Origin of the sequence: Oceanobacillus chungangensis, assembly GCF_003369565.1 — a bacterium.
GTDB classification, from domain to species: domain Bacteria; phylum Bacillota; class Bacilli; order Bacillales; family Amphibacillaceae; genus Oceanobacillus; species Oceanobacillus chungangensis.
Genome location: NZ_PIOD01000006.1, coordinates 57,672 through 173,014, shown reverse-complemented (window position 1 = coordinate 173,014; position 115,343 = coordinate 57,672). Strand labels below are relative to the sequence as shown.

Sequence of the window (115,343 nt, the reverse complement as noted above, 5' to 3'; positions counted from 1 at the left end):
TCTTTGCTGTTCACCACCTGATAATTCTTTTGGTTTTCGTTTCCTATAAATTTCAGGATCCAATCCAACCATTTCTAATAGCTCTGTTACGCGATTTTTAACTTTGTCTCTGTCCCATTTTTTTAACTCTGGAACGATTGCGATATTTTCCTCAATTGTCATATGTGGAAAAAGTGCAATTTGCTGAAGTACGTATCCAATGTTCCAGCGTAATTCATTTATCTCATAGTCACTAATTCGTTTATCTTCAATGTAAATAGTCCCATCAGTTAACGGGATCAATCGATTAATCATTTTTAGTGTTGTTGTTTTTCCTGATCCACTAGGACCAATAAGAACAAAAAATTCCCCCTTTTTGATTTCTAAATTAAGCAACTTTACTGCATATGTATCATCCTGATATTGCTTTGCGACATCTTCAAATCGAATCATAGATTAACTCCTTCATTTAGTTTCTATGTACTTAGCATTATGTAATGTATCATGTATATATTACCTTTAATTCTCGGTTATAAACTACATATTCCAGCCCATCATAATCTAATAGCTCATTTTAAATGTTGTATTTTGAGTAATAGGTGTTTTTGATGGGATGGAGAACTTTTGACCTCATCCTGGCGACGTCTATATAAATCAACTTTGTTATTAATTTACTTCAGAAACCATCCATGCAAAATGATCCTAAATGAAACAAATCGACCTACCAAACATTAAAGTTAATAGGTCGATTTTTAATTATCATTTTAATACTGAAGATTATATTGTTTACGAATGACCTCAAATACATTTTCCATCAGTTCGATATTTTGCTGATTGGTCATCAACAGTATTGCTCCTTCAATCATCGATACGATTGCCTGTGCACTTTTTTTCGTATCTATTGTTGAATCTAATAGATTTTCGCGAATCATTTCGTCTAAAATTATTGCAACAGAATCCGTCCATCTGTTAAAAAATCCTGCAATTTTTGTTCGAAATGCTTCATCGTGCTCACTCATTTCAATAGCAAGGTTTCCCATTGCACACCCATGTTTGATTTTCATTTCAGCGTGAGATGTCAATGCCCATTCCAGCATATTATTTAGTTTCTTAGTAGATTCATCTGCTGATCTAAGAATTCCCTCAATCAACTGGCTATCCCAATCCGTGATAAGATTTTCCATTACTGCTAAGCCCAAATCATGCTTTGATGAGAAATAGTGATAAAATTGTCCTTTTCCTATCCCTGCTGCTTGAAGAATATCGCTGATTGATGTTGCTTGATAACCTTTTGAGTGTATGACCTTACCTGCAATTGAAATAATTTCTTGCTTTTTTGACATATACTTTCACCTAATCACTTTATCTTATTCACCATAGCTTTCAATCATGTTAGCCATATGTGCGTAAGCTCCACCAGCTTTTAATACGGAGCTAACTAATACTGCTTCCGCTAATTGCTCGCTAGTTGCACCATTTTTTTCTGCATTTTTAGAATGTACATCGATGCAATATGGACATTGTGTCGCAACAGCGACTGCTACTGCAATGATTTCTTTGAATTTTGTTGTTAGTTTACCTTCTTTAGTTGCTGCAGCACTAAAGGCAGAGTATCCTTTAAAGCCATCTGGAGCATATTTACTTAAATTACCAAGCTGTTTAAGGTTTGATCTTGCATAAAGTACATCAGACGCATCTGCTTCCTTCGCATTATGGATATGTGTGCTATGTGTCACTGCGCCACCAGCTTCAATAGCTGCAACAACGAATACTGCTTCCGCTAATTCTCCAAGGCTTGCGCCCGCCGCTTTTGCTTTCTTCGTGTGGGAATCAATGCAATATGGGCATTCTGTAACATGAGCAATTGATACCGCGATAATTTCCTTTTCCTTCTTCGTTAGAGCGCCTTCTTGAAATACTGCACTATCAAATTCAGAGAATGCTTTCATTTGTTCTGGTGCTAATTCTTTAACCATTTTTAAATGACTTGCATGTCCTTTTTCATAAAAGTTGTTTGACATATAAATTACTCCCTTTCCACGTTTATATTAGTTTAACCTACATAATAAAAACAAAACTTTACCTACCATTTGGTACAAAGTAAACATAACATACGATTTCAATGATTATCAACCATTATGAATTGGAAAATATGATTATCTAATTAAAAGGAAAGAAAGACGCTTTTTATCAATTCATGCGATGTAATTCTGCCTAAGCCTTCCATGTCCTGTGGGAAAAGCAATGGCAGAAGGAGCTGAAGCGTTGTCATTGGAAAGCGACTACCGACCGCGTGTTGCGATCAACATCGCACTTAGTATAAATGTAACTAACAATATAGAATGGCCAATATTTAAAAGAAATTCCTATAGTTCTCCGCATACTAAAATGAGCAGAGGCAAAAGGGATTTCCTTTCGCTTCTGCTCATTAATGTTAATTTATTTTCTAATTTGCCCCGTTCCCTTGATAACATATTTTGTCGAGGTTAATGCATGTAGACCCATCGGTCCCCTTGCATGGAGTTTTTGTGTGCTTATGCCGATTTCTGCACCGTAACCAAACTCAAACCCATCGGTGAATCTAGTTGATGCATTATGGTAAACAGCTGCTGCGTCCACATTTTGCAGAAACATTCTCGCATGGTGCTCATCATTCGTAATGATTGCCTCGGAATGCTTTGTACCATATTTATTAATATGCTGAATTGCTGTTTCAACCGAATCCACAACTTTAATACTAACAGACAGCCCAAGATATTCCGTATACCAATCCTCTTCAGTTGCTAATTTTGAATTAGGAAATGCGTTGTGAATAGCCTCATCCCCATAAATTTCAACATCATGCGCTTGAAGTTCCTTTAGAAGTTCTATGCCATGTTGTTCAAACCAATTTGAATGGATTAATATTGTTTCGATTGCATTGCAAACAGATGGGCGCTGTAATTTTGCATTTAAGATGATTTCTTGTGCCATGTCATTCTCAGCAGATTCGTCTATAAAAATATGACAATTGCCCGCTCCAGTTTGAATTACAGGAACTGTTGCTTCACGGACAACGGTATCGATTAAATTCTTACCCCCCCTAGGAATCAGCACATCCAAATAATCATTTAATCTAAACAACTCTTTTGCAGTCTCACGATTTGTATCTTCTATCAGTTGAACAGCATTTACAGGGACACTACTCTTTTCAAGGGCACGATGAATAGAAGAAATGAGTGCGATATTCGAGAATCGTGCAGATGAACTTCCCCTTAGAATTACGGTGTTCCCTGTTTTCAATGTAAGTGCAGCTGCATCTATTGTCACATTTGGTCTAGCTTCATAAATCATTCCAACAACACCAAGCGGTACCCTTTGCTTTAGAATCTTGATACCATTATTTTTTTCTATCGTTTCAAGTGTTTCGCCAATTGGGTCAACTAGCTCTGTAACTTGAATAACCCCTTCAGCCATTGCCTTAATTCGCTCTTCACTTAGTGAAATTCGATCTAGTATCGCAGTTGATAGTCCTCTTTCCTTTCCATTCTCGATATCCTTTTTATTTTCTTCAAGAATGATTGCTTGATCGGCCACGATTTGTTCTGCGATCAATGCTAGAGCAGTATTCTTCTCTTTAGTTGATATGCCCGTCATTTCATAACTTGCCTTTTTCGCTGCTTTTCCTTTTTCAATTACCTCACTCATGTCAATTCCTCCTTCATTTCCCTTGATTCTACCCATGCATCCCGATGAATGACTTCTGTGGATGGAAGCGGTATTTCCAATGGTTCCTCTTCACGTGAGTCAATGTCCAGCTGCAAATCATTTGAAGAACATTTTACTTGCCCTTTACCTAAAAATCCCTTGGTGCCATATACCTCTACAACATCCCCTTGATTAAAGGTACCTTTTATCTTTGTTACTCCGGCTGATAAGAGACTTTTCCCATTGAATAAGATTGCTTCCTCTGCACCCTCATCGATATAAATCTTGCCGAAAGACTGTGAATGCAGTGCAATCCACTGTTTTTTTGTGTTAATCGTTCCAAAGCTATCTTTCTCGATATATGTCCCATTTCCTTTACCTTCAAGTACTTCGATTAATTTATCAGATCCTGTTCCAGAACCGATGAAGACTGGGACACCGAGGGAAACAGCTGTTTTCGCAGCTAGCAGCTTCGATTTCATACCGCCTGTTCCAACCTTTGATCCCGTTGCATCTGTCGCAACTATCATTTCATCCGTTATATCTTTTAAATAATCGATTTTCTTAGCCGCGGGATTTGTTTTTGGATTTCCATCGTAAATTCCATTTATATCTGTTAATATTATCAACTTATCCGCATGAACAAAGCCACTAACTAAGGCCGAAAGCATGTCATTATCGCCGAAAGTCAACTCTTCGACCGAAACCGTGTCATTTTCATTAATAATCGGTAATATTCCTCGTTCTAAAAGCTCGTTTATTGTTGCAAAAGCATTTTGATATCGTTCTTGATTTGAAAAGTCTGAGCGGGTTAGTAAAAGCTGTGCTGGCGTAATGCTAAAGGGACTGAATTTATCTATATAGGTTTGGATCAGGAGACTTTGTCCTACCGCTGCAGCCGCTTGCTTCCCTTTAAGGGTAACAGGTCGAGAGGAATAGCCAAGGCGAGCAAATCCAGCAGCCACCGCTCCAGATGACACTAAAATAACCTCATGCTTCGCCAATCTTAGTGTAGCAATTGCTTGCACATGATCCATCAATTTAGCTTGATCGATTTCACCCCTATCATTTGTCAGTGAACTACTTCCGATTTTAACAACGACTCGTTCTTTTGCCATGATCAATTACCTCCTGCTTCACACTTTTCTTAGCTAAACATTACATAAGTTAATATGTTTATATATCAAAAAAAGCCCATTCGTCCTGTATTAAAGGACGAAAGAGCTTTGCTTCCGCGGTACCACCATTATTGAATGTACGATACATTCCACTTTACCCCATAACGCTAGGGAGCGCCCATGTATTGGCACAGGACTCTGAAGGTAGGTTCTGTAGTTTGTTTATGGCAGAATCTTTCAGCTAATAAATTCCACTCTCTAAGCAAAACAACTTCTACATACTATTCCTCATCAACGTTCAATTATAATTGATACTATTATCGCTAGTTGTATGGAGAATGTCAATAGGTTTGAGCTTTATTTTTCTGTTATGCATGAGTTTTCAGACAAGGAGTATTGTTATTATCCTTTTAGCACTTGCATTAAAACTTCTTTAAAGCCTTCACGGTCCACAGACTCACAAACTCGAACATTAGGAGACTTTCCGCTGCGATTGTTAATATCTACCATACTGTAGCCTCTTGTCAGTTCTCCTGTTGTTTCGATATCCACGTAATAATGATTGGCGGAGGTCATTAACTTCTCGTTAGCAGCAATTGCAACTAGTAATGTATCCGGATGTGTTGTTCCACTGATTTTATGGACTTCTTTATTAAATTTCATAACAACGCGATTAATATCAGCGAAAAACTTTGATCTTGAAGTTGTTAATTGTTCGATATCCAAATGATCTTGATCAGTCATGACTGAATAATTGGTACACATATCCCAGCCTATCATTGTAATTGGGATTCCAGAGTGTAGTACAATCATCGCGGCTTCTGGATCTACATAGAAATTATATTCTGCTGCTGCGGTAATATTTCCCAATGAATTATTCGTTCCGCCCATAACATAAATATGGGGAATATCCTTCGCAATTGTTGGATCCTTCTTAATCGCCATCGCGATATTTGTTAACGGTGCAATCGCTAGCAATACTATCTCACCTGGGTTTGCCTTCACAGTTTCAATAATAAAGTCGATGGCATGTTTTCCCTCTGGACGCTGCTTTGCTTTCGGAAAGAAGGAGTCGCCCATCCCGTCACTTCCATGCACATCTTCAACAGTCAGATGCCCGCCCTCATTCCAATTCAGAATAGGTCCCTCATATCCTTTGTATACAGGAACATGATAATCTGGTTTAAACACTTCGATTGTATAGAGCGCATTTTCTACTTCTTGATTAAAATCAACATTTCCCCCTGTAATCGTTACCCCTTCAACTTTAAAATGGTGGAGGGCAGTTAACAGCGCGATTGTGTCGTCCCCAGCTGTATCTGTATCAATAATTATCCTCTGCAAAATTAATCCTCCTTAATTTTCTCTTGCCAAATCGGTAAGATAATTAAAGAAACGATCACGATCTGCTTCGTATACTAATTGAACTGCTCGCCCATCTTCTGATAGCTCTGTCTTCCCTTGACTAGGTCCATCTGCATGTACAAAGGATTTCACTTCTTTTTTCTTCACAAGGCCTTCATCACCAATTGTTGCTGTCGTTAAGACATCCCATAGGAAGTAAGTTGAATTCGTTTGAAAATGTACAAGTGGTGGAACCATCGCATAACATTGGCCAACAAAGTCAATTCCTAAATCTGTCCGTTCAGCAGCCCATTTGTCACGAATATCTAATGTCAATGGCACCATGTTTGTACTTTCAAGTGCAACAAGATCGATTTTAATATTGCTATCCCAGACGACTTTTACTGCTTCAGGATCCCAGAATGCATTCCATTCAGCTGTACCATCATGTTCCGGTTCTTCCACATTCCCTTTTTCAAGGAAAGTTCCACCCATCCAAGCAAGTTTCTCAATCTTTTCTTCAATATCCGGTGCTTCCTCTAGGGCACGAGCAAGATCTGTTAACGGTCCAACAAAGACTAATGTAACTTTTTCCTCACTATTACGAAGTGCTTCGATTAAATGTTTGTGCGCTGGTAATGTTGCTTCTTTTGTTTTTACTGGCTTAAACTCATTTAAAATAGGTAATGCATCTACTAAAAATGCATGCATACGCCAATCTTTTGGAAATGGATTCTTCCCACGTGATGTTGATGCCGCTACTTCAATCTCCTTGCCTTTTCCAAAACGATCGATAATCTTTCTACTTGCTGATACAGCAGGCTCTAAATAACAATCTGCCGGGATTACACCTACGCCAATCAATTCTATATCTTCCATTTTTAATAATAGAAATAAGGAAATTAAATCATCTACTCCACCATCGTGGTTTAAGTATACTTTTTTTGTCATTTACATCTGCTCCTTCACTATTACGAAAATTCAAACTAATTTGTCTTAATATGTATTAATCTTCTCTATATTATAGAGATATTGATAGGGGGTCAAGGTATATATTAACAGACCCCTTTCTCTTATCATCTTTCTTTGTCAACTGAAAAACAATATCTCAGAAAAATTTGAGCTTTTAGATAATAATGACCTTAGTATTCAAGTATAATCAGGGGAAAAGCTAGATCAGAGGAGATATAAATATGTGCTTAATCAATTTACATTATAATGATCATCCAACATACAAACTAATCATTGCGGCCAATCGCGATGAATTTTATCAACGTCCAACCGCATCTGCACATTTCTGGAAAGATGAACCAAACATACTTGCAGGTCGTGATTTGGTGGAGATGGGTACTTGGCTTGGAATCTCAAGACAAGGACGATTCGCAGCCTTAACTAATTTCCGTAATCCTAAGTTAAATGAGGCAGCAAAGATATCAAGAGGAGAGATTGTTCGTCAATATTTGGCTTCAAATACCCCAACAGCTGAATTTCTTGAGGAATTAAAAATAACTAGAAATAACTATGCTGGATATAATATAATCTTTGGAAATGCTGATGAGCTGTTTCATTTTAATAATATTTTAGATGAAGAAAACCGAATCGGAGAAGGAACCCATGCATTAAGCAATCATACATTAGACACCCCTTGGCCAAAAGTCAGAAGGGGAAAAAAGATGTTACATGATTATGTAATAGGGAATAGTAAAATAGAAACTGATGCATTATTTAAGATTATTTCTAATGCAGAAATTGCAGATGATAAAGAGTTACCACAAACAGGAGTGGGCATAGAGTTAGAAAGAATGCTCTCCCCTTTGTTTATAAAGATGCCTGAATACGGGACACGCTCATCAACTGTTTTGCTTGTAGACCATCAAAACCATGTGACATTTGCTGAACGAACATATGTGAAAGGGGAACTTCTAAAAGAAGAAACCTTCTCCTTCCAACTGAATTGATTTTCTGATGTGGAAGAGGAAATAATTTCACATCGCAATATGTTAGTAAAGGAATGAAATAAGGGAAATACTAAAAAGTAGAAAGATTAGGCTGTTTCTTTGTTCACAAATCATTCATCATACGTTTGCAATATTGTCATATGTTATCCCGTTTTATAATTGTTTTTTAAGTTACAATAATAGGATGATTGTTAATCAATTCACAAATTTATTATCATTGACATTTATAAATTGCAATTTAAGGAGGTAGATAGACTTGTTATTTGATGATCCAGTATTCGCAAGCAGATTATTAACCTTACTGACACTTTCATTTCATATTATCTATGCGACGATTGGTGTAGGTGTTCCGCTCTTTATTATGATCGCGCATTGGCTTGGTATTAAGAAGAATGACTACCACTACATTATGATGGCTAAACGATGGGCACGAGGATACCTCGTTACTGTAGCAGTTGGTGTAGTGACTGGAACCATCATTGGCTTACAGCTTTCGTTACTATGGCCTAACTTTATGGAGCTTGCTGGAAATATTATTGCATTGCCTCTATTTATGGAAGTTTTTGCATTTTTCTTTGAAGCAATCTTTTTAGGAATTTATTCGTATACATGGGATCGTTTTGATCAACGAAAACATTTCTTGCTGCTAATTCCAGTTGCCATCGGGGCAGGATGTTCTGCTCTATTTATTACAATCGTAAATGCGTTTATGAATGCCCCACAAGGCTTTGACCTTATCGATGGACAACTTGTGAATGCAAACCCATTACTTGCTATGTTCACAGCAGCCATGCCGACTAAGGTGTCACATGTTTTAGCAACAGCGTATATGACAGCAGCCTTCATGCTTGCGGCAATCGCGGCTTATCAACTAATTAAAGGCTCAAATCATGCGTATCATAAAAAAGCATTACATATGACGATGAAAATCGGACTAGTTTTCTCTATTGCTGCGGCAATAATTGGTGACTTCTCCGGAAAATATTTAGCAGAATATCAACCAGAAAAATTAGCAGCTGCTGAATGGCATTTTGAAACAGAGGAAGGCGCACCACTCTTGATGTATGGAATACTAGACGAAAATCAAGAAGTGAAATATGCGATTAAAATTCCATTTGCATTAAGTATTTTGGCACATGGAAATCCTACTTCAGAAGTAATTGGTTTAGATCAATTCCCAGAAGAAGAAACACCTCCACTCATTACCCATTATTTCTTTGATTTAATGGTTACAATCGGAGTATTTATGGTTGGATTAGCTTTAGTTTATTGGCTTGGAGTAAAACTTTCATGGTCATTTGTCAAAGCAAATTGGTTCCGCTGGTTAATCGTTCTTGGTGGGCCACTTTCCTTTCTGGCAATTGAAGCCGGCTGGTGGATGGCTGAAGTTGGACGCCAACCTTGGATCCTTCGCGGGATAATGACGGTTGAACAAGCTGCAACATCAAGTGATTATGTTGGATTAATGTTTATCTTGTTTGCAGCACTTTATCTTTTACTAGGAATCGGTACCATTGTTGTACTACGTAGGATATTTAAAAATAATCCTGTAGAGTCAGAGCTCAAACGCTATGAAACAAAACAGGGTGGTGAAATGAAATGAGCTTAGAAATATTAGGTATTTCCGTTCTTTGGACGTTCCTATTCGGTTATGTGATGCTTGGAGCGATTGATTTCGGAGCTGGTTTCTTCAATGCTTACAGTATTATTTCGGGGAAACAGCATATTTTATCGAAAATTATTCAACGATATTTATCACCTGTTTGGGAAGTAACGAATGTATTTTTCGTTTTCTTCTTCGTTGGAATTGTAGGGTTCTTTCCAAAGACTGCATTTTATTTTGGAACAATCCTACTTGTACCTGCAAGCTTAGCGATTATATTGATGGCAATTCGTGGGTCCTATTACGCCTTTGAAACGTATGGAACAAAGGGGCATAAAGGATATGCCTTTATGTATGGAATATCAGGACTACTAGTCCCAGCCTCATTATCGGTTGTGCTTGCAATCACGGAAGGTGGATTTGTTTCAATTGTTGATGGAAATCCTGTTCTCGATTATTGGGCGTTATTTACGAGCCCATTATCCTGGTCAATTGTTGTATTAGCACTTGCAGCCGTACTATATATATCAGCCGTGTTCCTTACCTGGTATGCAAACAAAGCTGGTGACATCGGAGCAACAAAGTTAATGAGAAAGTACGCCTTATCATGGGCTATCCCCTTAATAGTTGCTGCTGGTGGAATCATTTTTGAACTCCGTTTTCATAGACCGGGTCACTATGAACGTATGCTTGATCTATGGTGGATGTTTGGACTTTCCGCGCTTCTTTGGGCAGCTACCGTCTGGAACCTATGGAGGAAGAAAAATTACGGTGTCGCTGTTTGGCTATTAATCGGACAATTTGCACTAGCCTTTTATGCATATGGAATTTCGCATTACCCATACTTGCTATATCCATACTTAACGATACATGAGGGATTCACAAATGAAGCAATGGCAATTTCTCTCGTTGTCGTATTCGTTCTAGGATTTATCTTGCTAGTTCCTTCGATTTATTTATTATTAAAACTATTTCTTTTCGACAAGGATTATGTCAAAGGGAATAAGAAGAAAAGGGAGTGAGCTGATTGCTAAATGATTTTTTAATATTTGCTGCACCTTTAATCGTAATCATCGCTGCAATAATTATCTCTTTTTGGGCAGCAAAGAATGATAACCTGATTACAAATGATGAGAATTAATAGTATTTGTGACAGAAGGAAGCCCACGCATTAAGTTAATGCGTGGGCTTTCCTGCTGATAATCTTGAGCTCCTGCTGATAATCTTGAGCTCCTGCTGATAATCTTGAGCTCCTGCTGATAATCTTGAGCTCCTGCTGATAAAAAACAGCAAGCGCCTTTCGACGCTTGCTGTTTTTTATCAGATACCGTTACACTCCTAGAAACACGTTCTGTTCTATCATTTTCATCTCATAGAAATAACCTTTACTTTCCATTAGTGATTGGAAATTACCAGTCTCAATAATTTTCCCATGATCCATTACTATAATCTGATCCATCTTCTCTAGTCCTGTCAATCGATGACTTACGAGCACAAGAGTATCCTCGCTCGCAATATCAAAAATATGCTGATAAATTTCAGCTTCTGTTAATGCGTCTACAGAGGAGGTTGGTTCATCTAACAACCATAACGGAGCATTTTTCAGCATTGCTCTTGCAATTGCAAGACGCTGCTTCTCACCGCCAGATAAATTTTCGCCTTTTTCTAGCACAGAGTCATCTAATTTAAAATGACCTAAGTCGACTTTTGCTAAAGCTTCCTGCATATCATAATCATTCAATCCATCCTTTGCAAGCTTTAAATTATCGCGAATAGTTCCATAGAAAAAGTGATTTGTCTGTAACACAACATTCGTATTTTCCCAGATGCTTTCCTTTAGCAAATCATTGATTGGGGTATTATTTAATAGAATCTCCCCTTCATCAACATAATAGAGATTTAACATCAACTGTAGCAATGTCGACTTACCAGAGCCACTTGGACCAACAATCGCTGTTTTCGTACCTGACTCAAGGTTTATAGATACATTCTCCAGTGTTAGTCGTGACTCATTCGGATACGTAAATCGGACGTTCTTTACTTCTATTTTTGGTGAAAGATCCGTTTGGAAATTTTCCTGTTTCTTCATTTTAATGGCTGCTGATTCGTTACGAACGACAGAGACAAGTCTTGATGCTGCTAGTTTACTATCCTGCAAATGACTTGGAAAAATTGCCATCGGTGTTGTATTTTCAAATACGGTAAGTGAGACCATCACTAGCATCGCCAAGTAAATACCGTCCAGTTCACCTTTTACTACTAAATAAGCACCAATAGCAAGCACACAAACTGTAACCATTAAAGATAAAAATGTATTGGTTGCTTGACTGAATAAATTATGCACACTTTCCTGTTCTTGCTCCTGCATATAAACTGCTGATGATTTACTTAGTTGCTTCTGTTTTCCTTCTAACTGCTGATAAATTTTCAAGTCACGAAAACCATATAGAAATTCGGTAACCTCAGTTGATAGCTCTGCACGACTTCCTCTCACTCTCCTGTCAATCTTACGTTGTCTTAAGGCGAAATATGAGGGGACAAGTACTGTCGTCAATAGGTAACCAACAAATAAAATGAGCGCAACTTCAAATGAAAAGAACGAGGTAAAAAAGATCGTACAAAAAAAGATCAATAATAAAACAATTGGTGGGTAAAAAACTCGTAAAAAGAAGTTTTGTAATGCCTCTACATCGCCGACAATTCTAGCAAGTAAGTCTCCACTTCGATATTTACCGAAAATCCCGGGTGCTAATGGTTCAATTTTTTCATAAAATGAAACACGTAAATTACTTAGCATTGTAAATGTACCGCGATGTGAATAATACCTTTCCCCATACCTGCTTAATGCTGAAATGATTCCGAGCATCTTTACAGAGGCAACTAGAATCATCAACGTATAAATTGGTGGAGCAAGTGCCGCCTTGGAGATTAAATATCCACTCGCTGAAAACAAAGCTACCGCAGTTATTCCTGCAATAAAACCACAAATAATCGAGAGGATGATATCTTTCTTTTCTACTAACAATACGTTGATGACCATTTTTAAGTCCTTCACTATACCGCACCTCCTCGCTGAACCGTAACCATTTCGCGATATGCTAACACCGATTGTAATAATTCATTATGTGTACCAGTTGATAGAAGTTCGCCATTCTCTAGGAATAATATCTGATCCGCATTTTGTATTGTGTGAAGTCGATGAGCAACTGTAATTACTGTCGAATTTTTGGCAAGCTCCTTAATTGAGGTTTGTAAAATTCGTTCTGTTTGTAAATCGAGTCCTGTCGTTGGTTCATCAAAAAGAATGATTGATGGACGTTTTAGGAATGCTCTAGCAATGGCTACTCGCTGTTTTTCCCCACCTGATAGTCCACGTCCCGCTTCACCAATCGGTGTATCAAAACCTTGCTCAAGTGAACGAATAAGTTCCATAAGTCCCGCTTTGTCCGCTGCTTGTTCAATTTCCTTTTGCGATGCATCGTTATTTCTACCAATTGCAATATTCTCTGCAATCGTTCCTGAGAACAAATATGGGTCTTGTGAAATGTAGCTGAGCTGATCAAACCAATCCTTCCCTCGATAGGTTGATCGTTTCTTGCCGTTAATCTTTATTTCCCCATCTGAGAGTGAAACAAGTCCTGCTATTACATGTAAGAGTGTTGATTTCCCTGCACCTGTTTTACCGACAATTGCAATCTCTTCATTTGGTCGAATCGTAGCATTAATATTTTTCAATACAAAAGCATCGTCACCGTAATCAAACATCACAGCTTGTAATTCAATTAATGGTGGTCCATCCTTACTCAAGCTTTCCTCACCAAAAACTACAGCATCCGCTGTTTCTTCAAGCTCGCCCTCCAGTTTTTTAGCTGCCCCCATACTTCCACGTCCAGTATGAAATGCACTACCTAGATCTTTTAATTTAGTAAAAAATTCTGGTGCTAGTACGAGCATTAAGAATCCAGTAAAGAATGTAATATCTTGAAAAATAATCAGCCGTATTGCAACTTCTAACGCAACTAGGCCGATACTTAGCATAGAAATAAATTCAAGTGCTAATGAATTCGAGAAAGCCGTTTTCAGCACAACCATTGTTGCATCGCGGAAATCCAGGCTGCTTTTTCTTATTTCTTCCTTTTGTTCTGCTGAGCGACCGAATAATTTAAGCGTTGTTAATCCTTGAAGCGTATCAAGGAACTTTCCAGAGAAAGCCGCCATTTTGTCCAATTGCTCCTCCGCTTTATCCTTTGTATTAAACCCGATAATCATCATAAATATCGGAATAAATGGTGCAGTAATAATAATGACAAATCCCGTTGCAGCATGCTCCATAAAGATAACAACGAGGAGCATAATTGGAATGATTGTCGATTGAATTACTTGTGGGATGTAATTACTGAAATAACTATCAATCTCATCAACCGTATCCATCATGACACTTACTTTTTGACCCGATTGTCCTTGAAGTGATGCTTGCATCGGGTTTCTAGAAAATTTATTTAAAAGTGCGCTTCGCAGGTCTCTTTTTACTTTTGTGGCCATCTTTATCCCCGTTCTCCCGCTAAGATAACTAAATAAAGTTCTAGCAAATAGAGCAACGATTAACCAAAGCAAATACGGAATAATCTCCGTAAAGGAATCACCTTTCAAAAAAATTCGGTCGACGATCAGGACAAATAAATAACCTTGTCCAATAATTGCCACACCAGATAACATAGCTGAAATAGCGATTAGAATCATCTTCATTTTCTGCTCTTTCGCCATCGCCATAAGTCCTGCCATTAATTAAGACCTCCAGAAAAATCTTTAATAGTGAATTCTTTCACATAAGTATATATGATGGTAGTTCCTTAAGTAAAACATATACATCCAAGTTAACAATATTGTCATAATAGCTACTCCGTTTGCCATAGCCTGTTTAACTATGTACAGACTCTTTAGCATATAGGGTAAGGTAAACTTTCCAGAGAAACATCGCTAGCAGAAAGAATACATTTCTACTTCAAGTATATAGGGGGTTCGACTTTGCAATATATTTTGGATAAGGAATCAGGGTCCAAGATGTGGCGATTCTTAGTCGAACAACGCCGCTAAGGGGCTAAGGGTAAAACGAGGGGGGAGCAGCTGACTAAATTGAAAATGAGTAAGGTCTAACGCACGACTAGCGATGGAGCTGGACGCGACTTATCTTGTTACATGCATGGAAAAAGGAAAGATTTTCTTACCTGCTACGATTGGAATGATTGCTGTGGATATCATATTTTTGTCCATATAAATCAATGCGTTACCAAGTATAATAGAAATGATTAGCATGACATTATTTTTGGGTTTCCTTTGACTCACTATTCCACCACTAACATTATTTGGTTACCCTTATAGTAATACCCCAAAAAAGTAAAAAAGCAGCATGTTTCACTGCATTTTTACTTTTTCTTGCTGATAAATATTTTAATTGTATATATCGCTAGCGCAAGGAGGGCATAGATAATAAATAAGACTAGAAACCCCCTCAACCCTTCTACGGCGTCCGCAAATTCCATATTTCCTCGATTTGTAATTGCTTGCTGCAGTTCAATCGCAAACACGAGAACAATCATTCCTGTTAATGTATAAATGAACGAGTAAATCGCCACACTCCATTTCATTTTTTCAATGAGTTTAAAGAAAAAATAAACAACAAAGAAAGTAGCCATACCAACAATTCCGATAATCCAGAAATGAAGCTCTTTATCTGTCATATGCAGACCAAACAGATCTGTTAATATGTCGTGAATATCATTTACAATTTCAGCCATAAGCATGACAAAATCTCTCATAGTTTCCTCCTACTGATTTTTAATTTACTTGTTTTATTAGCGCAAAGAACCTTTATCATTTTCACTTATCTATCATTCTAGTAATAAACGAGGGAGTCTGCAATATTGTGAGATGGATACAGTGAAATGTGATTTAATTATAGATATGAACCAAAGCGCAAGCGCCCGTTTAGTGACGTACGGACTGCGCCCCACAGGACGCGGGGTGGTTCGACGTTGCCATAATGGTTTTCGATGGGGCGAGTAATCGCAGTCCCAGGAAGTGGCGACCTTAGTCGAACTTCTCCCTTCCTTTTGAGATAAAGGAAACATGCCCCTTCACTCTGGGGTATGCCGAAGTTGGCAAAGCCTGCTTTTAGTCGCCTAACATCAGGAATCGATGTTAACTTTCACCACCTCATGTGTAACCAATCGGCAAGTCTTCTTTAGATTGTTATGAAGTGAGGGAAGTCGCGCTAGGAGCACGGGCGCTGGAGCTGGACGTGGCTATTCTCAGAAATTTAGTTATCCACAGCAACCAAATTGTATAGTTTCCTAAGCAAAAAATGCCAAGATAAGCAATTAAACTTATCTTGGCATTTAAATGATGGGATATGTAGGGATCGAACCTACGACCCGCTGATTAAGAGTCAGCTGCTCTACCAACTGAGCTAATATCCCATGTATTGGTTCGACTAGAATATAATATCACATATTTTTCACGAATACAATACCTTTTTGTATTTTTTTATAGAAAATGTTAAAAATTTTAGGTTGGTACATCATGATACTTGAAGCTATCCCCAACAGATAGCATTTTCATTCACATGTGCTGGGGATAGAAATTTCACATCTAAAACGTTGTTAAAATTGATTTTAAGCTCTTCAATTCTTCCTCTGTTAATGTTATCCCTTTTCCCATCTTTTCTTTATTCGGTGCCCAATCTCTTAGGTCGTATTTCGGGTCTCTTCCGTTCCAACTCACAAGGTTTAACTCCTTCGTCCATCCCTTTGGTGATTCTGATAGAACACCAACTGTTTCAATAATTTCATATTTTAACTCAGCCAACTATTTTTCCTCCTAAAACTTGTTTTGTTTTTGCCAAATACTATGAGTGACTAGCATTTTTCACTTTAAAAATTTTGCATAGAGGCTCACAGAATGAAAGCATCGCGATTACTTTTATTCTTGGGTGTTCGTATAAAATACTAGTGTTAACCGCTAAAGTCAAACGATGAAACTAGTTTTTCAATCACCCATCATGAAATCCGAGCGCAAACATCATTTGGTCAATAATTGGTATCATCTGGATTTATCAACTATTGGCACCTGGATTCATATAGAAACGATTGTCATTCTCTAGTTTTCCTATGACATCATTGTCTCCTGCTTCATTTAAGTTAAATCAAGTTTTTTGCTTCGTACGCATTAAAACACTGGTGGCTTTCGGTGCTTTGTTCCTTGTTCATAGGAATATGCAATCTCCAATAGTGTTGGTTCCTGGTATGCTTTTGCAGTAAATGTTATTCCCACAGGTTCACCCTCGGCAGTAAACCCAGCAGGGACATTAATTGATGGATATCCTGCCTTGGCAGTCAGTAAGGCGCCTTTATAATCTGGAAATACAATCGCATCTAATGAATGTTGTTTCATTACTGCGTCAATTCCTTTTTCCCTTGAGTAAATTGTGTCATTTAATAAACTTTGTAGGTACAATGGTTCTGTTAATGTACCACTTGTTTCTTCCGCTAGCAACAAAGTGCTTTGTCCATATTTTAATGCTGTATCACCTATTGCTGCATTTTTAGCAATCACATCTTTTAAGCTCCCAATACCAAGTGAAGGATCAATTGTTTTCAAATATGCATTTATACCAATTTTGAAATCATGGAGCATAACATTAATGTCCTCAATCTTTTCAGAGGATGGGATCTCGATTGGATCAATTACTTCCGCCCCCAATTGTCGTACATCCACAATTGCTTGATCCAAAACTGAAATCTTTTCTTTACTTAATTTTGTAAAGAATGGCTTACGTGCAACTCCTATTCGCTTACCTTGTAATCCATCATTATTTAGAAATGTCGTAAAATCCGTCTTACTTATAGAATTGCTACATGTTATAGGATCATTCAAATCCACACTCATTAATACATTCAGTAAGATTGCTGCATCCCTAACAGTTCTCGCCATTGGTCCTGCTGTATCCTGATTATGGGAAATGGGAATGATGCCACTGCGACTTACTAAGCCCAGTGTAGGTTTAATGCCAACAATGCCATTCTGGCTAGCTGGACTTAGAATAGAGCCCGATGTTTCTGTACCAACGGAAACGACAGCGAAATTTGCAGCAATCGCGGCCCCTGATCCAGAGCTAGACCCACCGACTGAAAATTGTGCACTGTATGGATTTAACGTCCTTCCTCCTCGCGAACTATATCCTGGTGGCATGTTTTCTGCAGTAAAGTGTGCCCATTCTGTTAAATTCGTTTTCCCTAGGATAATTGCCCCTGCTTCCCGTAATTTTCCTACTATATGTGCATCTGAACTCGCATAGGAATCTGCTAAGACTACGGAACCTGAACTTGTGTGCATTTTATCAGCAGTATCAATATTATCTTTAATTAAAATGGGAATACCGTGTAGAATCCCCCTACTCCCTTTGGTTTTTCGTTCATAATCCAGCGCACTCGCAATATGAATTGCTTCCGGATTTATTTCTATGATGGAATTTATCGAAGGTCCAGATTTATCGTAATTTGCAATTCTGTATAAGTAAAGCCTCACAACCTCTTCAGAAGTTATCTCCAATTTTGTCAACTTTTCCTGAAGCTCATCAATCGTTATCTCTAAAAGCCAATCAGGTTCTGGATTTAGATTTTTCATCGCTATTTCCCCTTGATAAGAATTTATTTTTTCCGTTAATTATACTTCCTCTAAAAGATATTCTATTTCCAACATGATTTTCCCTTTAAACTGGGGTAATATATCTAAATGCGTAGGCATTTTTATTTTCTTTCGCATTTGCATAAAGTACACTTAGCTTAATCACAGAAATGATGAGGGATAACTATTGAAACAGGTATATAGTGACATTATTCAATATCGAGGGAATCATTATGATTTTGGATATATGCAAGGAGAAGCACTCAAGGATTCGCTTCTATTATCAAACCGAAAAAAACAAAAGGATGGTAGATGGCGTCATTACTTAATAAATATTGATGAAGTAAGACGAGAAATATTAAGATTCGCACCGGGGATCATGGACGAGCTTTATGGACTTGGTGATGCCCTACAGTTAAGCCTGGAGGATACGATTCGTGAGTTTGGCGGATATTATTTGGAATACGGCAAAAGCGGTTGTTCCATTTTTACTAGTGAAGATTATTTGATTCGAAACTATGACAATGCACCGATTACTTATGAAGGACGGTATGCGCTTTATCAACCAACAGATCAAGGCTATGCAATAATTGGTCCGACGATGCAAATTACAGGAAGAACCGATGGCATGAATGAGAAAGGATTGACTATGGGTTACAATTTCGTCAACCGATTAAATTCCAGTAATGGTTTTATCTGCAATATGATTGGTCGAATAATTTTAGAAACCTGCGCAAATGTAGAGGAAGCAATTGATCTGCTTAAAGAGATTCCGCATCGCCATACATTTAGCTATGTTCTCCTTGATAAAAATGGAAAATCGATGATTGTTGAAGCGTCACCACGAAAGGTGACAGCATTTAACGGTAACATTTGTACCAACCATTTCGAACAATTACTAGATGAAAATCGATATCGTATGGATGAATCGATTGAGCGACGAGAAGCAATGAATAAACAGCAACATACAGTTGAAGATCCTTATGCGGCTTACCAAATGATGAACAATATTGATAAGCAAGTGTTTTCAAGTAAATATGGTGCATGGGCAGGTACAATTCATACCGCTTCCTATCTACCTAGAGAGATGAAAGCTTGGTTTGCTTTAGGGGGCAATCGTTTACCATTTATTTTTGATTTTAATAAATGGTTAAATGGTGAAAAGCTCCAAGTGAAACAAATCAAAGGAGAACTTGATTCCACTGCAGCCTTTGTAAATGAAGAAGTTGTATAGAAAGCTTAAAGATAGTTTAGTGACGTACAAAGGGGAAGGAAATCTCTCTAGGAGCACGGGCGCTGGAGCTGGACGCGGCTTCTCCTGTCACAGGAATTGAAATAAAAAAGTTTTTATACTTTCTTAACAATTAAAGAAATACCCCTATTCTTTACACTTTTATCCAAAAGGTTTATAGTTTTATTATTAGAAAATAAAGGCATTATAAAGTAATTCCTATTCTATAAGGTTGTATCTATCTATATATAGGAATAATTAGGGGGATAACAACAATGAAAAAAACACTTACAATTGCTGGCTCAGATTCTAGTGGCGGCGCTGGACAAGCAGCGGATTTGAAAACATTTCAAGAGCATGATGTATATGGTATGACCGCCTTAACTTGTATTGTAACAATGAATCCAGAAGGTTGGCATCATCATGTTACACCAATTGATACGGATTTAGTTGAAAAGCAATTAGATACAATTCTTTCTGTTGGCGTAGATGCAGCAAAATCAGGTATGCTAGGAACTGTTCCAATTATCGAGCTTGCAGCACGTAAAATAGATGAATATAAATTATATCAATATGTACTTGACCCTGTGATGGTTTGTAAAGGGGAAGACGAGGTGCTTCAACCAGAAAATACCGATGCAATGCGGGAATTACTCCTTCCTCGTTCACTCGTAACAACACCTAACTTATTTGAAGCAGGTCAATTAGCTGGGACAGGCCCAATCAAAACGATTGGAGGAATGAAAGAAGCAGCAGTAAAGATTCATGCGCTTGGTGCTAAAAACGTTGTAATCAAAGGTGGAAGAGCGTTAGACCATGAGAAGGCCATTGATTTATTCTATGATGGCGAAGCGTTCACGCTTTTAGAAGAAGATAAAATCGATTCAACCTATAATCACGGTGCAGGATGTACCTTTGCAGCTGCTATTACAGCTAATTTAGCACAAGGAAAATCTGCTAAAGAATCTGTCATTGCTGCAAAATCATTTGTAACCGCAGCAATCAAACACGGTTTCGAGCTTAACCAATACGTTGGCTCAGTCATGCACGGTGCATATACGAAATATGGCTTAGAAGTTAAAAACTAATAAAAAGCTTGGGAGAAAGGTTCCTTAACCCTTCTCCCAAGCTTTTTATTTGAAGGATTGCTCTATTCAATTAATCAAGAGATAAGGATGAATTGATATAAACTCCGAATAAGTCTTCAAAATAGAAAGTCGTTGCAATCTCCACATGATTCTCGAGTACATTGCAACAATCAATATTGATAGTTATTTGGTCCATTAATCTTATTTATAGATTCTGCTCTACCTTAGCGGAAGAAATACACAAAGACTCCTCGAAAATAAAGGGCGATTTGTCTGATTGCGATGTAACGCTGCCGAAGTCTTCCTTGTCCTGCGGGAGGAAGGGCCTCAGCGAGACTTCGAAGTGCGCAGCACAAAAAGGCTCGCCAGCCCCTGCGGAATGCGAAGTGTATTTCTGGAGTGAGCGGCCTGAGAGAATCTCTAACTTAGTTGCAGTAGAGAGATTTTTTATTTTAAGTGTTTGCCCACATCGATAGGGTGAACTTCTACCAACAGCTGCTGTCATATATTCATTAATTGATCAGTGAATTCCACGAACAGTATTTCAAATATAATTATCAACATTATTATCCGACTAATTCTTCTTACCAAGATGAAAGACAACAGTCAGTAAGAGGGCAGGCAACATGGACATATGGAGGACAAGTGACATAAGAATCTCCCAAATACTGATTTCCGTTTTGATTAAATGGATAATTTGGATACATGATTTTCATCCAGTCTTGAAGCCTACATACTACTGTATGTAGTGATGAGGTTGACCTGTAACAGAAAGGACAGAATTTATTAGATTTACAATTTTATTTAGAAATTTCCAACTATAGTTTACCTAGTCAATTTTTAGCAAGAGTTATAAAGTATCAAATTATATAATTGGAGTGAATATAAATGAAGAAACATATTTCCATCATTGGTTTGCTAGTCATCGTTTCTTTTATGCTCGCAGCCTGTGGCGATCGTGATGATGTACAAAATCCAGTAAATAACAATGATACTGTAAACGAGGCAACGGAATCTCCATATACATTTAACAGCTTTAATTTAGAGGCTGATTTCGAAAATACAGCGGACGCAATTAAAGTTGACTATGATAAGGAAATGAATGAAACGGAGGCAAGCTACGAAGATAGACTTCAGGGAATACAATTAGCTGGTGACGAAGCAATGCAGGAATTAGATAGCATTTTTACTGGATTTAATTTTGATAAGGATACCGAGAACGAAGAAGTCTTAAGTAGCGTACTTAATGCATTTCATGTGCCAGATGACGCCATAAATGTAGAACTTGAAATTGTATTCACTGACGGCACTGAGAAAACCTATACACAATGATTATTCAAAAAAGACCTCCACTTATGGAGGTCTTTCCTATACTAGCTTAAATTGTATAACGATCAACTACAAGTCCGACAAGATACCAAGTATCTTTTTCTTTTTCAAAAACCAGGATTAAATCTGCCCAGTCAAGCTCTTGCTTTGTGCCATCAACATAATAGCTGACAAAGCTTGCCTCCGGATATACTTCCTCTACATTCACAATCATACTGCCACGAGTTTGAATATCATTAATCGTTACTTCATCTGCTTGCGTGAAATCACGAATAAAAATAAACTCATCGTAATATTCACTAGGTGTCAACTCTATCGGGTTACCACTGCCATCAACAGAACCCCATGTGTATGTTTCACTATCATTCGTAAAATTCCCTATTTTCTCTGCTGAGAACTGCAGATGTTCTTCTACATCAACATAAATATATGGTGAAAAACGTACACCTTTAGCAGGGTGAACAAAGCTTGCAAAACTAGCAAAATCTTTATTTCCTAGCGCATCGACAACAGCATCTGCCGTTTCGCGCAACTGCTCTTCATCACTTGCTACTTCATCTGTATCTTCAGAATCTGAAGGCACTTCCTCTGCAGCTTCTTCATCAACTGGGACCTCTTCTTCCCCAGCTTGAGGATTTTCCAATTGATTCTCTAAATTCACAATTGTAGATTCCAATTCCGTAATTTGCTTATCCTTTGCAGCTAGTTCCTCATCTTTTGCTTGTTTATCTTCTTCTAATTGCGTTATTCTATCATTCAACTTGTCTAGCTCTTCATTCTCTGCTTGACCATTTGTTGAATCACTACAAGCACTTAAGAATAGAAATCCAACCAAAACAAAAAGGAATAATCCTGCTTTCTTCATCTGTTTTCCTCCTCTGCTGAAACTGTCATTGTTGAAGTACTATGGGAGATCATTACCTGCAGCAAGATAAATTTCATACCATTCTTTCCTTGTAAGGTCGATTTCATTTGCTTTAACAATATTGGTTAATCGTTCCTTATTTAATGTACCGACAATTGGTTGAATTTTCGCTGGATGTCGTAATATCCAAGCAATCGCTACCGCTGATTTATTTATACCATATTTTTCCCCAATTTCTTCTAGCTTTGTATTTAACTCCGGAAACTGCTCGTTATCGATAAATACTCCACCGAAAAACCCGTGTTGGAACGGTGACCATGCTTGAATCGTCATATCATGCAATCTACTATAATCAAGTATACTTCCATCTCGGTTAAGCGAATTCTCGTGTTTTGTATTTACTTGAATCCCAGCATCAATCATTCCTGAATGCATGATACTAAATTGCAATTGATTCACAATTAAATCCTGATTTATGTATTTCTTCAACAATTCGATTTGCATCGGATTTTGATTACTTACACCGAAATGACGGACTTTTCCACTATCCTGTAAAATCGTGAATGCTTCAGCAACCTCCTCAGGCTCCATCAGTGTGTCTGGCCGATGAAGTAATAGGCTATCGACATAATCCGTTTTCAGTCGTGTTAGACTTCCGTCAACTGCTTTCAAAATATGTTCTTTCGAAAAGTCAAAATAACCTTCGCGAATTCCAGCTTTCGTTTGAATGAAAATTTTCTCCCGAACCGATGGGCTCATCCCAATCGCTTCAGCAAAGATTTCCTCTGATTTTCCACCAGAATAAATATCAGCATGATCAAAAAAATCAATGCCCAGATCTAACGCATTATGGATAACTTCGGCCGCTTCATTTACTTCCAGCTTACCAAGGCGCATACAGCCTAATGAAATGTTTGACACTTCTAAATTGCTAGTACCTAATTTTATTTTCTTCATAATGGTCACCTCTTTCCGATTATACTTGTAGTTTAGCATGGATGGCTATATTTTGTTAGGTATATTTTACCTAGAGAATACTTTGGTTACTGCATCCGATTATTTATTCCATAGAAAAAACGCCTATATAAATATAGACGTTTTCGATCATTTGTGGCGAGAGAACCATGTGTTCACATTCACATGTACTGCCTTGTTCCTCGTCTTACACAAATCAGCTCATCGCTACGTAATCATACCATCTTTAGGAGGGCATTACCATCCTTTTTTTATTATTCCTTTTTGCGATCAAATGGATAGACTTTTAGCTCCTCTGCTTGGTCTAAATGATTGGTAATGATTTCATCTAAAATCTGCTCAGAATTTTTATTCTTTACATCGATTCCTAATTTGTCTGCAGCTTTTAATATTTTCGCTTTATGAATTTCATGTGCTATTTCTTTTGGATTTTTTCCAGCCGTAAGTATTCCTAACTTCTCTGCTTCCGATCTAAGATACGTTTCCATAACTTCTTTTCTTAATTTCTCTAAGTCCTTGTCCGCTGTTTTTATTCCTAACTTGGCGGCCATCTTTTTTATCTTAGTCTCATGAACCTCTTTTGCTATTGTTTCGGAATCCTTACCTTCTATATTTATTCCAAGTGATTCTGCCTTTTTAACCATCATCATTTGATGTACTTCTTTACCTAATTCCTCTATGTCTCTTCCTTCCGAGTCAATTCCCAGTTCGGCTGCTTTCCGCTTTATCATCCCTTCATGCACTTCCTTGGATAATGTTTCCATATCCTTTCCCTCTGTTTCTATTTCTAGCTCCATCGCATGAAGCTTTAATAATGCTTCACTTTTGAAAGAACGTTTATGATCTTTTCCCACATGCCAGACCATTTCATCTTGCACTGTACCATCAGGATTAGCTGAAACTTGCGACGTGAACAGCAATGCAAGTATAGAAGCTAATAGAACAAATACATATTTTCTCATCATTTATCTACCACTTCCTCTAATTAATTTTGCATTTATTATTATTACCAAGAAGAGGAAATTGATGAATGTATTGGTTTTTGTTTTGAATGTGAAAAAAGATATAGAGTCAGTTGATATGTATATCATTTTATATAGTATTTTCTTGGCATGAAAACCTTGGCATGAAAACAAAAAGAGCGATATCGCTCTTTTTACAGGAGATTATTTAACTAATGCTGCTCGCAAATTAACACCGTACTCCAAATATCCCTTTAAACAAGTAAGCATATAAACCCAACCCTCTTTATTATCAATTAATTGATTGATAAACTCAGGATCATTTTCATTAAAACTTTCTTCTTGTATTTCGATAATAGTATTTGTACTATCAAGCGCAGTCAACAATATCGTGATAAGATGCCCTGAGCCATCGACAAAAACTATTTTTCTATTCGCTTCGATTTCTTTTATTTCTATTTCTCCTTGGGCACCGTATTCGTCGTATCTTAATGTAATCGTCTTCCCTTGTTCCCATCTCTCGGAACTAAATGAAAACCAAAATCCCGCAATTTTAGTAGGATCGACAAATGCTTCAAATACTTCATTTGCAGGCTTTAAAATTTTCATTTTCGTAATGTTATTCATAACTTCAACCATCCTTTTGCAATTAGACCATTATTTATCAGCATGTTCAATGGATATATTCGCTTATTTTGAGTTAAATCAGCTAACGAGTAAACCATCACAGAAATCGATGGCACCGTAGCGCTTTAAAATCCTCTCCTTCGATGACTCCATACTCTTCCTGTTCATGGATAAATTGAAATCCTTTTGCCTCATAAAATGGAAGGCCTTTTTTGTTTCCTTTCGTAACGTTCACCCACTGTTCTCTTGCACCATATTCGATCAACTCCTTGGTGACTGCATCAAGAATCTCCCCGCCAATTCCCTCATTTCTACGCTCTGGGTCTGCATATAATACAAATAATTCGCCATGGTTCTCACTTATCATTCCCCCAACGCCTGCACCTATGACTTCTCCATTCTCGACAGCGACGGTCCAGCCATTCCATGATCTTGAGGTTGTTGTCACTTCTTTGAGTAAGCGTTCTGGAGTATAAAATTCCTTAATCATGCGTTCGATGTATTCCCTTGAAAGCAAATCACCATATGTCGCCCAATAACTTGCACTACAAACCCTTGCGATTCCATCAATATGATTTGGTCCAGCCTTTTGAATCTTTACCAATGCCTATTTCTCCCTTCCATTTATCGTTCATTAAAACAGAAATATCATTATCATTAATCTTTCTTTTATGTAAAGTACTTAAAGAGCATAAATAATAGGAGTAGTATTTTTATTATACTTTTTTTCATTTGTTGGTGTAGCACAGTCGGTAGTGCGTTTCATTCGTGATGAAGAGGTCGGAGGTTCGATTCCTCTCACTAGCATCTTACAAAACGCTTTCTTTGAAGAAATAAGCGTCTTTTTGTTTTTAATAATTATTATAAACCACTTCATTTTGTTTTCCAATTGTTGACCAATTCTTCGATAGTCTTAATAATCTCCTGAATTATGAACTGCAATTTTATATTTCTGATAATATGTTAAATAGAAATACCACTTGTAAGTACAAGAGTTGAGTTAAATCAACATAAAAGTAGACGATATGACTAGTCATATCGCCTTTCTCCATAGTTCTATTCGATCAATACGAACAGAGAAATCCTTTTGTGTTTTGCCTGTTTCTAATCAGATTTTACGATTTCTCGTACTCATTCGCAATCCGGGGTAAACGATTCACCAAAACAGTGGACGTATTATACTCCTTATCACATCTCGCTTTCCTTCAAAATGTCCGATAATCTCTAAATAACAGAAAGCAAGGAACTGTTATTTACTAGATTCCTATCAATTTCATAACCAGTGAACAAAGCATAAGAGATCCCAATTAGTAAGCAGTTTTTTTAGTTATATTATCGTGTAAACTGTTCTGCCTCTGTAGACCCTTTCAGCGCAGTTGTTGAAGCTGTACCACCTGATATAACTTGTGCAACTTCATCAAAATAACCTGTACCAACCTCGCGTTGATGCCTTGTTGCACTATACCCGTATTGCTCACTGCTAAATTCAGCCTGTTGAAGTTCGGAGTAGGCAGCCATTCCTTCATCTTTATACTTTCGGGCTAGTTCAAACATACTGTGATTCAGTGCATGGAATCCTGCCAATGTAACAAATTGGAATTTATAGCCCATCTTTCCAAGTTCTCTTTGAAAATTAGCTATCTCATCATCTGTCAATTTGCGTTTCCAGTTAAAAGAGGGAGAGCAATTATAAGCAAGTAATTTGTTTGGGTACTCCTGATGAATAGCGTCCGCAAACATCTTTGCCTCCTCCATATTTGGTTCTGATGTTTCGCACCAGATCAAATCTGCATAGGCTGCATAAGCCAATCCACGAGCTATCGCCTGTTCGATTCCTGATTTGGTTTTGTAAAAGCCTTCCGGTGTACGCTCACCCGTCATGAACGCGGCATCATATGGGTCAATATCATTTGTAATCATATCTGCAGCATTGGCATCTGTTCTTGCAATGATAATCGTAGGTGTGCCCATGACATCTGCTGCAAAACGGGCAGCAATCAGATTTTTAATTGCATTTTGTGTCGGAAGCAATACTTTGCCACCCAAATGGCCACATTTTTTCTCTGATGACAGTTGATCTTCAAAGTGAACGGCAGAAGCCCCTGACTCAATCATTGACTTCATTAATTCAAATACATTTAGCTGGCCGCCGAAGCCTGCTTCTGCATCAGCAACAATCGGCGCAAACCAGTCAATCTCGTTATTCTCCTCAGAATGATGGATCTGGTCTGCACGCTGCAGTGCCTGGTTGATACGCCTTACAACATCCGGCACACTGTTTGCTGGATAAAGACTTTGGTCTGGATACATTTGTCCAGCCTGATTAGCATCTGCAGCAACCTGCCATCCACTTAGGTAAATCGCTTTAAGACCCGCCTTCACTTGTTGTACTGCCTGATTCCCTGTCAACGCTCCAAGTGCATTCACATAGTCCTCGGTGTTGATCAAATTCCAGAGCTTCCTTGCGCCTCTGTCTGCAAGGGTGTATTCTATGTCAATCGAACCACGAAGCCGGATAACATCTTCTGCACTATATGGTCGTTCCACCCCTTCCCAGCGGAAATTATTTTCCCAATCATTTTTTATTTGTTCTGCTCGTTGATTTCCCATTACGCTATTCCCCCTTTAATTAATTGTCCATACGCAGGTATCGTTAAAAACTCAGCAAATTCATCCTGATTAATCAGATTTCGAAAAATCTCTGCAGCTGTTTCAAAATTGCCTTCTTCAAATAGGTCAACCCCAAACTGTGCTTGCATCTTTTTCATTTCTTCATTGATCATTGCTTCTGCAAGTTCTATCGTGATTTCCCTGCCATCCGATAATATACCTTTTGGATGCTTGATCCATTGCCAGATCTGTGCACGCGATATCTCGGCTGTTGCTGCATCTTCCATCAGATTATTTATTGGTACAGCTCCCTTGCCCGAAAGCCATGCCGCAATGTACTGGATACCGACATTAATATTCGTCCGAAGACCTCCATCTGTGATTTCGCCTTCCGGTACACGGACAAGGTCTTGCGCTGAAACATCCACATCCTCCCGCTTTTTGGAAATCTGGTTCGAGTTAGTCATACCCTTATCAAAAATATCGGTTACAAACTGTACCATTCCTGGATGTGCCACCCATGTGCCATCATGGCCGTCATTGACTTCTCTTTCCTTATCGGTACGGACTTTTTCGAAAGCCGCCTTATTCTTCTCTACATCATTTTTCACTGGTATCTGTGCAGCCATCCCTCCAATTGCTGGTGCATTCCTTCGGTGACAGGTTTTAATCACCAGAAGCGAATAGGAACGCATAAATGGCACCTCCATCGTTACCGTGGATCTGTCAGGCAGTATTACTGCCGGGTCATGTTGGAATTTTTTAATGTAGCTGAAAATATAATCCCATCTTCCACAATTAAGTCCAGCTGAGTGTTCTTTTAATTCATAAAGGATTTCATCCATTTCAAATGCTGCAGTGATTGTCTCGATTAGTACGGTTGCCTTGATTGTCCGCTGTGGAATACCAAGTAGATTTTGTGAAAATACGAAAACATCATTCCAAAGTCTTGCCTCCAGATGACTTTCCAATTTTGGAAGATAGAAATAAGGACCAGACCCTCTTGCCAGCAATTCTTTCGCATTATGATAAAAATAAAGTCCAAAATCAACAAGACTCGCCGACATCGCTTTGCCATTCACCTCGATATGATGTTCCTCCAAATGCCATCCACGCGGTCTGACAATTAATACAGCTGTTTTTTCATTGAGGCGATATTTTTTTCCATTTGATGCGTCAAAATCAATTTCACGTCGAATGGCATCTTGTAAGTTAAGCTGACCATCCATCACATTTTCCCAAGTTGGTGATGTTGCGTCCTCAAAATCAGCCATGAAGGTCTTTGCACCAGAATTTAATGCATTGATGATCATCTTACGGTTAACCGGTCCAGTAATTTCCACCCTACGATCCTGTAGATCCTCTGGAATACTTTCAATAGTCCAGTTATCCTCCCTAATATTCTTTGTTTCGGTCAGGAAATCCAGCTTTTGGCCTTCTTTTAATTTTTGCTGGATCTCTTTCCTAATTTTCAATAAATCTCGCCGACGCTCATCAAAGTTATGATGAAGTTTTTCGAGAAAAGCCAGCGCCTCTGGTGTTAGAAGAGTTTTGTATTTCCTATCATGTTTAATCTGTATTGTTTCACTTTTCATCAGCATTTGTATAATCACTCCTAATCGTTGTTATATTATAGACACACTATTTATATACTGATATATAACAGTTTAACCAAAAAAATTAATCTTCCTTTTTCGATAGGCAATAATCACATTCCATTGTATAACTTTTGGGATCTACTTCTTTGCCACATTCAGGACAAGATACACTTTCATATTGTTTCATTCTGTTCCCTCCTCTCTCTTATATAACAGGAATTACTATTTCCATTTGTTATATAACAATATATATGATTACATACAGGAATGCAACCCCTTTTTTAAAATAATTTGAATTTTTTAAGAAATGATGTTGCCTCAAATATGTCCTATGATTCTTGCAGATATAAATTCATGAAAAACCTCCCTGGATTTTATATGTATTATCTAAATTATGTCTATCGAACTATACTCGAAAGAAGCTAAAAAATCTCCCCCATGATAAAATATAAAAAGATTGGAGGTTTGGATTTGGTTACGATTAAGGATATTGCTGAGATGGCGAAAGTATCGAAATCTACTGTGTCACGGGTGCTGAACAATTCGGGATATGTCAGCGAGGATGCGAGAATGCGTGTGGAAAAGGTAGTCGAGCAAACGAATTACACGCCGAGCCAACACGCGAAATCGCTAAGGACGAAAAAAACGAAAATCGTTGGCGTCATTTTACCCACGATTCAGACTGAGACGTCAAGCAAAATTGTAACAGGGCTTGGGAGAGAATTTTCCAAGCTGGGATATGAGATTCTGCTAGCGAATACCAACTTAAACAAAGAAAAGGAATTTGAATATCTGGATCTTCTGAAAGTTCGCGGTGTCGATGGAATTGTTCTGATTGCGACGAATACCGAGCCAAAGCTTTTGGAAAAAATTAAAGAAATCAACATCCCCCTCGTGATGGTCGGCCAGGCGGCAGAAGGGATGATGTCGGTAACATATGATGATTATCATGCCTCCCGTGAGCTGACATCTCTGCTGATTGATAAGGGACATGAGCGTATTGCCTTCATTGGTGTCGATGAGACAGACCAGGCCGTTGGCATGCGAAAAAAGGGATTCCTTCAAGAAATGGCAGCTCATCAATTAGAAGTGAGCGAAACATGGTTGGAAAAGGGAATCTTTGATATTGATTCAGGTTATGATGCAATGGAAAAAATATTGTCGAACAGCCGTCGTTCCCCGAATAAAATACCTACAGCTTTAATCGCTGTTACAGACAGGCTGGCGATGGGTGCAATGAGTTATTTGAAAAAACAGGGTATGCGTGTACCAGAAGACATGGCCATTGCCGGGTTTGGAGCATCTGAGTTTGCTCAGTATCTGGATCCGCCCCTCACGACTGTTGATTATCAAAATGAAAAGGCGGGAGAGGAAGCAGCCATACAACTGATTAATTGCATGCATTCCAAAAATCATACCGAAAAAATTGTTCTAGACTATAGACTGATTGAAAGAACGAGTATATAATATAGTTGAAATCGATTTCATCTATATTATTTACTCATTGTGGAATCGATTCCACAAAAAGCAGCGGCCGATTTTTCAAGAGTGAAAATCTCTAATTCATTTTTGAAATGTACAGTCAATTAATAACTGCTTTACTTGGCAGAGAATAATTTCCTACTAAGTAAAGTTAATTCTGCTAATCATGGAATCGATTCCATAGGTATCGCATAAGTTTATATTAGGAGAAAAAAGGTACGACCAATCTCTTGCAACTGGCGCTTTGACGAAAGAACCGGGAAGCAAAAGAACTATCCCTTACAAAGGAGTGAAATGAATGTCAGATAACAAGAATAGTAAAATTGTGGAGGAGTTGATTGCTGCGATTGGCGGAAAGGATAATATTTCCTCTGTCACTCACTGTGCAACACGACTCAGGTTTATTGTGAATGACAAAGAAAAGATTGATAAGGAACAAGTGGAAAATATTGATAAAGTAAAAGGTGCTTTCTTTAATTCCGGCCAGTACCAAGTAATTTTTGGAACTGGTACGGTTAATAAGATGTTTGAAGAAGCGGAAAAACTTGGTCTCAATTCTATGACTAAATCTGAACAGAGTTCAAAAGCAGCACAAAGTGGAAGCAAGTTCCAACGGGCCATCCGAACATTTGGTGATGTCTTTGTGCCAATTATTCCGGTACTCGTTGCAACCGGATTGTTCATGGGTGTTCGCGGATTGCTTATGCAGGAAAATATCCTTGCCCTATTCGGCATGACACCTGATGATATCTCACAAAACTTTATATTGTTCACCCAAGTGTTAACGGATACAGCATTCGCCTTCCTACCAGCGCTAGTCGCTTGGTCTGCATTCAGAGTATTTGGCGGAAGTCCGATTATTGGTCTAGTTCTAGGATTAATGCTTGTCAGTCCGGCTTTGCCAAATGCTTATGATGTGGCTAGCCAAGTTGCAGACCCAATTATGTTCTTCGGCTTTATTCCTGTAGTTGGTTATCAAGGATCTGTGCTTCCGGCGTTTATAGCAGGATTTATTGGTGCTAAGGTAGAACGCTGGGTAAGGAAAAAGACACCGGATGTACTCGACCTGCTCGTAACGCCATTTTTCACATTATTGGTTATGATTACGCTCTCACTATTCGTTATTGGACCAGTCTTCCATTCGGTTGAAGGTCTATTGCTTGATGCAGTAGTGGCAGTTCTCGGCATGCCGTTTGGTCTCTCTGGTATTATCTTAGGCGGACTTAACCAGCTTATCGTTGTAACAGGAGTTCACCATGTCTTCAACTTCCTTGAAATTCAGCTCCTCGAGTCGCTTGGCAGCAACCCATATAATGCGATTGTATCCTGTGCAACTGCAGCACAAGGCGGAGCAACATTGGCCGTTGCGTTGAAAACAAAATCTGGGAAATTGAAAGCACTGGCATATCCGTCATCCCTTTCTGCTCTTCTTGGAATTACAGAACCGGCGATATTCGGTGTAAACTTACGCTACTTCAAACCGTTCCTCATGGGACTTATTGGTGGGGCCGTCGGAGGTTTCTTAGCGTCCATCATGGAGCTCGCCGGAACAGGTATGGCCGTGACTGTTATTCCGGGCACCCTTCTGTATCTGAATGGGCAAGTTTTTCAATATCTATTTGTAAATATTACGGCAATTGCAATTGCTTTCGTTTTAACCTGGTTCTTCGGATTTACCGATAAGATGCTAAAAGAAGTAAAATCACCAGAAACAAAATAAAGTAGGAGAGTTTTATGAGAAATTCATCAGAGGATATTTTAAACAGAGTAAATTCTTTAGTCGAAAAACATCAGTCCCTGGTAGCAAGTGACCCCTATCGCCTGCACTACCATTTGATGCCATCTGTCGGATTGTTGAATGATCCGAACGGGTTTGTTTATTATCGAGGGGAATATCATATTTTTTACCAGTGGAATCCTTTTGCAACAGCACATGGTTCCAAGTTCTGGGGGCATTCTGTATCAACGGATCTTGTTCACTGGAATGAAGCCCCTATCGTCTTAGCGCCTGGCGATTGGTACGACAAGAACGGATGTTATTCAGGCAGTGCAGTTGTTTTTGAGGACAAGATGTATGTGTTTTACACAGGAAACGTGAAAGATGAAAATGGGAAACGTGATTCCTATCAGTGCCTGGCTGTATCGAAGGATGGCATCCATTTTGAAAAGAAGGGTCCTGTGATCCATGTGCCAGACGGCTATACTGCTCATTTTCGGGATCCTAAAGTTTTCTGGAAAAACAATAAATGGTATATGGTGCTCGGTGCACAAACGGATGCCGGTACAGGAGAAGCGGTGTATTACACATCCAATAATCTCTATGATTGGAATTTCCATGGTACGCTTGCAGGAAGCGGAAAGAATGGCCTTGGGGCGTTTGGTTATATGTGGGAATGCCCGGATTTTTTTGAACTTGGCGGAACAGATATATTAATGGTTTGTCCTCAAGGGATTGAGCCAAAAGGCTATGAATACCAGAATGTGTTTCAAACAGGCTACTTTTCGGGAAAAATAAATGATAGAGAAGAGATTTTTCAACATGGTCCCTTTAGAGAAATGGATCGCGGGTTTGATTTTTATGCTCCGCAAACTACTTCAGGACCAAATGAAAGACGGCTTGTGTTTGGCTGGATGGGCAATGCCGAAGATGAGAATTCACAACAGCCTACAACAAAATATGAGTGGGTTCATGCGCTAACCTTGCCTCGCGAACTTGAGTGGAAACAAGGGAAATTGCTGCAGCACCCTGTTGAAGAACTAAAGTCCCTTCGAGGTAAAGAAATGATGTTTGAGAATACCCGCCTTGAAAAGTATAAGGCGTTACGTTTTCAGGGACTTGTTTTTGAAATGATCGTCGACTTTAACAATTTGGATACAGACTGTTTGACGATTGAAATTGGAGAATCCAAACTGATTTACTATCGAAAGGAGCAGTTATTTACCTTCCAAAGAAAGCATTTTTCAAAGCCAGGGCTAATGGAAGTAAGGCATTGTATATTAAAGGAACTGAGAAACATTCAAGTATTCAAAGATACCTCCTCAATTGAGCTTTTTCTTAACAACGGGGAAGAAGTTTTCACATCAAGAGTTTTTGACGATAACAATGTGATTTTGCTGCATATAGAAGATGGAAGTGCCACATTGAACATTAAAAAATGGGATTTGAAGCGTGTTACAACCTATTAAGATAGAAAAGGAGAGAAGATATGCTAAAAAATCTATTTAAGAAAAATGAGGCAATAAAGGACATCACGATTTTGGCGCCAGTCAGTGGTGAATTGATTGGTTTGGAAAAAGTCCCCGACCCAGTATTTGCTGAAAAAATGATGGGAGATGGAATTGCCATCGATCCTTCAATTGGTGAAATTTTTTCGCCTGTTAACGGGAAAATCATTCAGTTGTTTTCAACAAAGCATGCGATTGGCATAGAAGCAGAAAATGGTGCTGAAATTTTAATTCATGTTGGGCTCGATACGGTAAATCTAAACGGAGAAGGATTTACTGCCCATGTTGAGGAAGGAAAGAAAGTAAAACAGGGTGACCACCTGCTTAGCTTTGACCTCGACATGATTCGTGAGAGAGCAACAGGAACAATTATTCCCATCATTATTACCAACACGGACGCCATGAGCTCAATTAAAGCAGAAAATAAAAAACAGGTGACGGCAGGAAAAGACCCCATCCTGTTAGTAAAAAGTTAAGGAGAGGCTCGATATGCATATTGGCGGAATTGAAGCAGGTGGCACAAAATTTGTCTGTGCCGTAAGCGAGGAAACAAGCAGGAACATTATCGATAAAGTAAGTATTCCTACTACAGACCCGAAAGAAACGTTGAGAGAGGTGAAGCGTTTTTTTGATAAGTATGACATCAAAGCACTCGGCATTGCGTCGTTTGGTCCACTTGACTTAGATAAAAAAAGTGAAACCTATGGCTGTTTTTTAAATACACCGAAGGAGAAATGGAAGCATTACCCGCTGCTGCAGCAGTTGAGAGAGAATTTTAGCATACCTGTTTTTATGGACACGGATGTCAATGCTGCCTGCCTTGCAGAATATAAATACGGTGCAGGACGTGGGGCAGACACCAGTTTATATATTACTGTCGGAACGGGAATTGGCGCTGGTCTTGTGCAAAACGGCAGCATTTATCAGGGGAAGAACCACTCAGAAATGGGTCATGTTATTATAAAAAAACACAAAGACGATTCATTTGACGGCTGCTGTCCGTACCATGGTTCCTGTCTTGAAGGCATGGCATCCGGATTTGCGATTGAAAGACGCTATGGCAAGACGGGAACGGAGCTTGTCGACAATGATAAAGTTTGGGAAATCGAGGCCTATTATCTAGCACAAGCGCTTATGAATTACTATGTCATATTGAGGCCAGAAAAAATAATCTTGGGCGGCGGTGTTATGAAACAGGAAAAACTTTACCCGCTCATCCGTCAATATTTCACGGAACAGATGAATGGCTATCTTGATGTTGGCTCTGTCGATGAACTGATTGTTGCACCTGAACTTAATGATGAACAAGGAGTTATCGGTGCCATGGAGCTTATTAATAGGAGCTCTTCCAATAGCCGCCAATAAACTCTTCTGCAACCATTAATGCTGGCCTGAAACACAAAACCTGAACAATCTATATCTGACGAGGGAAATAAAGTATTGTATAAGTGGTAGTAATCTCTCAATTTTTATACTTACTCTACCGATAAACCTGTATAACTGTAATAATTTTATACAGGTTTATCTTTTTAATTGATTCAGCATAACTTTTCCGATAATTTTCTCGTTTTGTACGAATACTTCGCTATATACATCCCACCTCTTTCATCCTCTCACTCTGCCAATCACAATCCAAACCTTTCCTCTACCAGCCAACTTCCTGTAAAATGAAAGCTAAAGAATACAAAAAGGATGAGAGAAATGAAACAAATTTATAGTGATATTATCCAATTTCGGGGCAGTCATTATGATTTTGGATTCATGCAGGGGGAGCAATTAAGAGATTCATTAACAACCACGAATCGTGAACGAATATGGAAACTCAGAAAACCAAAGTTTTCGGTCGATGTAAATGAAACTAAAAATGCATTAAAAAAATTTGCACCCGGTATGTGGGAAGAAATTGAAGGTATGAATGATGCGCTTAAGTTGCCGATGCAGGACATTTTACGTGATTTTGGCGGATATCGAATTGCAATTGAACGTAGTGGCTGTTCGATCTTTACTGGTAAGGATTTCTTAGTAAGAAATTATGACTTTCACCCGAAAACCTATGAAGGTCGGTTCACCATTTTTCAACCGACAGATACAGGATTTGCTAGTATCGGTCCTGCACAACGTATTACCGGGCGTATGGACGGGATGAACGAAATGGGACTCTCGATGGGCTATAATGCAATTCACCGTAAGAAACCCGGTGACGGATTCGTTTGCTGGATGATTGGTCGGATGATACTAGAGAACTGTGCAAATGTGGAGGAAGTAATATCCCTTCTAAACGAGATTCCACATCGTCATTCGTTTAGCTACATTGTGTTGGACCCGACTGAAGAAACGTACATCATTGAAACAAGTCCAAGATCGGTAGCAGTGCGAAAATCAAATGCATGTACAAATCACTTTGAAGTCATGACAGACGAGAATCGCCGTCATTTAGATGACTCTCATAAACGCTTAATTGCTATTTTACAGCAAAAGGATAGAGCAACCAATGCCTCTACAGCATTCCGTATGATGAATGATACTGATAAAGGTGTGTTTTCCAAGGAATATAATAGCTGGGCAGGAACAATCCATACTTCCGTCTATTTGCCAAAAGAAAAACAAGCATGGATTGCACTTGGCGGTGACCAGGAACCTGTCAAATTTGATTTTGCAAAATGGCTTCATGGTGTAAATATAGAGGAAAAGAGAATTTATGGTGAGGTAGATACAGACCTAGGATTTGCACATATAGATACAGGATTGCGCTAGTTTCTAAAGCAACACCCTGTGCCAAAAAAAAGGGAAAAGACGAAATCACGATAAATTCCGTCTTTTCCCTTTCCTATAATGACTCACTTATCACACGCTTGCTATATAGAACAGATAGAATTCCGAAAATCGAATAGAGTAATGCATAAAGGACCATTACGATAATCATAGGAGTCCATAGCTCCGTTCCAAATAAGAACCAACCAGACTTTACTGCAAAGTAACTATGACAAAGTCCAATCAATAATGGAATCCCAAAATTAAAGGTCTGCTTCACTTTAATTCCATTTAATAGATCTTCCTTTGTAAAACCTAGTTTTCTTAAGATTGTATAGCTCCCCTTCTCCTCTTCACTTTCATCCATCTGTTTAAAGTAAAGAATACAGCCAGAAGTGATCAAAAAGGCTACACCTAAAAAAGCAACAACAAACAGACCTATCCCTAAAATTTGTTTCTGCAATTTAATATATTCAATTTGTGATTCATGGCCCGTCCATTCACTAATACCTTGTTCTTGGAAAATGCTGTCAGCTTTTTTTACTTCCCCTTTATCATTAATATTAATGCCGACATAGACAGAGAATTCTCCTTGAATCGACGCTTCTGCATCCTTTGCTAATTCCTGGTAAACAGCATCATCAACAACGGCAACAGGTAATCCACCATTTGTTAAACGCATTGGCAATACATTCTTGTCTTTTAAACCAATAAAATTCAATTCAATTGTATTATTTTTCCCAGACAAAGTGAATTTTCCAGTTTCTTTAAGGGACAGAAAGGCTTGTAATGCATTGTTATTATTTACAAATATTGACTCATTTTCATCAAGATCAATATCTTCTACCCAATCTTCTGGGATAACGACCATTGGTGCGAGAAGATCTTCATCTTTTAAGTTTAAATCTTCAATTCCTCCTGCGATTTCCGATATATCAGCATTTACATTTAATAGATCCATCTCCGTTCTAATATACTCAATTTGTGCTTCATCTAATGCTTCTGTAAATTGTGCAGCATGTGCTAAATCAGGAATTGAAAAATCTTTAACGATACTGCTGTCTGCATTTTTTTCTATTGAATAATATGAAATATATGCCAACGATAATAGTCCAATGGCAAGAGCGGATACTGTTGTAATTACTGTTAAAAGTAAGGAATTTGATTTCATCCGAAACATGATGGATGAAACTGATAGTACTTTATTTACCGTTAAGTAGCCTGCATTCTTTTTCCGAATCAGATTAAATATGAAGCTAATCGATCCTTTATAAAAAAGATAGGTTCCTATAATGACAGATGCTAGAATGATCACCATCACTATCAACAATTCCTCCATCATCATAAAATCTCCACCAAAGAGCTTTGTCGATAAATAGTAGCCCAGACTGATAAGCGCTAGCCCCATAATTCCAACAACCATTTCTACAATTGTTACCCTGCGTCTTTTTCCCTCTCGTGAGGATGCCCTATTAAATAAAGACAGGATTCGTTGTCTTTTAATGAAGATTGCATTCATTACTAAGATGACCGCATAGATTCCTGCAAAAACAAGAATGGTCTGAAGTAGCGCTTCTGATGAAAATCTTAAAACAGCGGTTTCTTCTACATCTAAAACTTTAATTAGAATCATCATGACTAATTTAGACGAACTAAATCCGAGGAAAATACCAATTAACAAAGATCCAAAATAAAGCAGCATATTTTCAATACTTAGAATTTGAAATATCTTTCCTTTTGTTAATCCAACTAATTGCAATAGCCCTATTTCTTTACTTCTTCGTTTGATAAACAAATTATTTGCATAGATGAGAAACACCGTTACAATGGCGATTAACAGGATAGAACCAACCCGAATTGCTGCTGCGCCTTTTATTCCCCCTTCCACCTCATCCATAGACGGGTCATACTGTAAAGTAACAAAGGCAAAATATAACGCAACACTAAAGATAAGGGCGAATACATAAAGATAATAGTTTCTAATATTTTTCCGTAAGTTTCGAAGGATGAGTTGATTAATACTCATGTTGCACCCCACCTAGCACTCCTTGGGTTTTAATAATGTCATTGAAAAAGCTTTGCCTTGCCTCTTCCCCTTTATTTAATTGCGTAAAGATTTGCCCATCCTTAATAAATACGACTCTACTGCAATAACTTGCTGCAAGTGGGTCATGAGTAACCATCACAATCGTTGCTTCTAGCTTTTCATTCAAATCACTTAATTTATTTAATAAATCCGATGCTGCTTTTGAATCAAGGGCACCTGTTGGCTCATCAGCAAAGATGATGCTTGGTTGATGAACAAAGGCACGTGCAGCGGAAGTACGTTGCTTCTGTCCTCCAGATATTTCATTCGGGTATTTATCCTGGATTTCCTCAATCCCTAATTCCTTTACAATTGCTTTAAATAATTGTTGTGCTTTATCTCTAGGAACTTTTTTCACTGTTAATGGCAGCATGATATTTTCTTTTACCGTTAATGTATCCAATAAATTGTAGTCTTGAAAAATAAATCCTAAGTGATGCTTGCGAAATTCTGCTAACTGTTTATCCCTCATTCTCGTAAATTCTTTACCTTCTATTTTAATAGTTCCTTGACTGACATGGTCAATCGACGACAGGACATTTAATAGCGTCGTTTTTCCGGAGCCTGAAGGACCCATGATCCCTACAAATTCTCCTTTCTCAACGTGAATATCAATACCCTTTAAAACCTCTTGCCGATTAAATTTATTACCATAGCTTTTATGAAGTTTCTGTGCTTCCAACATGTTCATTATGGTTCATCTCCTTTTCTCTACTACTATCGTAATCTTAATACGCTGATTTTTCCTGCGAATCAACAAACAAAATAGGAAAGCATGTGACATTTTCGTCACATGCTTGTAAGTTTTAGAAAATCATTCTTTTTTGCAAAAGATAGCGTAAATGTTGTTCCTTCATTTAGTTTTGATTGGACTTCAATATGTATGTTTAATTCTGCTGCAACTTTCTTTGTTAGGTATAGCCCCATTCCTGTAGCAGCATTATCTTTATGATTTTTCGTTGAAGTAAACCCTTTATCAAATATACGTGGTAAATCTCTAGGATCTATTCCGCGTCCAGCATCCTTGATTTGTAAATGGACTAAGCTATCCCTCATGAAACTATGAATCTTAATATCTGCTTCTTCACTATATTTAATCGCATTTGTGAGTAACTGTCGAACCATAAATCCTAACCATTTTGTATCTGTCAGAACTTCCTTTATTTCGAATGAAACGTCAAATCCAATCCCTTTTTGGAAGCACCATGACTGCAATGCTTTTATCTCGGTAAAAATAAGTTGTTCCAGTGAAGCTTTTTCAACGTATACATCATTTTCCATAAATGGAATCTTTTTATGATGTAATTGCTGATCAAGTAATAAATGGATTCTGAGCCACTCATTCATCAGCTGTGATTTTAATACTGGCTCCTCTACGCGTTCAATCATTAATTGCATTGTCGTTAACGGTGTTTTCACTTCATGAATCCAGGATAATAAATCATCCTTTTCCTGCTCAATCTCTGTTAAATTCTGACTCGTTTCTAGACGATATGATTCTGTTTGAAGCCTCAGCGCTCGCTCCACAATTTTTTCCAGAGGTCTTTCTGCCCCTCTTATCGTCTTCGTGTCGACGCCCGGATACCATTCTTTTAAGCTTTTATAATAAGCTGTTTCCCGATTATAACGGACGATGAGGAATAAAATAAAGACGATAAATGATAAAAAAACGATGTAAAGAATCGATGAGACTTGAATATCTGAATCAACATAGCTGATAATGAGAAACAACGCTTGTAAACTAAGAAATAGAAAAATCCAGCCTCTTCTTTCTGCAAGATATTGCTTAAACATCATGCGAATCCTCTTCTATTGCGATATATCCTTGACCAACCTTCGTCTCAATCCATTCACTTAATCCAATTTCCCCTAACCGTTTTCGCAACCGATTCACATTGACCGTTAGCGTATTATCACTTACAAAACGCTCGTCTTCCCAAAGACTTTTCATTATATCCTCCCTACTTACAATTCGGTTTTTATGCTCCACTAGTATTCTTAGTATGTATATTTCATTTTTGGTTAACGTAATATTCCCTTTCCCATTGCTAACAGCGTTTTGCAAGAAATCAATTGTTGCACCATTCCATGTTCGTATGGAAGTTTCCTGAAGCTGATTATAGTTATAAACACGCCTGAGAATAGCCTGGATTTTAGCAACAAGTACGTCAAAATGAAATGGCTTTTGAATAAAATCATCAGCTCCCAGCTGCATTGACATTACCATATCTGTCGGGTGATCACGAGAAGATAGAAAAATAATCGGCACCTTCGAATGGGAGCGAATCATTCTGCACCAGTGAAAACCGTCAAATTTCGGCAGCTGAATATCAATGATGACTAAATCAGGTTCAACCTTAGAAAATTCCTCCATCACTTGATTAAAATTATCAATCCCATACACCGCATATGACCATTGTGTAAGTCTCTCATGTATTTCTTTAAATAGACTTGCATCATCTTCAATTAACATAATTTTAAACATCTCAATCACCGTTCTTTAAATAGTTTCTTCATTCATCTTAACATAATAATTTTATAAAGATTATAAATAATAGTAATTTACTTTTATCCATACTGACAACTATTAACTGATAGATTGTTTCTTTAGCAGAAAAATAATATAAGTATTTCTCTGAGCACATTGTAAATAGGAAACTAAAAAAACAGCTCAGACGTATGATCATCCAAACTGTTTTGCAGTAAACTTACTGTATAGAGATAGAAAGGAAATTCGTTGGCGGCCAACCTATAACACTATCAAAAGAATTGGACTGCCATTAAGGTAAATATCGATAACTTCATGTTCAGGATCTAGCGTTAATTTATACACATGCGGCATCATTACATCGTCTTGTTGATTCTTTTCTCCTTCATTAATAAGTTGATGTGTCTCATTAGAATTAATTATTTACTGTACTTTATTTGGAACAATTTCAATCTCACTTATACTTAAAGTTGATGAATTACAAGCTTCCAAGAATAATAGTGAAAACAAGACTAAAAATATTATTTTTCTCAACTATATTTCACCTGCCCGGCCCTTATCTTCGCAATCCTGCAATTGAGATATTCCTTTTTTACAAGAGATTAATTTAGAGTAATATAGGATTACTTTTTATCTAATCATCACCGTTCTATTAAATGACAGACTTAGTTACACTTATACATTCTTACCTGCCATTAAAGGCTTTTCAGCAATAAAACGAAGACGCCAATAATCAGCAACCCAACCATTCTCTTTATATAGTTCCGGGCGTAAAATACGTTCAGTTTCACGATAGATTGCTTCCTTTTCAGAATATGTAAGGTTCTTAAACATATTACTGCTAAACATTTCCAGCCAATTTCGAATCCCATCTTCCCCTACTAGAGGCGTTGGTCGTTCATAAAGTTCAATAGCGACGATTGAAAAACCTGCATAAGTAAGATGTTCTATCATTTTCTCTTTTGTAGGAAACACCCATGGAAATAAGGTAAAGTCATACAAAATCGATAAACGTTCGGATGCTTCTTTTATAGCATCGACAATGGATTGGATATTATTAGCTCCACCTAATTCAGCAATAAACCTTCCACCTGGTAATAGAGAATCATAGCAATTTTGAACAACCTTTTGTTGATTTTTCATCCAATGTATGGCAGCATTTGAGAATACTGCATCAAATTTTAAATCAAATGAAAACTGTTCCGCATCTTGAACATGAAATTGGATATTAGGGTACTTTTCCTTAGCTGCCTCGATCATAGTATTTGCGGAATCAATGCCGGTTACAATAGCACCGCTCTTTGAAATCTCGTAAGTCAAATCTCCTGTACCACAGCCAACATCCAGGATTTCCTCCCCATTTTGTGGATTTAAAAGAGTAACAAGACTTTCGCCAAAATTTGAAACAAATTTGTGTTTACCATCATAAAGTGCTGCATTCCAATCCGTCATGCATAACCACTCCCAATAAAGTTGATAAATTCAGAATATCATACCGAGTATGGATTGGAAATATTTAATTCTGAATATTAAAACCGAATGATGATTAAATTATTTTTTCCCCCTTGCTTCTGCTTTCTTAATATTCTCTTCTACCTTAAACTTCACGATCTTTCTTATTAATTCAGCTGGGAGTGGGTCACCAATTGGAATTTGCACTGTTCCTTTAGACGTTTTATATCCTACAAGCTCCTTTTGAAATGCTGCAATCCCACTTGCACCTGGATATAATCCAATATGATTCTTATATGCTGCAAAATGGATAATATTCCCATATAACGCAAATGTAGGCATCTGGTAGCTTATCTTTTCTTGTGCTTCTGGCACTAGCTCTTTAATAATACCTCGTAATGTATTTAGCTTTTCCTGAACCTCCGGTGGAAATTGACGTATGTATTCATCTGTTGTTTCAAATGTTTGTTTCTCTTTCATGATTTTTCCCTTCTTATCCGCTTTTATCTTTTCTCTCACCATCACAATGTAAATCGTTTTTCCTCGTTGAAATTGCGTTTTCTTTACGAAGTTTAGTTTTTCATAAAGATGGATTGCTCGCTCATTAAACTCAGCTACAGTCAGCCTAATTGGACTATTCCGATAATTCTCTTCGATAAATCTAAGAATATTCGAGAAGAATTCCAAGCCTTTACCTTTTCCTGTAAATTCCGGTTTCATACCGATTCCAACATCAATAAAATCTTCTTTGTACGCTACATTTCTTTCACCAGCTGGCACCTTTGCAGACTTGCCTACACAAAAAAATCCTATCAATTGTTCATACTCATCAAGCGTAACATAGTATTTATTCGTTAATAGTTCCATAATTGCATCGCTTGTTAAAACTTGATTATAAAAGTCATACGGTTTCTCATATTTCCAGCAAAGAATCTCAATTGCGTATTTTTCCGTCATTTTTCGAATTGATAATTGCATGATACTCCCCGTTTCAAAATTCCTTACTTTTATTTCATTTATTTACCATCATTAGCCGTTATTGTACCAGAAGTTTTATATTAATTCATTATTTTAACCATTCTATTTCTCTTTTTAGATCGTACTTTATATATAATAGAAGCTTGGCGTACGCCAAGCTTCTAGGAAGATTACCTTACTCCTGCAGAAAGAAATATGAATATACTTTCTTTATTACCTTGAAAAAATCAAATTTCGCTTTTTCATTTCCAATCTAAATACCGGAGCTCGTTTAAAATCACGTTCCTTCTTTAAGAGATTAATTATAATGTTTTTTTCGTTTTCGACTTTCTAGTAGTTTCTTAACAATCGGATAGATAATTGGTCCAAATCGAATTAGTCTTTTTATCCAACGTCTCATAGTATTACCTCCAATGTGCAAAATTCCTATTGTTATTTATATCATTCCTTTTATGTAAAATAATTAAACAAAGGATTTCATTTGTTGATTGCAGTAGTAAAAATGACTTGGCTTTCCCTAACCTTCCTCAAAGCCAGAAAAATGGCGTCGTATTTTATTCTTAAATTGCGATTATCTAACCCCAATATCCTTTCGGAGAACGCTGACTTGATAATTATTCCGTATTCGATATTTTACTATTGCAACGTCGACAACATAGGTATAGAATGTTTAAGTGCTTAATAATGCACTATATTTTTATCTATTGAAAGTAGGGATTTTTATAAATACAAGTAATGTGAGTTCACTGCAAGAAAAACCGCCATATGGGATGATTGCGATCTTGTTTATTGGTGCGTTTGTATCTATATTAAATGAAACGTTGTTAAACGTTGCACTGCCATCGATTATGGTTGAGTTCTCAGTAAAACCGACTGCAGTACAATGGCTATCGACAGGTTATATGCTAATCAATGGGATATTAATACCTGCGAGTGCATTTTTTATTCAGCGCTTTTCAAATCGAGGGTTATTTATTACCGCAATGGGATTATTTACAGCAGGTACGTTACTTGCTAGTTTATCACCAACCTTTGGCATTCTTCTTACCGCTAGAATGATCCAGGCAGCTGGTTCTGCAATGATGATGCCATTATTAATGAATATTATGCTAACTGCTTTTCCGATTGAAAAACGAGGAACAGCTATGGGAATTTTCGGGATGGTCATGTTTGTTGCACCTGCCCTTGGGCCAACGCTTTCCGGATGGATTGTTGAACATTACAGCTGGAGAACGCTGTTTGACATCATTTTACCATTTGCTATCTTTATACTGATTTATTCTATCTTTAAATTAAAAAATATTACGCCGCAACGTGCAATAAAACTAGACGTATTTTCTATCATTCTATCAAGTATCGGATTCGGCGGACTGCTATTCGGGTTCAGTTCTGCTGGCGATAGAGGTTGGGATAGCCCGCTTGTATATGGAACAATCATTATCGGCGTAATTGCACTTATTTGGTTTACGCTTCGCCAATTAAGGTCAGATGATCCAATGCTTGAATTTCGGATTTTTAAATATTCGATGTTTTCATTGTCATCCATCATCTCCATCGTCTTATCAATTGCTCTATTCTCAGGCATGATTCTAATGCCTATTTATATTCAAACGATTCGTGGTTTCTCTCCGATGGATGCAGGCTTGATTATGCTTCCAGGTGCAGTAGTAATGGGAGTTATGTCACCGATTATCGGGCGGCTTTTTGATAAATACGGTCCAAGATTATTAGCTATTAGTGGTTTATTCATTGTGGTCATCACTACTTACTTCTTCAGTCGTCTGGATATGGAGATTTCATACATGAATATGATTATCCTGTTTACGATTCGTAGCTTGGGAATGTCAATGGTAATGATGCCAATTATGACAAATGGTCTTAATCAGTTACCAATGAAGGCTAATCCACATGGTACAGCAATGAATAATACATTACAGCAGGTATCAGGTGCTATCGGTGCTGCATTACTAATTACCGTAATGAATAATCGTACGGAATCAAGCTTGGCGGAATTATCACAAACTGCTAATCTAAATTCAACTACAGATACAGCATTACAAACACAACTACTGAATGAAGCAATGTTAAACGGAATTAATTTCTCCTTCTTTGTTTCAACATTGATTGCAGCTCTAGCACTTATTCTTGCCTTTTTCGTACGCAGAGTTGGTACAGATGGGAAGATTATTAAAAAATAAGGTTGTCTTCTAAAATTAACTGTAAATAGCATATCAATGAAACGAGCGAGTGAAGCATCTTCACTCGCTCGTTTTTTCTGTAATGATTTGTTCAACAGGAATATCATATACTTCCCTTGGCACCTGATCGATAAGCTGGAAAACAGCGGCTAAAGAAATCGTCCGATTTGGAAAATCAGTCAGAAAGCGATCATAGTAACCACCACCAAAACCAATGCGATATCCTCGCCCGTCAAATACAAGTCCCGGTACAAGCAAAAGCTCGATTGCATCCTTTTCTGCCTTTAATGTTTCATCAGCCTTTGGTTCCTGCAAATTATAATAGACAACCTCTAACTGATCATAACTCTCAAATCTGTAAAAGATTAGCTTCTTTTCCTTTGGCAAGCATTTTGGAACATACACGTCCTTCCCCTGTTCCCATGCCTTCTCAATAATTGGCTGCGTATTCCATTCCATCCCTTGAGAAATCGTGATGCCGATTGATTTTGCCCTTTGCCATGCTTCCGATTGAAAAAGATTATCAGCAAGCTGTCCTTCAATCTCTCGCTTCTTATCGGCAGCGATATTTTCGAGCTTGGAAATCATTTTTTCACGTAGTTCTGATTTATGCAATGCATCCACCCCCACCAGATTTCTATTCGTCGAAAAATAAATTCCCCTTAAAACTTAATTAATGATAATACTTCATTTCTCGATTTACTATTCGTTCTGAACTCTCCTCGAACAGCACTTGTTACGGTTTTCGCCCCTTGCTTTTTCACACCGCGAATCGTCATACACATATGCTCTGCCTCGAGCACAACCATCACACCAATAGGACTTAACTCTTCCATTAATAATTCTGCAACAGAGGTTGTAATTCTTTCTTGCAGCTGTGGTCGCTTACTAAAATCGTCCACAATCCGTGCTAACTTGCTGAGTCCAATAACGCGTCCATTTTTAGGTATGTAAGCGATATGTGCAACACCGAAAAACGGAACTAAATGATGCTCACACATCGATGAAAACTGGATATCTTTTACGAGGACAACCTCATCATGCTCCTCTTCAAATACGGTTTTGCAATGTTCTGCCGGATCCTTCTTTAATCCTGAAAATACTTCCTCATACATTTTCGCAACCCTTGCAGGCGTATCAAGCAATCCTTGTCGATCTGGATCTTCGCCGATTGCTTCTAATATCATCCTTACTGCTTCTTCCATCTTTTTCTTATCCATTACTACATTTCTCCTACTGTTTATTGATTACCTTTGTTGTACTACTCGTTTAATTTCTCCAATATAATAAAGCGAGCCAAAAGCACAAATAACATCTTTTTCTCCACTTTCTTGATATGCCAGCTCAACTGCTGCATCATAGCTATCTGCAGCAATTGCTGGAATACGATGTTCTATTAAATATGATGCGAGCTCATCAGCAGGAATTGCTCGAGGATTATCAGGTGTAACTGTAATAAATTGGTCTATTACAGGACTTACTTCTTCAATCATATGCTGGTAATCCTTATCCTTGAGGATTCCTAGAATTCCAATGATCCTTCTTCCAGAAAAAAGCTGTCTTATATTCAGTACTAGCGCATGTATACCGTCGAGATTATGTGCACCATCAATCACGACTAGTGGGTCTCGGTTGATAATTTCAAATCGCCCAGGCCATTTTGTTTCAGCCAAGCCCTCTCTCATATCGTCTTCATGTATCGTTAAACCGGCATGCCTTAATATTTCAATAGCCTCTATCGCAATTGCGGCGTTCTTCAGTTGATGTTCGCCAAGTAATGAAATCCGTAGCTCTTGATACCCATTGTAATAAAAGGTTTGCCCATCGATGCTATTCGTTATTCGTTTTAGCTCTGTAAAATCAGCCTTATCCACGGTACTATTTCTTTCCGCAGCAACGCGGTGAATGACTGCTTCTACTTCACTAGTTTGTGGATATAGCAGCACTTGGCTATTTTCTTTAATAATGCCCGCTTTTTCAAATGCAATTTCAGCTAATGTATTCCCTAAAAAGGCTTGATGGTCGAGTCCGATAGATGTGATAACGGATAGTAGCGGTTTTTCAATTACGTTTGTTGAATCAAATCTTCCCCCTAGTCCAACTTCAAGTACGACTACATCACATTGCTGCTCATAAAAATATTGAAACGCGATTGCAGTTACAATCTCAAATTCCGTTGGCTTATCTTCCATCTCATCAATCTTAGTTTTTATTAGATTTGTAATATCACTCAATTGATTGTCTGGGACATCTTGATTATTAATTTTAATTCTTTCATTAAATCGCTCTAAATATGGGGATGTAAATAGTCCTGTCTTATATCCAGCTTTGATTAAAACCTGATTTATAAAAGAGGCAGTTGATCCCTTCCCATTTGTGCCAGCAATATGAATAAACTTCAATTTATTTTGTGGATTTCCTAATAACTCCATAAGCTTCGTTATATTATCCAGGCCAAGCTTCATACCTTTATATTGCCTGCCATGAATAAAGGCAAGTGATTCTTCATAATTCATGAAAAGTAAAACTCCTTAGCAATTGATCATTCTCATCCATAAAGATATTCTAATTTTCGATTTAGAATAATCCTTGAATTTGTCCATTTTCATCTACATCAATATTTTCAGCTGCTGGTTTCTTTGGAAGTCCTGGCATCGTCATAATCGTTCCTGTTAAGGCAACAATAAATCCAGCCCCTGCTGAAACCTTGATATCTTTTATCATTACAGTAAATCCTTCTGGACGTCCTAATTTCGTTGGATCATCAGATAAAGAGTATTGGGTCTTTGCCATACAAATAGGTAATTTACCAAATCCAAGAGACTCTAATCGGTCGATTTCCTTTTGTGCTGACTTGGATAATTCGATTCCAAAGCCACCATATACTTTCTTTACGATTTTCTCCAATTTTTCCGTAATGGAATCTTCTAAGTCATAAGCAAATCGGAAATTATTTTCTGTATTTGCTAAGCGGACAACTTCTTTTGCAAGGTCTTCTCCCCCTGCTCCGCCATTTGCCCATACATCTGAAAGTACAACTTTTACACCTAATGCCTCACATTTTTCTTTCACTAAGTTAAGTTCTGCTTCACTATCTGTTGGGAATTTATTTATCGCAACAACTGCTGGCATGCCAAAGACTTCTTGAACATTTTCTAAATGCTTCAGTAAGTTCGGAAGCCCAGTTTCAAGTGCGGACAAGTTTTCATGGTTCAGCTCTGTTTTTGCTACGCCACCATGCATCTTTAATGCACGAACTGTTGCGACTACAACAACTGCAGATGGTTCCAAACCTGCTATACGACATTTAATATCCATAAATTTCTCTGCGCCAAGGTCTGCACCAAATCCAGCTTCGGTTACAACATAGTCTGCGTATTTTAAGGCTAATTTTGTCGCCATAATACTGTTGCAGCCGTGGGCAATATTTGCAAATGGTCCACCATGAATTAAAGCAGGTGTGTGCTCAAGTGTTTGCACTAGATTCGGCTTTAGCGCATCCTTTAATAAGGCTGCCATTGCGCCATGTGCATTTAATTGTCCTGCCGTAACAGGCTCATCCGCTGTAGTGTAGCCAATGATAATGTTTTTTAGCTTTTCCTTCATTTCCGAAATGCTATTCGATAAACAAAGGACTGCCATGATTTCCGATGCAACGGTAATATCAAAACCATCTTCACGGGGAACACCATTTATCTTTCCGTTTAATCCATTAACAATAAAACGCAATTGTCGATCATTCATATCAACAACTCGTTTCCAAGTTATTTTCCTTGTATCTATATGTAATTGATTTCCTTGATGGATATGATTATCAATCATTGCTGCAAGTAAATTATTTGCCGCTCCGATTGCATGAAAGTCACCAGTAAAATGTAAATTAATATCTTCCATCGGTACAACCTGTGCATACCCGCCACCAGCTGCTCCACCTTTTACACCAAAAACCGGTCCAAGTGATGGCTCTCTAAGTGCAATAAACGCATTCTCGCCAATTCTTTGCAGTGCATCACCAAGTCCAACAACAGTTGTTGTCTTTCCTTCTCCTGCAGGTGTAGGGGAAATGGCTGTGACAAGAATTAGTTTCCCATCCTTCTTATCCTTTAGCTCGTCCATTACATTATAATTAATTTTTGCTTTATAATTTCCATAAAGTTCGAGATCTCCTTGAGCAATCCCTGCCTTCTTCGCAATTTCTCCGATTGGTTTCATTGTTACCTGATGGGCAATTTCAATATCTGTTAAACTCATTTTTTTCCTCCAGTCCTAGCGTTAAGATTAATCAATTTAATAGTTGGATTAAGTTTACCTAATTTACATTTTATAGATATATGCTTTTTCATAAGTATATCAGTTTATTCTGTTTCTACATCACGATTTCCCTTAAAACAGTAAACAAATTTTTCTCCGATTAGTTTGTCGAATATCGGCTTAAACGGAACAGATATCGGCGAATTTTTTCAATATATCGGCCTGTTCATTAAATATATCAGCGTATTTTCAATTATATCGGTATCAGCCCTGCCCTGCCTTCTAGATTGGCATTTTAATCAAGACTATAGCTAGAGGAATTCAATATAAACTGAGTCAAGCTAACAAACAGATTTCGTTGCTTAGGGTTTGACCAATCTTCTTCTACTTCAGCCATTAGCCACATTACTTCATCTAAAAATACGTGCTCAACTGCGCTCTGCCAATTTGAAAGTTCCGGTTCTGAAATGGAGACATTCTCTATATATCCTGATAAAAATGTCTGCCATTCAGTAGTAGTAAATACTCTATCTGGAGCGGTAGCCATTTCATTATGAAATAATAGTAAAGCAAGCGCTAAATCAAATATTCGTGGAACCCATGCTGCATTGTCTGGATCAATTAAAAATGGCATCGGCGTATAGATTAAGTTATTTGCTTTATAATCATGTGGCGTTGCTACAAGCGGTAATCGACAATTTTTCAATATTTCTTGTGTCTTAACGGCCTCCATTAATTTTGCTTCCAGTTGCAATATGTCGATTGAAACATTAAAACCAGCTGCATACGTTTTGATTTTCTGAACACTTTCCTCAACTTCTTCCTCATTGAAATCAAATACATCATACGTATCAAGATTATAAGTGTTTTCTAGAGGCGAAAGATAATGGATTTCCCCTAAAAGTCTTCCTGCCTCGATAATTTCTTGATCTTTTCCAGTATATGAAGTCCCATCGATAAACGGATAAGTGACATATGTTTCATTGCCAATCAGTTGCGGGTTTTCAGCTTTTAATGGCACAGGCGTCACGACATTTACTCCATTATCTCTTAGCATCGTAACATAATCCATAACTTTTCGTTCTTGATTCTGCGTACGTTTAATAATGAAATCATTTGTTTCTCCCTTTACTTTAAAGACTGGAGAAAAAGGATAAATACTTACCGGCTCCTCATCTGTCGCAAAACCAAAACGATGTAATATTTCTTTTTCAGCCATTTAATCCCCCACTTTCATATTTCTAAAAAGCTCCCTCATCTTCGCTAGTTAACTCAATTAGAAAAGGGTAAAATCCAATCATTAAAATACACCCAACGATAATAAATCCAATGGTGATTTGCAGAGACAAATCAAATAATAGTAGTATGATTAACATAGCTGGCAGATAAGAGATTCGATTTAATTTTTTCTTTGATTTAGAAGTGACATATTGTTTTTCCCCACAATTTGGACACTCCATTCCATCGAGTTTAAAATTCACCTTTAATGTTTGAGACCAACTCCATTGTTGGCCGCATTTCTGACAATTTGGCATAGGTCATTCTCCTTTCGAGTGTTTTCTAGGTTGTTTTCAATAGTATTTAGACGAAAGGATATAAAAAACTTTCTCACTTAATTCCGTGACAATAGAGATCATGCCCTGCTCTACTGCTAGTACGAGTGCTTACGTTATTGTTCCATCCGATAATAATCCTGTGCATGGAATGATTGAAAACCACATGATTCATAGAGCTTTAACGCATGATTGTTTGTCGCCTCAACATCAAGGAAGATATTCTTTCCCTGTTGATGCTCTGCTAAAACTATTTTCTTCAAAGCTTTCCTGCCAATCCCTTTACCCTGATGTTCTGGTAATATAGCAAACCCGTATATCCAAGCATCGCTCTTCTCATGAGAAACTCTAATTTTCCCTACAGCTTCCTCTTCAAATTCAATGATGTAAAATTGTTGATCGTTTTCCCGCCTTATTCGGTTGTTATAATCAACTGCCTCTCCTTCTGAAAATCCAAAACAGCAAACATCTAGTTGGACTTCTAGCTGAAGATCAGCTTTAGTGACTGACGGTCTTATTCGAACATCTTTTTCTTCTATCAATTCCGTTTCAAACCATTTCATTTGATATTCTGTATTAGCATAATTGCATGTTAATGATTCGAAAAATTTCTTTGCCATAACAGAGTTTGCAGGAGCATTCAATAATATTTCATCATATTGCCGTTCTTTACAAACTTGAATTGCTTTCGAAAATAGATCCGAGAAGATTCCTTTTCTCCGGTGCTGTGGATGCACCATTCCACATATTTCTACCTTGTTACCAAAATCATATAATGCTAAAAATCCAACAAGCAGACCATTACTACTATAATGGAAGAAATCATTTGCTTCCCCTTCCTCCCTTTTTCGCAGCATGTCCCAATTCAGTTTTAATTCAAAGTCCTCTCCCGCCTCACAGATAAATTGGAGCGATTTAATTTCTTTTAATTGTTCATATGTTAACATCCCTAAACTCCCTCTTTTTATTTTCCGATTGTAGCCTCTTGTTCCTGAGGGATAGTTGCAAATTCAAGAACCCTATCCCCATCATAAACAAATTGATGTTCATATGTACGATCATCTTCTAACATTGTATGTAGATAATATTTCAGATTCGCGATGCCTTCATTTTCAGGATGCAAAATCCAGTCAATCTTTTTCCAATCCAAGATCCCTTCCACTGTTTTCAATGGCGTAGGATATTGATAATTTTCAGCTACTTCTGCAATATACGCATACATGCCACCTTGAGAAACATTCTTATCAATCCAAGTAACCATGCCTTTATATGCCACCTTAGCTACTTCAATCCCTGTTTCTTCCTTAATTTCACGTAGTATGCATTCCAATGGTGTTTCACCCAATTCTAACTTGCCACCAACACCATTCCATCTTCCCATCCAGCTCGATTTTTCACGATTCAATAGTAATATTTCATTTCCTCTTTTAATGAAGCAAATGGTGTATTTAAACATCATCTTCTTCCCCCTACCTTATGTAAATTCAATTGTTTTGGCGGTTCTCTCTGCCGCTTCACTTCCAAGTACTTGTTCAACCAAGTATAGTGCCATATTAATTCCAGATGACACGCCACCACAAGTAATAACATTTTCATCTTGTATAACTTTTTCAGAAGCTACTTGAATAGATGGATACTTTCTTTTAAGTATATTCGAAGCTAAGTGGTGTGTCGCTGCCTTTTTTCCGTTCAACACACCTGTTCTTGCAAGAATAAATGCCCCTGTACAAACAGAGCACAAGTAGTCAACTTGCGAGTGTTCCATAATCCAATTTATTATTCTTTCATTTTTGCTTATTTCCTCTACAGCTCGCAGCGGTCCTCCAGGAATGATTAATATATCAATTTTGGGTGCATTCACAAAACTAAATTCCGGTTCTACTTTTATCCCTGTATGTGTTTTTATTTGTTCACCCGTTTCGGAAACCGTAAAGACACGGAATGGATTGTTTGCCAACATTTTCTTTTTATATAGATTTACAGATTGCTGTAATTTATTTATAGCTGCAAGTGATAACACTTCGGCTGGTCCAGAGAAGTCCAAAATGTCTACATACTCATACAGCAATATCCCCACCTGTTTCTGTTTATTCAATGTTCCAACGTCCTTCCCAATTATTTTAAATGCTCAGCACTTATCACTCTCTTGTATTTGACTCACTAACTTTTTTTCTAAAAAGCTTCCCGATACCTCCGTATGTAAAATCACGTAACCTCGCTCCTTTATACCATTTTATCATAATTACATAGGTAGTTTTGCTGATATGTGTCAATTTTCAGTTAAAATATTAAAGAATAATTATCGAAAAATTGAAACCTAACACTTAATTTATCGTATAAGTACTATTACATATTGAAGGAGCAGATTATATTGAAAAAAATATTATTAACAATTGCAATTTTGCTGCTTGTTATACTTGTGGCATGTTCCGATGATGCAAATCCATCTGCAAAGATAATATCTGAATATCCAGAAACAATTATCCAAGATATTGAAGTACTGCCTGAAGATTTCAGAAAAAACATCGTCGTTCCTTCAAAACTTCCAGATACTTACGAAACGATACATTTTGGATATTCTAGTGAGCCGTACAACGACCCAACAGGTAATATTATTAACACAACCTTTATTTACGCAGATGAAGCTACAGATTATCAGCTTATTCTCAACACGATGTATGGCGATGTAACGTTTGCAAATGAAACTAGTAATGAAACGGTAACCTTGGAAAGCGGCATAGAGGCTAAAGTGACTGGAGAGTACGAACTACATTGGCAGGGAGAAGATGGTAATTATCAGGAGTTATCGTTACTAGTACCTCCTGATGTCACAGATGCTGATTTCACGATAGATGATTTAGTTGAGATTGCTAACTCGATGTTGGAATAATTATTAATAAGCTAAGTTGCTATAACATTTGGGCTAACAATCTTACAAATAGCTGCATAAAGGAGTCAAAATACCTAGGTTTCTCGAATCAGTTATTCTAATACTTTCTGCTGTAAATATTAAGGCACTGCATACATGCAGTGCATATTTTTATTATCGTATATTTGAAATCTATGACTGCCTCCATATGACGAGCATTATTATCTCTAACGATTAATTGTCCCGCTTATCCTTCTCCATATATTCTTTTATTTTTCTTTCTTCCCAGTCTGCACCCATGAATCCGTCAGAATAGACAGAGAGTGCATGCGCGATTAAGCCAATCCCCCACCCCATGAGTGGATAGATAAACCACCAATGACTTGCATCGGTTACCATATTAATGATAAATAGCATGATATTTACTAAAATATAGGATAGTAGATGTTGATAAAACCCTTTCAGATTTTGTACCCGCTTCTTCGCTCTTAAGTACTTTTCTTCGTTCTCCATTTTTATTTTGCTCCCAGTAATTTAATTTTGCCAAATGATGATTAAATTAACTTTCGCTCCAGTCGAATCATGTCTCGGCAAATAATTCCGTTCTCGATAATCTGTTCTTCATAATTTCTCACGAAGAAATCAGGCTCAATTCCAATGATACGAAATCCACACTTTTGATACAGAGCGAGCTGACCGATACTTGAATTTCCTGTACCTACTTGAATGGCAGAATACCCTTGCTTTCTAGCATATTCAATGGCATGATTGATTAATTCCTTTCCAATCCCTTTTCCTTGTTCTTTTTCAGCTACAGCGATATTCATTAGCTCAATCGTAGTTGCGTTTATTGGCAATAAAACATAAACTGCGATAATCTCATCTCGATTCCTTGCAATAAAACAATTTCCAGCAGCTAAATATTCCTCTACAAGCTCACGTGATGGATCTGCTGATAGGAGCAATTCCATTGGCGCCGCTTCTGTCGACTTCAAATGTTCGATAATCATAACTTATACTTCCCCTGTGATTTTATTATTTTAGTTCCTAGAAACAAATCTTTTTTAAATATATTATGTATGATAATTGCACTTCTCTCCAAATTATTTTCACTAAATTTTCTATGAAGCTGATTCATTAAATTTATGGTGTATTTATTACTCACACCCTAATTCTAAATCTTCTATTAACAAGGTCATTTTATCTTAGGCAATCAAATCCTGCAAGATACACACTGGAAGCTAATAATGACCCAGCCAAAAAAGATGCCTATTTCTAGACATCTTTTTCACAATGATAATAACTTAATAAAATACTTCATGCCAATTACTTACTGACACTTTTCTCCTGCAAACTTGGTCGATTAATTCTAAAAATATTAATATCGTGCTCTGTTTCACCTTTCACAGCTAATTGAGATAATATTTCACCTACGACACTTGCAAACTTGTAGCCATGTCCAGCAAATCCTGCTGCGATAGAAATATGTGAATGCTGTGGATGTTTATCAATGATAAAGTGCCCGTCCGGGGTTCTTGTATACATACAAATGACCCCTTTCTTTAACGCTCCTGAAGCTTTCGGCATGAAATTATCCAAGAATTCACGAATATGTCCCTCATCATTTGGATCAGAACCAAATTCACGGTTCATTGTCTCAGGTTCAATGATATCAACGAAATCATGCCTTCCCACTTTTACGCCGCATCCGCCGAACGTAGGAAATCCGTAATAAATGGCTCTAGTGTCACCACTTGGAACTTCAACCATGAAAGTAGGAAAATTATTTACATTAAATAATGATTCTTCTGCTTCAAACCAAGCAACAGGTTGACGTGTCGGTATGAGTGGCAAATCCAGGTCCAGTTTGGCAAGAATCTCCTTATTCCAAGCTCCACTGCAAATAATTAGTTTGTTTGCTGTAAATGTGTCTTTGTTCGTAACGACTTTCACCCCATCTTCATATGCCTCGATATCGACAACGGGATTGTTAACGGATAATTCAGCACCATGGTGTTCTGCAAGTTCTCTATAAGCCTGAATACAATTTTCACTATATAAAAATCCGGAATTAGGTTCATAAAAGGCATTATAATCATCCGGAACATTTAACCCTGGAAAACGGTCTTTCATTTCTGCCCCTGAAAGGTGATCGACTTCTAAATTATATTCTATCCCACTTGCAATTGCCTCATCAATAAATGGCGCATTCCCTTTAGGACCAAAGCCCATTGCACCAGCTTGGGTAAATATTTTTAGATGCGTTTTCTTTTCTAGCTCATTCCACAGCTCTTGTGATCTAAGTGCTAGAGGGACATACTCTCTTCCCTCACCATACGCATGTCGGATAATTCGTGTTTCACCAAAGTGACTTCCTTGATCATGTGGCGGATCAAATGCATCGATTAATAATGTTTTTACTCCTTGTTTCGCTAAATAATAGCCTGCAGCCATCCCCATTGAACCAGCACCAACAACAATTACTTCATAATGTCTTGTCATTCATAATCCCCCTATTAGATTTGAAGTTTTTTGGGTAACTTGTTTTTTCCATTTTTTCTCCGTAATCGCTTTCAACGTTTTACATTGCCATCTAGCTTGTTTAAATAAATTATATAATGATTTCACCTTCACGTATAATGATGGAAAGAGATGTCTTCCATCTGAATTAGTGAATGCTCTATCAGGCTTAGACTGTTAATTTTGAGGTGATAATTGATAACTCGTAGTCGATAAAATCTGCTTGAAATGGAAATTGCTCACGGGCTAGTCGCTGCGAAAATACACTACGCTTTCCGCGGGGGGCTGGTGAGCCTTCTTGTGCTTTCGCACTTCAAAGTCTCACCTAGGCCCTTCCTCCCGCAGGAGTCTTCGTGTATTTTCTCCGCTGGAGTGGTGCGAGAAGAAGTTACTATCTTTCTATAAAGAGAGAGCGCTTCCCTTACACATAGCTGAATATTGGAGAAAAAAACAAAAGACTCTTTTAAAGCAGCATTATCCAACGAAAATGCATTACTATCAATTTTTCATACAGTAACCCCTACTATACAAGGAGCTATTCGGAAGCAATAATCAACATCGCACTTAATATAAATAGCGGAAGATTTTTTGATAAGAAGCGTTACCTCAGTCTCAAATTTTAATTATAAGGCCTAAAGGGAAAAAGTGATGCCCACCTTTTGATACAGGTGGGCACTTTGGGAGCTTCATTAATAGAGTCCGTTCGTGATTAGTGATCCGAGTTATTACTTCTTAATAATATTATGTTCTGGACCATATGGGAATTTAGTGATATTTTCAGCACCATTTACTGTTACAACAAGAATGTCGTGTTCACGATATCCGCCTGCACCGGGCTCACCTTCTGGAACCATTATCATTGGCTCCATAGAGATAACCATTCCCGGCTCGATGACAGTTTCAATGTCTTCACGTAGCTCAAGCCCTGCTTCCCTACCATAATAATGACCTAGCACCCCGAAAGAATGCCCATAGCCGAATGTACGGTTTGCAAGTAGGTTATGCTCACGATAAATGTCATTTAATTCTAAAGCGATATCCATACATCTTACACCAGGCTTGATCAGTTGAAGTCCTCTTTCATGAACTTTTACATTTATTTCCCATAGTTCAAGATGTCTCTCAGGAACTTCTTCTAAAAATAACGTACGTTCCAGTGCTGTATAATAACCAGCAATCATCGGAAAACAGTTTAAACTAAGTATCTCACCGCGCTGTACTTTGCGTGAAGTCGCCCAGTTATGTGCCCCATCCGTATTTATCCCGGACTGGAACCATATCCATGTATCTCTTAGTTCTGCGTGTGGATACGTACGGGCAATTTCGCGGGTCATCGCTTGTGTACCGTGAAGTGCGACCTCGTATTCTGGTACACCCTCTTTGATTGCTTCAACAACTGCGGCACCACCGATATCGGCGATACGTGCACCATTTTTAATCAGCTCGATTTCTTCCTCAGATTTGAACATTCGTTGACGCATCGTTATTTTTGAAACATCAATAAGTTCAGCATTCGGAAATGCATCCTCTACTTTCTTGCGCATTTCCAGTGTGACATGATCATCTTCCACACCTAATCGTTTCGGTATCGTTCCTAATATCTTTTGAATGCTATGCAAGTAATTATCCTTTTGCCAATCCGTATATACAATGTTATCGCCAAAACTGCGGCGCCATGGCTGCCCGCCATCAATATTGGCACTAACAGTAAAATGTTTATCCTGGGTTACTACAAGAGCATATGATCGTCCGAATGAAGTATAAAGGAAATCACTATAGTAGTTTATATTATGATATGAAGTGAATAACACTGCATCCAAATCCAATTCAGCCATTTTTTGACGTAAAATAGCATTGCGATTTTCCATCTCTTGCTTTGAAAAGGTTGGTTGCACCTTTTCTCCATTTTCAATTATTTTTATTCTTTCAAGATCATTTACTTTTTGCATTTGTATAACCCTCCCATTTTTAATCTTCAATCTACCTTTTTAATAGTCAGCTAAAGATTGTTCTACTGCTCCTATCGCCTCCTGCAACTTTTGATTAAATGTTCCAACCCTCGAATGTATGCGTTTACATAATGGTGATTTTAATGATTAATATTAGTATAATAGATAGAAATGTTCCTGTATAATAGCTAAAACCAATGAAACATATCTGTTTTACAGATTGCTATTAATGTTTGATTGCATCTTTTCTATAGAAATTCTGATTATGAATTAATATGATGTGTAATGATATTTTTTCTTTGGGGAGATTTTGTCTTTTGCATCATATATAGCTTTATACATCCTAGCCCACCCATAAAACAAACGATGGAAGAGACGATAAAAGCAATAAAATAAAATCCGGTAAAATCCACGATGGAACTAATAACAATAGGTGAGATAAATTGTCCAATACCAAAAAACAGTGTAATGAATCCAATTCCAGTTGGCACGTTAATCGGATGGATGAAATCACTAATAGACGCAGCCATCGTCGTCGGTATTGCCCAAAGTGTTACGGCATAAACAATCGCATTAATAAGCAGCAAAACTGGTTGATGAACGAAACCAAATAGGATCAATATAACAGATTGTACAACGAGAACAATGAACAGTGTAGAAGTTCTTCCGATTCGATCTGATATATGCCCCCATATATATCCGCTTATAATACTGCCTAACCCAGCAAACGCGAAAAAGCTGCCAGCAGCTTCTTTATCAAGATGTATCTCCTTCATCAGATAATCCACTAAAAATGTTGAAAACATGATATAACTAAATCCCCACGCCATGTAAATCATGCCTGTCATCCATATTGTTTTATTTTTGTATACGTTTTTTTCCTTATTATCATGCTGTAATTCGGTATTTGCATGAAGCAGTAATTCAGTATTATTTTTCGCATCTATTGGCTTCAGACCGACTTCCTCGGGAGTGTTATTTAAAAAAAGCAAATTAATCGGTATAATGATTAATACAACGGCTCCCATTGTATACCAACTAATTTGCCATCCTTTGTCAATATTTAACGAAATGATAATTGGAACAACGAAACCGCTAACCGCCATGCCAAGTCCCGCACCGGAATAAGCGATTCCGATTGCCATTCCTTTACGCTTAGGAGAGAACCAATTTCCAATAAGACTAAGTGTAATTGTATTTCCTATCCCTGCCCCAATTCCAATAAGAAAACAAGCGCAGAACGCAGACAAAAAATTAAATGATAATGCGCCGGCAAACATCCCAGCGCAGGTTAATATGAGTGAGAATACAATCATTTTTTTAGCGGACAGACTGAAACGGACTGAAATATTTCCGGCTAGGGAAGCACTAATCACATATCCCAAAAAGATAGCGGATGAAACAATTCCTATTTCACTGTACGTTAGGTCCAAGCCTGCTTTCATAAAAGGAAAAATGGTCCCGAGTGAAAAACGCCCCAACCCAAGAAAAGCTAATAAGTTTAGGACACCTATAAAAAGTACAAACCACCCTTTATGAAAAGCTTTCATAATTGACACTTCCTACTTTATAATTTAGTTTTCCATTTATCTAAACATATTTCACTTCGGATACAGTAAATTCCTTCTTCAAAATTGAAATTATATTATTTACTACATCATCAACGATTAGGCGACCTTTTTCAGCTGTGCTAGATTTTCCAGTATAAAGACAACCTGAAGATGGAATCAACGTTTCAGATGGCGGGAATCTTTGATATGTCGGCGGATTTTCAATCGCATCATCTGTGATAAGATTTTCATGGACAAGATCTGGTGTAAAATACATCATCATTGATGTCTCTGTAATAGCAGCATGCTCCATTGCCCACCCCTTAAATTCCACCTCATCAAATATCACAGGCAATATTTCCTGCGAGATATTATCCCACCAATTGGTTAGTAGAATTTTAGGATATGCTTCCTTTTGATTCCTTAGTAGAAGATCACAAGCTTCAGCAAGAAATGCATCATTTTCATAATGTCCGCTCATAATTAAAATTTTCTTCCACCCATCATCAATAAACTCCTTTAGCACATCATAGATCAGAGAGGTCAGCGTAGCCCCATTTAAATCAACCGTGCCGGGGAACAGTGGACCTCCTCCACTAGCCGGTTGTGATTTATAACCAAAATTTATTGTTGGAGCAATAACTGCTTTAACTTTCTGTGCTATCGCATGGCTGTACCTTTCTGAAATAATTGAATCAACACCTAATGGTAAATGCGGACCATGCTGTTCAGTCGAACCAACAGGCAAAATAAGTATATGATCCTCCACTTTAGAATGATATTCCTTCCAAGTCATATTTCTAATTAGACTACTCAATACATTCACCCTTCCTTCCTATTTTGTAAAAAAACAGTTCCTACATCTTAGCTACATCAACATCAATGTCTATATCATCTTTACTGTTAATAAAATCCGCTTCATTCTTTATCTCATGATTGTCATCTATTCCTAATTTTCCAAAAATAACCTTCATAACATATACTAACCCAATTCCTAAGAGAATACCATTAAGCGGTGGAAGTCCTATCTCAAACACAGAACTCAGATAGGCACCCAATGTTGCCAAAATATAAGCGGATAAATTGGAGTATCGAACCATCCTGAATTTAACGTCTTCAATTCTAGGTAATGATTTTCTCCAGTTAAATAGATAATCCCCTATAATTAGCCCTCCAAGTGAAGGTACAAACACTCCTAATATTGTTAGGAAGGAGATAAACACCTCATATATACCTGTTGTTGCCAGTATTGTAGCGATAATAAGTCCCCCAATTACAAACGGGACTTTATTCGGTTTATTAAAGAATTCGGCTCCCGCAACACCAAAAGAATACGCTGATGTTGTATTTGTTGTCCATATATTAAATATTAAGATAAGCATGGCCATTACAATGATTCCCATTTTAATCAAGATATTTACCATATCCTCTTCTTGCATCACTAATCCACCTAGCATACCAGATATTGCCATAACAACATTTCCGATTAAAAAGGCCATAAATGACACAGTAAATGCTGTTCTAGGTGTTTTTGCAAAGCGTGCCCAATTCGGTGCTTGTGTACCTCCAGAAATAAATGCACCAATCACTATCGTTATTGCTGCGGCAAAGGTAATCGTTGTTGTCGGTTCAATTGCAAAAAGTTCTCGTATTCCTCCAGCTTGTTCGATACTTACTGCTGGAATTTTATAGGCTAAATATAGAAATGGTGGTATCGAAGCATATGCTACTATTTCCATCCCCTTCGTACCCCATATAGCAAAAGCACCCATGAAAAGCGACCAGAATATTGTAATTGGGATGAAATATGCTTCTAAACCAAGCGCTGCTGTAAACACTTTCCCCATATAAGCGGCCTGGAATGCATACCAGAAAATTTGCGTTCCTCCTAGTATAATATCCGTCCACTTTGATCCTAGTTTTCCTAAAGTGTACCGTGCCAATAATATCGTATTCAATCCTGTTTTAGCTGAAATCCAACATAGAATCCCTACGTATAGGGATAGGATTAAATTACCGAGTAATAGTACTTTAATTAAATCACTTAGAATCATAGATGTTCCAAGACTTGCCCCGGCTGCCATCGTTGTGACAATGAAAGTAAATCCTAGCAATATTGCAAATATAGAATACCAAGTCTTTCTTGCATGCATAGGTACATGGGTCAAGGTATAATCAACATCGACATATTCCTTCGTCACTTTCCCTTTCATAACATGGACACATCCCCGCTTTAATATTTTAAAAACAATTGCTACATCGCTTTTGATTTTCTATGGATGCTAAGTGATTCCCGCCGAATCCACCCCCTTTAAATAATTTTTTCAAACATACTTATCTTAATGGTTGGTTCGCAGTTTCTTTCGTCCAGAACAATGCGATGAAAGCAACAACTGCAGCACCCATGAGATAAAAGGCTGGAGCAAATGTATTATTTGTTGTAGCAATAAGGAATGTTGCGACAAATGGTGCAGTGCCACCAAACAGTGCATTACTCGAGTTAAATGATAGTGCAAAACAGCTATATCGAACATTTGTAGGAAACATTTCAGATAAAAAGGTAGCAAGTACACCGTCATTGCCTGCCAAAATTGCGCCTAGAAGGATTTGCGCCAATATGGCATACACGCCACCCCACGAAAGCATTACAAAAGTAGGGTACGTCAGCAAAAGAAATAGCACACAAGCAGTAATTAATACCGGCTTTCTCCCAACCCTGTCGGCAATAAAACCAATCAATGGCAGCAAAAGAACATAAGAACCAAGTGATAAAATCGTCGTCAAAATAGATGATGCAGCATTGAATCCTAATTCCTGTGAAAGATAGGTAGGCATGTATGTTAATATAATGTAAAACCCTACAGCGTTAAGAGATACTACACCTAAAGCTGCTACAACTTGCCGAAAGTTTTGCTTTATCCCTTTTAACATAGAGGTGTTTTTCTTCTTATTAGAAGATTGCTCTTTCTTCTCCATTTCCTTGAATAGTTCTGCATCTTCTAGTTTTAGTCGAATAAACAATGCGAATATACCTAGGGGTGCAGACAAAAGAAACGGAATCCGCCAGCCCCAGCTCTGTAATGCCTCTGTTGAAAGATTAAATTCTAGTAGTGAGGCAATTATTGCCCCTAATACAAGCCCTGCGGCAGTACTTGCTGGTACCATACTAACCAATAGACCCCTTTTTGAATCTGGAGCATGCTCTGCAATAAAAGCAGCTGCACCTGCATATTCTCCAGATGCCGAAAAACCTTGAACGAGGCGACAGACCAGGAGCAAAATAGGCGCCGCTATCCCTATCGATGCGTAACCAGGTATGATTCCTATCATAAACGTTGATAAAGACATAATAATAACAGTTAAAACCAAAATACGTTTTCTGCCAATCCTGTCACCATAATATCCCCAGATCACACCTCCAAGCGGCCGTACTATAAATGAAGCTGCAAATACTGCAAATGTTGCTAGTAACGCTGCAGTCTCATTACCTGGAGCAAAAAACACTGCTGCAATGACTGTCGCCAAATAGCCATATGTAGCATAGTCAAACCATTCTATCAAATTACCAATTGCTGCACCGAATACTGACTTTCTTAACCCTGCTGTATCTACTACTCTGGCATCCTCTCCTAGACTTTCCATTGATTCCCCCCTCTTCCATCGCTAGCCCACTTTCCGATTGCTTACCATGTATTATTAATTTAGGCACCTCTTTAAATATAAATTTAATGAATAATATTGTAAGCGTTTACACAATTATAAAGCTTGACAGTAATGATGTACAATAATTAGAAATGATGATTGTTATTCCTAATTCAGATGCTATGATTTACTATCTGTCCTTCTCATTCCTTGAAGAGGTTAGTTAAGCAGTATCGAACATTTAGGCATTCCCCCACACTTAAGCGAATACTTGAATTATACTGCCCCTCGATCTTACGGCCAGTAAAAAGTGGTATAAACCTTATAACAGGACTTTTCCCACTTGTTTATATTTTTAGACTATTATAAAATATAGTTATTCATAATGAGAAAAGGTAGCCAATAATCAATTCTATCATCATTGCTGAGTGCTTTAAGAAAATATTACGGCTTTTTAGGGGGGTTCTAATGGAGATTAAAGATTTGCGTATTTTTCAAAGCGTTGCCCATCTTAGTAGTATTAGCAAAGCAGCAAATGAATTAAACTTTGTTCAATCACATGTCACTGCCAGAATTAAATTGCTGGAAACAGAATTGCAAACGCAATTATTTCACCGGCACAGTCGTGGGACAACCTTAAATTCTGAAGGTAAGAAACTTCTAGCCTATTCAGAAAAGATACTCTCCATGATTGACGATATGAAAAAAGCCTTCCAAGATTCCGATAGCCCATCTGGTACATTAGAAATTGGAACAGTTGAAACGGTTATTAAACTGCCAATCATTTTATCTAGCTACCATAGAAATTATCCAAATGTTGATTTATCCTTAATAACCGGTGTGACAGAAGAACTTATTGATCAAATCTTAAAAAGAAAGCTAGATGGTGCATTTGTTACAGGTTTTAGTCCACATCCTGACATTGAACAAATTGAAGTTTTCCAGGAAAATTTAGTTTTAATATCCAACGATGAAAGAAGATCTATTGATGAACTGAAAAATAAACCACTTCTTGTTTTCAACACGGGTTGCAGTTATCGCGCACGCTTAGAGAGATGGCTAAGTGAGGAAGGTATTATTAATGGGAAGATAATGGAATTCGGTACATTGGAAACGATCCTCGGCAGTGTTATATCAGGTCTTGGAATTAGCCTTGTCCCAAAATCTACCGTGAGGCATTTAGAAATGGAAGGAGCCATTCAATGTCACCCGCTTCCAGATAAATATAGTAAAATATCTACAGTATTTATTATACGGAAAGATGCCTATTTGACCAATACACTCAATAAGTTTATTGAGACGATCGATAACTTTACAACTATTGCTTATCCACCGTTGTTGACACCATATTACAAGGTTGCAGTAAATGAAATCTAATGCCAGTATTAGTTTTTCTGATAGCTATTATCTTTACAGGTCATTTTACTAGATAGAAAATCCAGTTTATGATATTAGTAAGCTAAAACATCATAGAAAATGTTAACCGCACTTAATTCAAAAAGTAGTGTAGTTATTCTCCGAGAAATGAATGCGTTTCAGAAACATAAAATTGACTAATATGTTAGGAGGAATTTATGATGAGTAAAATCAATTTAGAAATTGCAAAACAATTAATTGAAGGTGCAGAAAAGGAAGCACAAAAGATTGGCGTTCAGATGGTTATTTCAGTTGTAGATGAAGGTGGAAACCTCATTGCCGTTCATCGTATGGATGATGCATGGCTTGCAAGTATTGAAATCGCTCAAAACAAGGCATGGACTTCTGTTGCGCTAAAAATGCCAACATCAAACTTGGCTGAGGCTACCGTACCTAAAGCGGAGCTTTATGGTTTAAACACGACAAATAATGGACGCCTTGTTGTCTTCGGTGGTGGCTTCCCACTTGTTAGAGATAATAAAGTTATTGGAGCTGTAGGTGTGAGTGGAAGTTCTGTAGAACATGATGTTCAAGTAGCACAGGCAGCTGTAAATGTTTTTGAAGGTTTGAATGTTAGCGTATAATAATAGATTAGAAACTAGCGTGTGAGGTCGGATTATTCCCCCACATAACAGGTAAAAGGACAGATAAAGGTAGAATATTGCCTTTCCTGTCCTTTTTATTTCGACTATATTGAAGGAGATTTTTCGTTGGATAGAAATGATAATAAGCTTTTTCAATAAATAAAAGACTGCAGCCCGATGACCATGAATTAATTGCAACTGATAACTTACTTGGTCACGAGCAGCGCTTTGAATAGTGATAACAACTATTATGCAAGCGAAAAGATATTATGGTGGTTGTGACTGCCCGTTACACATGGAATAATCGACTGAATTTAATATTATTCATGTTTATAATCATCCTGATTTCCATTGGATTCTTTCTTCTTTCTATCATCTTGTTCCAACAAATATTCTGAAACAGATACAACTAACGCTGCAACTAACTCCACTGTTAAAGGAATGTTCAGACCTGTCAGGAGTTCATCTGCAGTAAATATCGCAATCCAAGCAAAAAAAGCCTCGATCATGATTGTACCGACAATTAAAGCATATTTTCCTGGTGAAAAGTTGGAAAATATGATTAGTGGAATTTTCGCAAAAATATCCGTAAAGATGCCGATAATTAACACAAATAATATAAAGGTTAGAATTGTTAGCAGGGAATCATACTGAACACCAAAAAGATTAAATAACCCTGCAAAACCAAAGAAATAAATCCCAACTACGAATCCGAGTGCAATCCCGAGCAGGACTGTTATTGTCGTTATTGCTATTACTTTTTCTCTCATATCCTTCTTTTCTGATACTTCCTCTAATTTCCCCATTTACACATCCCTAACTTTGAAGACTTCTCTAGCTTTTACTCATGATTTTATTAACTTTTAACACCATTCTTACCGTATGTAAAATATGTCCACCGAAGTTATCCTCGAACTCCGAAACAACTTCAAATCCTTTTGCATTATAGAAATTCATGCCAATTTCGTTGTTTTTCTCTACATTTAAGTGAATTTCTTCCACATTACTAAAATGATTAATTCCATGCTGTAAAAAACCTGTTCCAATTCCTCGCCCTTGAAATTCTGGATGCAAATAAATAGCTCCTAGTTCTGTTGTCCCTTCTGAAGTAATCGGTGAATAGTTGGCAAAACCAACAATTCTCCCATCGACCTCGGCAACGAAGACAATCGAATGTTTTAATCTGCTTTTCATATTTTTGTCGCTATACGCAGCATTTAAAAAGTTCTCCTGAATATCACGGGGAATAATACCTTCGTAAGTCGCATTCCAGCTAGTTCTAGCTACATGCTGAACCTGTGGAATATCCTTCTTCTTCATGTTCCGTATCAAATAATCCAATTCTATCACCTCAGATAGTTACTTGATAAAATATTTCTAACATTATAACATTTATTACTTTCAGCGTAACTACTTTTTCTACATTCCCCTATTATTTTATACGGATTATTTCGAAAAAGGTTTCTATAATTTTATAAAATTATTTGTAATGGTGCTGAGAATAAGCTTTTTATCTTAAACAGCCATAAAAAGCAAGTGACGGAGTGCCATCACTTGCTTTCTATTAGGTAGTGAAGAAGGTATAAAAACTTTCTTTTTACATAAGTGCAACTTAGGATTTCACCGAAGGGCTTGGTGACAACTATTAATACTGGTATTGTACTTCAACCGCTGCATGCACCATTATTTGCCCCGGCTCGATTGGTGTTGCAAAGCTTTCCGCTGAAGCTGCCATCACCTTATATGTAGTTGGGGGTGCTCCTGTAGTTTGCTCGATAATTTTAATTGGGGGTTGATTTAGATTAAGCTGCATTGTTCTTGCAATGGCTTCAGCTTTTCCATTCGCATTTTCAAGTGCAGCACTTAGCGCCTGCTGATAATATATGTCCTTATCACGAACAGAAAACTGGATATTTGAAACACGATTCACCCCGTTTTTCACTGCCTCATCAATAATAGCACCGGCTTGATCAAGCGCACTTATCTCCACAGTAATTCCATTCGTAACCTCATATCCCCTGAATACTTGCTTGCCATCAACAAAATCATACCTTGGAAATACTGTAAAAGTAGTAGTATGAATATTTTCTCTCGAAACTCCCATATTGAGAAGTGCTTGAATTACTTGATTCATCTTACTCGCATTTTCCTGCTGTGCCAGACGGAGGGATTCATTCTCCGTGACTACTTCTAACTGTACCGTTACAATGTTTGGCTCCACCGAAATCTGTCCATTCCCCGTAACTGTCATCACACGACGAGCTTGTGATTGGTGCTGTGCTTGCCTATATTCAGTATTTGTTGGATATTGATATGGATAATACATCGTGATTCCACCTTTCTAAATTGCACAGTTCCGTTCTTTTAATGATATGCGCATTGAGGTGAAATAATTAATGTAAATGCGACGGTTGCGTGAAGGAATCTCAACTATCAGCAGTATTTTGTCGAATATCGGCGTGAATGAGGCGGATATCGGCGACTTTGACCATTATATCGGCGTGTTCACTGAATATATCGGCGTATTTTCAAATATATCGGTATTTGACATTATCCAACCAATATCACCACTAATTATTGTTGCCAATTAAATACTTACGGCCTTTGTTTTTCCCAATTTGATCAAAGTTTTCATTCTTTAATAGTCCTTTAACCATATTATCTGATTTCATCTGCAGAAAATCCCTTGCCTGCTGATTGCTAACTCGTTCACTTATCAATAATGCATAATCTTCAAGTGCATTCCGGTGTGCTATTTTGGAAACTGTATTGCAATAGCTGCATACCCACTTGCCTGCTCTCCACTGCATTGGTACTGCATTACATTCAGGGCAAAAAACACCCTTAATCAGTTCCTCATAGGAAACGTTATATTTTCCCAAAACATTTTCGTCTTCAGGACTATGTGCACTGACCAATTGGGATGACAGATTCTTTAACTGTTCCTCCGACAAACAAACCGTTTGATATTTTCGTTCTATTTCAGTTATTTTAGTGAGAATTCTTTCCGTCCGCATGACAGTGTCTGAGATTGTTTTATCATTAACTAAATTTCTAAGAATTGTACTCGTCCCACTATAAGCTACAATTTTTTCAATTGGGATTGGCATTTTTGAAAAGCCACCTTCTCTTAGCCACTGCAGTAAACGCAAATGCTGCAAATTAACTTGTTCAATTGGATTTGTAAATATGTCCACCTTTTCATCTGTGGAACGAATTGCCTGCCCCATATCATCAAAGGAAATTGTGCCATAAATATTCTTTGCTTCAATAATTAGTATGAATTTGCTTGTGAGAATAAGTGCATCCATTTGAAAATAGCCGTTATTATCAGGAATTCGCAGGTGGTAAAAAATTAAATTATCGTCATGTGGTAGAAAGCTGAGAGGATATTCAAGGCCAAGCTCACCATTATATCCAGCGCGCATATTTTTGGCACTGATATTAGCTATTTCTTTTTTTGGATGAGTAGAGGGCATTCTGCGGTTTAGTGCTTCTGTTTGAAGAAGATTCCTGGGGACCTTGAGCGGCATTACAATCAATAATTTGCACAACCTTTCTATATTAAATTATTCGTCATACAATACATTCGTTATCATACATGCCAACTCCTGCTTAGAAGGAAAAACAGGGCTTATTTTGTCGAATATCGGCGTGAATGAGGCGGATATCAGCGCCTTTGACCATTATATCGGCGTGTTCACTGAATTTATCGGCGTATTTTCAAATATATCGGTATTTCCGCACTCGTCCGCTTGCCCAAGGTCACACAAGCTCTGCAAATTTAGTCAGCTCCAATAATCCGGATCCGCCATTCGCATTTCTTCTACTATATCTTCTAAATCCATTGGCGTTATTAAGAAGATTGGATAATTCGCTTCTGCCTGTTTGGCAATGTCATAAAAATATTTCGTACTCCCTGGAAATTGATCATCCATTAGGATTAGGCAGCCATCGCTTTTTTCAATAAGCCACATATTTTTCGCTCTAAATTGATATGGCGCTTTATAATCGCCGTTATAAATTGGTTGGTAAAAATCTGCAATCATTGTCAGCTCTTCGTATTTAAATTTTAACGCTTCTGGCCAGCGATTGTCCTGATTCTCAAATGGTGGAAAGATACCGAGATTGATATCATATGTTTCCTTCAAATCGAGAACGACCTCTGCTGTCCATAATTCGACACCCATTTGTCCGGAAACAAGCACCCACTCGAGTCCTTCCTCAATAAAACCGATTAACCGTTTTTCAATCGATTTCTTAATAATTTGTACTTTGGGATCATCTTCTTTAAAGATACCTAATTCTGTTGATTTGTATCCTGTCACCGTTAATATTTTCATTTGTAATCACCGTTTCAAAGAATAATTCACTCCATACCATTATATACCCTTTCATTCTTGTATCAAATAGAAAAAGCCGACAATACACATGTCAGCTCCTCTATCATTAGTTTTTATTTTACCATTTATGGTGAGATGGATTACCACCACAACCACACTTGCAGCCCTTATGCGGTCCAAAACCTGGCTGCATTGCACCCGCCACTTGACCTCCTGGACCAAACGGCATATTTGCACCTGGCATCATCGCTCCTGCCACTTGACCTCCTGGACCATAGCCTGGCATCATCGCTCCTGCTACTTGACCTCCTGGACCATAGCCTGGCATCATCGCACCTGCTACTTGACCTCCCGGACCATAACCTGGCATCATCGCTCCTGCTACTTGACCAGGTGATGGCACTTCAAACGAACCACCATATTGATCCACACTGTTAGTTGTATTTTGCACAGATGTTGAATGCGGAAATACATGATTATTCTTCACTAAATGGTGATTCATAATCGTAGTATGGGAAGGATGCACTTGATTTACTACACTTTCAGAACAATTTTCAATACAATTAAACTTTGTAGGATGGACAATTGTCTTTTGACAAGTATGACATCTACAATGTCTTCCATGGCGAAACCTCATTTGATTATCCCCTTTCTATTATAGGTTCACTATTAACCTATGACAGTTACCATGGGGATGCATGTGCAGCTACCTATTTTCAATTAAGTTTCCATTGCAAATTTCAGTTCATAATTCAAAAGAATTTCAATTTCCCCCGTGTTATCAGGATGGAATGTATGTGCTGATTGTTCCAACCAAATAAACTTCTTACCCTTTTCTGCAACAATTGCTTCAAAATAAACTTCGACTAATTGTCCATGAGTGTGAAAGCACATGTAGGCACACCAGCCGCCCCCGGAAAGCGCAATGTATTTCCGCAGTGGTTGGCCAGGAAGCAATTACTTTCCTAACTAGTTCGCACTTTATTTATTAATAGTAACAAACTCATGAAACATTATTAATAGTGCGCAAGCAACCCTTTCTTCATCGCAACTCGTTCACAAAGCAAGAAGATACCTAGACCAATAAAAAAATAAAATACAGCATTAAATCCTAATATCATGAAATCTTCCATTCTAATTTGGCTCAATGTAACGCCATCAATCATGACAGCCCGCACTAAATCCACCCCTTTTACAAAGGGAAAATAAGCTAAGAACGGTGCAACAGTCAACGGAACAAAGGTTAATCCTGCTAGAATAAACTGTAATATTTGCAGGAATGCCTGAATTTGTTTCAAAACGACCGACAATCCAGCAATAATAAATCCAAGGCCAAACATACTAATTAAGGTCAAGATTAATATTGGCAATATCGTGATAATGTCGATATTTAGCCATTGGCCAGTCGTCAGCATCGATAAATATAGTAATGCAACAATAATCAAAAAGCTCACAATCGTAGAGGATATCAACCTTGCGAGCATAATGCGCCAAATCCCCATCGGTGACATACTTAATTGTTCAAGCGTTCCCTGTGTCGCTTCATTTGTAATTTGCCAGCCAATCGCATTCACGACAATCATTGCTAAATACCAGAAAATATAGTTTACAATCACAAATTGAACATTTGAATCCTGTGTTGTTGGGTCACCAATTAATTGAATCCCAGCAAACATACCAATAAAGATAATATAAAACGTAAGCAGCATTGCGATTGTATTCGGTAAGTACCGCTTATACTCGATATATTCCATACGAATGTTTGCTTTAAGAAGATTGAACCCTTGCATCATCCATTTCCCCCTTTACAATTTTCATGAATATTTCTTCAAAATTAATCGACTTGCGATCAATTGATTCAACCGGCGTCTCTTCTAACTTAAAAATATCAAATAAATCATAGATTGCTTCGCTTTTTTCAAGATCCACACCAACTGAAGATTGATTAATATCTTCCTTATACTCTGCTCCTGGAAACGTAAGCTTCAGTAATTTCTGCTGTTTTTCACTTAATACCCCACCAAGCGTTATCGTATAGGCGCGAACTTCAAACAATCGTAATAAATTATCTACCTTATCATCTGTGACAATCTTTCCTCCATTAATAATCACGGTCCGTTCACAAATGTCCTGAATGACATCCATATCATGGGAGCTAATAATAATCGTTCGGTTATAGTCATTCGCGATACTTCGGAGTAAATCACGTACCTCATAACTTGTTTCGACATCAAGTCCAAGTGTCGGTTCGTCTAGCAGTATTACGTCACTATCTGCTAACATCGCTACTGCGATTGCAAGTTTCTGCTGCATTCCTCGTGAAAGACGATTGACAAGTTCTGATGCTTTCTCCTGTAAACGAAACGTTTCTAATAATTCGTCGACCTGTTGTGCGACCTCTTTCCTTGAAGCGCCACGATTTCCAGCAAAATATTCTAGGTTCTCCCTAACAGTCAAGCGCCAATATAAATTCCGATTTCCTTCCAGTACTGCACTAATATGGCGTAGTGCTTTCAAACGTTTCTCTTGATTGTTAATTCCATTAATTGTAATCGTCCCAGAATCTGGAATAAGCAAACCACATATCATTTTAATTGTCGTTGTTTTCCCTGCCCCATTTGGTCCAAGGAGACCGACAATCTCTCCCTGATTAACTTTGAAAGATACATCTGTGACCGCATGAATATATTCCTTTGACTTCCGCTTTCGATAAGACTTCTTAAGATTCTGAACTTCAATAATAGTTTCCACCCTATCCATCCCTTTCTATCCCAAGCTACTTCCAATCTTATATTGAAACAGAATTAACCTCTACATTCCGTAGAACGAAAAATTCTCAGTCTAGAGGCTGAGCGGAAATTTCTTGAAATTGAACACTGAAGTGCTTAAGATTACTGATTCCTAAGTCCAATATTGACCCAAAAGAAGCATTTATCAAATCCATGAAAAAATGCAGCAAATTATGAAGCGGCGACAACGACGATTAGCGTGGAGGCAGCTCTCCACGATTTACGGAAGAAGAGGAGGTGTTGTAAGACATCATCAACGGCGGAGAATTTGAAGCAAGAAGTAGAGTTGATGCTACAAACGGAAAGCGATATTACTGGAGCGTTTATCCCAACAAATAAAAACACGCCAAATGGTCACTGTTTCAATTTGTAATTCGGCTTATGGTATTTGCTTTCAGGAGTAGACAGTAAATATTTCATGGAACCTGGAACGGACGTGTAGCCAATCGCGTAATATCCCTTGCTTGGATTCCACGTGTTATAGGACTTAACGCCAGCTACCAATTTCGGTTTGAATGCTTTGTTGTATTTATCGTACGTAATCATTTTATACTTTGATTTAAACTGCGAGGATTTAAGATAAAACCGCACGTCTTTTACTTCCCCGTTATTATACATCTCCTGCAATGCTTTTCCAGCGTTCGCGTGGTCTGCATGCGCATCATAGTAAGACATCGTTTTAAACCTTGCCTTCAGGTATTTTTTCTGGATTTCCTTTACCATTTTTTTCACGTCACCAACTTTCAGTTTCCCGTCTACGTAGTTATAAAAATGCAAGTTTTTTTCTGGAACGCCAAGGGCTTTTGCACTTGCTTTAAATTCTTTTGTCCTTGCTGCACTAAACTCTTTTTTTGTAAGATTTTTTTTTAGCTTTTTATTGACACTTTTAATCGCTGCACTGCTTTGCCCATCTGTCATGAGCACAAGATGAACATCGTGTCCTACTTCCAAATGCCTTAGGATGCTAACACCAAATGTCAAAAGCTCATCATCCTGATGTGGCACGAGGTAAAACGTTGAACCCGCGTTTGCTGATACTGAAACTGGAAGAACCATTGCCAAGCATAAGATGACAGATAAAAAAACAGTCCTTATTATTTTCATATTAACTTAACCCCCCTAATTATTTATGAAGTATTTTCTTCATTATTCCGTTCTCGGAGGGATTATAGCGCTGTTTTTTTATCTTATACTGTCGTCGGTTTACTTAAGCAGTCAGGAATAATGCATGCATTTTCACAGGGGAAACATAGTAAAAATAATGAGATTCATGGCTTATTTTTCCGTAAACAACCATCCTGTTTTGTCCAGGAAAGGTTACTATGCATGACTTGCGTTCTTTTGCTTCTTTATTTCGGATGCTGCCACAATTTCAAAGTCCTAGGTAGGTTCGATATGTTTCCTCCCCATAAACAGAAATTATTTAATTCTCGTTCCGAGTTGGATCTCCTAATCTTTCGCGTTATAATAATTTATATAAAACTTGAAACATTTAAAGTCATTAAAACGTATGAACAAAATGAACACTAATTTTAGATTTAAAGGAGGTGAATACAGATGTTTCTAGAATTGCTAAATGAGCTATTGAGTGATTTTTCACCAATCTATCTATACTTAAGCTTTCTATTGTCCGTCGTTTATTTTGATTATATTCAACTAGATTTTCGCTGTAGCATTGATAAGAACCATGCGTTTATTCGAAGGAGTCACGCATTAAAGGTAGATTCGCTTCCGATTCAGCAACCAATCTCAGGTGCTATCGAGATCCATAATTGGCTGACGAATAAAACGAAACGAATCGAAATCCCTGACGATGATAACGATGCACATTCCAACTCGACTTTTTCAATAGATAAAAATCGAGGAGGACAAAAATGGAAAAAACATCTGTATTCACGTTCTTTAAAAAATATAAAATTGGATTTCTGCTCCTGTTAATTGTATTTCTAGCAGGGTGTCAAGGCGCAGTAAATGAACCGATTGATGCGAACACAACTGGCTGGTTTGATCATTACTTTGTCTATACATTTTCACGGTTAATTAAAGGAATCGCTGGTGTATTCAATGACAATTATGGTTTATCAATCATCATTATTACATTAATTATCCGTCTCGCACTAATGCCATTCTTATTAAAACAAACGAAGAGCAGCATGCAAATGCGTGAGAAAATGAGTGTCATCAAACCAGAAATGGATGCACTTAAACAGAAATATGAAAATAAAAAAGATACTGCATCACAAACGAAAATGCAGCAAGAAATGATGCAAATTTATCAAAAGCATAATATGAATCTTCTTGCATCACTTACCGGATGTTTACCAATGCTTATTCAATTTCCAATTCTCATCGCATTTTACTATGCGATTCGGAGAACGCCTGAAATTGCAACCCATTCTTTCTTATGGTTCGATTTAGGGCAAACGGACATTATGATGACTATCATAGCTGTGGTCGTTTATTACCTGCAATTCAAGGTTTCACAAAAGAGCATGGAGCCGCAAATGCGCAAACAAATGGCGTTCATGGGATTACTATCACCAATTATGATTGGCTTCATATCGCTTAACGCGCCGGCTGCATTACCATTATATTGGGCCGTTGGTGGAATCTTCATGATTATTCAAACGCTAATAGCGCAGAAGATGTATGCTCCGGGCCGGGAGGGATAAAAATTCATGACGGTTGCATTTAAGGTTTGGAGCTGTAACCTTCTATGTATATGTGAGCGCAAGGAATGAATGTGATTGGGGATCCAACTTTTTGCGAAATTGCTCTAACATAAAATAGTTGACCACTACATTACACTCAGTAGCTCGACGCACCGCCAACACCAAAAAACACTTCCAAATTAAATTTTGGAAGTGTTTTTTGATTTCATATATTTTTTTGGTTTTGCTCCTTTAATAAATCCCTAATTTCGGTAAGGAGTTGTTCCTGTGCATCGATTTCTTCCGCTACTTCCTCTTCTTTTCGTTTAAATTTATTTATAAAACGAATAGCAAGGAAAATAGCAAATGCAACGATTAGAAAATCTACAAATGATTGAATAAAATTACCATATAATACCTCTGCATCGCCAATCGAAAACTTCAGCCCAGTAAAATCGATGCCGCCCAGCAACATTCCAACTAACGGCGTAATGATATTTTCAACAAATGATGTGACGATTGCACCAAAAGCCGCTCCAATTACTACCCCGACAGCTAAATCGATAACATTTCCTTTAAACGCAAATTCTTTAAATGCTTGCCACATGCCTTAACATCCCTCTTTCTTAAAATATAATTCCCGATTAATTATACGTTAAACAAGTAAGATATGAGGGGATTTACTCAAATAAAAATAAGGAGCAATATCGGTATCGACTATGCTCCTATCCACAACTATTACAAGCCATGGCTTTTGTTCGTATTTTGTCTCGAATGATTTGCGTTTTTCACTTTTTTCGAACCACTTAATGGTTCACCATACGGTTGTTCAGGACTTTGAGGTAGATTTACACGTTCCTGTTGTTTTGGTCCTTTAGGTTTTCCTGCCATAATAATATATTCCTCCCTTCATTTCGATTTTAGTTTTCATCACTACACCATATTTATGCAAAGTTGCCACCCGAATTTAAATGCTAATCACCACAGTTTTTGTTAAAATTAGTATTATCTTATGACACTGATGCTTTTTCAAGAAACAAAAATTTTTTTTAATAAAAAGGGTATACTTTTTTGTACTTTGGTGCTATACTAAGAATAATTATTGTTGTTCGTGAGCGATACAAGATATAAGTTTTGACTTTTAAGTGATTATTCTTGATTATTATCTAGAACAAAAATAGTAATAAACGTGCAAACAGCACATGGAGGTTTTTTTAATGAGCAAGGGTACAGTAAAATGGTTTAACGCAGATAAAGGTTTCGGTTTCATCGAAGTTGAAGGTGGAGATGACGTATTCGTACATTTCTCAGCTATCCAAGGTGAAGGTTTCAAATCTTTAGACGAAGGTCAAGAAGTAACTTTCGATATCGAAGAAGGTAACCGTGGACCACAAGCAGCTAACGTTGTTAAAGCGTAAGCTCTTTAATAGAAAAAGACTTCTCATTTGAGAAGTCTTTTTTATTTTGCATTAATTATTAGAGGTACATCCGTTTCCCAGGTGATGTATATTTAGTGCCGTGATGTCATTTCTCATTGCTTCCCCCTGTTTATATCACATCATTCACTTGATATCTCTATACAAAAAAGGCCAAGGAAAGAATCATTCCCTCCTCAACCTTTACTTCACTTATTTAGTAAATTCAGTCGTCAATACTGTCACAATTTGTTTCTTACGTGACACAACACCTTTAAGTAATGCACGATTATTATCAAGCGTTACATTAAATGCATGCTCAACCTTGTCTCGACCGTTCCCTAATGCTAATGCTTCCGAATCATTGTTAATGATATCAGTTACTGCTAGCAAGAATAAATCAAGCCCTTTTTCATCAATCACTTTTGTAATTTCTGCTTCTAATTCTGCTTGGTTTTCATAAACCTTCGCAATATCTACTGCATTTACTTGCGCAATTTCAACTTTCGCGTCACCCATAGCAAATACTTTGGAATCTAAAGAAATAATATCTGCAGCTGTTTTATCACTTAAATCTGCACCAGCTTGCAGCATCTCTAAGCCATATGTTTCCAGCTCAATACCAGCAATTGCTGCTAACTCATGTGCTGCATCAACATCTTCTTTTGTGCATGTTGGTGATTTCAATAGTAGTGAATCAGAAATGATTGCAGAAACTAAAAGTCCAGCAACTTCTTTCGTAACTTCCACACCTTTTTCCTTAAACATTTTATTTAAGATTGTTGCCGTACAACCAACAGGTTCAGCACGGAAATAGATTGGATCCTTCGTTTCAAAATTAGCAATGCGGTGATGATCAATTACTTCTGCGATTCGAACGTCTTTGATATTATCAACGCTTTGCTGGAATTCATTGTGATCAACTAAAATTACTGCATCCACATCTGCTTCGACTTTTTCAATCAATTGTGGTGCTTCAACACCGAAATAATCTAGTGCAAATTGTGTCTCTTTATTCACAACACCCAGTCTTGCAGGCTCTGCAGTTTCACCAAGTTTATTTTTCAAATCAGCGTATGCAAGTGCTGAACAGATTGTATCTGTATCAGGGCTCTTATGCCCGAAAATTAAAGTTTTTGACATGTCCATATCTCCTTCTATGTATAGCATTTCACTATATAAGATTATCATACTTTCGACTAAAAAGAGTAATATTTTACATTACTTTTCCTAGTGTAGCTGCACTATTTATTGTACCATTCGATTATTTGTTTTCTTCTATCTAAGTTTTGTACTTCTTCTGGGTGAATGCCATTTAGATCAAGTACTTTCACGAACGGTTTTAGTGGCCCATCATAATCCTGCAATTTTACAATGCAATAGCCTTTTGTGATATATGGCGTGATTTCCAAAATAGCCTTATCTGCATATAACTCATAAATCTTTTCTTCTTCTGCTGCACTTATTTTCCACACCTCTGGTTTATCATTGCTGAAAACCTGAATACCTTCATTATTTTTCATTTGCTCGCCTGCCGTTATAATCGTTGGCGGCTCCTTGCGATTGATTGAGTCTAATAAACGAATTACTTCAGATATTCCAATCAATATCAATCCATTAAAAAATGCCGATGAAAATAAATATAAAAACTGGCTCCAGAAAAATTTATATTCCTCTCCACCATAGCCACCCATTTCATAGCTCAGCTGATATGAATTAATGATTGCAGTAATAGTACCAATAATGATTATTGTAATTCCTAAATAATACAATATGCTACCAATAATATTTTTCTCTTTCACCTTTATTTTTCCCCCTTATCTTATTTAATAATTCTGCATGAATATTTCATTTTCCTCTATAATAATGCAATTACTTTCAATGTTTAACAAAATAATTTATACTTTAGATTATATATTAGAAAACTTGGTAGTTACCAAGTTTTTAGGTAACTACCCTAGTTGCACTTATGTAGTAAGAAAGCTTATACTTTCTTAACTACCAAGGAGGAATCATAATTGTCAAGAAAACAATTTAATTTAACAAGAACGTCATTAATTACGTTTATTCAGGAGTTAAATGAAGATACAGCCGATATTCAGGCAAAATATTTTAATAATACAATTCGCTGGCACCTAGGCCATGTACTAGTTGTTACTGAAAAGTTACTATTTATGTATCCAAAAAAATCAGAGCATATCCCGAAAGAATATGCTGCATTATTTAGTTCGGGTACAAAGCCTGCAGATTGGACAACAACACCACCAACTCTGGAGGAGCTAACAAACTATCTATTAGACCAGCAAGAGAGAGTCAATCAGTTTGATGATCTATTTTGGAAAACGAATGTACCTTTCAAAGCACCATTCGGCCATATTGAAACATATGAAGATTTGCTGATTATGCTCGGGTTCCATGAAGCAGAGCATGCTGGAAAAATAAAAGCAATGAGACAAGTAGTGGAAGCACAGTAAAATGCATAAGAAAATAATTATCATTGGCAGCGGGATATTAGGTGCAAGTACTGCGTATTATTTAGCAATACAAGGTACCGAGGTCGTTATCATTGATAGAATGCAAGAGGGACAGGCAACAGACGCTGCTGCTGGAATTGTTTGTCCATGGATTTCACAAAGACGTAATAAAGCGTGGTACCATTTAGCCAAAAACGGGGCAAGTCTCTATCCAACTTTAATCGATCAGCTGGCAAAAGATGGTGAAATCGATACGGGTTACTCACGAGTTGGTGCGATTAGTTTACATACGGATGAAAAGAAATTAACTGCAATGCGAGACCGTGCATTAAAACGCCGGGAGGATGCACCTGAAATTGGGGATGTAACTATGTTAGATATAGAACAAACAAGAAGCCTGTTCCCTATTCTTTCAGATGCATATCATTCTGTTCATATTAGTGGCGCCGCACGTGTCGATGGCAGGAAATTAAGAGATTCATTACTTCGTGCTGCCTCAAAGCATGGTGCAACTACAATTACTGGTGATGCCAGTTTAGTAAAGGATGGGGCAAAGATTATCGGCGTTTCTGTTAATGATTCAATTATAGAAGCAGATACTGTTATCGCAGCAACTGGCGCTTGGATGAACGAATTATTTGAGCCGTTAGATATTACATTTGACGTTATTCCCCAGAAGGCGCAGATTATGCATGTCAAGCTTCCTAATACAGATACTTCAAAATGGCCTGTTGTAATGCCACCATCAAGTCAGTACATGCTGGCATTTAATGACAGAATTGTCATTGGTACAACACATGAAAATGATACCGGATTTGATCACCGTGTAACTGTCGGCGGTACTCATGAAATCGTTAGCCATGCAATGGAAATCGCACCCGGATTAAGTGATGCTGCCATACTTGAGACAAGGGTTGGTTTTCGACCATTTACACCAGGGTTTCTGCCAGTTATCGGCGCACTGCCTAATTATGATGGCCTATATCTCGCCAATGGACTCGGATCATCAGGACTTACGATGGGACCCTTTATTGGTAAGCAGCTAGCAAATCTTGCACTTGGTAATGAGCTTGAAATTGATTTATCTGATTATGATGTTGCAGGAGCAATTAAGTAATAATGTAAAGATGGACTATTTGGTCCATCTTTTTTTGTGGTAGGAAAGTTAAATTTTTGGTGATCGATGCCAGGTGTGTGTAAGGTTCTCTGCGAAAGGATTGTATATCGGCAAATACGTGGGTATATTGGCAGGAGAAAAGTTTTATTAGCGGGAGAGACGGGATATTAGCACGAAGATTATTTTTTCAGCAGGAGCGACAAAATTTCAGCACGAGATTTATTTTATCAGCAGGAGCAACGAGATTTCAGCACGAGAATTTTTTTATCTGCAGGTGCGACGGGATTTCAGCACGAGAATTTTTTTATCAGCAGGTGCGACTAGATTTCAGCACGAGATTTATTTTATCAGCAGGAGCAACGTGATTTCAGCACGTGGTTTTTTTTATCTGCAGGAGCGACAACATTTCAGCACGAGAATTATTTTATCAGCAAGAGCGACAACATTTCAGCACGAGTTTTTTTATCAGCAGGAGCGACAACATTTCAGCACGAGGTTTTTTTTATCTGCACGAGCGACTAGATTTCAGCACGTGGTTTTTTTTATCAGCAGGAGCGACGAGATTTCAGCACGAGATTTATTTTATCAGCAGGAGCAACGTGATTTCAGCACGAGGTTTTTTTTATCAGCAGGAGAGACAACATTTCAGCACGACAATTTTTTTATCAGCAGGAGAGACAACATTTCAGCACGAGATTTTTTTTATCAGCAGGTGCGACTAGATTTCAGCACGAGATTTATTTTATCAGCAGGTGCGACTAGATTTCAGCACGAGATTTATTTTATCAGCAGGAGCAACGTGATTTCAGCACGAGATTTATTTTATCAGCAGGAGCAACGTGATTTCAGCACGAGAATTTTTTTATCAGCAGGTGCGACTAGATTTCAGCACGAGAATTTTTTTATCAGCAGGTGATCCAAGATTTCAGCACGAAGATTATTTTATCACCAGGAGACCAAAGATTTCAGCACAAAGATAATTTTTTCAGCGGGAACACAGAGATATCATCACAAGTACAAAAGCATCACCTAAACAAAAAAGATTGCCTCAAACTCACATTCGAGACAATCTCATCATTTTACCTTGGTGTAACACCACTGATCCGATTTTTCAACTTCTGACTTTCTTCGTTCAATCCGGTAAATTGCACCGTGATACCATTTTGTGCAAACTTCATTTCAATTTTATCAAGAGCTCCTGTTGCGGATCCATCCCATAAATGTGCATGCGTTAAATCAATATCCACCTGCTTAACACGCTCAGCGAAATTAAATTGACTAATAAAATCACTGACGGAAGCGAAGAACAGCTGCCCCTCTACATGATACACTCGCTTCTCTGCTTTCGCATCCAGCACACTCTCTACCTTAACTTTCGAGATTTTCACTGCAAAGAAAATAGCACTCAGTAAGACTCCTGCAAGAACTCCTAAAGATAGATTATTCGTTGCAAGAACAATAGCGACAGTAATAATCATAACTGCTGCATCTGTCCTTGGCACCTTTAGAATATTCTTCACTGATGCCCAATCAAACGTACTGATTGATACCATAAACATCACACCTACTAGTGCTGCCATTGGGATTAGAATAACGAAATCACCTAGCACGACAATTAAGAACATTAAAAATGCACCAGCAACTAAGGTTGATAATCTGCCCCGACCACCAGATTTTACATTAATAACGGATTGGCCAATCATTGCACATCCTGCCATACCGCCGAAGAGACCAGAAACGATGTTTGCAATCCCTTGTCCACGTGCTTCCTTATTTTTATTACTTCCCGTATTTGTCATATCATCAAGTAAATTAGCTGTTAATAAGGACTCTATTAAACCAACTATCGCTAAAGATAAGGAATACGGTAAAATAATCATGAACGTTTCAAATGAAAACGGAATCTGCGGGAAGAGAAACACAGGTAATTGCTTCGATAAATCTCCCATATCACCAACATTACGAACGCCAATATCTCCGAATATAACGATAGCTGTTATAATAATAATCGCAACTAATGTTGAAGGAACAGCCTTTGTAATCAGTGGGAAAAGATAAATAATTACTAAGGTCAACCCCACAAGTGCATACATTACCCAGGATTCTCCGACAAAATGCTGTAATTGCGCAGTAAAGATAACAACTGCCAATGCATTCACAAAACCAATCATTACTGAACGTGGAACAAATTTAATATATTTCGCTAATTTAAAAATACCAATAAGAATCTGAATCAATCCTGTTAAAATGGTAGCTGCAAATAAATACTGAAGCCCATGCTCTGCTACTAAATTTACCATTAGCATTGCCATTGCACCAGTTGCTGCTGAAATCATCCCTGGTCGTCCGCCTACAAAGGCAATCACAATTGCGATACAAAATGAGGCATACAATCCGACCATTGGATCTACTCCAGCTATAATTGAAAAGGCGATAGCTTCTGGAATTAGTGCTAAAGCTACTACAATTCCAGCCAAAATATCACCTTTCACATTTCCAAACCATTCCTGCTTTAATTGTTCTACTTTCAACTGTATTTTCTCCATTTCTTCTATAGTATTATTAAGCAGTCTCACTGCTTAAACCGATAATAACTACAGAATTTTATCATATTCTGATTGATTAAGCAAAACAGCAGGAAAGCGAAAACATTGGTTAAATAGTATCACTACTAACGATTTACTCTATTTATCACTATATGTTAAGTTCTCTTATATTTATAAAAAGATGACCTACCAATATTTAGCTTTTATTAAGGAGAACAATATTTCCAGTTCAGATAATAATCAAATCTAAAACCATCGAGCGAGCAAATTAGGAAGAACACTGTGCAAATTACTCCAACCTCAATTTCTAGCGATTCTGATTTACTCTTTACTGCACGAACGATTTAATAAAACTAGCCTATCATTATCAAGCTCCTCGACAAAGACAATTTTTATTTTTCGAACGGTTAGAAGTTCAATCAATTCGGCAACCTGTTTCGCTTCCATTAGTTTCACAACCATCCTATTTATCACTTGCCATTTGCTTGAGCGCAATAAGTAGTAACACAGGATAAAGCATTCTTCTGTTTTCCAGACTCGTGCCTAAACGATGTTTTATTGCATAAGCAATCATTTCATTAACTACGTGTTCTATATTGTTTCCAGGTAAGTGAATAAGCCCACCCAAAGTTGTATACGTATCATCGCCCATCGGCATTAACAGTCCCGAAATTAATTCCCCACGCTTAGGCGCTTGAAACTTTCGATTATAGATACAAACGATTTTCGATTGCTCATTGAATACATCAAGTAAAACAAATACCCTGCCACTTAAACTGTCACTCTTTTCAACATAATAAAAACTTGGATTAAGATGCAGCCAGCTAGCAAGCACTTCGCGAACCTTTAAGCTTCTGTATTCGAATATCTCCTTATTCGCTTGTAAATAATGTTGATATATTGTTTCCTTCTTCGCACCAATTGGCAGGCAATATGTTGACCAATAGATCAATTGTGAAAAAATTTCATCCTCTAACTGGCTAGAAATCTTCATGCCTGAAAATAACGATTCAATAATCGAATTAATCTGCTCTTTAAAATAAGTAATGGCGTAATAAAAAACATCGTCTAAAGTTTCAAACAGCTCCTCCTGAACCCTATCAGGAAATAAAACAATGTTAGTTGATTTTATCGTCATAACTCTCTCCCCCTCTTAATTTCCATCATTTTAGCATGGAATAAAAAGGATTGCAGAAGCTAAAATATCATTTCCACAGTACTTCAAGACATCATAATTCAATTTTTTCCTTGGCAAAAAATAATTTATCACAAAGGTTAAGCGATACAATTTTATATTTTGGACAAAAAAATAGACAATACAAGATTGTCTATTTTATGGTTGCCAATTCTTAATATCATCATCCTCAATAATTCCAATCAACACATCTGCCACTTCAGGCTCCCGAAGAAGCATATCCTTTAACCTAAATTTAATATCATCCGCTTCTGCAAGCGTTAAGCCCTTTTTCAATTCAACGGTGCCCTCGATATGAAATAATCTTCCTTCTTGAATGATTCTAATTCCATAAATGTCTACAACTGCTTCGTCCGCAAGCAATAGACCGGTAATTTTATCTTCTACTTCTTTCGGAGCAGCTACCCCTATTAATCCAATCATATTATCATAGCCAACCCGAAAAGCAACGAACAACATAAGCAATCCAATGATTATGGAAATAATTCCATCTGCTTGAAGAATACCAAATGATTGTGCGAGTACAATACCGATAATCGCTAAAACAGCACCCGATGTTGCAACCAAGTCTTCATAAAATACGAGACGTGTTGCTGGAGAGGCTTTCCCTACGTTTTTGAATGCGGTGCTGAATATCCCACCAGATCCTCCACCTGTTTCGTGAGCAATTTCCTTCATTGCCTTAAACAGGATAAAGCCATCCACTATAAACGATACTAATAAAATAATGATATTAAGCATAAAACCCGATGTTTGAACTGGATGTTGAAATAGATGCCAGCCTTCCTTAATCGTTTCATATGCCATAATCGTCACTACAAGAACAGCCACCATACAAAAGATATTGATCACTCGACCAAATCCAGTAGGAAACCGTTTGGAAGGAGGAAATTCCGCTAGCACACTTCCTAAGTATACGAATCCCTGATTAATAGCATCTGCTAAAGAATGCATTGCAGATGCAAACATTGTCCCATTTCCACTTAAGCTTGCAGCAACACCTTTAATTGCTGCAATAAATATATTCCCGAGTGCCGCAATGCCTGACGATGTATTTCCCTTTTTAAGTTTATCAACGAATCCCATATAACGCCCCCCTATTTAACCCTATCTTTCCCAGGTGGAAGCATTTTTAACCTTTTAACCGATAAAATAAAGGAATATTACGCACTATTACTAGGTAGCTCCTTATTTGAACGATGTTGCTCAATCAGATTAATTCGCTTTCCTACTTTCAAATAAAAATACTGGAAAATCGGACTTTGAATAAATGTAAAAATAAACGTAAATACAAATACAGGACCACCTAGTATCAGACCGATTACTAATACCAAGCTTTCCGAGATAATCCTAACTCTGCCAATCGGTGCACCTAGCTTATCGGAAATCGACAGCATAAAACCATCACGAGGACCAGAACCAACTCCTGCAGCATTATAAATTCCTCCGCCAAAGCCCATAATCACAATTCCGATAATCATTAGTACAACATCAATCCACGTATTGGTTGGTGCAGGCAAGAAATCCAGCCACATATAGAAATCAACAAATGCGCCAACTAAAATTGCATTAAAAAACGTTCCTAACTTAATGTAGCTTTTATCAAGCAGCCAGGAAATGATGATAAGTATGATGGAGATAATAATATTCCAGGATCCTATGGAGAGGCCGACCTTTTCAAAAAAGGAAACATTGAGCACATCCCATGGATGAAGTCCAAGATGCTGCACATTAATTGTCATTGTTATACCAAAACTAAAAATTAAGAGTCCAATAAAGAATATGGACCAACGAAGGGAACTTAACAGTTTAATCAGCCTACTTTCGTCAATATACTAAATATTATAATAGCAGATTTTTGAGTAAACTTTGCACTAAATTTATTTTAAATATTATTTTAACAATGGAAAATTAAAAGGAAAATAAAAGAACATTGTACTTGTAAAGGATAATCCTTCAGTACAATGCTCCTTAAGTGCTTTTAATGGCCTTCTTACAATTCCTAACTCTTACCTTTTACTTTATTACCGCTGTTATGCCCTGGTGCTTTCCAGATTATTGTTAAAGTTATCCCTGCCACAAGTACTACTGTAGAAAAATAGTAAGGATAGTTAATATCAATATCAAATAGCATTCCCCCGAGAATTGGTCCGAAAATGTTAGCTAAACTTGTAAACATAGAGTTCATACCACCAACGAAACCTTGTTCATTCCCGGCAATAGTGGAAAGATATGATGTAACGGCAGGTCGGAATAAATCAAAGCCTACAAAAACAATAAATGTAACAAGTAAAATTGACCAATAAGATTGCACCACAGTCATTAAAGATACAAGTACGGCTGATAATATCAAACAGTATCGCATCAGTTTAATTTCTCCCCAAATACGAGTAAGTTTATCAAAAAGGATAACTTGTGCAATTGCACCAAATACAGCACCACCTGTAATTACAATGGCTATATCTCTTGGAGTAAACTGAAACTTATGATCAGTAAATAGACTAAAGAATGAATCAAAGACCGCTAAACCAAATGAGGTAATGAAAATTAAAATAAATGCAATAAAATATTTTGGCACAAAAACGCGCTTAAATCCAACATTATCATCTGCAGCTTCTTCATTATTTTCTTGTGATCGATTTGGTTCAGTTAATATAATCATTGAGAGAATAGCCGCAATTGTACCAAGTGCTCCGGCAAAAAAGAACGGTACTCGTGTTCCAAATTCAGCTAAAAACCCACCAATCCCCGGTCCAATAATAAAACCTGTACTTATTGCAGCCGACATATAGCCGAGTGCTTTTGGACGAGTATCTAACGTTGTGTTATCTGCAATAAAAGCTGTAACACCTGGCATAATGAAGGCAGCACTAATTCCACCTAATATACGAGAAATGAATAATGTTTCGATATTCGTACCTAACCCAAATAAAAATTCCGATATACCGAAAATAAATAAACCGATGACAATGATAATTTTCCTGCCTAACTTATCAACGGCCTTCCCTGAAATTGGCGAAACAATCAATTGAGCAATAGCAAAGGCTGCCGTTAAATAGCCAATCGTTGTTCCAGTAATCCCTAATTCGTTCATCAGGGTAGGAAATACAGGGATGACTAGACCAATTCCCAAAAATGCAATAAATAAATTCAATAATAGTAAACCCAAGGTGATGTTAAAAGATTTCATTTTCCATTTTCTCCTAGATAAAAAATCGTGTTGTCCTATAAATTCTATATAATTATACTAAATTAGAAAGATACTAGCTATTTTAACTATATGATTATACCAATTCACGTAGTAAAATATCCAGCCTTCATGCAAAAAGACGCGTTCCTAGACTAAACGCGCCCTGTAATTTATTTAGAATTGGATAAGATTTCAAATTTCGCCTTTCCTTTTACTACTGTTACCCCACTTACAATTCCTCTGATTTCAACCCAATTTGAATTTTCTCTTTTCTCTGCGATAAGCTGAACCGAATCATTGACAAAAACAGGATTCACGAAATTCAATTCATATTCCGAAATAACACAGTTCCTTCCAGCCAATGCCGCAACAATCTCCGCGCCAAATCCCATCACGAGCATGCCATGTGCAATTGGTTTCTGAAAGTGGTACTTTTTTGCTTCTTGCGGGTCCTGATGAATCGGATTATTATCTCCTGAAAGAAAAGCGTATTGCTTTACCATCTCTTCTGTTATGGTAACCGTATGGCCAACTCGGATACACATCGAAAACACTCCTCTCCCATATAGTCGTAACCAATTAGAGATTGGGTATAAAATGAATTTTTTCCTCTTTTTACTTTTCTATCAAGCGTAACTTCACAACGATAAGTTTCACCGATGACAAGTTTTTTTTGACAAAAACATAATTGTTTTCGATGAATGGGAGCTCCCCCGTATTCCCATGGCAACGGGATAAACTGGTAAAATAGCATTGGAAAAGACGGAGGCAGTGACTTTTGCTTTCCAAAAATCTTTTCATAGTTTACTACCATCTCTTCTGTAAGTGTCACTGTTACCCTATCTGATTTCATATAGCCATCTCCCATAATACGGCAATACCAAGACCGCCGCCAATGCCAATCGCAGACAGCATGTAGCGTGGCTTATAACGCTTTGCTTCATAAAACAATCGTGTAACAAGAATTGCTCCAGATGCGCCATATGGATGACCCATAGCAATGGCACCGCCTTCCGGATTTATTTTGCCATAGGAAATAGAAAACTCACGAGCAAACAGTGCGATCTTAACAGCAAAAGCTTCGTTTATTTCAATGAGATTAATATCTTCAATTGATAAGTTATTTTTGGCCAAAATCTTAGAAACAGCTGGAATTGGACCTGTCGCGGGATAATTGGGGTCTGTCCCAATTACAACACTATCGACAAAACGAAGAACAGGGTTCAAGTTTAGCTCCTTTGCCTTTTCCTCTGACATCACTAAAACAGCGGCAGCCCCATCATTTATTCCACATGAATTTCCTGCTGTCACCGTTCCATTCTTCTTAAAAGATGGCGGCACTCGCTTCAGCAGACGTTCATAATTCATATTTTGCTTTAACCCTTCATCTCTCATCGGAATGCCTTCTATCTGTACCAGTTCGTCAGAGAAAAAGCTTTTTCTTAAAGATTCTTGCGCCCTTTCATAACTTAATAGTGCAAATTCATCCTGCTTTTCTCTAGTAATTCCATATTTTTCAGCAACGTTTTCAGCCGCAATGCCCATATCAGGATCGCCAATATGTTCTGGTGAGAAACGAGCGCGATACTCAAATGGTGAGTTGCTTGTACTTTCCACACCTCCGGCAATAAAGATATCCCCTGCACCACCTTGGATGAGATGACAAGCAAGCCGGATTGCTTCTAGTCCTGAACCGCATTGTCTGTCAACCGTTATCCCTGATGTTGCATAAGGCTGGCCGCTTTCTAAAGCAGAAAGCCTGGCAATATTTCCGCCAGGGCCAACCACATTTCCTAATATAATATCGTCAACTTGCTCATCCAAGTCTTTTACAAGATCATGGATGACATAGGCGGCTAACCTTTCTGGTGAGTAATTCTTTAAAATACCATTTTTCTTTCCAATTACTGTTCGCTTCGCATTAACAATCACCGCTTTTTTCATCACTAACTCCTATTAGTTTTTTCATTTGTTGGCGAGAAATTTTCCCACCTGTTGTTTCCGGAAAAGAATCTAGCTTTTTCCAAATTCTAGGTATCTTATAAGCAGTTAAATTTCTAAGACAATAGGATTTTAAGGAATGAAGATTTACATCTCCCTTCACAAAAGCAGCCACCTTTTCTCCCCAATAGTCGTCTTGAACTCCGATGACAGCAGCCTCTTCCACTCCATCATAACTTCGAATTACTGTTTCTATTTCCTGTGGATAAATATTATATGCTCCATATAAAATCATGTCATTTTTCCGTCCAAGAATATAAATATAACCATTTTCATCCATTTTTGCGATATCATGAACAGTTGCCCAATCCCCTTTTTTTACTTTGCCTGTTTCCAGCGGATTATTTATGTAGCCGTCAAATATCATTCTGCTCTTTACATGTAGAATGCCCTCTTCTCCTATTTCTGCTTCACTGCCATCTTCAGTCCTGATAGAAACCTTTACATTATGAAAAGCTCTGCCAACCGATGCGTCATATTTTTTGACGTCTTCATTCTTTAAAACAGAAACATAGCTAAGCTCTGAAGATCCATAAAATTCATTAATTAACGCCTGCGGAAACAGCTTACGAATATTACCCTTCACACTTGGCAGGAGTTTTGCACCTGTAGAAATAATTGACACTGGCTTTTCACTTTTGTATCCTTCACTAACTATTGCCTGGATCATCGTTGGCACCACATATACAACAGATATCGGATATTTCTCCAAGACTTTCATGAAATTCCCTGGAGAAAATTTTTTAAGCAAATAAACCGTTCCACCATCAAATAGTGTGCTCATCGCCCCATATACAAACGTAGAGCTGACAAATGAACCTGGAATTAACACATGCTCGTCCTCATTCATGCCAAGATCTATCTGGTTGCATTTAAATGATTCAATCCAAGATTCATGCGATCGTATAAATGCTTTTGGAGTTCCTGTTGAACCGGATGTAAACCCGATATAAAACGGAACATTGTCCCTCTCAGTCCTTCTTTGCTCATAAGTCTCCTCTGTTATCCAGCCAACAAGTTCATCTGAAAAGAGAACGGGATAAGGAATATCCTGAAAATCGTTTTTCATTCTTTTATCCACTATGATAAGATCAGGTGAAGTCTGCTTCATCCGAGCGGTTATCTCTGTCTTTTTCCACCTCATATCTCCAACAATAACCGCCCAATCAGCTTCATTGGCACCTGCAAATAGCTGCAAAAATAAAGTATCATTCGGGAGGAAGATTGCCACTCTTTTTTCCTTTTGTGGCTGCTTTACAAATGCAGCAGCTGTCTGTTGTACTAATTTATTCCACTCCCGGTATGTAAGCCGCTGCTCGGCAGTAATAATAGCTAACCTCTCCGGATGGCTCTCCTTATGATTTCTATAAGTACTTGTCACCTTCATGCTGCTTTGGCTTCCTCCTTAAAAACTGGGATTGCTTTTTGCAGTTTAACAGCAAGCAATGAACCAACCATAACTTTTATAAAATCCCCTGGCAAAAATACAAGGTTTACGATAAATGCATCCAAAATCGTAATATTCATCATCATTGCCTGAAATGGGATCCCAAACAAATAGACAACAATCATCCCGCCGGCCACATTAGCTAGAACCAGCTGTAACAAATTCATTTCTTTCATTTTGTAACATACCAAACCAATGACGTATGCACCTGCAATCCAGCCAAATAGATAGCCACTTCCTGGTCCCGCAAATACCCCTAAACCACCGCGCCCTCCGGATAATAGTGGCAAACCTGCTGCAACTAATAAAAGAAATAATAATTGACTGTACGCGGCATATTTAGGCCCAAGCCGAGCACCGAGCACAGATCCGGCAAGCATTACTCCTAGCGTTTGCGGCGTAATTGGTACAGGTGTAAACCCTAATGGAATAGCAGGCATTAGTCCAAGCACCCCCATAATTGCAGCAAATAAAGAAACATAAGCTAGTTTTTGAATTTTCATTGTCAACCACCTCATTGTAATAGTTGACATTCATTTTATAATATTCGGCAGTTTTTGTAAATGGTTTATTATTTTAAATCGTTAGTCTATTTTAATTTTTATTGGAGCTCAATAGTATCGCCATATAAAATATACATGTTACTCGGGTCATACTCAATATGATAGGCAAGATTATTACTTGATTCTTAAGTAGAAGTAGGCTAAAGTATTTTCTTTTATCTTCCACTCGTTCCAAATCACTTTCATGCCGTTCTTTTTTAGGTAGGGGTATTACGTTATTAACCTAGGATAAAACATGGAAATTTCTTTTAATGAAAACTTACAAAATATAAATAATGATAAAAACAAATGAAGTACCAGTCGCAGTAAAAAGGAATTACCGTAAATGGAACTCAACATAACAATTACTCAGCCAAAACATTCCTATTGAATATACAATTATTGACATTGCCCATAATAGCAGGCACCCCCCTTTCAATTTATATGTATACTTTTTGAGCCCAAAAATAAAAGACAGGAATTTAATCATCCTGTCTAATCTCTTTCAATAATATATTCATATTTTCGCGTATTACTAGTATTCCATACATTGAATAACCCCTAATCGAATAATAGGGATTCAATTCCATTCCTCAGCATCTGATAATTCTCCTTACAAATCCCTACAATGAGGATTTAAATTAATATACATTTCCTTCTTCTGTTTTCATCCACTTCTCGTTCGAATAAATACTGACTTGGTCCAAACTTTATACGGTATAGCTGCAATATTTTCATCTGCAAATTATATTTGCAGCCATCTTTACTGGAAGTCCACGGACCCGGTCATTTATAAACAAAGTGTCCTGGTGTGACTTCTACCATTTGACCGTCTGCTTGTATGCTTTCTTCGTCATAAGTTAGGATTTTCTTATTTCTTTCATAAATGGGATCTGGTACGGGAACAGCTGACAGAAGAGCCTTCGTATAGGGATGAAGGGGATTTTCAAATAATTCTTTTGCCGGTGCCATTTCCATCATTTTACCTTTAAGCATAACGCCGACTTTATCGCTGATAAAACGAATAATGGAAAGGTCATGCGCTATAAAAAGGAATGTAAACCCATGTTTCTTTTGTAACTTCTGGAATAATGTCACAATTTGTGCCTGAATAGAAATATCAAGTGATGCAATTGGTTCATCGCCGATAATCAAGTCCGGGCTCATGCCAATACTTCTTGCAATTGCCACTCGCTGGCGTTGTCCTCCTGATAATTCGCTTGGATATTTTGATTTATAGCTCGTATCCAAGCCAACCTCTACTAGCAAGCTATCTATTTTCTTCTTTAACTCTTCTTTCTCATTGATTATATGGTTGATTATTAAAGGCTCAGCAATAATTTTTTCCACTGTCATTCTCGGATTAAGGGCCGCGGCGGAATCCTGAAAGATAAATTGCATCTTCCTTTGAATCTCTTTTTTATTCTTATGATATATTTTTTTATCAGAAATCAGCTGGCCTTTAAAATACACTTCCCCATCAGCAGGAGGATATATGCCCATAATTGTGCGTGCAGTCGTTGATTTTCCTGATCCCGTTTCGCCGACTAGACCAAATATTTCACCCTTATCAATCTGAAAACTTACATCATCTATAGCCTTAATTGTGAGATGTTTATTGACATGAAAGTACTGTTTTAAATGACGTACCTCTAGAATGCTATCTGAGTTCATATACTTATACTCCTTTTTAGCGAAAGGGGGACTTCAACCTTTGGTGCCCTTTCATCAAGTAGCCAAGTTGCCGTAAAATGTGTTGGACTGATTTGAAACATCGGCGGCATCTCTTCATAGTCGATTTTTAAAGCATATTCATTTCGAACAGCAAAGGCATCACCAGGTGGAGGATCCATCATAACAGGGGGCATGCCTTGAATGCTTCTAAGATTTTCCCCTTCTGTTGTATTAGATGGAAGAGCCGACAGCAATCCCCATGTATACGGATGACAAGGATCATAAAATACCTCCTCAGCGGTACCAATTTCAACGACTTTTCCTGCATACATAACAGCAACTCGGTCTGCAATACGCGCAACAACACCCAAATCATGAGAGATAAAAACAATCGATATACCTGTCTTATCTCTAATATCTAAAAGGAGATCCAGTATTTTTGCTTGGACGGTTACATCCAGTGAGGTCGTCGGCTCATCTGCGAACAATATTTTCGGATTGGAAGCAAGTGCGATGGCTAGAACACATCTTTGCCGCATACCACCTGAGAAAAAGTGCGGCTGTAAGGAGATTCTATATACAGGATCATCAATACCTACTAAATGCAGCATTTCAATAGCTATTTTTTTGGCCTCTTCCCTGCTGACTTTATTATGCTTTAAGATCGATTCTGTAATCTGTTTTCCAATAGGAATCGTTGGATTCAATGTCGTCATTGGGTCCTGAAACACCATTGATAGGGCTGGCCCTCTAAGATTGCGCATCTTTTTCTCTTTGTAATTCGTGATATCTTCACCATCAACTATGATCTGTCCTTCCTTGATCCTTGAATTTTTCGGGAGCAGCTTCAGAACAGATTGACCAAGTACTGTTTTACCACAGCCTGATTCACCTACAATAGCTAAAATTTCACCCTTCTGAAGAGATAAATTCACATCTCTAACAGCTTCTACCTCACCATTAGCTGTATCAAAGCTAATAGATAAATTTTTTAGTTGTAAAATTGGTTCCATAATCATTAATACCTCTCTGAATATTATTTAAAAAACGACCGGGTATTCACTAAAACACCCGGTGATACAATTATTTATTGAGTGTCCAATTTTCAATGTTCCACATTACACCTACAGCATGGTGTCCAAGAACTCTTGTAGTGTCAAGGCCATCAAGTCCCGATATGCTTACGTAGTTACCATCAAGATAAGAAATTAAAACGATTCCCGGCTGCTCTGCATATGCAACTTCGAATTCACCGTATATTTTTTTCCTTTCATTCTCATCAGAAGTAGATCTTCCCGTCTTTAATAATTCATCTACTTTTGGATTAGAGTAGTGCATGGTATTGCCGCTAGCATTGGTTACAAAGCCAACATAGCTCATATCAGGATCAAACTGAGCAGCACTGCCATAAAGGAAACCATTGTATCCTGCTTCCCAATCAAACTTTGTCACAAGTACAACTTCCATGTCAACGCCTGCTTTTTTCAGCATCGTTGAGACAATATTCGCGATATCTACACGCTCTTCCTCGTAGTCACGAACTTGAATGGTGAAATGGAATTTTTCCTCATCTCTCTCGTAAATACCATCTTTATTTTTGGTCCAGCCAAGTGCTTCCATCTCTTTTGCAAATTTATCAAGATCATAAGGATAGATATCCGCAGCCTTATTGCCGCCATAAGCATTCAGCTGAATCGGACTGTATGCCACAAATCCTCTACCTTTTAACACGCTGTCAACGATTTCTTGTTTATTAATGGCATAGTTGAGTACGCCAATTGAATCCGCATTTTTCTTCCAATAGTCTGATTGTAGATTCATAGACATACCACGAAAATCGGCTGTTTGAAAGTCGATATTTTTAAATTGATCTTTGTCACGGAAATTTTCAGCATAATTCGCATTGAGCCATGCAAGGTCTGCCTCACCTGACTCAAGCATTGTTGCTTTCGTGCTTTCAACAGAAACTGTTTTATAAATAACTCTCTCAATATTCGGAACCTTTTCATAATAATCTTCGTTTCTCTCAAGCGTGATCATGCCGCCCGCGGTATCCCAATCAACAAATTTATAGCGACCTGTACCAACAGGGTACTGATTAAAGGAGGCTGTATTAATATCTTCCCCTTCGAGTAAATGCTTCGGTATAATGCCCATTGTAAAATAATCAAGCATTGCCGCATTGTATTTAGAAAGTTTAATGACAACTGTATGGTCATCAGGTGCAGTAACACTGCTAATATCCTCATAATTACTAGTGATACTTGCTGATAAAGTTTTGTCTTTTGTTAAAACTTCATAAGTATAGACAACATCGTCTGCAGTGAAATCTGTACCATCATGCCATTTGACACCTTTTCTTAATTTGAAAGTATAAGTATTTGCTTCATCATCATATTCATAGCTTTCAGACAGATCCACAACCGGTTTGCCGTTTGCATCATATTTCATGAGTCCAGAGAAAATGATATTCGGCAATTCATCATGTGTGTTAAGAATGGGGTTAATGGTATCTGCACTTTCCCCTGCGTATATTAACGTGTTGGAGAGGTCTGACTCCTCCGCCGTTTTTGTCTTACTATCATCTTCCTCATTCATACCGGAACAAGCAGAAAGGCTCAGACAAAGCATTAATAGTATAATAGTTATAAGCTTTCTCCTGTTGTTCTTAATTCTCATCACTAATTGCCTCCTAGAATTTATTATTTGGCTTTGTTTTGTTAATAATGAAATGTGTCAACAGCAATAATTAACAGAGACTTTTATTTAAAGAGCAAGAGCTCAATAAAGTGAAACTTCATTCAGTGGGGGATTTATTCATCCCCGACTGAATGCTAGTTGAACAGAATCGGGATTTTACTTGCTGTTGATCCCCACTTATAACTCTTGATTTCCCTCATTTTTTAAAGTGAGGGTCTTACAGCCAGTTAATTCGGGAAAAATATATATATTTATAGATTACTGGCCCTTCTATTTGTTTCTTTTCTAAAATAATTGCCGATATTGGTTATTACCAATAAAGTAATGACTAAAAATACACCAGGTATAATAATGACCCACCAAGTATTTGATAATAGTGCTCTATTTGCAAGTGAAAGCATGCTGCCCCAGGAAATAACATCTATAGGGAGCCCAAGTCCAAGAAAACTTAGAGTGGATTCCATAGCCATACTAGTACTGATGCTTGATATAACAACGAATAAAATGGCAGAAACAACGTTTGGAATCAAATGTCTATACATCACATGCAGGAAGTTTGCTCCCATACACCTTGCAGCAAGCACATATTCATAATTACGTATCTGTCTAACTTCGCTGCGTACAATTCTTGCCAGAGCAAACCAACCGGTAACACCGATAATGAAAGAAATTTTCAATATGTCTTGCTTTCCTATAATCGAAACTAGCAATAATAAAAGCAATAATGATGGAATACTGTTTAAAATCTCTACAGCACGCATCATAGCTGCATCAATTTTGGCATTCGCTGTTCCACTGATACAACCATATGTAACACCAATGACCGTAATAATGACCATACTTAAAATGCCGATAATAATGGATGCTCGACCACCGTACCAAATCATAGAATAAATATCTCGCCCCAGTGAGTCCGTTCCAAAATAGAATTCTGAATTTGGTGGTTCGTTGAGATTCTTTAGATAAAAACTGCTGGGGTCATGATTGATTAAATCCCCTGCAAAAATACAACATAAAACGATAGCGGCAAGAACAATCACGGAAATAATAGGCTTTCCCTTTAACCTTTTCGAAAAAGACGGTATCTTTTCCTTTGGGATGTGCTCCTTGTAATTAGCACCTACCATGATGAACTGTTCTTCGTTGCTTTCTTCCACGTTGCTGCCTCCTGTTCCTTCAACATAGGGTCTATCATCTCATTAATGGATTGTGCAATAATACTACTAATAATAACTAATACGCCGGTAATCAAAACTAACAGCATTAACAGATTATAATCGTGATATTTTGCACTCTCAACAGATAACGCACCAATTCCGGGATAATTAAATACCGCCTCTGCAATATACGTTCCACTCAATATGTGTGGCGAGGAAATGGCCATAATACTTATAATGGTTGGAGCAATATTGCGAAGACAATGTTTGACAATGATCTCAACTTTTTTCAAGCCCTTTGTTTTTGCCAAAATGATATAATCCTTGCGAAACTCATCCAAAAGCTTATTACGAAACATATAAGCGTAGTACCACAGATGACTCAGTACCATGACGATTAAAGGTAAGACTAAATGTTCAAGACGATTTAGAAGATCCCCAGATTTCCCAAAATCATAGGCACCACTGCTCGGCAACCAGTTGAGATTAATACTAAAAATAAGTACCAAGACAACACCCAACCAGAATGCAGGTATATAATAGGCCGCTGTTCCCACTTTGCAGATGATGCGGTCAAATAACGTATCTTCAAACAACGCACAGGATATTGCTAGTAAGATTGCGAAGATGAAAACCACTAGATAGGATATACCGCCTAATATTAATGTGTTTCCAATTAGTGGCGAAACAACTTCCATCACAGGTATTTTGTATTTCAGGGATAGCCCAAACTCTCCGTGAAATGCATTGGTAATCCATCTGATATATTGAATATGGTTTGGTGCATCCAACCCTAAGCGCTTTCGAGCTTCCTGCAGTTCTTGTGTGGTCATAGACTCAACAGCATCACCGTAAAATGATTGCAGCGGATCACCTGGTGCTAAGCGTGCTATGTAAAATACAATAATAGATAACAACAACATAGCAGCAATAAAACCCATTAATCTTGTTAATAGCTTTTTTAAGATTACAGTTCTTCTATCCAAATGAAAAACGCCTCTTCCCATTCAATTTAGTAATCTTTTTACTAATTCGTAACAGAAGCTGTTCGGGTTCCAATATTCCAAAGAAGTTTATCTCCCAAATTTTTACAGAAAGAAAGATTATTTCCAATTAATATCGTGTTACCTTTTTAAACATTCGTAACACGATCGGTCAAAAAAAAGCACAATTAATATTTATATATCAACTGTTACGATTTGAAAACGTGTTACTTTTTCTTAAAAACGTAACACCGTTATACAAAAATAAATAAACTAGTGTTTTTGTACTGATGATTATCCCTATATAATAGGTATTACTTTTTACTTAAAATAGTACGGATAAATAAAACTTTCCAGACAGATCGTCAAAGACTTGACATGTAAACATATCAATTACAAATTTATTTACTCTACTGGTGCTACTGTAAACTTTCCATACTGAACACCCTTTAAACTAGTTAATTTATTACTGAGTTGCTGGATGTCTCTGGCTTTTCCCTTTACGATGATTAGTTCTAAACAATTAGAGTGATCGAGGTGAAAATGTGTGGTGGCCATAATATTATCGTGCATAGAATGCTGGGTGTTTGTAAGTTCTTCTTGGAGATTTCTCTTGTGATGGTCATAAAATAATAGGATGCTACCTGCCACTATTTGCTCATCTTTTTCCCATGAATGTTGGATAAGTGCGTCACGCACAAGGTCTCGAACGGCTTCAGAGCGATTTTCATATCCTCTTTGTTTGATTAAGTTGTCAAACTTCCAAAGTAAATTTCCTTCCATGGATACCCCAAATCTTCTTAACGATGAATCTTCCATTATTTCCTCCTTAGTAACACATATTTATTATTAGTAACACTAATATATACAATTTTTATTGAAAAAATGCATTTTAATTACATCGTGATTAATTTAAGTATGCAGGCTCCAATGGGTCACCTCATCATTGTCCCGTAGTTAACCTAAGAGCTAATTGGGTTTCACATCAAACCTTCCCCCACGCTCCCCGGTGCTGATCACGACTTGGCATAGATGCTTTCGTCTGCTAAAAAAAGATTGGACCTGAAGCGAACTGTCATTATTATCCTCTGCGTCTATAGTTTTTAACTATAGCTAACGATACATTTTAGGGATTACCTTATAACCTTCACCTCATGATAAGATTCTACTTAATCACTTTTCCGGATTTGTAAATGTTAATACCATGGAAATTTTGCAAACAAGAATAAAAACTACTAGGAAGGAATGAAAAACGTATGACGCGAACCATTCAGACATCACAAGTTTTGGCAAACAGTAAATTTAACAAGTTTCACTTGCTCGTATTTCTTTGGTGCTTTTATGTTATTGCCTTTGACGGTTTTGATGTTGCCTTATATGGCATCGGATTGCCATTGATGATGGAGGATTATAATATTACTGTTGTGGAAGCAGGAGCAATAAGCAGCTATTCCGTCATTGGTACGATGACTGGCACGTTTTTATTCGGTTCTCTATCTGATATTATTGGCCGGAAAAAAGCTATCGCAATTTGTTTAATTTTATTCAGTGTGTTTACATTTTTATCGGGATTTGCATCAAATGCTGATATTTTCCTGATTATGCGCATTGTTGCTGCATTGGGGCTTGGTGGAGTGATGCCAATTCTTGTAGCTGTGATGGCAGAGTACTCGCCCAAGAAAAAACGGGCATTAACAGTTGCAATCATGTATTGCGGTTATTCTATCGGTGCAATCCTTGCTTCATTAATTGGAATGTACTTGATGGAAAGTCTCGGGTGGAGATTTTTATATTGGATTAGCATTATCCCATTCCTAACTTTGCCATTTTTCTTGAGACAGTTCCCGGAATCTGTTTCCTATCATCTTCAACGTAAACAAGGGGATAATATTGCAAGTATTCTCAATAAAGTTGACCCTGATGGCAACTATCAAGCAACAGACAATTTTGAATATGAGCGTTTTAAAGAAAGTACAAAGAAATTTCCTATTAAGAAAGTATTCTCGGATAATAAGCTTCTTAGTACATTGGCCTTTTGGCTTGCAGTCGGATGCTCGATGTTAGTAATTACGGGTTTAACAACATGGCTTCCAAAAATCATGCTAGAATCTGGACACGGAATCGCTTCAAGTTTATCCTTTAATCTTGTTCTCTCAGTTGGCCAAATTACCGGATCTATCTTTGGAGGTATCTTAGTTGGACGCGTCGGACATCGCAGAGTGTTAATATCCATGTTCTTCATCGGGTCCCTTAGTTTTGTTTTCTTAAGTTTGACCTCCAATACGCTATTATTATATCTATTGATTGCTTTAACCGGTGCATGTACAGTCGGCACACAGAATTTAGTCAATCCATATATTTCGGAATATTATCCTAGAGAAATTCGGGCAACAGGACTAAGTATAGCAGTTGGAGTTGGGAGAATCGGAGGAATACTTGCTCCTGTTGCCATTGCCCTATTGCTTACAACGAACCTAGCTCCACAGCATGCATTTATGGCATTCGCGGTTCCAAGTTTACTAGGGGCTATTGCATTTATGATTGTTCAAGAAAAATATGCAAGCTTTGATCGCGTGATAGAAATAAATAAACAGAAGACGGCTTAATGAAGTCTTAATTCAAATTAATCGTTCCGCTGCAATAAGAATAATGTGTCAGTCCCCTACTTCACTATCACTTTTGTGCAATAAGGGACTAGACACTAGACATATCGAATTATCTCAAAGAGAAAATATAGATTAATAAACCTATCCTCATTCCTATCTAAAAAGACAGTTGATATCTCGTTGTATTCTCATATACTGATGCATTAGTCTAGCATGTCGTCCCTCTTCGGTATAAGGATTTTGAAGCTTTGCAAGCCGGTTAACGAATTGATCATCACAACGGCAATAATCTCTTGTTTTCTGGTAGCAAATGTCATGTTCTTTGCATGCAGCATCTACAGCATTAATAGGGTTACCAGGCCCACTGCAACCTGGGCCACACCAATTATATCCTGGAAAAATACAAAAACGTGGGGACCTCCTTCTTCTACGATTCATCTCCTCTCACCCCCTAACAGAAGTAGGTCTATATTAATAATTTATGTTTTTTTAAAAAAATTGCGTAGATATTCGTGCTGATGTTCTTGCTTTAGCTATCAATTTTTTGCCGCTTATCGATATTGAATCTTTAAACCTAAAAAGACCAACACTTAGAGTTCACTAAAGTGCTGGTCTTCATTAAAAATATATTTCCTGTCCCAGATCCTTCTATTTCTCTTCTATTTTATATATCCATTAATATAGGAACAATCATTGGCTCTTTCCTCGTACGTTCTTTTACATATTGAGTGATGGCCCTTTTCAATTGTTTTTTCATGACATTCCATGAATATCGATTTGCTTCATGCAGCTCGTTTATTGTTTCTATTGTAATTCGATTCATTCCTTTTCGAAGCTCAGAGAAATTCTGATCGACGAATCCACGAGAAATAAATTCGGGATCTGCGAGGACTTTATCTTCCTGTTTATTCATCGGTATGATAATCATGAGCATACCATCCTCTGAAATCTTTTTACGGTCACGCAATACAAATTCCATATCGCCTACATCCACACCGTCTACATAAGTGTTCCCATTCGGTACAGTTCGATTACTTCGGGCGATAGAATTTTCAATATCAACAACATCACCATTTTTTAAAATAAATGTGTTGCCTTCTTCTACACCTACAGATTCTGCAAGCATTCGGTGATGATGCAGCATTCGATATTCACCATGAATTGGTATAAAGTATTTCGGCTTCATCAGGGTAAGCATGAGCCTTAAATCTTCTTGATAACCATGACCGGAAACATGCATGCCGGAACTGCTTCCCGAACCATAAATGACATGGGCTCCGAGTTTATATAAGTTGTCGACGATACTAGTTACATTCTTTTCATTCCCTGGAATTGGGCCTGCTGCAAGGATAACCGTATCCTCCGGTAAAATCTCTACATCGCGAAAGTTTCCAGTGGATAGTCGACTAAGGGCCGCCATTGTTTCTCCTTGGCTTCCAGTACATAAAATAGTCACCATTTCTGGTGGCAATTCATTTATATCACGGGGCTCAATTAACATATCTTTAGGAATCGTTAAGTAGCCACGATCCATCGCAACCTTTGCTACATTCACCATCGACCGGCCAAGTAAAGCCAGCTTACGATCTGTTTTTTTATTTGCATTGACAACCTGTTGGATACGACTAACGTTTGAAGCGAAAGTAGATACGATCACTTTTCGTTTTGCCTTCATAAGAATCTGTTCCAAATTTTTACCTACCATTTGTTCCGAGGGAGTGTAACCAGGTCGCTCTGCATTAGTACTTTCCGATAATAGAAGCAGTACCCCCTTGTTCCCGATCGCAGCCATTTTATGAATATCTGGTCGCTCATTGTTCTCAGGGGTCAAATCAAACTTGAAATCCCCAGTATGTACAATCGTTCCATCTGGAGTGTTAAAAACAATACCTAAACAATCGGGGATACTATGAGCCACTTTGAAAAAGCTAATATTCATTTCACCGATTTGAACCACTGAATCTGAGTTGATATCAATAAGTTCACTTTCTCTTAAAATTCGATGCTCTTTTAATTTGATTTCAATAAGTCCAAGTGTGAAGCTCGTTGCATACACTGGAACATTTACTTGTTTTAAGAAGAAAGGAACTCCACCAATATGATCCTCATGACCATGTGTAACAATTAAGGCACGAACACGGTCCTTATTTTCGATAATGTAAGAAATATCGGGAATGATTAAATCAATTCCTAATAAACTCTCGTCTGGAAACTTATTTCCACAATCAATAAGCACAATATCGTCTCCATATTCAATCGCGTACATATTTTTCCCAATTTCATTTAAGCCACCAAGGGCAAAAATCGATAGTAAATTATTTTCTGTACTCATATGAATACCCTCCTGCTATAAATATGGTTTAGTATGCCCTTTAGACCCGTTTTTATTAATATGTAACATTTAAGTATAATCTAAGCAGCAATTTAAACATGCTACTAAAAAAATAAGCCGGATATTTTATCCGACTAAAGAGAATTGTTTTTTTAATACATTACAACTTTTATTCGTAAGTGATTTTATTACTTATCAAAGTGGACTACGCAAATAATTAATCCAAATTAATCCATACACTCTTCGTTTCCGTATACAAATCAATTGATTCGGCTCCATTTTCTCTTCCAAGTCCGCTTTGTTTATATCCGCCAAATGGTGATGCAGGATCTATTAGATTATAAGTATTTACCCAGACGGAACCCGTTCTTAACCCTTCTGCTACAAGGTGGACCTTACGTATGTCTGTGGTGTTAACTCCACCTCCCAATCCATACTCGGTTTGATTTGCTAATTTAATTACCTCATCAATATCTGTAAACGGTATACCAGAAACAACTGGACCAAAAATTTCTTCTTGAGCAATTCTCATACTATTATTTACGTTGGCTAACACGGTTGGTTTAACAAAGTATCCATTTTCTAATTCATTTGCTACTGCATTACCGCCGACTAGTATTTCTGCTCCTTCGTCCCGCCCAAGGTCCAAATATCCTAAAACTCTTTCTTTCTGTTTAGCAGAAATTAGCGGACCTAGATTAGCAGATGGATCAAAACCATTCCCAAGCTTGTAGTTCTTTGTATAATCCGCTAAATCACTCATGAAATTATCATATATTTTCTTTTCTACAAATAACCGGGAACCGGCAACGCAAACTTGCCCGGAATTAAGTAAAATCGCATTTGCTGCATTTTGGAGAGCTCTTTCAGTTCATCGTCCCACAATTAACACCCCAAAAGTTAGAATTGTCCTCCAACTTTTGGGGTGCACTATATACCTGACCCCCACGATCTACTTTTGTCGAATATCGGCGTGAAGAGTGCATATATCGGCGAGTTTCCAAATTATATCGGCGTGGTTGCTAAATATATCGGCGTCTTTACAAATATATCGGTTGTCTCATCCTTTAGAAGATTAAACATGATAAATTAACTTTTTACCTAAAATTTATCCATGATTAAAATGCACTTTCATCCATATAAACCACTTCCCAGATATGACCGTCTAAGTCCTGAAAACCCCATCCATACATAAATCCATGATCTTGTGGCTCATTATAAGTTTTGCCGCCAGCTGAAATTGCCTTATTTACCAACTCGTCCACTTGCTCTCGACTTTCAGCCGATAAACAAAAAATTGCTTCAGAGGCAGTAGCTGTATCCACAATTTCTTTCTTACTGAACTCTTTGAAACGATCCTCATTCATGATTAAAGCAAATATATTGTCATTGATGATAATACTGGATGTGTTCTCATCGCTGAATTGCGGGTTTAACTCAAAACCGATTTCTGTCAAAAATTTGGTGGAGTTCTTCACATCTTTTACTGGTAAATTGATAAAGATATTCTTGGACTTAAATGCCATTTTATTCATCTCCTCTTCAAATTATCATAGACATTCTAAATTATCTATTTGAAGCCATATTCTAATTATACATTAACTCTATTTAATCTTACTGCCAAAATCTACAATTGCCATATACATATGGTCAAAAATCTTCATTAATATCGTGTCATTTTTAACCATTTTTATTCAGTTTGTTTTATAATCATACTTATTGAAATTTACTTCTCCTTATAACATCTCTATTATAGATAGGAATGTATAGGAGAGCTAGAGAGTAGGAGTGCCAAGATGAAACAATATATCGGAGACGGAATGCTGCTTATTACAGCTATCGTTTGGGGTAGTGGGTTCGTTGTAACCGCAATTGCTTTACAATATTTAACAGCCTATCAAGTGATGGCTGGAAGATTCGTTTTAGCTGCCATAATCCTTTCACTATTATTTAGAAAGAAATTCAAAACATTTACGAAGCCAGTTATTTGGAAGGGAGCCATTTTAGGAACTATTTTATATATTGGGTTTGCATTACAAACGGTTGGTTTAGAATACACCACACCATCTAAAAATGCCTTTCTAACCGCGGTAAATGTTGTGATTGTACCATTAATTGCTTACATGGTTTATAAACGCAAAGTTGATCGGTATGAAACAGTCGGGTCCATTATAGCAATTATCGGTATTGGCTTCATTTCTTTACAAGGATCTATGACAATCAATATCGGGGATGTATTATCGCTTGCCTGTGCGGTAGCCTTTGCTTTTGATATTTTTTATACGAATCATTTCGTTAAAAAAGAAGATGCGCTTTCACTAACCATCGTCCAATTTATCACCGCATCGCTCATAGGTGTTGTTGCTGTTTTCATTCAAGGCGATATTCCAGCAACCTTTGAAAAAGAAGCCATGTATTCTATTATCTACTTAGCAATATTTTCAACAACGATTGCTTACGTTTGTCAAAATATTGCTTTTAAGTATACAACTGCAACAAAGGGTGCGATTATCCTTTCATTAGAATCCTTTTTTGGGATGGTATTATCCGTCCTGTTTTTACATGAGGTGCTTACAGGGCAAATGATTACAGGCGCCGCTTTAATTATGTTCGCAATTTTAATAACGGAATTGAAGCCAAGCTTGTATAGGAAACGCACCGTAAAAAATACATAAATATAGAATAGCGATAGAATAGCGTTCCAGCTAGACTATCGCTATTCTATTTTTTATTCTACAATTACTTTTCCTACCATTCCTTCATTTTTATGGAAGCGACATATGAGTTCATATGTACCAGTCTTTTCTGGTTTTACGGTAATGGTTTTCTCTTTACCAGGCTCGATTTCAACGTCAATACCAAGCTTTTCTACCGTGAAAGTATGTTCTTTTTTGCCGACATTTTTGAGTAGCAGCTTTGTCGATTCTCCATTTGAAATAGTAATTACATCTGGATTAAAGTAATCATCGTTTAACTCGACCACTATCTCATTTACTATATCCATAGGCTGCGCTTCTACTCCAGGTTTTGCAAACACATTTAGTGGCCCTGGAATAGACATAAATATAAACATTGCAAGTAAAGCCGCTAGTCCTGTTAACCAATTTTTGACAGACATTTGTAATCCCTCCTTTCCTCATCCTATTTTCTTCCATTTGCAATAAATTATTACGATAATTTAATTTCAAGCGATTCAACACTGGATTCTGGTGATAAACTAAGCAATAAAAAAGAACCCATTTTGAACTAAGTTCAAAATGGATTCGTTATCTAATATCAATCTATTATTGTGCTGTATATCCACCGTCAACAACTAGACTGTTACCAGTCATGAAAGTAGAGTCATCACTTGCCATAAATAATACTGCTTTTGCCATTTCTTCTGCTTTACCTAGACGTTTCATTGGAGTTGCATTTGAGAGGAATTCTCTATCTGTTTCACCTAAGATTGGTGTTTCGATGAATCCTGGGCATAGTGCGTTTACACGGATATTGCGCTCAGCATATTCTAAACCAAGAGAACGAGTTAAGTTAATAACACCGGCTTTTGCTGCGTTGTACGCTGCACTGCCAGGTGATCCCACCCAACCGTACATTGAAGCTGTATTAACAATAACACCGCCGCCAGCTTTCAAAAATTCTTTAATTGCAGCTTGTGCAACTAAGAATACACCACCCAAGTCAACTTCTACTGTTTTTCTCCATTCAGCATAAGTTAATTCTTCTGTTGGTTTAACAGCACCAATTCCGGCATTGTTAAATAGAACATCAACTTTACCAAATGTTGATAGTGCTGTATCATAAATATTTTTAACATCTGCTTCACTAGTTACATCCGCTTTTACGAAAACAGCTTCCGTACCTTGAGTTTTTAATTCTGCTTCAAAAGCAGTACCTTTTTCTTCATTAAAATCTACTAAAACTAATTTTGCCCCTTCAGCAGCAAATAAACGCGCTGTTGCAGCACCGATACCAGATACTCCTCCAGTGATGACTGCTACTTTATCTTGTAGTTTACCCATTGTTGTTTCCCCCTGTATAATATAGTTAGACAACCTATTATTTAAATAGTTTGTTATACTTATAATAGCTGGTTACTTTTAGTAATCCAACCATCAATATTTCCATCAATGTCTAGCAGATAGACATTTGATGTATAATCGTCTATTCACTATACATTTGACACATAAATGTTTATCGGGGGTATCCAAATGATAGAACAACTTTCAACTCCACGTAAAAATCGAACAAAAGAGCACTTGAAGCTAGCACTCATTGGCTTAATCAAAGAAAAGGGGTTCCATTCTGTCACAGTCAAAGATATTGTCAATTATTCCAAATACAACCGAAGCACCTTCTATACCCATTACCAGGATAAATATGAATTAGCGGAAGATCTGCTTTGCACTATGCTCAAAGGAATTGTTGAAGCTGTAGGAAAACCATATCAATCGAAACAAAAGGTCACTACAGATCATCTGACTGCAAGATCCTTTAACATCATTTCCTATATTTATGAGAATCGTAACTTTTTTGAGTTGATAACTTATCAAGATACCATTCCAGAATTACACACAAGATTTCCACAGACAATCTTAAAAATCTATCAGGAAAAGTTTCAATTTGAGACGATTAATAATTTACCAGTCGATATGAATTACTTCACACGTTACACTGCATATGGATTTTATGGTCTGTTATCTAATTGGATTAATACCGAGTTTGAAGCTTCTCAAGAAGCGTTTATTGAGGAGGTTATTAAGTTGTCGCGTACACATATTGCTTCGTTTAGGTTTGTTGGGGAGGAATAGCAACATGTATTTTACCTGCAGTTGCCATGAAATTTGCCACTTACCGCCAACGCGTTTACCAATGGGGAAACTTAAAGACTTTGGAAAATGAAAAAGCCTAATCCCTCTTTATTTTTACTGAGGAATTAGGCTTAATTTCTTCCGCAATCGCGCCCGATGGCGGATTTTAATTTTTTCTTGTAGCAGTGGATTCACGGTGTAATCCCAGCTTTAGATTCCTATTTTACAGGGATCCATATTTCTGAATATAAATCAGGACTGGATGGATTTTCATCTGAATATACCTCTAGTTCTGGTGTCCCTGCGTGTTTGTAACCACTTGAAGGAAACCATTCTGAAAAAATTTGTTTCCACGCTTTTTGCATAGCATCCGGCATCGGTCCGTGAACCTCAAATACAGCCCATTTGGATGCGGGGATTTCCAAATTTGATAATCCATCAGGCGCACTGCCCTCGTGTGCTGTACCTATCCAATATTCAATGGACCCGGAATCTTTCTCAACGCATACACCTACAACACCTTCAACCGGACCATTGTTCAATTTAAACAATCGCTCGTCAGTACCCTCTCCGTTTATCTTATCCCACATTTTTGGGATGCCCACTAGGTTCTCCTCATTAACCAGTGAAAAATCCCGTTTAACCCCTACAATTTGAAACCCATTACGTTCCACAATTTTGACTTGCATCGGTTCTGCTCCCTTCATATTCACCTGTACTACCAGGCGGTTATAAGATTTTAGCGTTCCCGTGTACTTTCGTGCTTCACTTGGTGTTACACCATGTTGCCGCCTGAAAGCCTTTGAGAAAGCTTCGGGAGAATCGTAACCATATCTGTAGGCCAGATCAATAATCTTTGTATTTGATCTTGTTAACTCATAGGCAGCTAATGTTAGGCGACGACGTCTAAGATATTCACCAACAGAGATATCAGTTAATATCGCAAAAGTACGCTGAAAGTGAAAAACTGAAAAATTAGCCTGTTGGGCAATATTTTCTATCGAAAGGTCATCAAGTAAATGATCTTCCATGTAGTCTATTGCTGCCTGTAATGATTCAACCCACGTCATGTCACTCACTCCTTATTTAAATCCTAACAGAGCATCATCCATTAATCCTGTCTTCCCGTGCTTTGCTCGGACAGTATTTTTGAGTTAGTTAAGACGTTTCTTTTGTTTTGTTCCGTTAACTGGTCCTATTGGGAAAAACTGCTTATATTGAAAATCAATCAATTTTTTACAACAAGTATAACATTTTTGATTCCAAAACCATGGATTTTTAGCTTTGATCATCCAGAAATTATGTCAAGGATGGTGCATCACATTGGCTGTAATCCATTCAATTATAAAATACCATTCCAGTTAGAAACAAAATAGCTCGTTGTAAATAACCTCTAAAGAAATTTGGAAAATGGGGGAACAGGCAAACACACAGACTAATAAAATAATACAGTAGAAATAACTCTGCATTATAAAAGTAAATGGATATGGGAGTGTTATTATGGGAGCTATTAATGGGACGGATTTTATTAATCGCATAAATCAGCTGGATACTGAAATTTGGCTGGATGGCAAAAAGATTGAGGGGAAAATTTCTGAGCATCCTGCATTCAAAGGAATTCTTCAGACAAAGGCTTCCCTATATAATATGCAGCATGATCCTGAAATTAAAGATGAGATGACTTTCCATTCACCAGAAACAGGGGATTCTGTTGGTCTTTCCTTCTTGCAACCCAAAACGAAGGATGACTTAATAAAAAGACGAAAGGCAAGTGAGCACTGGGCTAAACAAACAGGAGGCTTGTTAGGAAGAAGTCCCGATTACCTCAATTCCGCTTTAATGAGTTTCGCCTCTTCTTCTCCCTTATTAAGAGGAAGAGCCAATTGTTTTCCGGAAAATATCCAGTCCATATATGAATTGGCGATGAAAAAAGACCTTTCATTCGCCCATACATTTGTCCCACCCCAAGTAAATCGTTCCGATTCATATTTAGAATCCTCTGAAGAAGAACCTATTGTTGCCCGCGTGATTGATCGAAATGAAGAAGGAATCGTAATTAAAGGCGCACGCCTCTTAGCTACTCAAGGCGGATTAACCGACGAAGTATTAGTTTTTAGTATTCCTAAATTTTTGTTAGATGAAGATGAAGCTTTTGCTTTTTCCATTCCATCAGATACGAAGGGTTTAAAATTTATTTGCAGGGAGTCATTTGTTGATGGAGATTCTCTTTTTAATCACCCCCTAAGCTCTCGATTCGAAGAAATGGACACCATCCTCGTTTTCGACAATGTACTCGTTCCGTGGAATCGAGTATTCTATTATGACAATGCTCTGGCAGCCGCAGATTTCTCATTCCAAAGTTCTTTTCAAAGTTTTACAGTCCATCAAGCCGTGACCAGACAAATTGCCAAAACTGAATTCATTTTAGGGCTAGCTGAGCTTCTTGTACAGACTATTAATGTGAGCGAGTATCAACATATTCAAGAAAAACTGTCAGAGATCATCATTGGTATTGAAACAATGAAGGCTCTATTGGAAAAGTCAGAAAATGACGCGACATTGGACCAGTGGGGAACAATGCGGCCGAATACTGTTCCGCTTCAGGTTGCCAATAACATCTTCCCCAAAATTTATCCTCGCTTCACCGAAATTATTCAATTAATTGGGGCTAGCGGACTCGTTGGTTTGCCTACTGAAAATGCATTTAATTCCCCTATTCGAGCCGATCTCGATCAGTATCTTCAAGCAGCAACCAAGAACGCAGAGGATCGAGTGAAAATATTTAGGTTAGCCTGGGACCTGACAATGAGTTCATTCGGAACGAGACAAACGCAATATGAAAGGTACTTTTTTGGAGACCCCGTCCGATTATCGGGCCGTCTATATAAATCTTACCCATTTACTGATTATGTAAGAGAAGTTAGCAATTTCTTAGACTTGGAAACGGAAGAAAATGAAAATCCATTTTGAATTTAAGAACATATTAAAGGCTTCTAGCTAAAAAATTATTTCCTAGCAATTTTATCACTAATTATTTGAGGAAAAATTTTAAACCAACCTTTTTCAATTGAGTTTTCACATAACACAAAAGCCTATAAACGTTGACATTCCAATATTTATAGGCTTTCCTTTATTGCTCTAAATACTTTCAAAAACCACTAAAGATACCGGTGGACCGTTCTCTACATCATATACGCTAAAAATCCTTTGTATTAAGAGCTGACAAACCACCTAACATGTTAAGTCCATTAAACAGAATAAGTTAATAAACGAGATAAATTCAGGAGGCTGTTCCAAAAGTAGTATGGTCTTCCCTTTTTGGAACAGCTCCTTTTAGCTTTGCACTCGCTATTTTCCGAGTTCTTTTTGCAGGAATTGAATTTCCTTCTGGATACTTGGAAAGCTATCTATTTCTGGGATCTCTATTTGCTTTGGCGAAACATTCCGTGATGCAGAATTTGCCATTGTTTCAAACGCAAATAGTATTTGAGCTAACTTGTCATCGGAAAGTATTGGCCTAGTAGATTCCTTTGAACAATTTTCTAATAAATATGCTAAATGCTTCGCCCGAAATAAAACTGGCCAGTAATAATCCAACACTTCACGATTAGGCGGAATCTCACCAGAGGCAGTGTTATACAAGGTTTCTAAATTACTTAAGTTCGTCCTCATCTTCATTCTTTCTTTGCTCATTCTTGCATTAAATCCTTCTCCTTGATTCGAAAAAAGTACCATTAGAAATTGTGCCTGACTTCGAAGTGTTTTGCTCAATAGGTGTGGAATTCTGCTAGAAGCTGATTTTCTACCTACGATATAAATTCCTAATAATCCAATGGCACTACCGATTACAATGTCAATAACTCTCGCTTGTGCAAAATAATTAAAACTAAACATATCTTGTCGGCTTGTACTTTCAGCCATTAAAAGTGCACTTGGTGTAAAGAAAAGTGCTGCTAATCCATAATTTTTCACGATAAACAACTCAGTAATAAATGTTAATACTAAAATAAACAACGCTATAACAAAGCCAGTTGGATGAAAAGATAGAATGAAACCGGCAATTACTATTCCAATTACCGTTCCTAAAAATCGTTGAATCGCACGATGAAATGTTGCTACAATCGTTGCACCCGACATCACCGCTACACAAGATAACGGTATCCAATAGGAACGAACAAATTCAAATTGATAGGCAATAATTGCTGCAATGGCCGTAATTACTCCAAAGCGTACGGATGAAATAAACACGATTGAATTTTTATCAAACGCACCCATAAAAATAGTTTTTAAGGAAGCTTTATCAAATTGAATCGAGTCTTTAACTTTACTAATTGGTTCATTTAGAATTGCATCTGCATTATAAATGGTGGAGAACAGCTGACTTACCTCTACTTCCATCTCCTTAGGTTGTAAGACACTTGTCTTTTCTCTCTTTTCACGCTTGTTCAAGGAATTCGCAAGCATTCGAGTAGATTCTCCTAACGCTTTAGGTAATGGAGCATCCGCATTTGAAAAGTTCTTAACAACCGTAATAAACAACTTATTTGCATCTATATTTAATAGATATAATCGATTGAACATGTCTGTTGTTCGCCATGGAATATAGCTTGCCGAAAGTGTCTCTTCAGATTCTTTTAATACTTCCATCACTTTATGCTTAGCTTCAGTGAATTTATTTGTTCCAACAGAATCCAGAAGTTCCGCTAAACGCAAATATACCCTAGTCACAACATCAGTTTCTGGACCATGTGGATTAAAAAACCAACCGATCATCGAAATAATCCACGATAAAATTCCGCTAAGAAATACTAATCCAGCTCTTAGGAATGCTTCATCGGGATTTACCGGCATTCCAGTTGTCATAGCAAAAACCAATACAAAAAAGATTGCAGAAGGACCGGCTATTTTTAATGCGCCAAAAACAAAAATTGCTACTGCTCCAATGATTCCCATCATAATTGCAACTGCTAGCGGATATGGTGCACTAATCGTCCCCAAATAGGTAACAATCGTTAATCCTATAACTACCGAAAATATTTTCTTTGCTCGCTGGGCGTAAGGGATATTAAAAACATATAAATAAGTAAAGCCACCCAAGCCTGCGATTAAACCATATTGAAAATTGCCAAAGAATAGTCCTATCATAACAGGCAAGGCAGCCGCTAGCCCCGCACTAAATGCTTTTAACCAAGGAAATGGTTTCTTATTTACTTGTAGAGCTTGTTTAATAATTATGCTACCTGCGTTTGATCGTAGTTTGTCATTCATCATATTTTCCTTCTTCACCATTATTTCCTCTCATTTTATTATCTATAGATGATCTAAAATTATGAGCAACTAGTTAATTAGTTCAGATAACTAGTCATATTATAGGGAATTTTCCCTTTCCTATTACGGTAAAGTTGGAACCGCTATGGTCCCTTCTAATCGGGGTTCTCGCTATTATGATTTTGAATGTGAAAGATTATAAATAAGTTTATCCCTTCCATCAATGATGGGTCAAAAGGTTCCATAATGGCGATTTTCCGATTGATTATTTCGGAACAACGCCAATGGCAGGGCCTGTCATCGGCATTGTCACTACTTTAATCATGGCAGTAGGTGGTTATCTTTGGTTAGCATATCGAGAAAAGAAACTTGCTGCTAAAGGAGACGTTTTTACAGAACCAAAAGATCAAAAAACTCCCGAAAAGGCTACGGATGAAAAGGATCCAAACTGGATTTTGTCACTCGTTCCGCTCGCCATTGTGGTCGTATTACTTAATATTTCAGGTTTTGAATTTGAGGTGTACCCGGAGCAGAAGTCATGGTGAAAGTAAATGCACCAAGAGCAAATGTCGGTACGAGCAATTTCCTTGAGATATCTGCTTCACGGAATAATCCAAGTGCAATTGGATATAGAGCAAATACAACTACGAACAAGCTAACACCACCATAAATCAGTAGTGCAGCAGCTATTAATACGCCAAGAATGGCACGCTTTTTGCCGATTAATTGGGTTACTTTTTTTGCGACTGACCTAGCAGCACCCGTCTTTTCCATTAATTTACCAAATACTGCACCTAATAAGAAAATCGGAAACCAGGCCTTCACGAAGTTGACCAATCCGTCCATATAAGTGCCTGTATATGTTTCATAAACATCTAAACCGCTTAGTAAAGCAACAACTCCAGCTGCTAAAGGAGCCACCCAAATAATGGACCACCCTAGATAGGCTAAAGCCATCAACATTACCAAGCCAACTAGAATACTTAACACACGAAATCAACCCTCTCTTATGTTGTCAGTTATTAGTATTTGTAGTGATTTGGTTGTATTTCGACTAATAAACTACTTCCTTCAATTCTGTTATCATGAATTAAAGATTATTTAATTCATGATATTATCTCGAGTTGTTCTCCATGAAATGTAACTACTTCTCCATCTTGATTTTATGTTGATTTACTCAGTAAGACATATTCCCTGGAATCATTCTATTAAACATAGGAATGGGAAGATGCCCCCAGCATTGCTTGTTATGAACAAGCAGAATTTTAAAAAGAAGAATTATTTAGAGATTATAGTAAGATAATGAACTTTATGGGAAATGAGTAGAAAATTAATGAGATCTTTTGTGTCCTAAACCAATTTATAATTTACCCATCTTGCACTAACTGCAAGGAAAAAATGTGGAGAAGTATAAAAGGAAAAATAAGGGGTTGCTCATCACATATTTTGTGG

General features: G+C 37.5%; 110 protein-coding genes, 2 tRNA genes, 2 pseudogenes and 1 other annotated feature (1 of these 115 only partly in view). Of the genes and pseudogenes, 30 read left to right on the top strand and 84 right to left on the bottom strand.

The genetic code is table 11. The features are described 5' to 3' along the window. The 7 genes from CWR45_RS06930 to CWR45_RS06900 form a co-directional block, all read right to left on the bottom strand. Positions 1-432, bottom strand: the start of a protein-coding gene (locus CWR45_RS06930) for an ABC transporter ATP-binding protein (protein WP_115749138.1). It extends 537 nt beyond the left edge of the window; the window shows 432 of its 969 coding nt (coding positions 1-432); it begins with the start codon at positions 430-432; its stop codon lies off the left edge, out of view. Between the two features lie 311 nt (positions 433-743). Continuing rightward, positions 744-1,322, bottom strand: coding sequence for a TetR/AcrR family transcriptional regulator (locus CWR45_RS06925; protein WP_115749137.1), 579 nt, complete (start codon positions 1,320-1,322; stop codon positions 744-746). Positions 1,323-1,346: 24 nt separating this feature from the next. Beyond that, on the bottom strand, positions 1,347-2,000 hold the full coding sequence (locus CWR45_RS06920; RefSeq protein ID WP_115749136.1) for a carboxymuconolactone decarboxylase family protein: 654 nt from the start codon (positions 1,998-2,000) through the stop codon (positions 1,347-1,349). A 418-nt stretch (positions 2,001-2,418) separates the two neighbouring features. Beyond that, complete coding sequence (locus tag CWR45_RS06915; protein ID WP_115749135.1) at positions 2,419-3,666, bottom strand: glutamate-5-semialdehyde dehydrogenase; 1,248 nt, start codon at positions 3,664-3,666, stop codon at positions 2,419-2,421. After that, positions 3,663-4,784, bottom strand: coding sequence for a glutamate 5-kinase (gene proB, locus CWR45_RS06910; protein ID WP_115749134.1), 1,122 nt, complete (start codon positions 4,782-4,784; stop codon positions 3,663-3,665). Before proB ends, CWR45_RS06915 begins: the two co-directional genes overlap by 4 nt. A gap of 90 nt (positions 4,785-4,874) precedes the next feature. Next, positions 4,875-5,088: a binding site (T-box leader), on the bottom strand. Between the two features lie 98 nt (positions 5,089-5,186). Next, complete coding sequence (locus CWR45_RS06905; RefSeq protein ID WP_115749133.1) at positions 5,187-6,128, bottom strand: nucleoside hydrolase; 942 nt, start codon at positions 6,126-6,128, stop codon at positions 5,187-5,189. Between the two features lie 12 nt (positions 6,129-6,140). After that, complete coding sequence (locus CWR45_RS06900; protein ID WP_115749132.1) at positions 6,141-7,079, bottom strand: nucleoside hydrolase; 939 nt, start codon at positions 7,077-7,079, stop codon at positions 6,141-6,143. 242 nt (positions 7,080-7,321) lie between these two features. Here CWR45_RS06900 and CWR45_RS06895 point away from each other — a divergent pair, with 242 nt between their 5' ends. From CWR45_RS06895 to cydS, 4 genes are all read left to right on the top strand, one after another. Beyond that, the gene (locus tag CWR45_RS06895; RefSeq protein ID WP_115749131.1) at positions 7,322-8,086 is read left to right on the top strand and encodes an NRDE family protein; all 765 of its coding nucleotides are present in this window, start codon (positions 7,322-7,324) and stop codon (positions 8,084-8,086) included. 256 nt (positions 8,087-8,342) lie between these two features. Beyond that, complete coding sequence (locus CWR45_RS06890) at positions 8,343-9,689, top strand: cytochrome ubiquinol oxidase subunit I (RefSeq protein ID WP_115749130.1); 1,347 nt, start codon at positions 8,343-8,345, stop codon at positions 9,687-9,689. Further along, positions 9,686-10,711 (top strand): cytochrome d ubiquinol oxidase subunit II, encoded by a 1,026-nt coding sequence (locus CWR45_RS06885; protein ID WP_115749129.1) that lies wholly within the window; start codon positions 9,686-9,688, stop codon positions 10,709-10,711. Before CWR45_RS06890 ends, CWR45_RS06885 begins: the two co-directional genes overlap by 4 nt. 5 nt (positions 10,712-10,716) lie before the next feature. Next, on the top strand, positions 10,717-10,830 hold the full coding sequence (cydS, locus tag CWR45_RS20465) for a cytochrome bd oxidase small subunit CydS family protein (RefSeq protein ID WP_425453604.1): 114 nt from the start codon (positions 10,717-10,719) through the stop codon (positions 10,828-10,830). A gap of 189 nt (positions 10,831-11,019) precedes the next feature. On the opposite strand, the gene cydC is transcribed toward cydS, so the two are convergent. From cydC to CWR45_RS06855, 6 genes are all read right to left on the bottom strand, one after another. Continuing rightward, positions 11,020-12,744 carry a thiol reductant ABC exporter subunit CydC gene (gene cydC, locus CWR45_RS06880; protein WP_115749128.1) on the bottom strand — a complete coding sequence of 575 codons (1,725 nt, stop codon included), beginning with the start codon at positions 12,742-12,744 and terminating at the stop codon, positions 11,020-11,022. Further along, complete coding sequence (gene cydD / locus CWR45_RS06875) at positions 12,744-14,471, bottom strand: thiol reductant ABC exporter subunit CydD (protein ID WP_115749127.1); 1,728 nt, start codon at positions 14,469-14,471, stop codon at positions 12,744-12,746. Before cydD ends, cydC begins: the two co-directional genes overlap by 1 nt. Positions 14,472-15,112: 641 nt before the next feature. Beyond that, positions 15,113-15,505: a hypothetical protein gene (locus CWR45_RS06870; RefSeq protein ID WP_115749126.1), complete on the bottom strand. Its 393-nt coding sequence runs from the start codon at positions 15,503-15,505 to the stop codon at positions 15,113-15,115. A 587-nt stretch (positions 15,506-16,092) separates the two neighbouring features. Then, positions 16,093-16,165, bottom strand: a tRNA-Lys gene (locus CWR45_RS06865). Between the two features lie 172 nt (positions 16,166-16,337). Next, positions 16,338-16,553, bottom strand: a complete 216-nt coding sequence (locus tag CWR45_RS06860) for a YdbC family protein (RefSeq protein ID WP_115749125.1) — start codon at positions 16,551-16,553, stop codon at positions 16,338-16,340. 360 nt (positions 16,554-16,913) lie between these two features. Next, the gene (locus tag CWR45_RS06855) at positions 16,914-18,371 is read right to left on the bottom strand and encodes an amidase family protein (RefSeq protein ID WP_115749124.1); all 1,458 of its coding nucleotides are present in this window, start codon (positions 18,369-18,371) and stop codon (positions 16,914-16,916) included. 187 nt (positions 18,372-18,558) lie between these two features. On the opposite strand from CWR45_RS06855, the gene CWR45_RS06850 reads away from it, so the two are divergent. The 3 genes from CWR45_RS06850 to CWR45_RS06835 all read left to right on the top strand — a co-directional run bounded on the left by CWR45_RS06850 (position 18,559) and on the right by CWR45_RS06835 (position 22,022). After that, positions 18,559-19,605 carry a C45 family autoproteolytic acyltransferase/hydrolase gene (locus CWR45_RS06850; protein ID WP_115749123.1) on the top strand — a complete coding sequence of 349 codons (1,047 nt, stop codon included), beginning with the start codon at positions 18,559-18,561 and terminating at the stop codon, positions 19,603-19,605. 272 nt (positions 19,606-19,877) lie between these two features. Next, on the top strand, positions 19,878-20,690 hold the full coding sequence (pdxK, locus tag CWR45_RS06845) for a pyridoxine/pyridoxal/pyridoxamine kinase (RefSeq protein ID WP_115749122.1): 813 nt from the start codon (positions 19,878-19,880) through the stop codon (positions 20,688-20,690). Positions 20,691-21,578: 888 nt separating this feature from the next. Beyond that, on the top strand, positions 21,579-22,022 hold the full coding sequence (locus CWR45_RS06835) for a YusW family protein (protein WP_115749121.1): 444 nt from the start codon (positions 21,579-21,581) through the stop codon (positions 22,020-22,022). A 46-nt stretch (positions 22,023-22,068) separates the two neighbouring features. Here CWR45_RS06835 and CWR45_RS06830 read toward each other — a convergent pair whose 3' ends face one another. The 5 genes from CWR45_RS06830 to CWR45_RS06810 all read right to left on the bottom strand — a co-directional run bounded on the left by CWR45_RS06830 (position 22,069) and on the right by CWR45_RS06810 (position 26,052). Then, complete coding sequence (locus CWR45_RS06830; protein WP_115749120.1) at positions 22,069-22,884, bottom strand: hypothetical protein; 816 nt, start codon at positions 22,882-22,884, stop codon at positions 22,069-22,071. A gap of 39 nt (positions 22,885-22,923) precedes the next feature. After that, positions 22,924-23,841 (bottom strand): aldo/keto reductase, encoded by a 918-nt coding sequence (locus tag CWR45_RS06825; RefSeq protein WP_115749119.1) that lies wholly within the window; start codon positions 23,839-23,841, stop codon positions 22,924-22,926. A gap of 272 nt (positions 23,842-24,113) precedes the next feature. Further along, positions 24,114-24,824, bottom strand: coding sequence for a hypothetical protein (locus CWR45_RS06820; protein ID WP_115749118.1), 711 nt, complete (start codon positions 24,822-24,824; stop codon positions 24,114-24,116). 201 nt (positions 24,825-25,025) lie between these two features. Beyond that, entirely contained in the window at positions 25,026-25,448 is a 423-nt protein-coding gene (locus CWR45_RS06815) for an SRPBCC family protein (protein WP_115749117.1), read from the bottom strand. A 97-nt stretch (positions 25,449-25,545) separates the two neighbouring features. Further along, a complete protein-coding gene (locus CWR45_RS06810) occupies positions 25,546-26,052 on the bottom strand; it encodes a GNAT family N-acetyltransferase (RefSeq protein ID WP_115749116.1) in 507 nt (168 codons plus the stop codon). A 130-nt stretch (positions 26,053-26,182) separates the two neighbouring features. Between CWR45_RS06810 and CWR45_RS06805 the strand changes: the two genes are divergently transcribed. Beyond that, positions 26,183-26,255 (top strand) — tRNA-Thr (locus tag CWR45_RS06805). A gap of 525 nt (positions 26,256-26,780) precedes the next feature. Here CWR45_RS06805 and aceA read toward each other — a convergent pair. The 3 genes from aceA to CWR45_RS19995 all read right to left on the bottom strand — a co-directional run bounded on the left by aceA (position 26,781) and on the right by CWR45_RS19995 (position 29,843). Next, the gene (gene aceA, locus CWR45_RS06800; RefSeq protein WP_115749115.1) at positions 26,781-28,058 is read right to left on the bottom strand and encodes an isocitrate lyase; all 1,278 of its coding nucleotides are present in this window, start codon (positions 28,056-28,058) and stop codon (positions 26,781-26,783) included. Next, positions 28,058-29,659: a malate synthase A gene (gene aceB / locus CWR45_RS06795; protein WP_115749114.1), complete on the bottom strand. Its 1,602-nt coding sequence runs from the start codon at positions 29,657-29,659 to the stop codon at positions 28,058-28,060. The genes aceA and aceB overlap by 1 nt, the downstream gene beginning before the upstream one ends. A 79-nt stretch (positions 29,660-29,738) precedes the next feature. Further along, positions 29,739-29,843: a YhfH family protein gene (locus CWR45_RS19995; RefSeq protein ID WP_211315942.1), complete on the bottom strand. Its 105-nt coding sequence runs from the start codon at positions 29,841-29,843 to the stop codon at positions 29,739-29,741. A gap of 284 nt (positions 29,844-30,127) precedes the next feature. On the opposite strand from CWR45_RS19995, the gene CWR45_RS06790 reads away from it, so the two are divergent. The 6 genes from CWR45_RS06790 (at position 30,128) to CWR45_RS06765 (ending at position 37,117) form a co-directional block, all read left to right on the top strand. Next, positions 30,128-31,123: a LacI family DNA-binding transcriptional regulator gene (locus tag CWR45_RS06790; protein ID WP_115749113.1), complete on the top strand. Its 996-nt coding sequence runs from the start codon at positions 30,128-30,130 to the stop codon at positions 31,121-31,123. 313 nt (positions 31,124-31,436) lie between these two features. Beyond that, positions 31,437-32,858, top strand: a complete 1,422-nt coding sequence (locus CWR45_RS06785; RefSeq protein ID WP_115749112.1) for a sucrose-specific PTS transporter subunit IIBC — start codon at positions 31,437-31,439, stop codon at positions 32,856-32,858. 14 nt (positions 32,859-32,872) lie between these two features. Continuing rightward, a complete protein-coding gene (locus CWR45_RS06780) occupies positions 32,873-34,324 on the top strand; it encodes a glycoside hydrolase family 32 protein (protein WP_115749111.1) in 1,452 nt (483 codons plus the stop codon). Positions 34,325-34,344: 20 nt separating this feature from the next. After that, on the top strand, positions 34,345-34,839 hold the full coding sequence (locus tag CWR45_RS06775) for a PTS sugar transporter subunit IIA (protein ID WP_115749110.1): 495 nt from the start codon (positions 34,345-34,347) through the stop codon (positions 34,837-34,839). 13 nt (positions 34,840-34,852) lie between these two features. Further along, complete coding sequence (locus CWR45_RS06770) at positions 34,853-35,728, top strand: ROK family protein (protein WP_115749109.1); 876 nt, start codon at positions 34,853-34,855, stop codon at positions 35,726-35,728. A 336-nt stretch (positions 35,729-36,064) separates the two neighbouring features. Beyond that, entirely contained in the window at positions 36,065-37,117 is a 1,053-nt protein-coding gene (locus CWR45_RS06765; protein WP_115749108.1) for a C45 family autoproteolytic acyltransferase/hydrolase, read from the top strand. Between the two features lie 73 nt (positions 37,118-37,190). Here the strand turns inward: CWR45_RS06765 and CWR45_RS06760 are convergent, their stop codons facing one another. The 6 genes from CWR45_RS06760 to CWR45_RS20380 all read right to left on the bottom strand — a co-directional run bounded on the left by CWR45_RS06760 (position 37,191) and on the right by CWR45_RS20380 (position 44,118). Further along, positions 37,191-39,140: an FtsX-like permease family protein gene (locus CWR45_RS06760; RefSeq protein ID WP_115749107.1), complete on the bottom strand. Its 1,950-nt coding sequence runs from the start codon at positions 39,138-39,140 to the stop codon at positions 37,191-37,193. After that, complete coding sequence (locus CWR45_RS06755; protein WP_115749106.1) at positions 39,130-39,891, bottom strand: ABC transporter ATP-binding protein; 762 nt, start codon at positions 39,889-39,891, stop codon at positions 39,130-39,132. Before CWR45_RS06755 ends, CWR45_RS06760 begins: the two co-directional genes overlap by 11 nt. Before the next feature lie 98 nt (positions 39,892-39,989). Beyond that, positions 39,990-40,994: a sensor histidine kinase gene (locus CWR45_RS06750; protein ID WP_115749323.1), complete on the bottom strand. Its 1,005-nt coding sequence runs from the start codon at positions 40,992-40,994 to the stop codon at positions 39,990-39,992. Continuing rightward, positions 40,987-41,685, bottom strand: coding sequence for a response regulator transcription factor (locus CWR45_RS06745; RefSeq protein WP_115749105.1), 699 nt, complete (start codon positions 41,683-41,685; stop codon positions 40,987-40,989). The genes CWR45_RS06750 and CWR45_RS06745 overlap by 8 nt, the downstream gene beginning before the upstream one ends. A 678-nt stretch (positions 41,686-42,363) precedes the next feature. Beyond that, positions 42,364-43,140, bottom strand: coding sequence for a class I SAM-dependent methyltransferase (locus CWR45_RS06740; protein ID WP_115749104.1), 777 nt, complete (start codon positions 43,138-43,140; stop codon positions 42,364-42,366). A 99-nt stretch (positions 43,141-43,239) separates the two neighbouring features. Next, positions 43,240-44,118, bottom strand: coding sequence for a GNAT family N-acetyltransferase (locus CWR45_RS20380; RefSeq protein WP_342770087.1), 879 nt, complete (start codon positions 44,116-44,118; stop codon positions 43,240-43,242). Between the two features lie 770 nt (positions 44,119-44,888). On the opposite strand from CWR45_RS20380, the gene CWR45_RS06725 reads away from it, so the two are divergent. Further along, complete coding sequence (locus CWR45_RS06725; protein ID WP_115749321.1) at positions 44,889-46,316, top strand: DHA2 family efflux MFS transporter permease subunit; 1,428 nt, start codon at positions 44,889-44,891, stop codon at positions 46,314-46,316. 60 nt (positions 46,317-46,376) lie between these two features. Here the strand turns inward: CWR45_RS06725 and CWR45_RS06720 are convergent, their stop codons facing one another. From CWR45_RS06720 to CWR45_RS06680, 9 genes are all read right to left on the bottom strand, one after another. Then, on the bottom strand, positions 46,377-46,940 hold the full coding sequence (locus CWR45_RS06720; RefSeq protein WP_342770086.1) for a 5-formyltetrahydrofolate cyclo-ligase: 564 nt from the start codon (positions 46,938-46,940) through the stop codon (positions 46,377-46,379). Positions 46,941-46,978: 38 nt separating this feature from the next. Then, positions 46,979-47,536, bottom strand: coding sequence for a GTP cyclohydrolase I FolE (gene folE, locus CWR45_RS06715; RefSeq protein ID WP_115749103.1), 558 nt, complete (start codon positions 47,534-47,536; stop codon positions 46,979-46,981). Positions 47,537-47,563: 27 nt separating this feature from the next. After that, positions 47,564-48,832 carry a bifunctional folylpolyglutamate synthase/dihydrofolate synthase gene (locus CWR45_RS06710; RefSeq protein ID WP_115749102.1) on the bottom strand — a complete coding sequence of 423 codons (1,269 nt, stop codon included), beginning with the start codon at positions 48,830-48,832 and terminating at the stop codon, positions 47,564-47,566. Positions 48,833-48,893: 61 nt separating this feature from the next. Continuing rightward, positions 48,894-50,567: a formate--tetrahydrofolate ligase gene (locus CWR45_RS06705; protein ID WP_115749101.1), complete on the bottom strand. Its 1,674-nt coding sequence runs from the start codon at positions 50,565-50,567 to the stop codon at positions 48,894-48,896. A 295-nt stretch (positions 50,568-50,862) separates the two neighbouring features. After that, a complete protein-coding gene (locus CWR45_RS06700) occupies positions 50,863-51,786 on the bottom strand; it encodes a phosphotransferase (protein WP_115749100.1) in 924 nt (307 codons plus the stop codon). Between the two features lie 22 nt (positions 51,787-51,808). Further along, a complete protein-coding gene (locus tag CWR45_RS06695; protein WP_115749099.1) occupies positions 51,809-52,102 on the bottom strand; it encodes a TIGR04104 family putative zinc finger protein in 294 nt (97 codons plus the stop codon). Between the two features lie 134 nt (positions 52,103-52,236). Then, positions 52,237-53,067, bottom strand: a complete 831-nt coding sequence (locus CWR45_RS06690; RefSeq protein WP_115749098.1) for a GNAT family N-acetyltransferase — start codon at positions 53,065-53,067, stop codon at positions 52,237-52,239. Between the two features lie 17 nt (positions 53,068-53,084). Beyond that, complete coding sequence (locus CWR45_RS06685) at positions 53,085-53,579, bottom strand: NUDIX hydrolase (protein WP_342770085.1); 495 nt, start codon at positions 53,577-53,579, stop codon at positions 53,085-53,087. Between the two features lie 15 nt (positions 53,580-53,594). Further along, positions 53,595-54,215 carry a DJ-1/PfpI family protein gene (locus tag CWR45_RS06680; RefSeq protein ID WP_115749097.1) on the bottom strand — a complete coding sequence of 207 codons (621 nt, stop codon included), beginning with the start codon at positions 54,213-54,215 and terminating at the stop codon, positions 53,595-53,597. A 276-nt stretch (positions 54,216-54,491) separates the two neighbouring features. Between CWR45_RS06680 and CWR45_RS06675 the strand changes: the two genes are divergently transcribed. After that, the gene (locus CWR45_RS06675; protein ID WP_115749096.1) at positions 54,492-55,010 is read left to right on the top strand and encodes a hypothetical protein; all 519 of its coding nucleotides are present in this window, start codon (positions 54,492-54,494) and stop codon (positions 55,008-55,010) included. 213 nt (positions 55,011-55,223) lie between these two features. On the opposite strand, the gene CWR45_RS06670 is transcribed toward CWR45_RS06675, so the two are convergent. The 8 genes from CWR45_RS06670 to CWR45_RS06635 form a co-directional block, all read right to left on the bottom strand. Then, positions 55,224-55,502 (bottom strand): 2TM domain-containing protein, encoded by a 279-nt coding sequence (locus CWR45_RS06670; protein WP_115749095.1) that lies wholly within the window; start codon positions 55,500-55,502, stop codon positions 55,224-55,226. 41 nt (positions 55,503-55,543) lie between these two features. After that, positions 55,544-55,999 carry a GNAT family N-acetyltransferase gene (locus CWR45_RS06665; RefSeq protein WP_115749094.1) on the bottom strand — a complete coding sequence of 152 codons (456 nt, stop codon included), beginning with the start codon at positions 55,997-55,999 and terminating at the stop codon, positions 55,544-55,546. 316 nt (positions 56,000-56,315) lie between these two features. Further along, positions 56,316-57,491, bottom strand: coding sequence for an N-methyl-L-tryptophan oxidase (gene solA, locus CWR45_RS06660; RefSeq protein ID WP_115749093.1), 1,176 nt, complete (start codon positions 57,489-57,491; stop codon positions 56,316-56,318). 743 nt (positions 57,492-58,234) lie between these two features. Next, a complete protein-coding gene (locus CWR45_RS06655) occupies positions 58,235-59,458 on the bottom strand; it encodes a M24 family metallopeptidase (protein ID WP_115749092.1) in 1,224 nt (407 codons plus the stop codon). Positions 59,459-59,721: 263 nt separating this feature from the next. Further along, positions 59,722-61,008 (bottom strand): MFS transporter, encoded by a 1,287-nt coding sequence (locus CWR45_RS06650; RefSeq protein ID WP_115749091.1) that lies wholly within the window; start codon positions 61,006-61,008, stop codon positions 59,722-59,724. Between the two features lie 40 nt (positions 61,009-61,048). Continuing rightward, positions 61,049-61,825, bottom strand: a complete 777-nt coding sequence (locus tag CWR45_RS06645) for a creatininase (protein ID WP_211315941.1) — start codon at positions 61,823-61,825, stop codon at positions 61,049-61,051. Positions 61,826-61,865: 40 nt separating this feature from the next. Further along, positions 61,866-63,221: a cytosine permease gene (gene codB / locus CWR45_RS06640; protein WP_115749090.1), complete on the bottom strand. Its 1,356-nt coding sequence runs from the start codon at positions 63,219-63,221 to the stop codon at positions 61,866-61,868. Between the two features lie 121 nt (positions 63,222-63,342). Next, complete coding sequence (locus tag CWR45_RS06635) at positions 63,343-64,650, bottom strand: MFS transporter (RefSeq protein WP_115749089.1); 1,308 nt, start codon at positions 64,648-64,650, stop codon at positions 63,343-63,345. A 468-nt stretch (positions 64,651-65,118) separates the two neighbouring features. Between CWR45_RS06635 and CWR45_RS06630 the strand changes: the two genes are divergently transcribed. Beyond that, a complete protein-coding gene (locus CWR45_RS06630) occupies positions 65,119-66,027 on the top strand; it encodes a LysR family transcriptional regulator (protein WP_115749088.1) in 909 nt (302 codons plus the stop codon). Positions 66,028-66,227: 200 nt separating this feature from the next. Next, positions 66,228-66,650, top strand: a complete 423-nt coding sequence (locus tag CWR45_RS06625; RefSeq protein WP_115749087.1) for a GlcG/HbpS family heme-binding protein — start codon at positions 66,228-66,230, stop codon at positions 66,648-66,650. Between the two features lie 320 nt (positions 66,651-66,970). On the opposite strand, the gene CWR45_RS06620 is transcribed toward CWR45_RS06625, so the two are convergent. The 3 genes from CWR45_RS06620 to CWR45_RS06610 form a co-directional block, all read right to left on the bottom strand. Beyond that, positions 66,971-67,456 carry a YrvL family regulatory protein gene (locus tag CWR45_RS06620; RefSeq protein WP_115749086.1) on the bottom strand — a complete coding sequence of 162 codons (486 nt, stop codon included), beginning with the start codon at positions 67,454-67,456 and terminating at the stop codon, positions 66,971-66,973. Between the two features lie 28 nt (positions 67,457-67,484). Then, positions 67,485-67,991, bottom strand: coding sequence for a GNAT family N-acetyltransferase (locus CWR45_RS06615; RefSeq protein WP_211315940.1), 507 nt, complete (start codon positions 67,989-67,991; stop codon positions 67,485-67,487). A 304-nt stretch (positions 67,992-68,295) separates the two neighbouring features. Then, positions 68,296-68,976, bottom strand: coding sequence for an SIMPL domain-containing protein (locus CWR45_RS06610; protein WP_115749084.1), 681 nt, complete (start codon positions 68,974-68,976; stop codon positions 68,296-68,298). A gap of 76 nt (positions 68,977-69,052) precedes the next feature. Between CWR45_RS06610 and CWR45_RS19620 the strand changes: the two genes are divergently transcribed. Next, complete coding sequence (locus CWR45_RS19620) at positions 69,053-69,241, top strand: hypothetical protein (protein WP_147294828.1); 189 nt, start codon at positions 69,053-69,055, stop codon at positions 69,239-69,241. Here CWR45_RS19620 and CWR45_RS06605 read toward each other — a convergent pair. The 7 genes from CWR45_RS06605 to CWR45_RS06580 form a co-directional block, all read right to left on the bottom strand. Beyond that, a complete protein-coding gene (locus tag CWR45_RS06605; RefSeq protein WP_245975380.1) occupies positions 69,221-70,183 on the bottom strand; it encodes an NERD domain-containing protein in 963 nt (320 codons plus the stop codon). The genes CWR45_RS19620 and CWR45_RS06605 overlap by 21 nt on opposite strands. Before the next feature lie 255 nt (positions 70,184-70,438). Next, complete coding sequence (locus CWR45_RS06600; protein ID WP_115749082.1) at positions 70,439-70,993, bottom strand: SLOG family protein; 555 nt, start codon at positions 70,991-70,993, stop codon at positions 70,439-70,441. 118 nt (positions 70,994-71,111) lie between these two features. Further along, positions 71,112-71,630 carry a spore coat protein gene (locus CWR45_RS06595; protein ID WP_115749081.1) on the bottom strand — a complete coding sequence of 173 codons (519 nt, stop codon included), beginning with the start codon at positions 71,628-71,630 and terminating at the stop codon, positions 71,112-71,114. Between the two features lie 83 nt (positions 71,631-71,713). Continuing rightward, positions 71,714-71,887, bottom strand: a complete 174-nt coding sequence (locus CWR45_RS19760) for a hypothetical protein (RefSeq protein ID WP_170138809.1) — start codon at positions 71,885-71,887, stop codon at positions 71,714-71,716. A 122-nt stretch (positions 71,888-72,009) separates the two neighbouring features. Further along, positions 72,010-72,786, bottom strand: a complete 777-nt coding sequence (locus CWR45_RS06590; RefSeq protein WP_342770084.1) for an ABC transporter permease — start codon at positions 72,784-72,786, stop codon at positions 72,010-72,012. Continuing rightward, positions 72,761-73,744: an ABC transporter ATP-binding protein gene (locus tag CWR45_RS06585; RefSeq protein ID WP_115749080.1), complete on the bottom strand. Its 984-nt coding sequence runs from the start codon at positions 73,742-73,744 to the stop codon at positions 72,761-72,763. Before CWR45_RS06585 ends, CWR45_RS06590 begins: the two co-directional genes overlap by 26 nt. 392 nt (positions 73,745-74,136) lie before the next feature. Beyond that, on the bottom strand, positions 74,137-74,886 hold the full coding sequence (locus tag CWR45_RS06580) for a PIG-L family deacetylase (RefSeq protein ID WP_115749079.1): 750 nt from the start codon (positions 74,884-74,886) through the stop codon (positions 74,137-74,139). A 453-nt stretch (positions 74,887-75,339) separates the two neighbouring features. On the opposite strand from CWR45_RS06580, the gene CWR45_RS06575 reads away from it, so the two are divergent. Both CWR45_RS06575 and yidC read left to right on the top strand, forming a co-directional pair. Continuing rightward, positions 75,340-75,720 (top strand): hypothetical protein, encoded by a 381-nt coding sequence (locus tag CWR45_RS06575; RefSeq protein ID WP_115749078.1) that lies wholly within the window; start codon positions 75,340-75,342, stop codon positions 75,718-75,720. Further along, the gene (gene yidC / locus CWR45_RS06570) at positions 75,657-76,454 is read left to right on the top strand and encodes a membrane protein insertase YidC (protein WP_115749077.1); all 798 of its coding nucleotides are present in this window, start codon (positions 75,657-75,659) and stop codon (positions 76,452-76,454) included. Before CWR45_RS06575 ends, yidC begins: the two co-directional genes overlap by 64 nt. A gap of 205 nt (positions 76,455-76,659) precedes the next feature. Here yidC and mscL read toward each other — a convergent pair whose 3' ends face one another. Both mscL and CWR45_RS06560 read right to left on the bottom strand, forming a co-directional pair. Beyond that, positions 76,660-77,040: a large conductance mechanosensitive channel protein MscL gene (gene mscL / locus CWR45_RS06565; protein WP_115749076.1), complete on the bottom strand. Its 381-nt coding sequence runs from the start codon at positions 77,038-77,040 to the stop codon at positions 76,660-76,662. A 131-nt stretch (positions 77,041-77,171) separates the two neighbouring features. Beyond that, positions 77,172-77,324: a small acid-soluble spore protein P gene (locus CWR45_RS06560; RefSeq protein WP_115749075.1), complete on the bottom strand. Its 153-nt coding sequence runs from the start codon at positions 77,322-77,324 to the stop codon at positions 77,172-77,174. Positions 77,325-77,650: 326 nt separating this feature from the next. Here CWR45_RS06560 and CWR45_RS06555 point away from each other — a divergent pair, with 326 nt between their 5' ends. Continuing rightward, complete coding sequence (locus CWR45_RS06555) at positions 77,651-77,851, top strand: cold-shock protein (RefSeq protein ID WP_114915836.1); 201 nt, start codon at positions 77,651-77,653, stop codon at positions 77,849-77,851. Between the two features lie 210 nt (positions 77,852-78,061). Here CWR45_RS06555 and CWR45_RS06550 read toward each other — a convergent pair whose 3' ends face one another. Together CWR45_RS06550 and CWR45_RS06545 are read right to left on the bottom strand one after the other, a co-directional pair. After that, positions 78,062-78,991, bottom strand: coding sequence for a manganese-dependent inorganic pyrophosphatase (locus CWR45_RS06550; protein WP_115749074.1), 930 nt, complete (start codon positions 78,989-78,991; stop codon positions 78,062-78,064). Positions 78,992-79,092: 101 nt separating this feature from the next. After that, complete coding sequence (locus CWR45_RS06545; RefSeq protein ID WP_115749073.1) at positions 79,093-79,650, bottom strand: hypothetical protein; 558 nt, start codon at positions 79,648-79,650, stop codon at positions 79,093-79,095. A gap of 216 nt (positions 79,651-79,866) precedes the next feature. Between CWR45_RS06545 and CWR45_RS06540 the strand changes: the two genes are divergently transcribed. The 3 genes from CWR45_RS06540 (at position 79,867) to CWR45_RS06530 (ending at position 82,355) form a co-directional block, all read left to right on the top strand. Continuing rightward, positions 79,867-80,322, top strand: coding sequence for a DinB family protein (locus CWR45_RS06540; RefSeq protein WP_115749072.1), 456 nt, complete (start codon positions 79,867-79,869; stop codon positions 80,320-80,322). Between the two features lies 1 nt (position 80,323). Next, a complete protein-coding gene (locus tag CWR45_RS06535; RefSeq protein ID WP_115749071.1) occupies positions 80,324-81,439 on the top strand; it encodes an NAD(P)/FAD-dependent oxidoreductase in 1,116 nt (371 codons plus the stop codon). Between the two features lie 361 nt (positions 81,440-81,800). Then, positions 81,801-82,355 carry a hypothetical protein gene (locus CWR45_RS06530; protein ID WP_115749070.1) on the top strand — a complete coding sequence of 185 codons (555 nt, stop codon included), beginning with the start codon at positions 81,801-81,803 and terminating at the stop codon, positions 82,353-82,355. A 163-nt stretch (positions 82,356-82,518) separates the two neighbouring features. Here CWR45_RS06530 and CWR45_RS06525 read toward each other — a convergent pair whose 3' ends face one another. The 17 genes from CWR45_RS06525 to nikR all read right to left on the bottom strand — a co-directional run bounded on the left by CWR45_RS06525 (position 82,519) and on the right by nikR (position 99,693). Then, complete coding sequence (locus CWR45_RS06525; RefSeq protein ID WP_115749069.1) at positions 82,519-83,985, bottom strand: SulP family inorganic anion transporter; 1,467 nt, start codon at positions 83,983-83,985, stop codon at positions 82,519-82,521. A gap of 321 nt (positions 83,986-84,306) precedes the next feature. Continuing rightward, on the bottom strand, positions 84,307-84,432 hold the full coding sequence (locus CWR45_RS20295; protein WP_281271839.1) for a hypothetical protein: 126 nt from the start codon (positions 84,430-84,432) through the stop codon (positions 84,307-84,309). Positions 84,433-84,448: 16 nt separating this feature from the next. Then, positions 84,449-85,123 (bottom strand): hypothetical protein, encoded by a 675-nt coding sequence (locus CWR45_RS06520; protein WP_115749068.1) that lies wholly within the window; start codon positions 85,121-85,123, stop codon positions 84,449-84,451. 195 nt (positions 85,124-85,318) lie between these two features. Then, complete coding sequence (locus tag CWR45_RS06515) at positions 85,319-86,266, bottom strand: cation diffusion facilitator family transporter (protein WP_115749067.1); 948 nt, start codon at positions 86,264-86,266, stop codon at positions 85,319-85,321. Between the two features lie 77 nt (positions 86,267-86,343). Continuing rightward, on the bottom strand, positions 86,344-86,964 hold the full coding sequence (locus CWR45_RS06510; protein ID WP_484203125.1) for a YczE/YyaS/YitT family protein: 621 nt from the start codon (positions 86,962-86,964) through the stop codon (positions 86,344-86,346). Between the two features lie 218 nt (positions 86,965-87,182). Next, on the bottom strand, positions 87,183-88,370 hold the full coding sequence (gene norA / locus CWR45_RS06505; protein ID WP_115749065.1) for a multidrug efflux MFS transporter NorA: 1,188 nt from the start codon (positions 88,368-88,370) through the stop codon (positions 87,183-87,185). 170 nt (positions 88,371-88,540) lie between these two features. Beyond that, complete coding sequence (locus tag CWR45_RS06500; protein ID WP_115749064.1) at positions 88,541-88,915, bottom strand: MaoC/PaaZ C-terminal domain-containing protein; 375 nt, start codon at positions 88,913-88,915, stop codon at positions 88,541-88,543. Beyond that, the gene (locus tag CWR45_RS06495) at positions 88,882-89,223 is read right to left on the bottom strand and encodes a hypothetical protein (RefSeq protein ID WP_115749063.1); all 342 of its coding nucleotides are present in this window, start codon (positions 89,221-89,223) and stop codon (positions 88,882-88,884) included. Before CWR45_RS06495 ends, CWR45_RS06500 begins: the two co-directional genes overlap by 34 nt. Beyond that, complete coding sequence (locus tag CWR45_RS06490) at positions 89,220-90,314, bottom strand: acetyl-CoA C-acyltransferase (RefSeq protein ID WP_115749062.1); 1,095 nt, start codon at positions 90,312-90,314, stop codon at positions 89,220-89,222. Before CWR45_RS06490 ends, CWR45_RS06495 begins: the two co-directional genes overlap by 4 nt. Then, positions 90,292-91,758: an AMP-binding protein gene (locus tag CWR45_RS06485; RefSeq protein ID WP_115749061.1), complete on the bottom strand. Its 1,467-nt coding sequence runs from the start codon at positions 91,756-91,758 to the stop codon at positions 90,292-90,294. Before CWR45_RS06485 ends, CWR45_RS06490 begins: the two co-directional genes overlap by 23 nt. After that, the gene (locus CWR45_RS06480; RefSeq protein WP_115749060.1) at positions 91,755-92,321 is read right to left on the bottom strand and encodes a biotin transporter BioY; all 567 of its coding nucleotides are present in this window, start codon (positions 92,319-92,321) and stop codon (positions 91,755-91,757) included. The genes CWR45_RS06485 and CWR45_RS06480 overlap by 4 nt, the downstream gene beginning before the upstream one ends. A gap of 825 nt (positions 92,322-93,146) precedes the next feature. Next, positions 93,147-94,034 (bottom strand): ATP-binding cassette domain-containing protein, encoded by an 888-nt coding sequence (locus CWR45_RS06475; protein WP_115749059.1) that lies wholly within the window; start codon positions 94,032-94,034, stop codon positions 93,147-93,149. Further along, positions 94,031-95,047 carry an ABC transporter ATP-binding protein gene (locus CWR45_RS06470; RefSeq protein ID WP_115749316.1) on the bottom strand — a complete coding sequence of 339 codons (1,017 nt, stop codon included), beginning with the start codon at positions 95,045-95,047 and terminating at the stop codon, positions 94,031-94,033. Before CWR45_RS06470 ends, CWR45_RS06475 begins: the two co-directional genes overlap by 4 nt. Positions 95,048-95,117: 70 nt before the next feature. Continuing rightward, positions 95,118-96,713 (bottom strand): ABC transporter substrate-binding protein, encoded by a 1,596-nt coding sequence (locus CWR45_RS06465; RefSeq protein ID WP_115749058.1) that lies wholly within the window; start codon positions 96,711-96,713, stop codon positions 95,118-95,120. 272 nt (positions 96,714-96,985) lie between these two features. Further along, positions 96,986-97,891, bottom strand: coding sequence for an ABC transporter permease (locus CWR45_RS06460; protein ID WP_115749057.1), 906 nt, complete (start codon positions 97,889-97,891; stop codon positions 96,986-96,988). Continuing rightward, a complete protein-coding gene (locus CWR45_RS06455; protein WP_211315939.1) occupies positions 97,855-98,877 on the bottom strand; it encodes an ABC transporter permease in 1,023 nt (340 codons plus the stop codon). The genes CWR45_RS06460 and CWR45_RS06455 overlap by 37 nt, the downstream gene beginning before the upstream one ends. Before the next feature lie 402 nt (positions 98,878-99,279). Next, entirely contained in the window at positions 99,280-99,693 is a 414-nt protein-coding gene (gene nikR / locus CWR45_RS06450) for a nickel-responsive transcriptional regulator NikR (RefSeq protein ID WP_115749055.1), read from the bottom strand. Between the two features lie 437 nt (positions 99,694-100,130). Here nikR and CWR45_RS06445 point away from each other — a divergent pair, with 437 nt between their 5' ends. Then, complete coding sequence (locus CWR45_RS06445) at positions 100,131-101,480, top strand: MFS transporter (RefSeq protein WP_115749054.1); 1,350 nt, start codon at positions 100,131-100,133, stop codon at positions 101,478-101,480. Between the two features lie 153 nt (positions 101,481-101,633). Here CWR45_RS06445 and CWR45_RS06440 read toward each other — a convergent pair whose 3' ends face one another. The 4 genes and pseudogenes from CWR45_RS06440 to CWR45_RS06425 form a co-directional block, all read right to left on the bottom strand. Next, positions 101,634-101,918: a phospholipase gene (locus tag CWR45_RS06440; protein WP_115749053.1), complete on the bottom strand. Its 285-nt coding sequence runs from the start codon at positions 101,916-101,918 to the stop codon at positions 101,634-101,636. Between the two features lie 226 nt (positions 101,919-102,144). Next, positions 102,145-103,812, bottom strand: a complete 1,668-nt coding sequence (locus CWR45_RS06435; RefSeq protein WP_115749052.1) for a ribonuclease J — start codon at positions 103,810-103,812, stop codon at positions 102,145-102,147. A 217-nt stretch (positions 103,813-104,029) separates the two neighbouring features. Next, a pseudogene (locus tag CWR45_RS06430) lies at positions 104,030-104,668 on the bottom strand (aldehyde dehydrogenase family protein); the annotation flags it as partial. 262 nt (positions 104,669-104,930) lie between these two features. Then, entirely contained in the window at positions 104,931-105,338 is a 408-nt protein-coding gene (locus CWR45_RS06425) for a VOC family protein (protein WP_115749050.1), read from the bottom strand. A 270-nt stretch (positions 105,339-105,608) separates the two neighbouring features. Here CWR45_RS06425 and CWR45_RS06420 point away from each other — a divergent pair, with 270 nt between their 5' ends. Beyond that, on the top strand, positions 105,609-106,487 hold the full coding sequence (locus tag CWR45_RS06420; protein WP_115749049.1) for a DMT family transporter: 879 nt from the start codon (positions 105,609-105,611) through the stop codon (positions 106,485-106,487). A gap of 53 nt (positions 106,488-106,540) precedes the next feature. On the opposite strand, the gene CWR45_RS06415 is transcribed toward CWR45_RS06420, so the two are convergent. Together CWR45_RS06415 and CWR45_RS06410 are read right to left on the bottom strand one after the other, a co-directional pair. Beyond that, positions 106,541-106,930 carry a cupredoxin domain-containing protein gene (locus CWR45_RS06415; protein ID WP_115749048.1) on the bottom strand — a complete coding sequence of 130 codons (390 nt, stop codon included), beginning with the start codon at positions 106,928-106,930 and terminating at the stop codon, positions 106,541-106,543. A 166-nt stretch (positions 106,931-107,096) separates the two neighbouring features. Beyond that, positions 107,097-107,834: an SDR family NAD(P)-dependent oxidoreductase gene (locus CWR45_RS06410; RefSeq protein WP_115749047.1), complete on the bottom strand. Its 738-nt coding sequence runs from the start codon at positions 107,832-107,834 to the stop codon at positions 107,097-107,099. Between the two features lie 189 nt (positions 107,835-108,023). Between CWR45_RS06410 and CWR45_RS06405 the strand changes: the two genes are divergently transcribed. Next, positions 108,024-108,623 (top strand): TetR/AcrR family transcriptional regulator, encoded by a 600-nt coding sequence (locus CWR45_RS06405; RefSeq protein ID WP_170138808.1) that lies wholly within the window; start codon positions 108,024-108,026, stop codon positions 108,621-108,623. Between the two features lie 218 nt (positions 108,624-108,841). Here the strand turns inward: CWR45_RS06405 and CWR45_RS06400 are convergent, their stop codons facing one another. Continuing rightward, a complete protein-coding gene (locus tag CWR45_RS06400) occupies positions 108,842-109,693 on the bottom strand; it encodes an AraC family transcriptional regulator (protein WP_115749046.1) in 852 nt (283 codons plus the stop codon). A 430-nt stretch (positions 109,694-110,123) separates the two neighbouring features. Between CWR45_RS06400 and hpaB the strand changes: the two genes are divergently transcribed. Next, on the top strand, positions 110,124-111,593 hold the full coding sequence (gene hpaB / locus CWR45_RS06395) for a 4-hydroxyphenylacetate 3-monooxygenase, oxygenase component (RefSeq protein WP_115749045.1): 1,470 nt from the start codon (positions 110,124-110,126) through the stop codon (positions 111,591-111,593). 378 nt (positions 111,594-111,971) lie between these two features. Here the strand turns inward: hpaB and CWR45_RS06390 are convergent, their stop codons facing one another. After that, positions 111,972-113,909 carry an FUSC family protein gene (locus CWR45_RS06390; protein ID WP_245975365.1) on the bottom strand — a complete coding sequence of 646 codons (1,938 nt, stop codon included), beginning with the start codon at positions 113,907-113,909 and terminating at the stop codon, positions 111,972-111,974. 266 nt (positions 113,910-114,175) lie between these two features. On the opposite strand from CWR45_RS06390, the gene CWR45_RS19615 reads away from it, so the two are divergent. Next, positions 114,176-114,436, top strand: a complete 261-nt coding sequence (locus CWR45_RS19615) for a hypothetical protein (protein WP_147294827.1) — start codon at positions 114,176-114,178, stop codon at positions 114,434-114,436. On the opposite strand, the pseudogene CWR45_RS06385 reads toward CWR45_RS19615, so the two are convergent. After that, positions 114,393-114,881 (bottom strand): annotated as a pseudogene (locus CWR45_RS06385) (GntT/GntP/DsdX family permease); the annotation flags it as partial. The gene CWR45_RS19615 and the pseudogene CWR45_RS06385 overlap by 44 nt on opposite strands. Between the last annotated feature and the right edge of the window lie 462 nt (positions 114,882-115,343).

What these genes read in the sequence shown, in the direction of transcription:
- CWR45_RS06470 (WP_115749316.1), bottom strand. Translation starts at nt 95,047, where the DNA reads ATGGAACCAATTTTACAACTAAAAAATTTATCTATTAGCTTTGATACA.
- CWR45_RS06700 (WP_115749100.1), bottom strand. Translation starts at nt 51,786, where the DNA reads ATGGCTGAAAAAGAAATATTACATCGTTTTGGTTTTGCGACAGATGAG.
- pdxK (WP_115749122.1), top strand. Translation starts at nt 19,878, where the DNA reads ATGAAAAAAACACTTACAATTGCTGGCTCAGATTCTAGTGGCGGCGCT.
- CWR45_RS06555 (WP_114915836.1), top strand. Translation starts at nt 77,651, where the DNA reads ATGAGCAAGGGTACAGTAAAATGGTTTAACGCAGATAAAGGTTTCGGT.
- CWR45_RS06885 (WP_115749129.1), top strand. Translation starts at nt 9,686, where the DNA reads ATGAGCTTAGAAATATTAGGTATTTCCGTTCTTTGGACGTTCCTATTC.
- CWR45_RS06500 (WP_115749064.1), bottom strand. Translation starts at nt 88,915, where the DNA reads ATGTGTATCCGAGTTGGCCATACGGTTACCATAACAGAAGAGATGGTA.
- proB (WP_115749134.1), bottom strand. Translation starts at nt 4,784, where the DNA reads ATGGCAAAAGAACGAGTCGTTGTTAAAATCGGAAGTAGTTCACTGACA.
- codB (WP_115749090.1), bottom strand. Translation starts at nt 63,221, where the DNA reads ATGAAAGGGAAAGTGACGAAGGAATATGTCGATGTTGATTATACCTTG.
- CWR45_RS19995 (WP_211315942.1), bottom strand. Translation starts at nt 29,843, where the DNA reads ATGAAACAATATGAAAGTGTATCTTGTCCTGAATGTGGCAAAGAAGTA.
- CWR45_RS06765 (WP_115749108.1), top strand. Translation starts at nt 36,065, where the DNA reads ATGAAACAAATTTATAGTGATATTATCCAATTTCGGGGCAGTCATTAT.
- CWR45_RS06825 (WP_115749119.1), bottom strand. Translation starts at nt 23,841, where the DNA reads ATGAAGAAAATAAAATTAGGTACTAGCAATTTAGAAGTGTCAAACATT.
- CWR45_RS06415 (WP_115749048.1), bottom strand. Translation starts at nt 106,930, where the DNA reads ATGTCTGTCAAAAATTGGTTAACAGGACTAGCGGCTTTACTTGCAATG.
- CWR45_RS06600 (WP_115749082.1), bottom strand. Translation starts at nt 70,993, where the DNA reads ATGAAAATATTAACGGTGACAGGATACAAATCAACAGAATTAGGTATC.
- nikR (WP_115749055.1), bottom strand. Translation starts at nt 99,693, where the DNA reads ATGGAAGATTCATCGTTAAGAAGATTTGGGGTATCCATGGAAGGAAAT.
- CWR45_RS06420 (WP_115749049.1), top strand. Translation starts at nt 105,609, where the DNA reads ATGAAACAATATATCGGAGACGGAATGCTGCTTATTACAGCTATCGTT.
- CWR45_RS06900 (WP_115749132.1), bottom strand. Translation starts at nt 7,079, where the DNA reads ATGACAAAAAAAGTATACTTAAACCACGATGGTGGAGTAGATGATTTA.
- CWR45_RS06925 (WP_115749137.1), bottom strand. Translation starts at nt 1,322, where the DNA reads ATGTCAAAAAAGCAAGAAATTATTTCAATTGCAGGTAAGGTCATACAC.
- CWR45_RS06440 (WP_115749053.1), bottom strand. Translation starts at nt 101,918, where the DNA reads ATGAATCGTAGAAGAAGGAGGTCCCCACGTTTTTGTATTTTTCCAGGA.
- CWR45_RS06820 (WP_115749118.1), bottom strand. Translation starts at nt 24,824, where the DNA reads ATGATGAGAAAATATGTATTTGTTCTATTAGCTTCTATACTTGCATTG.
- solA (WP_115749093.1), bottom strand. Translation starts at nt 57,491, where the DNA reads ATGACAAGACATTATGAAGTAATTGTTGTTGGTGCTGGTTCAATGGGG.
- folE (WP_115749103.1), bottom strand. Translation starts at nt 47,536, where the DNA reads ATGGATAAGAAAAAGATGGAAGAAGCAGTAAGGATGATATTAGAAGCA.
- CWR45_RS06625 (WP_115749087.1), top strand. Translation starts at nt 66,228, where the DNA reads ATGAGTAAAATCAATTTAGAAATTGCAAAACAATTAATTGAAGGTGCA.
- CWR45_RS06920 (WP_115749136.1), bottom strand. Translation starts at nt 2,000, where the DNA reads ATGTCAAACAACTTTTATGAAAAAGGACATGCAAGTCATTTAAAAATG.
- CWR45_RS06785 (WP_115749112.1), top strand. Translation starts at nt 31,437, where the DNA reads ATGTCAGATAACAAGAATAGTAAAATTGTGGAGGAGTTGATTGCTGCG.
- CWR45_RS06550 (WP_115749074.1), bottom strand. Translation starts at nt 78,991, where the DNA reads ATGTCAAAAACTTTAATTTTCGGGCATAAGAGCCCTGATACAGATACA.
- CWR45_RS06690 (WP_115749098.1), bottom strand. Translation starts at nt 53,067, where the DNA reads ATGTTAACATATGAACAATTAAAAGAAATTAAATCGCTCCAATTTATC.
- CWR45_RS06725 (WP_115749321.1), top strand. Translation starts at nt 44,889, where the DNA reads ATGATTGCGATCTTGTTTATTGGTGCGTTTGTATCTATATTAAATGAA.
- CWR45_RS06495 (WP_115749063.1), bottom strand. Translation starts at nt 89,223, where the DNA reads ATGAAATCAGATAGGGTAACAGTGACACTTACAGAAGAGATGGTAGTA.
- CWR45_RS06745 (WP_115749105.1), bottom strand. Translation starts at nt 41,685, where the DNA reads ATGTTTAAAATTATGTTAATTGAAGATGATGCAAGTCTATTTAAAGAA.
- CWR45_RS06610 (WP_115749084.1), bottom strand. Translation starts at nt 68,976, where the DNA reads ATGTATTATCCATATCAATATCCAACAAATACTGAATATAGGCAAGCA.
- CWR45_RS06400 (WP_115749046.1), bottom strand. Translation starts at nt 109,693, where the DNA reads ATGACGTGGGTTGAATCATTACAGGCAGCAATAGACTACATGGAAGAT.
- CWR45_RS06605 (WP_245975380.1), bottom strand. Translation starts at nt 70,183, where the DNA reads ATGCCGCTCAAGGTCCCCAGGAATCTTCTTCAAACAGAAGCACTAAAC.
- CWR45_RS06475 (WP_115749059.1), bottom strand. Translation starts at nt 94,034, where the DNA reads ATGAACTCAGATAGCATTCTAGAGGTACGTCATTTAAAACAGTACTTT.
- CWR45_RS06480 (WP_115749060.1), bottom strand. Translation starts at nt 92,321, where the DNA reads ATGAAAATTCAAAAACTAGCTTATGTTTCTTTATTTGCTGCAATTATG.
- CWR45_RS06595 (WP_115749081.1), bottom strand. Translation starts at nt 71,630, where the DNA reads ATGAGGTTTCGCCATGGAAGACATTGTAGATGTCATACTTGTCAAAAG.
- CWR45_RS06815 (WP_115749117.1), bottom strand. Translation starts at nt 25,448, where the DNA reads ATGAATAACATTACGAAAATGAAAATTTTAAAGCCTGCAAATGAAGTA.
- CWR45_RS06740 (WP_115749104.1), bottom strand. Translation starts at nt 43,140, where the DNA reads ATGACGGATTGGAATGCAGCACTTTATGATGGTAAACACAAATTTGTT.
- aceA (WP_115749115.1), bottom strand. Translation starts at nt 28,058, where the DNA reads ATGGGAAATCAACGAGCAGAACAAATAAAAAATGATTGGGAAAATAAT.
- CWR45_RS20295 (WP_281271839.1), bottom strand. Translation starts at nt 84,432, where the DNA reads ATGGAAGCGAAACAGGTTGCCGAATTGATTGAACTTCTAACCGTTCGA.
- CWR45_RS06535 (WP_115749071.1), top strand. Translation starts at nt 80,324, where the DNA reads ATGCATAAGAAAATAATTATCATTGGCAGCGGGATATTAGGTGCAAGT.
- CWR45_RS06515 (WP_115749067.1), bottom strand. Translation starts at nt 86,266, where the DNA reads ATGGGATTCGTTGATAAACTTAAAAAGGGAAATACATCGTCAGGCATT.
- mscL (WP_115749076.1), bottom strand. Translation starts at nt 77,040, where the DNA reads ATGTGGCAAGCATTTAAAGAATTTGCGTTTAAAGGAAATGTTATCGAT.
- CWR45_RS06445 (WP_115749054.1), top strand. Translation starts at nt 100,131, where the DNA reads ATGACGCGAACCATTCAGACATCACAAGTTTTGGCAAACAGTAAATTT.
- CWR45_RS06425 (WP_115749050.1), bottom strand. Translation starts at nt 105,338, where the DNA reads ATGGCATTTAAGTCCAAGAATATCTTTATCAATTTACCAGTAAAAGAT.
- CWR45_RS06830 (WP_115749120.1), bottom strand. Translation starts at nt 22,884, where the DNA reads ATGAAGAAAGCAGGATTATTCCTTTTTGTTTTGGTTGGATTTCTATTC.
- CWR45_RS06915 (WP_115749135.1), bottom strand. Translation starts at nt 3,666, where the DNA reads ATGAGTGAGGTAATTGAAAAAGGAAAAGCAGCGAAAAAGGCAAGTTAT.
- CWR45_RS06435 (WP_115749052.1), bottom strand. Translation starts at nt 103,812, where the DNA reads ATGAGTACAGAAAATAATTTACTATCGATTTTTGCCCTTGGTGGCTTA.
- CWR45_RS19620 (WP_147294828.1), top strand. Translation starts at nt 69,053, where the DNA reads ATGCGACGGTTGCGTGAAGGAATCTCAACTATCAGCAGTATTTTGTCG.
- CWR45_RS06575 (WP_115749078.1), top strand. Translation starts at nt 75,340, where the DNA reads ATGTTTCTAGAATTGCTAAATGAGCTATTGAGTGATTTTTCACCAATC.
- CWR45_RS06895 (WP_115749131.1), top strand. Translation starts at nt 7,322, where the DNA reads ATGTGCTTAATCAATTTACATTATAATGATCATCCAACATACAAACTA.
- CWR45_RS06760 (WP_115749107.1), bottom strand. Translation starts at nt 39,140, where the DNA reads ATGAGTATTAATCAACTCATCCTTCGAAACTTACGGAAAAATATTAGA.
- aceB (WP_115749114.1), bottom strand. Translation starts at nt 29,659, where the DNA reads ATGCTGATGAAAAGTGAAACAATACAGATTAAACATGATAGGAAATAC.
- norA (WP_115749065.1), bottom strand. Translation starts at nt 88,370, where the DNA reads ATGAAATCTTTTAACATCACCTTGGGTTTACTATTATTGAATTTATTT.
- CWR45_RS06525 (WP_115749069.1), bottom strand. Translation starts at nt 83,985, where the DNA reads ATGGAGAAAATACAGTTGAAAGTAGAACAATTAAAGCAGGAATGGTTT.
- CWR45_RS20380 (WP_342770087.1), bottom strand. Translation starts at nt 44,118, where the DNA reads ATGCAATTATCAATTCGAAAAATGACGGAAAAATACGCAATTGAGATT.
- CWR45_RS06755 (WP_115749106.1), bottom strand. Translation starts at nt 39,891, where the DNA reads ATGAACATGTTGGAAGCACAGAAACTTCATAAAAGCTATGGTAATAAA.
- hpaB (WP_115749045.1), top strand. Translation starts at nt 110,124, where the DNA reads ATGGGAGCTATTAATGGGACGGATTTTATTAATCGCATAAATCAGCTG.
- CWR45_RS06465 (WP_115749058.1), bottom strand. Translation starts at nt 96,713, where the DNA reads ATGAGAATTAAGAACAACAGGAGAAAGCTTATAACTATTATACTATTA.
- CWR45_RS19760 (WP_170138809.1), bottom strand. Translation starts at nt 71,887, where the DNA reads ATGTGCTTTCACACTCATGGACAATTAGTCGAAGTTTATTTTGAAGCA.
- CWR45_RS06780 (WP_115749111.1), top strand. Translation starts at nt 32,873, where the DNA reads ATGAGAAATTCATCAGAGGATATTTTAAACAGAGTAAATTCTTTAGTC.
- CWR45_RS06410 (WP_115749047.1), bottom strand. Translation starts at nt 107,834, where the DNA reads ATGGGTAAACTACAAGATAAAGTAGCAGTCATCACTGGAGGAGTATCT.
- CWR45_RS06620 (WP_115749086.1), bottom strand. Translation starts at nt 67,456, where the DNA reads ATGGGGAAATTAGAGGAAGTATCAGAAAAGAAGGATATGAGAGAAAAA.
- CWR45_RS06705 (WP_115749101.1), bottom strand. Translation starts at nt 50,567, where the DNA reads ATGAGTTTAACAGATATTGAAATTGCCCATCAGGTAACAATGAAACCA.
- CWR45_RS06775 (WP_115749110.1), top strand. Translation starts at nt 34,345, where the DNA reads ATGCTAAAAAATCTATTTAAGAAAAATGAGGCAATAAAGGACATCACG.
- CWR45_RS06855 (WP_115749124.1), bottom strand. Translation starts at nt 18,371, where the DNA reads ATGAAAAATCTAAATCCAGAACCTGATTGGCTTTTAGAGATAACGATT.
- CWR45_RS06835 (WP_115749121.1), top strand. Translation starts at nt 21,579, where the DNA reads ATGAAGAAACATATTTCCATCATTGGTTTGCTAGTCATCGTTTCTTTT.
- CWR45_RS06405 (WP_170138808.1), top strand. Translation starts at nt 108,024, where the DNA reads ATGATAGAACAACTTTCAACTCCACGTAAAAATCGAACAAAAGAGCAC.
- CWR45_RS19615 (WP_147294827.1), top strand. Translation starts at nt 114,176, where the DNA reads ATGGCAGGGCCTGTCATCGGCATTGTCACTACTTTAATCATGGCAGTA.
- yidC (WP_115749077.1), top strand. Translation starts at nt 75,657, where the DNA reads ATGGAAAAAACATCTGTATTCACGTTCTTTAAAAAATATAAAATTGGA.
- CWR45_RS06520 (WP_115749068.1), bottom strand. Translation starts at nt 85,123, where the DNA reads ATGACGATAAAATCAACTAACATTGTTTTATTTCCTGATAGGGTTCAG.
- CWR45_RS06490 (WP_115749062.1), bottom strand. Translation starts at nt 90,314, where the DNA reads ATGAAAAAAGCGGTGATTGTTAATGCGAAGCGAACAGTAATTGGAAAG.
- CWR45_RS06650 (WP_115749091.1), bottom strand. Translation starts at nt 61,008, where the DNA reads ATGAAAGCTTTTCATAAAGGGTGGTTTGTACTTTTTATAGGTGTCCTA.
- CWR45_RS06560 (WP_115749075.1), bottom strand. Translation starts at nt 77,324, where the DNA reads ATGGCAGGAAAACCTAAAGGACCAAAACAACAGGAACGTGTAAATCTA.
- CWR45_RS06670 (WP_115749095.1), bottom strand. Translation starts at nt 55,502, where the DNA reads ATGGAGAACGAAGAAAAGTACTTAAGAGCGAAGAAGCGGGTACAAAAT.
- CWR45_RS06750 (WP_115749323.1), bottom strand. Translation starts at nt 40,994, where the DNA reads ATGTTTAAGCAATATCTTGCAGAAAGAAGAGGCTGGATTTTTCTATTT.
- CWR45_RS06630 (WP_115749088.1), top strand. Translation starts at nt 65,119, where the DNA reads ATGGAGATTAAAGATTTGCGTATTTTTCAAAGCGTTGCCCATCTTAGT.
- cydD (WP_115749127.1), bottom strand. Translation starts at nt 14,471, where the DNA reads ATGGCAGGACTTATGGCGATGGCGAAAGAGCAGAAAATGAAGATGATT.
- CWR45_RS06695 (WP_115749099.1), bottom strand. Translation starts at nt 52,102, where the DNA reads ATGCCAAATTGTCAGAAATGCGGCCAACAATGGAGTTGGTCTCAAACA.
- CWR45_RS06635 (WP_115749089.1), bottom strand. Translation starts at nt 64,650, where the DNA reads ATGGAAAGTCTAGGAGAGGATGCCAGAGTAGTAGATACAGCAGGGTTA.
- CWR45_RS06580 (WP_115749079.1), bottom strand. Translation starts at nt 74,886, where the DNA reads ATGAAAATAATAAGGACTGTTTTTTTATCTGTCATCTTATGCTTGGCA.
- CWR45_RS06710 (WP_115749102.1), bottom strand. Translation starts at nt 48,832, where the DNA reads ATGAATTATGAAGAATCACTTGCCTTTATTCATGGCAGGCAATATAAA.
- CWR45_RS06685 (WP_342770085.1), bottom strand. Translation starts at nt 53,579, where the DNA reads ATGATGTTTAAATACACCATTTGCTTCATTAAAAGAGGAAATGAAATA.
- CWR45_RS06870 (WP_115749126.1), bottom strand. Translation starts at nt 15,505, where the DNA reads ATGAGAGATTTTGTCATGCTTATGGCTGAAATTGTAAATGATATTCAC.
- CWR45_RS06665 (WP_115749094.1), bottom strand. Translation starts at nt 55,999, where the DNA reads ATGATTATCGAACATTTGAAGTCGACAGAAGCGGCGCCAATGGAATTG.
- CWR45_RS06485 (WP_115749061.1), bottom strand. Translation starts at nt 91,758, where the DNA reads ATGAAGGTGACAAGTACTTATAGAAATCATAAGGAGAGCCATCCGGAG.
- CWR45_RS06655 (WP_115749092.1), bottom strand. Translation starts at nt 59,458, where the DNA reads ATGCAAAAAGTAAATGATCTTGAAAGAATAAAAATAATTGAAAATGGA.
- CWR45_RS06770 (WP_115749109.1), top strand. Translation starts at nt 34,853, where the DNA reads ATGCATATTGGCGGAATTGAAGCAGGTGGCACAAAATTTGTCTGTGCC.
- CWR45_RS06590 (WP_342770084.1), bottom strand. Translation starts at nt 72,786, where the DNA reads ATGATGCAAGGGTTCAATCTTCTTAAAGCAAACATTCGTATGGAATAT.